This window comes from Pseudomonas sp. MCal1, from assembly GCF_026341415.1.
GTDB lineage: Bacteria > Pseudomonadota > Gammaproteobacteria > Pseudomonadales > Pseudomonadaceae > Aquipseudomonas.
In genome coordinates, this window is the sequence record NZ_JAKUMP010000011.1 from 112,972 (window position 1) to 226,413 (window position 113,442).

Consider the following 113,442-nt stretch of genomic DNA (forward strand, 5'->3'; position numbering starts at 1 on the left):
CGCTGATCTTGCCGAGGGCGTCCACGGCCTGGCGGATCTGCCCGGCGTTGTTGTGGGCCTGGGTCTGGCTCGAGTGCATGGTCGCGACCACTCCACGGGTGCCGGTCTGGATGCGTTCGATCACCACGCGGATTTCTTCCACCGAATCCTGGGTGCGTTTGGCCAGGTTACGGACTTCGTCCGCCACCACCGCGAAACCACGACCGCTTTCACCGGCACGGGCCGCTTCGATCGCGGCGTTCAGCGCCAGCAGGTTGGTCTGTTCGGCGATGCTGCGGATCACTTCCAGCACCGAACCGATCTGCTCGCTGTTGACCGCCAGCTCTTCGACCTCGGTTACCGCTTTGCTGACTTCGTCGGCCAGTTGATTGATGTCACGGGTGCTGCGCTCGATGATCGACATCCCGTCCTTGGCCGACTGGTCGGCGCCTTTCGCCGCGTTGGCGGCATTCGAAGCGCTGTTGGCGACATCGTGGGCGGTGGCGCTCATTTCGTTGGATGCGGTCGCCACCTGATCGATCTCGCGGAACTGCACCTGCATGCCTTCGCTGGTCTGGCGGGCGATCTCCGACGATTGATCGGCGGTGCCACGGGCTTCGGTGATGCTCTGTTTGATTTGGGCGATGGTCGGTTGCAGCTTGTCGAGGAAGCGGTTGAACCAGTTCACCAGTTCGCCCAGTTCATCCTTCTTGGTGTAGTTCAGGCGCTGGGTCAGGTCGCCTTCGCCGCTGGCGATGTTTTTCAGCATTTCGGCGACGCTGTTGATCGGACGGGTCACGCCCGAGGCGGTGAGCCAGATCAGTACCAGGCCGATCAGACCGGCGATCACGGCCACCGTCAGCGCGGTCATCAGGCCGGTTTGCTGAGCGTCGTCGAGCACCGCTTGCAGTTTGACCGAGTCGGCCAGCAGCACTTGTTTCGGCAAGTCGATGACCACGCCCCAGGCGCGGGAATTGCCGATCGGATCGACCGGGTAAACGGCGCGGATCAGATCGCCCTGTTCCAGAATCTTCGGCGTGCCGGCGCTCAGCAGTTGCAGGATGTCCTTGCCTTCGGTGCCGAGGGTTTCGGCGATGCCTTTGCCGACCTTGGTCGCGTCGGTGCTGTAGGCGCCCAACACGCCGCTGCCGGAGACAATCAGCATGTGCCCGGCACCGTTGAACAGTTCGCGCTGGGAACCCACGGCCGCCGCTTGCAGTGCATCAAGGGCGATGTCGACGCCGACCACGCCGATAGCCTTGCCATCCACCAGCAGCGGCACGGCAATGGTGGTCATGAGCATTTCCTTGCCGCCCACGGTGTCGGCGTAAGGGTCGAGCAGGCAGGTGCGCTTGTTGTCGCGAGGGCAGGTGTACCAGCTGTTGTAAGGCGTGCCGCTGACACTGAGGGTGGTCTTGTTCATGTCCTCTTCGACCATGATCGTGTTCAGCGCAGAACCGGCGGCGCGGCTCCAGTAGGTGGCGAAGCGCCCGGCTTCGTTGGACTGGCGCGCGGCGTCATTGACGAACTCGCTGTCCTTGCCGTCGAGGCCATTGGGTTCGAAGGCCAGCCAGATGCCGAGCACCTTGCTGTTGCGCTCGAACGCGGTTTTCAGGCTCAGGTTCAACTCTTCACGCAGGGCGCCGGCGTCCAGCGAACGCTTGGCGGCCATGACGCGCATGTCCTTGATCTGGTCGGCCAGCGCGGTAATCACCAGCAGGCTTTCGCCGAAGGTTTTCTGTACCTGCACCGCCTGTTCGGCCGCCTTGGCCTGCAGCAGGTTCTGCACGCTGGCGGTGAGCATCTTGCTGCTCGACTGGCTGACCAGTTCGTCGTTCTGGTTGGTCTGGTAGATATTGATGCCGACGATCAGCGCAACCACACCGAGCAGGCACAGGCCGGACAGCAGGACGATTTTCAGGCGTATGGACAGAGAGTCGAACATGGGACGTTCTCGCGAATGAATGAACTGTTGGCTGCGGGGCAGGGAGGAGCCCGGATCGCCAAATCCATTCAGCGCCATTCAATGCTCATCGGCGCGAGGCGAGAGTGCATGAGCGACATGCCGACGAACGGTCATGACTAAACGTTTGCGTGGGTAAAAGCCCTGAAAACAAGGGAAAAATCAGGAAATCTTCGGCAGCGTTTCCGGTCGCGACCAGATCCACAGGTTGCCCATCGTCATCCCTGCAATCGCCAGATAAATCGGCCAGCCGTGATCGAGCATCACCAGCATCAGGGTCGCGCACAGCAGCATGCTGACGGTGGCGCTGACCTTGGCCTTGCGGGCGATGATCTTGCCGTTGCGCCAGTTGCTCAGGATCGGCCCGAACAGCCGATGGTTTTCCAGCCAGGCACTCAGGCGCGGCGAGCTGCGGGTCGCGGCCCAGGCGGCGAGCAGGATGAACTCGGTGGTCGGCAGGCCGGGCACGACGATGGCGATCAGGCCGATACCGAGGCTGACATAGGCGAGCAGGCCAAACAGCAGGCGGGCGAGTCGGGAGGAGGCGGGTTGGGGCATGGGCTCGGGGGGAATGCGTGAGGCGAAATGGCAATCTTACAGACTTGTGCAGTTCCCTGTGGGAGCGAGCTTGCTCCGGGCGGCGCTCCGACGAAAGCGGTACGTCAGTCAACGATGATGTTGAATCTGACGGCCTCTTCGCGAGCAAGCTCGCTCCCACAATGGGCGGTCGGTGTCGCTTTAGGCCGGTTCGGCTTCTGTGGCGTAAGCCTGTTCCAGCAACACCGTGAAGCGGTTGAACGCATCGATCGCGCCTTGCTCCATTTCAGCTTCTTCTTCAGCGCTGAGTTGCAGCGAATCGAGGGTGCGCACGAAGCGCTTCCAGCCTTCGGCGCGACCACCTTCAGGCTCGCCCAGGTGACGGGCGCCGAAGGTTTCACTCAGGTCCAGGGCAACGGCGCGCTTGATCAGAAACGCAGCGCCGAGCTTGGAGCCTTCAGACACGAAGATCCAACCCAGGGCGCGGGCCTTGCTCGGGTTTTTCAGCGCACCGGCGACGGGTACGGGCACTTCGGTGTCGAGGTCCGCGAGGTCTGCCCTGGCCGCTTCGGCGCGGCAGCGGGCCGGCAGGTCAGGGACGATGGCGGTCAGTTCGGCATCGTTGTACAGCGACACCAGTTCCGACTGGAACAGGTACTGCGCGACCACGAAGCGGGCGAAGTTGGCGCGGTTCTCGAACGGCGCGTGGGCCTTGACCAGTGCATCGAGCTTGCTGTGCGGCTCGTGGGTGATCTGGTTCAAGCGTTGCGAACGCAGGGCTTTTTCCTGGGTGCTCATGAGATGTCCTTGAAAAGAAGAGGCGCTTGATAACGAGACGTACGGGCAAGCGCCGGACAGTAAAAAAACCTCACGGCGCGGCAATGCACGCGTGCCGTGAGGTCATCCGGATCAGATATCCCAGACCAGATTGATTGCGAAGTTGCGACCCGGCTGGGTCAGGCGATCGAGGTTGGCCGGTTGTGTCACCGAGGCTTCGCCGACACTGTCGTAACCGCGCACGTCGTCCCATAGCCAGTATTTCTTGTCGGTCAGGTTGTAAATGCCGCCGCTGATGGTGACGTCGTCAGTGACTTTGTAGAACCCGGTCAGATCGAGAATGCCGAAGCCCGGCGACTTGAACTGGCTGCTGACACCGTCCGGCGACTTGAAGTTGCTGTCGTCGACGCGATCCTTCTTCTTGACCACGGTCCAGCTCAGCAGGCCGCCGTAGTTGTCCTGGTCGTAACCGAGGCCGAATACGCCGGTCAGCGGATTGACGCTGTTCAACGGTTCGCCGTTGTCGTTGTTGCGTCCGTAGGCGTAGGCAATCGAACCCTGGGTGTACAGGCCTTGCGGCGCGCCGAAGGAATCCAGGTTCAGACGACCTTTGACTTCGGCACCCTTGATGGTGGCGTGCTTGATGTTGCTCGACTGGAACGTCAGCTCGTCGTAGCCCGGAGTGACGGCGTCTTCGTTGATGAAATCGCGGTACTTGTTATAGAACACCGCCACGTCGAACGAGCCTTGCTCGAAGTTGCCGCGCAGGCCGGTTTCATAGCTTTTGCTCTTTTCCGGTTCCAGGTCCGGGTTCGGCGCCACGTTGTAGCCGGTGGTGCTGTTTTCGAAGCGGCCGTACAGCGCTTTTGCGGTCGGGGTGCGGAAGCCTTCGGCGTACTGACCGTACCAGGTGTAGTTTTCGGTCAGGGCGTAGGTCAGGCCGAATTTCGGCGAGACTTTATGCCAGGTCTTGTTTTCGTCGCTGACCGTGCCGTTGCCGTCGGCGGCCACGGTGTTGAGGAACTCCTGGGTGATGTGCGGCTTGAGCCGGGTGTAGTCGTAGCGCAGGCCCGGCAGGAAGGTCCAGTTGTTCCAGCTGATCTGATCCTGGGCGAACAGGCTGTAGGTGTTGATGGTCGGGTCCGGGAAGTCGCTGGACTTCTTCAGTACGTCAGCCGCGCTGGTAGCGCCGATGGCGGTGCAGCCGCGACCGACCGCCAGGCACTTGCCGTCGCCGCTGCGCGAGCCGGTGACTTTCTGCTGCTTGAGGGTGGTGCCGTAAGTCAGCACATGATCGGTGTCACCGATGGCGAATGCCTTGTCCAGTTGCGCGTCGAAGACCCACTGTTTCTCCTCGTAGATCGTGTCGCGGGTACGCAGCACTTTACGGGTGATGGGGTAGTAGAACTCGTCGGTGCTCTGGTCGGTCTTGGCGGTCTGGTGGTTGAGGCTCCACTTCACGTTGTCCGCCAGCAGGCTGTCGAGTTCGAAGCTGTGCTCCAGACCGAAACGCTCGCGGGTGATGGTGTCGTTGCCGGTACGCCACTGGTACATGCCGCCGGGCAGCACGCTGTTCGGGATCGTCGGGGCACCGTTGAAGTACGGTCCGCCGTAGGCGCTTTTCTGATCGGTGTCGCGATCATCCTTGTACTTTTCATAGGTCAGGCCCAGGCGCGAACCTTCGTTGTAGTTCCAGCCGATCTTGGCCAGCACGTTGGTGGCTTTGACGTCCTCCGGGTTGGCGGCGGTGCGCTCAAGACCGGTGGCGTTGTTGCTGCCGTAGGAATCGGTTTCGTGACCGTCGCGCTGGCTGTAGTGCAGCAAGCCGTCGAACTGGTCGGCGCGACCGGCGAAGGTGGCGGATTTCAGCCAGCTTTCATCGGCGGAGCTGTAGCCGGTTTTCAGGCGGGCGCCGACGTCTTTGCCGGGCTTGATGATGTCGTCCGGATCGAGGGTGTAGTAGCTGACGGCGCCGCCGATGGCGTTGCTGCCGTACAGCACCGAGGCCGGGCCACGGAGGATTTCGACGCGTCTGATGATTTCCGGGTCGACGTAATTGCGCTGGGTTTTGGCGTACGGACCATTGAAGAAACCGTCCGGCACTTCGACACCGTCGACCTGAGTCAGGATGCGGTCGCCGTCGATCCCGCGAATGTTGTAACCGCTGATTCCTCCACGCTGGCCGGCGCCGCCCACGGACACGCCCGGCTCATAGCGCACCAGATCCTTGATGGTGTTGACGTTGTTGCGGTCGAGTTCTTCGCGGGTGTGCACGGTGACGGTGCTGGGCACGCTGTTCACCGACTGTGCCTTACGGGTGGCGCTGATGGTCACCTGATCGAGGTTAAGTGCGCCGCTGCTGGCGCGTTTTTCCAGCACGACGTTGTTGTTGCTCAGTTTGCGGAAGCTCAGGTTGGTCCCCACCAACAGACGCTCCAGGGCTTTTTCCGGTGGCAGCGAACCGCGCACGCCCGGCGACGATACGTCCTGACCCAGTTGCGCCGGCAAACCGACCTGCCAGCCCGTGACGGCGGTGAACGCATTGAGCGCCGACACCAACGGCTGCTGGGCAATGGCGAACGAGTAATCGCCCATGTTGCGCGTCGGTTGTTCGGTGGCGGCCATCAGCGGCGCGGTGCCGGCCATCAGGATGGCGGCGGTCAGCAGCGACAGCACGCGGGAAGGGGAAGAAGTCTGGCGGGTAAGGCGTGAGGACATCGATAGCGCTCCGTGTCGCACGAATCTTTATAGGTGCTGATTGATCTCGCGAGATGCGAATCAATTGCATTGGCTATAACGAGACGAACGAGCTTTGGCTATCGAGTAAAAATAATTCTCATTTAGTTCAAAATCACCAGCGCCGGGAATTCCTGAAGCTTGGCCGAGGTGATGTGAGCAAGCGAACGCACTGCGTCCAGCGGCTGGTCGAGGCGGTAATTGCCGGTGACGGCGACGTCGGCCAACCGTTCGCTGGTGTTGATGATGAAGCCCGGATAGTAGCGGCGCAGTTCCGCCAGCACTTGGCTCAGCGGGCAGTTCTCGAAGATCAGCCGACCCTGTACCCAGGCCAGATCGGTGGCGGCGTCGACCTTGGCCGGGCGGTCGAAACCGTTCGGGCCGATGCGGATGCTTTCCCCGGCGGACAGCCGCACACGGGCATCGTCACGGGTAGCACGCAGATCGACATCGCCGCGCTGCACGCGCACCTGCGCCACGCCGTCCAGATAACGCACGGCGAATGCGGTGTCGCGCACGCTGGCTTTCACCGGGCCGGCATCGATTTCCAGCGGCTGGCTGCGGCTGGCCGGGATCTCGAAAAACGCTTCGCCCTGATACAGCCGCGCGACTCGCTGCTGATCGTTGATCGTGCTGGAGAACGCGGAATTGGTGTTGAGCAGGACTTTCGAACCGTCCTCAAGCTGCAGGCGCTGACGCTCGCCGACCACGGTCAGGTGATCGGCCTGCAAACGCATCGGCAGGTTGCTGAAATTGAACAGGCCGAGCAGCAGCACGGCGGCGGTGGCCAGCGGTTTCCAGTGCGGACGCAAACGAGTGAGGACGGGGACTTTCTTCGGTTTGGCTGCGAGGTTCTTCGCGCACTGGGCTATCTGCGGACCGTCCCAGATCGCCTGGGCCTTGGCGAACGCCTCGCCATTCAACGGATCGGCCGCCAGCCAGGCATGGAATTGCCGGGTCTGCTCCTCGTCCGGACTGCCGAGCACGATGAGCCAGTCCAGCGCCTGGTCCATTGCACTTGCGGCGTCCTGCGCCGATGCAGGCGAAGGGGAGCGGTGGATGTCCGTCACGGTGTTTCCTCGGCAGTGTCTGTGCACGGCTGTTTTTTTGGTGAAGCGTAAAAGTCGGGCAAGGGTAACAAAGCCCGATGATCAGTGCAGTCGATCCTGTCCAATACCGACAAGGCTGCCGATCAGTCGCCATTCAAGCGTTCGGCGACACCGATGCAGATGGTCATGATCAGTTTGAGTTCTTTCTGCACCGTGCTGAGGGAAACGCTCAGTTCTTCGGCGATTTCCTGATAGCTGCGCCCGTGCAGGCGGCTGAGGATGAAGATTTGCTGCTGGCGGGGGCTGAGTTCACCGAGGCTCACGTTCAGGCGCTCCAGCAATTGTTCGGCGTGGGCGGCGTCTTCGGCGCTGCTGGCGGGGGCGGCGACGCTGTGCACCACGTCCTGCGGCACGTCGTCGACCATGGTTCGCGATTGAATCTTGCGCGCACGCAAATGGTCCAGCGCCAGATTGCGCGCGGTCTGGAAAACAAAGGGTTCAAGGTGATCGATGTCCCGCTCGCTCAGCGCCCGGGTGACGCGCAGGTAGGTTTCCTGCAGCAGGTCTTCGGCGGTGCTGTGGTTGTTGACCATGCGTTCCAGCGTTCGCAGCAGTGAAGTGCGCTGGGCGAGGAAAACGTGATTGAACTGCGAATGACTCACGGGAGGACCTGATCCGTTTCGAGCGAATGATAATGCTTATCATCCGCCGGAGTGGTCAAGTGTTGATTTCAGATTGAGATCAAAAAACTGTGGGAGGGGATTTGCTCGCGAAGGCGTCGTGTCAGGCAATTAAATGTCGACTGACCTGCCGCTTTCGCGAACAAGCTCGATCCCACTGGTGGATAGCTGTTTATTCCGCGTTGCACAGCGCCAGGCAGTTATCGAGCATGCGGTTGGAGAAGCCCCACTCGTTGTCGTACCAGGCCAGCACTTTCAGCAGCTTGCCGCTGGATTTGGTGTGGTTGGCGTCGAAGATCGACGACAGCGGGTTGTGATTGAAATCGCTCGAGACCAGCGGCAGGGTGTTGTAGCCGAGGATCTTCGAATGCTGGCTCGCGGCTTTCATCAGTGCATTGACTTCATCGGCCGAGGCTTCGCGCTTCAGCTGTACGGTCAGGTCAACCAGCGACACATTGATCACCGGTACGCGCACGGCCATGCCGGTCAGTTTGCCCGCCAGTTCCGGCAGCACCAGGCCCACAGCTTCGGCAGCGCCGGTCTTGCTCGGGATCATGTTCTGGGTGGCGGAGCGCGCGCGGTACGGGTCGGTGTGATAGACGTCGGTCAGGTTCTGGTCGTTGGTGTAGGCGTGAATCGTGGTCATCAGACCGCTTTCGATGCCCAGTTCGCGGTGCAGCACCTGGGCCACCGGCGCCAGGCAGTTGGTGGTGCAAGACGCGTTGGAAATGATCTGGTGCGACTGGCGCAGAATGTCGTGGTTCACACCATAAACGACGGTGGCATCGGCGCCTTTGGCCGGGGCCGAGATAATCACTTTGCGTGCGCCGGCGGTAATATGCGCGGCGGCTTTGGCCCGGTCGGTGAACAGACCGGTGCATTCGAACACCACATCAATCTTTTCCGCGGCCCATGGCAGGTCGGCCGGGTTGCGGATGGCGCTGACCGAAATGCGGTCGCCGTTGACGGTCAGGCTCTCGTTGTCATGAGCAACTTCGGCGTCGAATGTGCCATGAACGGTGTCGTACTTGAGCAGATGCGCATTGATCGCGCTGTCGCCCAGATCGTTGATGGCGACGATCTGCAAATCCTGACGATAGCCCTGGGTATACAGTGCACGCAGGACATTACGGCCGATGCGGCCAAAACCATTGATTGCGATTCGAAGAGTCATTGAGCAGCGCCGCCGTCGTTTTGTTGTTGGAATTACAAGATTATTCGCATAAAAATAGAAAACAAGCCTTTTTAGTGGCAATATTTTGTTTTATCTACAACGAGTGACCTGAATCAACTGGTCCGAATGATCAAGAAAACCGCCCGTCATCCCATGCGTGCGGGCTCCTTGATCAGCATAGACAATCAGGTCGCCACATCCGTTAGCCTGGAGTTCTAAACATGCATCCCCGCGTTCTTGAGGTCACCGAACGGCTTATCGCCCGCAGCCGCGCCACGCGTCAGGCTTACCTTGCGCTGATTCGCGGCGCTGCAACTGACGGGCCGATGCGCGGCAAGCTGCAATGCGCCAACTTCGCCCACGGCGTGGCCGGATGTGGCAGCGAAGACAAGCACAGCCTGCGGATGATGAACTCGGCAAACATCGCAATTGTTTCGTCATATAACGACATGCTCTCGGCGCACCAGCCGTATGAAGTCTTCCCGGAACAGATCAAGAACGCCCTGCGCGAAATCGGCTCGGTCGGCCAGTTCGCCGGCGGCACGCCTGCGATGTGCGACGGCGTGACCCAGGGCGAGCCCGGCATGGAACTGAGCCTGCCGAGCCGCGAAGTGATCGCCATGTCGACGGCGGTGGCGCTGTCCCACAACATGTTCGACGGCGCGCTGATGCTCGGCATCTGCGACAAGATCGTGCCGGGCCTGATGATGGGCTCGCTGCGTTTCGGTCACCTGCCGACGATTTTCGTTCCGGGCGGGCCGATGGTCTCGGGGATTTCCAACAAGGAAAAAGCCGACGTGCGGCAGAAGTACGCCGAAGGCAAGGCGACCCGCGAAGAGCTGCTGGAATCGGAAATGAAGTCCTACCACAGCCCGGGCACCTGCACGTTCTACGGCACCGCCAACACCAACCAGTTGCTGATGGAAGTCATGGGCCTGCACTTGCCGGGCGCCTCCTTCGTCAACCCGAACACGCCGCTGCGTGAAGCCCTGACCCGCGAAGCCGCGCATCAGGTCACCCGTCTGACCAAGCAGAACGGCAACTTCCTGCCGATCGGCGAAATCGTCGACGAGAAGGCGCTGGTCAACTCGATCGTCGCGTTGCACGCCACCGGCGGTTCGACCAACCACACCCTGCACATGCCGGCCATCGCCATGGCGGCGGGCATTCAACTGACCTGGCAGGACATGGCCGACCTCTCCGAAGTCGTGCCGACCCTGAGCCACGTCTATCCGAACGGCAAGGCTGACATCAACCACTTCCAGGCCGCCGGCGGCATGTCGTTCCTGATTCGCGAACTGCTCGAAGCCGGCCTGTTGCACGAAGACGTCAACACCGTGCTCGGCCACGGTTTGAGCCAGTACACCAAAGAGCCGTTCCTCGATAACGGCAAGCTGGTGTGGCGCGAAGGCCCGACCGAAAGTCTCGACGAAAACATCCTGCGTCCGGTGGCTCGTGCGTTCTCGGCAGAGGGTGGCTTGCGGGTGATGGAAGGCAACCTCGGTCGTGGCGTGATGAAAGTGTCCGCCGTCGCGCTCGAAAACCAGATCGTCGAAGCACCGGCCATGGTGTTCCAGGATCAACAGGATCTGGCCGACGCCTTCAAGGCCGGTCTTCTGGAGAAGGATTTCGTCGCGGTGATGCGCTTCCAGGGCCCGCGCTCCAACGGCATGCCGGAACTGCACAAGATGACGCCGTTTCTCGGCGTGCTGCAGGATCGCGGCTTCAAGGTTGCGCTGGTGACCGACGGACGCATGTCCGGCGCCTCGGGGAAAATCCCGGCGGCGATTCACGTCAGTCCGGAAGCTTATGTGGGTGGCGCTTTGGCGCGCGTGCAAGAGGGCGATATCATCCGCGTCGATGGCGTCAAAGGCACTTTGGAACTCAAGGTGGACGCCGCCGAATTCGCAGCGCGCGAACCCGCCAAAGGCCTGTTGGGCAACAACATCGGCAGCGGTCGCGAACTGTTTGGCTTCATGCGTTTGGCCTTCAGCTCGGCGGAGCAGGGCGCCAGCGCCTTCACTTCTGCCCTGGAGACGCTTAATTGAAACTGGCTTTGGTCGGTGACATCGGAGGCACCAACGCGCGGTTTGCGTTGTGGAAAGATCAGCAGCTCGAATCGGTTCAGGTGCTGGCCACCGCCGGCCATGCCAGCCCGGAAGAGGCGATCAGCCTCTACCTGAGCGGGCTGGGTCTGGCGCCGGGTGCCATCGGTTCGGTGTGCCTGTCGGTGGCGGGGCCGGTGAGCGGTGATGAATTCAAGTTCACCAATAACCACTGGCGCCTGAGTCGCAAGGCGTTCTGCCAGACCTTGCAGGTTGAGCAGTTGTTGCTGGTCAACGACTTCTCGGCGATGGCGCTGGGCATGACCCGTTTGCAGCCCGGCGAATTCCGCGTGGTCTGCGAAGGCGAGCCGGAGCCATTGCGCCCGGCAGTGGTCATCGGCCCGGGCACCGGTCTGGGCGTCGGCACGTTGCTTGATCTCGGTGAAGGGCGGTTCGCCGCGTTGCCGGGAGAGGGCGGTCACGTCGATCTGCCGCTGAGCAGCCCGCGCGAAACCCAGCTCTGGCAGCACATCTACAACGAAATCGGCCACGTCAGCGCGGAAACCGCGTTGAGCGGCGGCGGCTTGCCGCGGGTGTACCGTGCGATCTGCGCGGTGGACGGGCATGAACCGAAACTCGACACGCCGGAAGCCATCACTGCGGCAGGCCTTGCGGGCGACCCGATTGCCCTGGAAGTGCTGGAGCAATTCTGCTGCTGGCTTGGTCGCGTGGCCGGCAACAACGTGCTGACCGTTGGCGGCCGTGGCGGGGTGTACATCGTGGGTGGCGTGATTCCGCGTTTCGCCGATTTCTTCCTCGAAAGCGGTTTCGCCCGCAGCTTCGCCGACAAGGGCTGCATGAGCGATTACTTCAAGGGCATTCCGGTGTGGCTGGTGACGGCGCCGTACTCGGGGCTTGTCGGTGCAGGAGTGGCGCTCGAGCAGGAAGGCTGAAGATCGTTCCCACGTCGGGGCGTCGAACCGTCCGCGTGGGAATGCAGCCCGTGACGCTCTGCGTCACTGGACGCGGAGCGTCCCTTGATACATTCCCACGCAGAGCGTGGGAACGATCGGTCTACACATCAGGCATAATCCGCCCAATTCCAACAACAAGGATGCCTTCGAAGTGAGCTCAGTCAACAAGTCGATTTTGTTGGTCGATGACGACCAGGAGATACGCGAGTTGCTGGAAACCTACCTGACCCGCGCGGGTTTTCAGGTACGGGCCACGGCGGATGGCGCCGGTTTTCGTCAGGCGCTGAACGAAGCGCCGAGCGATCTGGTGATCCTCGATGTGATGCTGCCCGATGAAGACGGCTTCAGCCTGTGCCGCTGGGTGCGCCAGCATCCGCGTCAGGCCCAGGTGCCGATCATCATGCTCACCGCCAGTTCCGACGAAGCCGACCGGGTCATTGGCCTGGAACTCGGCGCCGACGATTACCTCGGCAAACCTTTCAGCCCCCGCGAACTGCAAGCCCGGATCAAGGCCCTGCTGCGTCGCGCCCAGTTCGGTCAGGAGCGCGGCGGCAGTGAAGTGCTGGCGTTCGATGAGTGGCGGCTGGATATGGTCAGCCATCGACTGTTTCACACCGACGGCGAGGAAGTGATTCTGTCCGGCGCCGACTTCGCTCTGCTGAAACTGTTCCTCGACCACCCTCAGGAAATCCTCGACCGCGACACCATCGGCAACGCCACCCGTGGCCGCGATCTGATGCCCCTCGACCGCATCGTCGACATGGCCGTCAGCCGTTTGCGCCAGCGTCTGCGCGACACCGAAAAGCCGCCACGGCTGATCCGCACCGTGCGTGGCAGCGGCTACCAGCTGGCAGCCAATGTGGTTGCCGGCAATGGTCACTGAGTTCCTGCGCAACACTGCACGCAAAGTGCCGATGCCGCGTTCGCTGCTTGGACGGATGTTGCTGCTGACGTTGCTCGCGGTGTTGTTCGCCCAGACCCTGTCCAGCGTGATCTGGGTGTCCCAGTTGCGTGCGACCCAGCTCGAAGGCCTGGTCACCAGCGCCCGCAGCCTCGCCCATTCGATGACCGCCAGCGTCAGTTATTTCCGCTCGTTGCCGGTGGCTTACCGGCCTTTGGTGCTCGATCAGTTGCGCAGCATGGGCGGCACCCGATTTGTGGTGACGCTGAACGACAAACCGCTGGGCATGGAAGTGTTGCCGGTTACACCGCGCAAGGCAGCGGTGCTTCAAGCGGTGGACGAAGTGTTGCGTCAGTCGTTGGGCCAGGACACTGACATTCTGGTGACCTTCGTCAGCCCCGATGACCTGCGTATCTTCAACGCCGGGTTGAAACTCGACGAGCTGCCACGCTCCTGGGCGCACTACGCGCTGACCCTGGAACCGGTGAATCCGCCGGTGCTGGTGACCCAGATTCAGTTGGCGCCCGGTGAATGGCTGTACATTGCCTCGCTGCTGCCCGAGCCCTACACCAGTCTTGAAGAGCAAGGCCTGCCGACCCAGCAGGTGTGGTTCATTGTGTTCACCAGCGGATTTCTGTTGCTGTTCATCGGCTTGCTGGTGCACTGGCAGAGTCGGCCGCTCAAGCGTCTGGCGCGGGCGGCGCGGGACTTGTCGCTGGGTGCCGACGTCGAGCCGGTGGCCGAGGGCGGCGGCAGCGAAGTGGTCGAAGTGGGCCGCGCGTTCAACACCATGCGCGAACGGATCAGCCGTTACCTGACCGAGCGCAGTCAGTTGTTCAGCGCGATTTCCCATGACCTTCGTACCCCGATCACCCGCCTGCGTCTGCGGGTCGAACTGCTCGAAGACGAACAACTGCAAACCAAGTTTGGCCGTGACCTGGATGAGCTGGAGCTGCTGGTCAAGGGTGCGCTGCAATGCGTCAAAGACACCGACATCCACGAAAACATTGAGCCGGTGGATCTCAATCATGTGCTCGACTGCCTGGTGGAGCCGTATCTGGCGCCCAACGGCAATGGCCGTGTAACCCAGCAGGGACGGGCATTAGCAGCGTATCCGGGCAAGCCGTTGGCGCTCAAGCGCTGTATCGGCAACCTGATCGACAATGCACTGAAGTACGGGCAGAAAGCTCATCTGCATATCGATGACGATGAGAGTGCATTCGTGCTGCATGTCGATGACGAAGGGCCTGGCGTGCCGGAGCAGCGGCTGGAGCAGGTATTCGAGCCGCACTTCCGGTTGGCGGGGCAGCAGCAGGGGTATGGGCTCGGGTTAGGGATCGCCCGCAACATTGCTCATAGCCATGGCGGTGAAGTGACGTTGCAGAATCTGCGTGAGGGCGGATTGCGGGTGACCCTGCAATTGCCGCGTTCGGCGGATTGATCTGAATGTAACCGATCGGTGACAAAACCCGCCCCCTTCGTTACAAGTCCACCTCGGCCCGTTGTTTAGACTCCCCGCAGTCATAACAACAAAAAAGGCCACCCATGGATCACTTCAATCCGGACTTCAGCAGTTGGCTGAACGCCCCTGCCCACCAGCAATGGCTTGCCGACGAAGGCCTGCGTCTGCTGGCATTTGCCAAGGCTTCACGATTGCCCGAAGGCTTCGGCAATCTTGATGAGCGCGGCCAGCTCCAGGTTGGCGCGCAAGCCGAAACCATGAACACCGCGCGCATGACCCATAGCTTCGCCATGGCCCATATTCAGGGCCTGCCGGGCTTTGCCGAGCTGGTCGATCACGGCATCGCGGCCCTGCGCGGTCCGTTGCGCGATGCGCTGCACGGCGGCTGGTTCGCCGTCGCTGAACATCGTGACGGCAACACCGGCAAGAACGCTTATCTGCATGCTTTCGTCGCCTTGGCGGCCAGCTCCGCCGTGGTCGCGCAACGCCCCGGCGCCCAAGCGTTGCTGGATGACGCCATCGACATCATCGACACCTATTTCTGGAGCGAAGAAGAGGGCGCCATGCGCGAGTTCTTCAATCGCGACTGGCGCGAAGAGGAAGCCTATCGCGGCGCCAACAGCAACATGCACGCCACTGAAGCCTTCCTGGCGCTGGCCGATGCCACAGAAGATCCGCGCTGGCTGGTGCGTGCGCAGCGCATCGTCGAACGGGTGATTCACGGTCACGCCGCTGCCAACGATTACCTGGTGATCGAGCATTTCGACCGCGACTGGCAGCCACTGCGCGAATACAACCAGGACAATCCCGCCGACGGTTTCCGTCCCTACGGCACCACGCCGGGCCATGGTTTCGAGTGGGCGCGGCTGTTACTGCACCTCGAAGCCGCGCGGGTTCAGGCCGGCATGCTCACGCCAGGCTGGCTCGCCACCGATGCGCAAAAGCTGTTCGAGCAAAACTGCCGCCATGGCTGGGACGTCGACGGTGCGCCGGGCATCGTTTACACCCTCGACTGGAACAACAAAGCGGTGGTGCGCCATCGCCTGCACTGGACTCACGCCGAGGCCAGCGCTGCCGCCAGTGCCTTGCTCAAACGCACCGGCGATGCGCAGTACGAAACCTGGTACCGCCTGTTCTGGGAATTCTGCGAAGCGAATTTCATCGACCGCTGCGACGGCAGCTGGCATCACGAACTCGACCCGCAAAACCGTCCAAGTGCCGATATCTGGGCGGGCAAACCGGATCTGTACCACGCCTGGCAGGCGGTTCTGATTCCGCGTCTGCCGCTGGCGCCGAGCATGGCCAGTGCTCTGGCACAGCTTTCACGAAGCGTTCCTGTGTAACCATGTGGTGACATTCGCGCGTCCCTTCGTTACCTGCGAGGGGAAACGCTCTGTTTAAACTCGTGTGCAGCGCAAGCACCAGACTTGCATGCATAACAACAAGAAAGGTACATCTCAGATGAATGCGATTTCTCGCCTCGCTACTGTCATTTCTGTCGCCTCCCTGTTCCCGCTCGCTGTGCTGCCCCTGAGTGTTTCCGCTGCCGAATCCAAAGGTTCGGTGGAAGTCGTGCATTGGTGGACGTCCGGTGGCGAAAAAGCCGCCGTCGATGTGCTCAAGGCTCAAGTCGAGAAAGACGGCTTCACCTGGAAAGACGGCGCTGTCGCCGGCGGTGGCGGTGCGACTGCCATGACCGTGCTGAAAAGCCGCGCGGTGGCCGGCAACCCGCCGGGCGTTGCCCAGATCAAAGGCCCGGACATCCAGGAATGGGCGTCGACCGGTCTGCTCGACACTGACGTGCTGAAGGACGTTTCCAAGTCCGAGAAGTGGGACAGCCTGCTCGACAAGAAAGTCTCCGACACCGTGAAGTTCGAAGGTGATTACGTGGCCGTGCCGGTGAACATTCACCGGGTGAACTGGCTGTGGATCAACCCGGAAGTCTTCAAGAAAGCCGGTATCGAAAAAGCCCCGACCACCCTCGAAGAGTTCTACGCCGCCGGCGACAAGCTGAAAGCGGCGGGCTTCATCCCGCTGGCTCACGGTGGTCAGCCATGGCAGGACAGCACCGTGTTCGAAGCGGTCGTGCTGTCGGTGATGGGCGTTGATGGTTACAAGAAAGCCCTGGTCGACCTGGACAACGCTGCCCTGACCGGCCCGGAAATGGTCAAGGCCCTGACCGAGCTGAAGAAAGTCGCGACCTACATGGACGTCGACGGCAAAGGTCAGGACTGGAACCTGGAAGCGGCCAAGGTCATCAACGGCAAGGCCGGCATGCAGATCATGGGTGACTGGGCCAAATCCGAATGGACCGCCGCCAAGAAAGTCGCCGGCAAGGACTACGAGTGCGTAGCTTTCCCGGGCACCGACAAGGCGTTCACCTACAACATCGACTCGCTGGCCGTGTTCAAGCAGAAGGACGCGGGCACCGCGGCCGGTCAGCAGGACATCGCCAAAGTCGTGCTGGGTGAAAACTTCCAGAAAGTCTTCAGCATCAACAAGGGCTCGATCCCGGTGCGTAACGACATGCTCGCCGACATGGGCAAGTACGGTTTCGACTCGTGCGCCCAGACCGCTGCCAAGGACTTCCTCGCAGATTCCAAGAATGGCGGCCTGCAGCCGAGCATGGCGCACAACATGGCGACCACGCTGGCGGTGCAGGGTGCGTTCTTTGATGTCGTGACCAACTACATCAACGACCCGAAAGCCGACCCGGCCGACGCTGCCAAAAAACTCGGCACCGCCATCAAGGCTGCCAAGTAACGTCAGCGTAGAGCAGCTGCAGGCTTGAGGTCGCGCATCGGCCTCAAGCCTGCAGCTTGCAGCGGTCCTTCATTTTCTTTACTGGATCTTCCCATGAGTTCTGTTGCTGTGTTCAGCAAGGCCTCGCCGTTCGACGCATTGCAGCGCTGGCTACCGAAACTGGTGCTGGCGCCGAGCATGTTCATCGTTCTGGTGGGCTTCTATGGCTATATCCTCTGGACGTTTGTCCTGTCGTTCACCACGTCGACCTTCCTGCCGAACTACAAGTGGGCAGGCCTGGCGCAATACGCGCGGCTGTTCGACAACGACCGCTGGTGGGTAGCGAGCAAGAACCTGGCCGTGTTCGGCGGCATGTTCATCGGCATCACCCTGGTGATCGGCGTGACACTGGCGATTTTCCTCGACCAGAAAATCCGCCGCGAAGGCTTTATCCGCACCATTTACCTGTACCCGATGGCGCTCTCGATGATCGTCACCGGTACTGCGTGGAAATGGCTGCTCAACCCGGGCATGGGCCTGGACAAATTGCTGCGGGACTGGGGCTGGGAAGGCTTCCGTCTCGACTGGCTGATCGACCCGGATCGCGTGGTGTATTGCCTGGTGATTGCGGCGGTCTGGCAAGCTTCGGGCTTCATCATGGCGATGTTCCTCGCCGGTCTGCGTGGCGTTGATCAGTCGATCATTCGTGCCGCCCAGATCGACGGCGCGAGCATGCCGCGCATCTACTGGAAAGTGGTGCTGCCAAGCCTGCGTCCGGTGTTCTTCAGTGCAGTGATGATCCTGGCGCACATCGCGATCAAGAGCTTCGACCTGGTGGCGGCCATGACGGCCGGCGGCCCGGGTTATTCCTCCGATCTGCCGGCGATGTTCATGTACTCGTTCACCTTCAGCCGTGGACAGATGGGCATGGGCTCGGCCAGTGCAATCCTGATGCTCGGCGCGATCCTCGCGATCATCGTGCCTTACCTGTACTCCGAGCTGAGGACCAAGCGTCATGACTAGTCTCGCCTCCAAACCGGCCATCAGCCTGAGCCGCATCGCGATCTACGCGGTGCTGATCCTCGCGGTCCTGCTGTATCTGGTACCGCTGGTGGTCATGCTGCTGACCAGCTTCAAGACCCCGGAAGACATCTCCACCGGCAACCTGCTGAGCTGGCCGACCGTGGTCAGCGGCATCGGCTGGGTGAAAGCCTGGGCCACCGTTGACGGCTACTTCTGGAACTCGATCAAGATCACCGTTCCGGCCGTGATCATCTCCACCGCCATCGGTGCATTGAACGGTTATGTACTGTCGTTCTGGCGCTTCCGAGGTTCGCAGCTGTTCTTCGGTCTGCTGTTGTTCGGCTGCTTCCTGCCGTTCCAGACCGTGCTGCTGCCGGCGTCGTTCACCCTCGGCAAGATGGGCCTGGCAAGCACTACCACGGGCCTTGTGTTCATCCATGTGGTCTACGGCCTGGCGTTCACCACGCTGTTTTTCCGTAACTACTACGTGAGCATTCCGGATGCGCTGATCAAGGCGGCGCGTCTCGATGGCGCGGGGTTCTTCACGATCTTCCGCCAGATCATCCTGCCGATGTCCACCCCGATCATCATGGTCTGCCTGATCTGGCAGTTCACCCAGATCTGGAACGACTTCCTGTTCGGCGTGGTGTTCTCCAGCGGTGATTCGCAACCGATCACGGTGGCGCTGAACAACCTGGTCAACACCAGCACCGGGGCCAAGGAATACAACGTGGATATGGCGGCGGCGATGATCGCCGGGCTGCCGACCCTGCTGGTCTATGTGGTCGCAGGCAAGTATTTCGTGCGCGGGCTGACGGCCGGCGCAGTCAAGGGGTAATCATGGCTACGCTTGAACTTCGCAATGTAAACAAGACCTACGGTACCGGCCTGCCGGACACCCTGAAGAACATCGAACTGTCGATCAAGGACGGTGAATTCCTGATCCTCGTCGGGCCTTCGGGCTGCGGCAAGTCGACCCTGATGAACTGCATCGCCGGCCTGGAAACCATCACCGGCGGCGCGATCATGATCGGTGACCAGGACGTCAGCGGCATGAGCCCGAAAGATCGCGACATCGCGATGGTGTTCCAGTCCTACGCGCTGTACCCGACCATGAGCGTGCGCGAGAACATCGAATTCGGTCTGAAGATCCGCAAGATGCCTCAATCGGCCATCGACGAAGAAGTCGCCCGCGTGGCCAAGCTGTTGCAGATCGAGCACCTGCTCAATCGCAAGCCGGGCCAGCTCTCGGGCGGTCAGCAACAGCGCGTGGCGATGGGCCGCGCCCTGGCGCGTCGCCCGAAGATTTATCTGTTCGACGAGCCGCTGTCCAACCTCGACGCCAAGCTGCGCGTCGAGATGCGCACCGAAATGAAACTGATGCATCAGCGTCTGAAAACCACCACGGTCTACGTGACCCACGACCAGATCGAAGCAATGACGCTGGGCGACAAAGTGGCGGTGATGAAGGACGGGATCATCCAGCAGTTCGGTACGCCGAAGGAGATCTACAACGACCCGGCCAACCTGTTCGTTGCGAGCTTCATCGGTTCGCCGCCGATGAACTTCATCCCGCTGCGCCTGCAACGCAAGGACGGCCGTCTGGTGGCGCTGCTCGACAGCGGCCAGGCCCGTTGCGAGTTGCCGATGGCGATGCAGGACGCCGGTCTCGAAGATCGCGAAGTGATCCTCGGCCTGCGTCCGGAGCAGATCGCTCTGGCGAACGGCGAGGGCAATGGCCTGCCGAGCATCAAGGCTGAAGTGCAGGTCACCGAGCCGACCGGTCCGGACACTCTGGTGTTCGTCAACCTCAACGACACCAAGGTCTGCTGCCGTCTGGCGCCGGACGTGGCGCCGCAGGTGGGCGAAACCCTGACGTTGCAATTCGATCCGTCGAAAGTGCTGCTGTTTGACGCCAAGTCCGGTGAGCGCCTTGGGGTTGCGGGCCTGCCGAAAGCCGAGTCGCACAGCGCAAACGTGGCCCAGTTCAAGGGGCGCTGATCAACAAATGCGGGAGCGGGCTCGCCCGTTTCCGCAGGGAGCACGCGGTGCGTGGCCTGTCGCGCGCCGCATCAGATGTAAACCGCGTTAGATAAGAAGAACAGTTAATAACAATAAAACGAGGATGTAGGGATGAAGAAGAACAACAACGCTCAGCGTATCGGCCAGTTGTCGGCGATTGCGGCAATGATGCTGGCCGGTAGCGTCCACGCGGCTGACGCGTTCAGCTCCGATTCGGAGTGGATGACCGGGGACTGGGGTGGCGAACGTACCAAGCTGATCGAGCAGGGTATCGACATCAAGATGGACTACGTCGGTGAGGTGGGCGGCAACCTGCACGGCGGCTACAACAACGACAAGACGGCGCGTTACTCCGACCAGTTCGGTCTGGGCGTGGCGTTGGACCTGCAAAAACTGTGGGGCTGGGACAACACCCAGGCCAAGATCCAGCTGACCAACCGTAATGGCGAAAACATTTCCAACGACCGTGTTGGCGATCCGCGTGCCGGCACACTCAGTTCCTCGCAGGAAGTCTACGGTCGTGGCCACATGGTGCGTCTGACCCAGTTGTGGATCAAACACCAGTTCTTCGACAACAAACTCGACGTCAAGGCCGGTTACTTCGGCGAAGGCGAAGACTTCAACACCTTCCCGTGCGACTTCCAGAACCTGGCGTTCTGCGGTTCGCAAGTGGGCAACTGGGCGACCAACATCTGGTACAACTGGCCGGTCAGCCAGGCGGCCATTCGCGTCAAGTACAACATCAACGACGAGCTGTATGCGCAGATCGGTGCGTACAACCAGAACCCGTCGCAACTGGAACACGGCAACGGCTTCAAGCTGAGCGGCAGCGGTACCAAAGGCACCGTGTTGCCAGTGGAACTGGTCTGGTCGCCTAACCCGAGCGGCCTGCCGGGCGAATACCGTGTCGGTTACTACAAGAGCACGGCCGATGCCGACGACGTTCGCGAAGACGTCAACGGTTTCGACGCGGCGACCACCGGTGATGCCTACCGCACCCACAGCAGCAAGCACGGTTACTGGTTCGTTGCGCAACAGCAACTCACCAGCCACAACGGTGACAAGAGCCGTGGCCTGAGCATCGCTGCCAACGCCACGTTCCACGACAAGGACACCAACTTCATCGACAACTACCAGTCCGTGATGTTTGTGTACAAAGGTCCGTTCGACGCGCGTCCGAAAGATGACTTCGGTATCGGTGCGGCACGAATTCATGTCAACGATGACGTGAAGAAGAACGCTGAACTGCTGAACGTCTCCAACGGTGTTTCGGACTACGACAATCCGGTGTTCTCGCCGATTCGTGAAACCGAATACAACTACGAGATCAACTACGGCTTCCACGTCACCAACTGGCTGACCGTACGCCCGAACCTGCAATACATCACTCATCCGGGCGGTGTGGATGAAGTGGATAACGCTTTGGTCGCTGGCCTGAAAATTCAGTCTACGTTCTGACGCGTCTGCGATAAGCTCCTCTCTATGTGCGCATATTTGCGGACGGCCAAGGCTGTCCGCTTTTTTTTGGAAAGGGGTGTCGCAGCCCATGAAAGTTGAATCTGGAACCGTGGCCCATGCATGAGCATCCGCTGCAACGCTTCTTCAAATCCCTGCGCGAACGACCGGTGTTCGCCTGGGAGCGCTATCAGATGCGCGATGTGCTGGTGATCGATCATCCACTGTGTCAGGCGGTGTTCAGTCGTCAGGGCGCGCAATTGCTGCATTTTCAGCCGCGAGGTCAGAAACCGTGGTTGTGGTGCGCGGCGAAGTGGCCGCATGTCGGCGCGATTCGCGGCGGCGTGCCGGTGTGCTGGCCGTGGTATGGCCGTCACCCGAGCGAAAACGCGTGGCCGTCCCATGGCTGGGCGAGACTGCTGGACTGGAAACTGCTCGACAGCAGCAGCGCCGATGACGGCGTGCGCCTGCACTGGCAATTGCAACTGTGCGACTGGCAGGTGGACCTGCACGCGCACCTGGGCGAACGCATGGAATTGCGCCTGAGCACCGAGCATCAGGACGACATGCCGTGCCAGTTGAGCCAGGCTTTGCACGCTTACTGGCGTATTGGCGATGTGAGTGAGATAGCGCTGTCTGGGCTCGAAGGCGCGCAGGGTTATGATCAGTTGAACCGTGAGGTCTGCCAGCAGGAGGGCGAGTTGCGGGTCGATGGTGGCTGTCAGCGAGTGTTCCAGCACGACGGCGAATTGCAGCTCAAGGATCACGCCTGGCAACGCGAATTGTGCATCGATACCGGTGACAGCGCGGACACCGTGGTGTGGCATCCGGGAGCACGGCCGTTGCTGGGCGTGAGCTGGGACGAGATCTCGGAGTTTGTCTGTGTCGAAGCGGCGGCGGGGGGCACCGACAGCCTGCATCTGGCGCCGGGGGAGAAGGCGCATTTGAGTTTGCAGGCTTGGGCTGGCGCCTAGCGATGATCGTTCCGACGCAGAGCGCTGATCGTTCCCACGCTCCGCGTGGGAATGCAGCCCGTGACGCTCCGCGTTACTGGACGCAGAGCGTCCCTTGAGGCATTCCCACGCAGAGCGTGGGAACGATCAGCGCGAACTAGTTGAACTCGTCACCCACCGGATACCGGCTCGCGTTCAGGCTCTCTTTGATCTTGCGCAGATGCGGCTGGAAATCCACCCCGCGACGCAACGTCATTCCCGTCGCCAGCACATCCAGCACCGTCAACTGAATGATCCGCGAAGTCATCGGCATATAGATGTCGGTGTCTTCCGGCAACGGAATGTTCAGGCTCAGCGTACTGGCCTTGGCCAGCGGCGAGTTTTCTGCCGTCAGGCCCAGCACCGACGCGCCGTTCTCCCGGGCGATGCGCGCCACTTCCACCAGCTCGCGGGTGCGCCCGGTGTAGGAGATGATCACGAACAGCTCGCCGGTGTGCGCCACCGAAGCAATCATGCGTTGCATCAGCACATCGGCGTGGGCGGTCACCGCCAGGTTGAAGCGGAAGAACTTGTGCTGCGCATCCAAAGCCACCGGAGCCGAAGCTCCGAGGCCGAAGAAGTGGATCTGCCGTGCCTGGATCAACAGGTCGACGGCGCGGCTGATCAGGTTCGGGTCCAATGCCTGACAGGCGCTGTCCAGCGAGGCGATGGCGCTGCCGAAAATCTTCTGCGTGTAGGCCTCGGGATTGTCGTCGGCTTCTACTGCGCGGCTGACATAGGCCGCGCCGCTGGCCAGGCTCTGGGCCAGTTGCAACTTGAGTTCGGGGTAGCCGCTGACGCCGAACGAACGGCAGAAACGGTTGACCGTCGGTTCACTGACCGACGCTGCCTGGGCGAGGGCGGCGATGCTGAAGCGGGTGGCCTGCTGTGGGTTGAGCAGGATCACTTCGGCGACTTTGCGTTCGGCCTTGTTCAGCTCTTCAAGGCGACTCTGGATCTGTTCCAGTAAATTTCGCACGCGGTCCATAAGAATTCCTAGATTCACCGGCGCCGATAAGCGCGCGGCTATGCAAATTGGGCCTTTGATGTGGCCCGTGACGGTGGCCTATCCTACTGATGGCTCCGACCGACCACCACTCGGAATCTGTATTTTGCGAAAATGTTGTGGTTATTACTACATTTTCCCTTGAGTGATGCCTTGAAAAAAGGTATTTGTAGCTTAACTTGATAAAAGAACAAACATCATGCCTTCGATTACGGTTGAACCGTGCACCTTCGCCTTGTTCGGCGCCTTGGGCGATCTGGCCCTGCGCAAGCTGTTTCCTGCCCTTTATCACCTTGACGGCGCCGGCCTGCTGCACGAGGACACGCGCATTATCGCACTGGCCCGTGAGGCGGGTACCGAGCAGCAGCACCTGGCGTTCATCGCCGCCGAGCTGCGCCGTTATGTGGGCAAAGAGCTGGACGAGGCCGTGGCCGAGCGCTTTCTGGCGCGCCTGACCTACCTGCACGTCGACTTCCTCAAGGCTGAAGATTACGTGGCGCTGGCAGAATTGGCCGGCAACACACAACGCATGATTGCCTACTTCGCCACTCCGGCGGCGGTGTATGGCGCGATCTGCGAGAACCTCGCGAATGTCGGTCTGGCAGAAAACACCCGCGTGGTACTGGAAAAACCGATCGGTTCGGACCTGGAATCCTCGCGCAAGGTCAACGACGCCGTGGCGCAATTCTTCCCGGAGAACCGCACCTACCGCATCGACCACTACCTGGGCAAAGAGACCGTCCAGAACCTGATCGCCCTGCGTTTCGCCAACAGCCTGTTCGAAACTCAGTGGAACCAGAACTACATCTCCCACGTGGAAATCACCGTGGCCGAGAAGGTCGGTATCGAAGGCCGCTGGGGCTACTTCGACAAGGCCGGTCAGCTGCGGGACATGATTCAGAACCACCTGCTGCAACTGCTCTGCCTGATCGCCATGGATCCGCCGGCCGACCTGTCCGCCGACAGCATCCGCGACGAAAAGGTCAAGGTGCTCAAGGCCCTGGCGCCGATCAGTCCGGAAGGACTGACCACCCAAGTGGTGCGCGGCCAGTACATCGCCGGGCACAGCGAGGGCAAGTCCGTGCCGGGCTACCTCGAAGAACCGAATTCCAACGCCCAGAGCGACACTGAAACCTTCGTCGCCCTGCGTGCCGACATCCGCAACTGGCGCTGGGCCGGCGTGCCGTTCTACCTGCGTACCGGCAAGCGCATGCCGCAGAAACTGTCGCAGATCGTCATCCACTTCAAGGAACCGTCGCACTATATCTTTGCCCCCGAGCAGCGCCTGCAGATCAGCAACAAACTGATCATCCGCCTGCAGCCGGACGAAGGCATTTCCTTGCGCGTGATGACCAAGGAGCAAGGCCTGGACAAGGGCATGCAACTGCGCAGCGGCCCGCTGCAACTGAATTTTTCCGACACCTGGCGCAGCGCTCGGATCCCCGATGCCTACGAGCGGTTGTTGCTGGAAGTGATGAACGGCAATCAGAACCTGTTTGTCCGTAAAGATGAAATTGAAGCCGCGTGGAAATGGTGTGACCAGCTGATCGCCGGGTGGAAAAAATCCGGTGACGCGCCCAAGCCGTATGCGGCCGGGTCGTGGGGGCCGATGAGCTCTATTGCATTGATCACGCGGGACGGGAGGTCGTGGTATGGCGATATCTGATGTGAAACTGCCCGAGGGCGTGAATGCCCGTGAATTCAAGAGCCCGGTGTTGCTCGCCGAAGGTTTGGCGCTGAACGTCGCCAAACAGTTGAGCGAAGCACTGGCAGCGCGCGGCAACGCTGTGCTGGTGGTGTCCGGCGGTCGTAGCCCGGTGGCGTTTTTCCAGCACCTGGCCAAGCAGGAACTGGACTGGTCGAAGGTCGTCGTGACCCTCGCTGACGAACGCTGGGTACCGGTCGAACATGCCGACAGCAACGCCGGTCTGCTCAAGCAGTATCTGCTCAAGGGCCCGGCGGCAAAGGCGCAGTTCCTCAGCCTTTACAGCGCGGCGGCCAACGTCGAGCAGGCTGCGGAGCAGGCCGATCGTTTGCTCGCCGAGTTGCCGCCCATCGACGTGCTGGTGCTGGGCATGGGCGATGACGGTCACACCGCGTCGCTGTTCCCGGACAGCCCGAACCTGGCTGAAGCCCTGCAAGCTGACGGCACTCGCCGCTGCTGGCCGATGCTCGCGCCAAGCGTGCCGCGTCAGCGCCTGACCATGAGCCGGGCGCTGCTGGCTTCGGCGAAGCACAAGATTCTGTCGATTTCCGGTCAGTCGAAACTGACCACCCTGAATGCCGCAGTGGCATCCAACGACGTCGCCGCCATGCCGGTTCGCGCGTTTCTGCAACCTACGTTAGAGATTTACTGGTGCCCATGAGCCAAGGAACAGCCGCTATGACAACCCCATCCCCGACCGTTTCCATGGCGGACAAAGTTGCCCTGATCGACAGCCTCTGCGCCAAGGCGCGGATTCTGCCGGTGATCACTATCGCCCGTGAACAGGACGTGCTGCCGCTGGCCGACGCCCTGGCTGCCGGTGGTCTGACCGCGCTGGAAGTGACCCTGCGTTCGCAGTTCGGCCTCAAGGCGATCCAGATCCTGCGCGAGCAGCGCCCGGAACTGGTGACCGGTGCCGGCACCGTGCTCGACCGTAACATGCTGGCTGCGGCCGAAGCCGCCGGTTCGCAATTCATCGTCACCCCGGGGATCACTCGTGATCTGCTGGAAGCCAGCGTCGAAAGCCCGATCCCGCTGCTGCCGGGCATCAGCAATGCCTCCGGCATCATGGAAGGCTATGGCCTGGGTTATCGCCGCTTCAAGCTGTTCCCGGCTGAAGTCAGCGGCGGCGTGGCGGCAATCAAGGCCCTTGGCGGCCCGTTCGGCGAAGTGAAATTCTGCCCGACCGGCGGCGTCGGCCCTGCCAACATCAAAAGCTACATGGCGCTGAAAAACGTCATGTGCGTGGGCGGTAGCTGGATGCTTGATCCTGAGTGGATCAAGAACGGCGACTGGGCCCGCATTCAGGAATGCACTGCCGAGGCGTTGGCGCTGCTGGACTGATTGGTTCAACCCTACACTTCGTTGTGTGTTCTACGGCTTTACGGTGCGCTTGGTCGGTGCACCGTTTTTTTTTGCCCGCGAAAAACTTCGTTATCTGGAGATACGTTATCTGGGGATACGTTATCTGGAGATACATAGTTACCGCACCTGGCTTCGCGTGTGGCGTTAACCTGCGTTCATCTTATGGAAGAGAGAGCGCGTCATGGATAACCAGCTTTCAGCACCCCCGGTATATCAACTGGCCCCCGAGCAAGTCGCCGGGCCGTATTTTCGCAATCCCAAACTGTTGCGCCGCAACATCAGCGAAGGTGCCGAAGGCCTGCCGCTGCTGCTGCGCCTGACCATCGTCGACGCCATGACTGCCGAGCCGGTCAGCGGTGCGCTGGTGGATATCTGGCATTGCAACGCACGCGGCGCCTATTCCGGCTGGAGTCGGGTGAACCCGGATCTGGAAGTCGACGTCGAGGACATCGGCTCGATTCCGCGAACCGACGACGACACCTATCTGCGCGGCGGCCAGTTCAGCGACCACAAGGGCAGGGTGCGCTTCACCACGATCTATCCGGGGTTCTACGCCGGCCGTGCCCTGCATATTCATGTGGCGGTGCGCATCGTCGCCGGCACCGAATACCTGGAGGAGCGCAATGTGGCCTGGGTCGGGCAGTTGTATTTTCCGGAGGTGGTTTCCCGTGGCGTGCTCAATGCCAAGGCCTATCGCGGGCGCAGCTCGCTGCCGGTGTGCAACGCAGACGATCCCTACTTCGCCAACATGGGCGGTGAAGAGTCGACCCTGACGGTGTGGCCGATCGGTCGCGAGTCACACGAGGACGGTTACTTCGGCCACCTCACGATCGGCATCGACACCTTTGCGGTGTCGTCGCAGATCAAGCCCGAGGATTTCGACAAGTACACGGTTTAACGCAGCTCATTCAGCGCCAGAATCAGCGACTGAATCTCCGCCGCCGTCGTGGTCAGCGACGGCGTGATACGGATGCACGGTCCGCAGGCTGCGCCGTTGCGCACGACAGTGAACAGGTTGTAGTCGTTGAGCAGGCGTTCGACCATCGCCTGCTGGTCGGTATGGCGAGTAAAACGCATCGAGGTGATGCCGCAATACAGGCGCGGATCGTCCGGGGTCGTGACTTCGATGCCTGGCAGGTTGCGCACGGCGCTGACCCACAGGTTGCGCAGGTAATTCATCCGTGCACCTTTGGCCGCCGCGCCACCCAGTGAGCGGTGCTCCTCGAACACCAGAGGCAGGGTCATCAGTGCCGGAATGTTCGGCGTGCTGTGGGGCGTGCGTGAGCGGATATCGCCAGCCGGAAAATGCATCTCGCCCATGTCCGGGTCGATGTCGGCCAGGCGCTGCGGTGCGATGTAAATAAAACCGAGGGTCAGCGGCGAGCCGATCCACTTGTGCAGGTTGTACCCGGCAAAGGCGATGCCCAGCGCTTCAAGATTGAACTCGATCTGGCCAAGGGCATGGGCGCCATCGAGGATGATATCGACGCCGTACTCCCTGGCCAGCGAGGCAATGGCCTGCACCGGCATCACCAGCCCGGTACGGTGGGTGACGTGGGTCAGGGCCATCAGCTTGAGCTTTGGATGGCGGATAAAGGCTTCGCGGTACGTGGCCAGCAGGCTGTCGAAGGTGGCGGGGTGGGCGTGCTCGATTTCGATCACCTCGACTCCGCGATACTGCGCCAGCCAGCGCATGGCGCCCTTGACCGTGTCGTACTCCAGATCGCAGATCAACACCTGGTCGCCTGGCTGCAGGCGATTGTAGTTGCGGATCAGCGATTGCAGGCCGGCAGTGGCGTTGTGGGTGAACGCCACGCTTTGCGCGCGCACGCCGATCAACTCGGCCAGTTGCGCGCGGATGTCGAAACTGTCGTGCTGTTCGAAACGCTGGCGCACGTAGATCGAGTTGCTGTTGTTGATCAGCTCGATGTTGCGCTGGTACTCCTCGACCACGGTGCGCGACATGCGCCCGAAATAGCCGTTCTCCAGATTCACGGGGCCAGGGTGGCGGTCGTAACGGTCGGCGAAGGTTTGCCAGAAAGCTTCGTCTCGGGCGCGGCGGGTGTTATCGGGCATGGTCGACTCGACTCGGATCAGGGTGACGCCTCAGTGGCGCGGGGCGGGTTTGCCGTGTTTGGCGCGCAGCGGTTCGAGCAGTTCCGACAGGCCGTTGTGGTCGATTTCCTGCATCAACGCCAACAGCCCGCCCAGTTCGCCATGGGGAAATCCTTCCCGGGCAAACCAGTTCAGGTAAGGGCCCGGCAGGTCGGCAATGATCCGGCCCTTGTACTTGCCGAAGGGCATTTCGCGGGTGATCAGCAGTTCGAGCTTTTCAGGGTTCATCGTTGGAGTCGTCTGGCTTTGAAAACACTTTGGAAAATACAGGCATTCTGCATGCAGGCCAAATGACAGATCATGCAAATAACAGGCATACAGATTTTTGCTGTATCTATAACTTATTGAAAAATAACGATTAAATTCTTTAATAGAATCTGGCACGGCTGCTGCAACACTCCTTGCATCTTTAACCCACGCAAGGAATTGAAAAATGACTGACATGAATAAAGAAGCCATCTCCGTCCTCAACGACCTGATCGAAACCAGCAAGGACGGTCAGGAAGGGTTCAAGACCTGCGCTGAAGACATCAAGCATCCAGAGCTGAAAACCCTGTTCGTGAAACGCTCCGCCGATTGCGCAACGGCTGCGGCCGAGCTGCAAGCCGCCGTGCGTTCGATGGGTGGCGATCCGGAAACCTCGACCAGCGTGAGCGGTGACTTGCACCGTCGTTGGGTCGACGTCAAAGCGATGTTCACCGGCAAGGATGAAGAAGCGGTGCTCAACGAAGCCGAGCGCGGTGAAGACCACGCCCTGAAGGCTTATCGTGAAGCGATCGATAAGCTTACCAAGATTAAAGATCACGGCCTGGCAAAAATTTTTGACCTGGTCGAAAAGCAGTACCACGGTGTGCAACGCAATCACGATCAGGTGAAAGTGTTGCGTGACCAGGCCCGCGCACGCTCGTAAGCGTTCGAGGCCAACAAAAAACGCCAGCGGGTCTGGCGTTTTTTTTGTGTCCGGATCAAACCGAGGATGATCAGCCGATGCTGATAGCCGGCAACGTCGGCAGGGTAACGGTCTGTTGTTTGCGCGGCGCCAGAATTTCGGCCTCGCCGTCCACCACCAGCTCATCGCGCTGGTTGAACACGCGAGTGGCAATGCGCACGCGGAATTTCGGCAGTTTCTCGAGGATTTCCAGACGCACGGTCAGGGTGTCGCCGATCTTCACCGGCTTCTGGAAGCTCATCTGCTGGCCGATATAAATGGTCCCCGGCCCAGGCAGCTCGCAAGCGACTGCGGCACTGATCAGTGCGCCGCTGAACATGCCATGGGCGATGCGCTCCTTGAACATGCTGGCGGCGGCGAACTCGGCGTCCAGGTGCACCGGGTTGTGGTCACCGGACATCGCGGCGAACAGCTGAATGTCGCGTTCCTCGACGGTCTTGCTGTAGGTCGCGGTCTGGCCCACTTCGAGGGCTTCGTAAGGGATATTGGTAACCTGGGTCATGGGGCTGAATTCCTGTGACGGATGAAATGAATCCACAAAAAATTATTCGCTGCGGTGCGGCCGGCGATGGCTCAGTGCCTGGTCGATCCAGGTCAGCACATCGGCGGTCACTTCCTCGCGGTTGCTCTCGTTGAACAATTCGTGCCGCGCCTGCGGGTAGATCTTGAGTTGCAGGTTCTGGCTGCCGGCCGCGCGCAAGGCGTTGGCCAGATCAGTCAGACGCTTGCCTTCGCTCACCGGATCACATTTGCCGCCGATTACCAGCAGCGGCAGGCCCGGATCGATTTGGGCGAGATTGGACGCTTTGCTGATTTGCTGCAACCCGCCGAGCAGGTCGATCCACAACTGATTGGTGCAACGAAAGCCGCACAGCGGATCGGTGGCGTACTTGTCGACCTCGGCCGGATCGCGGCTGAGCCAGTCGAAAGGCGTGCGTGCCGGTTTGAATGCCTTGTTGAACGAGCCGAACGAAAGCCATTCGATCAACGCGCTGCGGCCCTTGGGGCCCTGGCGCAGTTTTTCGAACCGGGCGATCTGTCGGGCCGCGCGGTACAGCGCGACCGGCTGGAAATTCGATCCGCTGAGAATTGCGCCGTGCAGGCTGGCGCTGTGATGCAGCAGATACGCTTGGGCAATGTAGCTGCCCATGCTGTGCCCGAGCAGCACGATCGGCACCCCCGGATGACGCTGGCCGAGGAACTGGTTGAGGCTGGCGATATCGCCAACCACCTTGCACCAGCCATCATCATCGGCGAAATGCCCCAGCGTCCCATGATCGGCGGTTTTGCCATGGCCACGCTGATCGGGTGCATACACACCGTAGCCCTCGGCACAGAAGGCCTCTGCCAGGCGTGCGTAGCGGCCACTGTGTTCCGCCATGCCGTGGGCCAGCAGAATCAGCGCTTTCAGCGGCGTGTTCGGCAGCCACAGGTTGACGTAGAGGCGGCTGCGGTCACTCGCGTCCAGCCAGAAGGTGTCGTGGATCATGGCGATTCCTTTTGCGGCCTGATATTGCTGAATATTGCTGATGCGTCTTGCAGAGATTGCATTGTATAGCGCGTCCGATCAGCTCTCGCCACGGCAGGAAGATTCACACGATCAATGACGACCTTGCCCATATTTGCCTGAATGACCATAGCTGCTAGTGTCCGTGAAGCCCCGCTTTTTGCTCTCGGCTTTTTCAGGGACAGACAAAAATGACAGCGAAGCGGCCCCGGATCGGCTCAGGTAAAGAGGACAAGAACAATGCAACCTGATTTCTGGAATGACAAACGCCCGGCGGGCGTACCCCTGGACATCGACGCGGGTGAATTCAAGTCGGTGATCGAGGTGTTTGAGCGTTCCTGCAAGAAATTCGCTGATCGCCCGGCGTTCAGCAACATGGGCGTGACCCTGACCTACGCCGAGCTGGAGCGCCAGAGCGCCGCGTTCGCCGGTTATCTGCAAACCCACACCGATCTGGCACCGGGGGATCGCATCGCGGTGCAGATGCCCAACGTCCTGCATTATCCGATTGCCGTGTTCGGCGCGTTGCGCGCCGGGCTGATCGTGGTCAACACCAACCCGCTGTACACCGCGCGCGAGATGCGTCATCAGTTCAAGGACTCCGGCGCCCGGGCGCTGGTGTACCTGAACATGTTCGGCCAGAAAGTCCAGGAAGTGCTGCCGGACACCGACATTCAATATCTGATCGAAGCGAAGATGGGCGACCTGATGCCCACCGCCAAGGGCTGGCTGGTCAACACCGTGGTCAGCAAAGTGAAGAAAATGGTCCCGGCGTATTCGCTGCCCCAGGCGATTTCCTTCAAGAGCGCGTTGCGCATGGGCCGGGGCCTGGGCATCAAGCCGCTGAAGGTCGGTCTGGATGACATCGCCGTGCTGCAATACACCGGCGGCACCACCGGCCTGGCCAAGGGCGCGATGCTGACCCACGGCAATCTGGTGGCGAACATGCAGCAGGTGCGCGCCTGTCTCGGTCAGTTCGGCAGCGATGGCCAGCCGCTGTTGCGCGAAGGGCAGGAGGTGATGATCGCGCCGCTGCCGCTGTACCACATCTATGCGTTCACCGCGAATTGCATGTGCATGATGGTGTCGGGCAACCACAACGTACTGATCACCAACCCGCGTGACATCGGCGGCTTCATCAAGGAGCTGAAGAACTGGAAGTTCTCGGCGCTGCTGGGGCTCAACACACTGTTCGTTGCGTTGATGGATCATCCGGACTTCAAGACCCTGGATTTCTCCACGCTCAAGCTCACCAACTCCGGCGGCACCGCGCTGGTCAAGGCCACCGCCGAACGTTGGGAGAAGATCACCGGTTGCCGCATCACCGAAGGCTACGGCCTGACCGAAACCTCGCCGGTAGCCTGTACCAACCCGTACGGCGAGCTGTCTCGGATCGGCACGGTCGGCCTGCCAGTGCCGGGCACCCGGTTGAAAGTCATCAATGACGACGGCGTCGAACAGCCATTGGGCGAGCGCGGCGAACTCTGCATCAAGGGCCCGCAGATCATGAAGGGCTACTGGCAGAAACCCGAGGCTACCGCCGAGGTGCTGGACGCGGAGGGCTGGTTCAAGTCCGGCGACATCGCGGTGATCGATCCGGACGGGTTCGTGCGCATCGTCGACCGCAAGAAAGACATGATCATCGTCTCCGGTTTCAACGTGTACCCAAACGAGATCGAAGACGTGGTGATGGCTCACCCGAAAGTCGCCAACTGCGCAGTGATCGGCGTACCGGACGAACGCTCCGGGGAGGCGGTGAAGCTGTTCGTGGTGGCGCGGGAAACCGGCGTGAGCCTGGAAGAGCTGAAGGCCTACTGCAAAGAGAATTTCACGGCGTACAAGGTGCCGAAACACATCGTGCTGCGTGAGTCGTTGCCGATGACGCCTGTCGGGAAAATTCTGCGGCGGGAGTTGCGCGATATCGCCTGATCGATGACGCGCACCGTTGAAACTGAAAGATCGCAGCCTCTGGCGGCTTCCTCAAGCTGCTGCAGGCTGCGATCTTTTGCTTTTTATCCCCGACGTTGTCCCCTAAAACAGGGACTTTCAAGGGGTTATAGGATTTTTGCTCTAAAATGACTGCCAGTAGTTCTTGAGTCATGAAAATGACTGTAGGGGCCGCTTTTGGCTCTAGTCGACCCTTGGCAAAGCTGCTACTCTCGGCGCGCTTTGTGACTTCTCGGCCTTGTAAAAAGCCAGACTCACCAATAAACAAACACCAATAATAATCGCATCAAATGCGGTGCTGAATTCGCGTTGCTGAGGAGTGGGCTTCCATGATCGAAGACTTTTGGAAGGATAAGTACCCCGCTGGAATTGCTGCCGACATCAATCCAGACGAGTACCCGAATATTCAGGCAGTGTTGAAGCAATCCTGCCAACGCTTCGCCGACAAACCGGCGTTCAGCAACCTGGGCAAGACCATCACCTACGGTGAACTGTACGAATTGTCCGGTGCGTTTGCCGCTTATCTGCAACAGCATACCGATTTGCAGCCAGGTGATCGAATCGCCGTGCAACTGCCCAACGTGTTGCAGTACCCGGTCGCCGTCTTCGGTGCCATCCGTGCCGGGCTGATCGTGGTCAACACCAACCCGCTGTACACCGCGCGGGAAATGGAACACCAATTCAACGACTCCGGTGCCAAGGCGCTGGTGTGCCTGGCGAACATGGCGCATCTGGCCGAAGCCGTGGTGCCGAAAACCGGCGTCAAGCACGTCATCGTCACTGAAGTCGCGGATCTGCTGCCGCCGATCAAGCGCCTGCTGATCAACAGCGTCATCAAGTACGTGAAGAAAATGGTGCCGGCCTATCACCTGCCCAAAGCCGTCAAGTTCAATGACGTACTGAGCAAGGGCCAGGGCCAGCCGGTCGCCGAAGCCAACCCTGACAGCGGCGAAGTCGCGGTGCTGCAATACACCGGCGGCACCACCGGCGTGGCCAAGGGCGCGATGCTCACCCACCGCAACCTCGTCGCCAACATGCTGCAGTGCAAGGCGCTGATGGGCTCCAACCTCAATGAAGGTTGCGAGATCCTGATCACCCCGTTGCCGCTGTACCACATCTATGCGTTCACCTTTCATTGCATGGCGATGATGCTGATCGGCAACCACAACATCCTGATCAGCAACCCGCGCGACCTGCCGGCGATGGTCAAGGAACTGTCGAAGTGGAAGTTCAGCGGCTTCGTCGGCCTCAACACGCTGTTCGTGGCCCTGTGCAACAACGAAGGCTTCCGCAAGCTGGATTTCTCGGCGCTGAAAGTCACCCTGTCCGGCGGCATGGCCCTGCAACTGGCCGCGGCAGAGCGCTGGAAAGCGGTCACCGGTTGCCCGATCTGCGAAGGTTACGGCATGACCGAAACCAGCCCGGTGGCCACGGTCAACCCGATCCAGAACATCCAGATCGGCACCATCGGCATTCCAGTGCCGTCGACCCTGTGCAAAGTCGTCGACGATGCCGGCGTCGAGCAGCCGCTGGGCGAAATCGGCGAGCTGTGCGTCAAGGGCCCGCAAGTGATGAAGGGCTACTGGCAGCGTCAGGAAGCCACCGATGAAATGCTCGACAGCGAAGGCTGGTTGAAGACCGGTGACATCGCGCTGATCCAGCCGGACGGCTACATGCGCATTGTCGATCGCAAGAAAGACATGATTCTGGTCTCGGGTTTCAACGTGTACCCGAACGAGCTGGAAGACGTGCTGGCGGCCCTGCCGGGCATTTTGCAGTGCGCGGCCATCGGCATTCCGGACGAGAAATCCGGCGAGGCGATCAAGATCTTCATCGTCGCCAAACCGGGCGTCACCCTGACCAAGGAACAGGTGATGGAGCACATGCGCGCCAACGTCACCGGCTACAAGGTGCCGCGTTCGGTGGAATTCCGCGATGCGCTGCCGACCACCAACGTCGGCAAGATCCTGCGTCGCGAACTGCGCGACGAAGAGCTGAAGAAGATCAAGGCGAAGAGCGCCGCATAAAACGAAAAGCCCCGCAGATGCGGGGCTTTTTGTTGTAGATGATCGTTCCCACGTAGAGCAGGGGAACGATCACGTCGGTCAGCATAAAAGGTTTATTGGCGGAACGGCGCGAAGTTCACATTGGTGCCTGCCGGGCGCATGTCCTGCAGGTACGAGTCCTTGTCGGCGCTCAGTTCCAGGCTCAGGGCTGCCTTGCGTTTGCCTTCGTTGCGGATGACCAGGCCTTCGAGCTTTTCGCGCAGGAACACGGTCGGTACTTTCAGGTGCAGCAGTTCGTCAGTGGCCGGGGTGTGCATCAACAGGTGAATCCACTCGTATTGACCGATGGCCAGGCGCGACACCGGCAAGTCGAACCACCAGATGTTGCGGTTGCGGTTCAGTTCGGCGAAGTGGCAGTTGTTGGTGCCGAGCACGGCACCGCCCAGTTCCTGGTTGCGACGGGCGATGGCCTGCTTTTTATCGAGTTTCATAACATTCCTGCGGGATCGGTTCTGTGGCGCCTGGCGCCCTTATGCAGGGCATTCTCGGGGCTACGCTCGCAAACATAAAGCCCAACCTGCGCATGGCGACGAAATGAAACCGTGAAAATAAATGAAACTTGGCGCAAACCGGGCCTGTCAATCATTACGTACTGACTTTCCCCGTTAATGTTCCAAGGAGAATCACCATGGGCAGCACGAGCGATAAAGTGAAAGGCATGGCCAACGAAGCGGTCGGCAACGTCAAGCAAGGTGTCGGCAAAGCCACCGACAACACCAAGCTGCAAGCCGAAGGCAAACTGCAAGAGAAGAAAGGCGAGGCCCAGCAAGCGGTGGGCAAAGCCAAGGACGCGGTCAAGAAAGGCGTCGACAAGGCTTGATCGAGCCTTGAACGAAACAACGAAGCGGCCATCCAAGGATGGCCGTTTTTGTATCCCGTTCACATGCGGTCATGGATCACAGTGTTTCAAAGTCGCCAAGTGAGCTACTTTGATGAGAGAAAAACGGCCCCTGAGTCGCCACGACTTCAACCTGTTTTGCGGCGAAAGGAGACGCGAATGATTTTCCCCGACATGAAAGGCCTGCCCCTGCACCGGGTCATCGTGCGCACCGTCACCGAGTTCATGGACGACGAGATGTCGACCTATGCCTCGGCACTGGCCTACCAGATGCTGTTCTCGCTGTTCCCGTTCATTCTGTTCCTGATTGCCCTGATCGGTTTCCTGCACCTGCCGGACTTCTTCTCCTGGCTGCGTCTGCAATCGGAACTGGTCCTGCCGCCCCAGGCGCTGGAGCAGGTCAACCCGGTGATCGATCAACTGCAGCAATCCAAGGGCGGCCTGCTGTCGGTCGGTATCGTCATCGCCCTGTACACTGCGTCCGCCGGCGTGCGCCTGATGATGAGCGCGATGAACGCGGCCTACGACGTGGTCGAGGGTCGGCCGATCTGGAAGCGCTTTCCATTGTCGATTGTCTACACCGTCGGCATCGCCGGCATGCTGCTGGTGGCCGCCGCGCTGATGGTGCTCGGCCCGCAGGTGATGGGCTGGATCGCCGCGCAGGTCGGGCTGGAAGATTTCATCGTCACGGTGTGGACCATCGCCCGCTGGCCGGTGATCGTGATCCTGATGATGGTGGCCGTGGCGCTGATCTACTACGTGATGCCCGACGTCAAACAGGAGTTTCGCTTCATCACGCCGGGCTCGGTTCTGGCGGTGGTGGTGTGGATCATCGCGTCGTTGGGATTCGCGTTCTACGTCAAGACGTTCGCCAACTACAACGCCATGTATGGCAGCATCGGTGCGATCATCGTGCTGTTGCTGTATTTCTACATTTCGTCCGCCGTGTTGCTGCTCGGTGCGGAGATGAATGCGGTGATCGAACACATGTCCAACGAGGGCAAGGATCCGGGCGAGAAAGTCCCCGGCGAACTCGATGAACATCCCAAACAACACGTTTCCGGCCTCGGGCGCGATCACTCGCTCAAGCCGAACACCGACGAAGCCTGATCATGATTCGTGAAATTCTGAAGATGGGCGACGAACGCCTGCTGCGTATCGCCCCGCCAGTGCCCGCCGAGATGCTAGACAGCCCGGAGCTGTGGCAACTGATCGACGACATGTTCCAGACCATGGAAAGCGTCGGCGGTGTCGGCCTGGCTGCGCCGCAGATCGGCGTCGATCTGCAACTGGTGATCTTCGGCTTCGAGCACAGCGAACGGTACCCGGATGCCGAAGCCGTGCCGCAGACGATCCTGATCAACCCGCTGATCACGCCACTCAGTCCGCTCATGGAAGAGGGGTTTGAAGGCTGCCTGTCGGTACCTGGTCTGCGTGGCGCGGTGGATCGTTACCAGCAGATCCGTTACGAAGGCGTCGATCCCAAGGGCGAGCCGATTGTGCGTGTGGCTTCGGGTTTCCACGCGCGGGTGGTGCAGCACGAATGCGATCACCTGATCGGGCGGTTGTACCCGTCGCGCATCACCGATTTCAGCAAGTTCGGTTTTACCGAAGTGATGTTCCCGGATCTCGATCCCAACGCTGACGACTGATCATCCGCTGCGCGGGGCCAGCTCCATGGCAATCATCGGCTTGCTCCGCGCATAACGGCTCAGGCGCTCGGCCATGGCCTGGGGCAGGGCGGGGTCGAAGGTGAAACCGCGCCGCTCATAGAAACCACGCAGGTCCGGGTGGCAGAACAGCCACACCGCGGCCTCCACATCTTTCACCGCCGCCGCGATCAGCTGCGCAGCTATGCCCTGTTCGCGGCAGGCCGGATCAACGAACAACCCGGTCAGCCAATGCCCGCCGAACACCGGCCGCAGGCACAGCGCAGCCACGATTTCCTCACGCCGCGCCACCCACAATTGCGCCTCGCGCACCGCTTTCATAGACGATTGATGCTGGCGGTAGAACTTGTTCATCAAGGGCCAGGACAATTCATCGAGCTGGCTATATCGGGTATCGGTCATCACTCGGACTGCCGGTGCAAAAAGAGACGGGATTATAAGGATCCCGGCTCGCAAAAATAATCTGCAAGATTTCCCGTTGGTGTTGCACAGAACAAACAGACCTTCGTTCCGAGCCACGCCATGCCCCACTATTTCGACGATGCCCATCGCCAACAGATCGAAACCCTGCGTCAACGCTTCACAGCCCGTACCGACTGGCCGACCTGGTTGCTGCTGATTGGCGTGTATGCCGGCTGGTTCGCCCTGATGCTGGGCAGCAATTGGCTTGGCGTCTGGTGGAGCACGCTGCTGCTGATTCCATTGCTGGTGCTGTGGCTGTCCGTGCAGCACGAGTTGCTTCACGGTCATCCGACGCGCTGGACCTTCGTCAACAAAGTCCTCGGCTATGCGCCGTTTGCGGTGTGGTATCCCTATACGCTCTATCGCGACAGCCATTTGCAGCACCATTGCGATGAAGACCTGACGATTCCTGGCCTCGACCCCGAAAGCCGCTACCTGAGCGCCGAGCGCTGGCAGGGCAGTTCGCTGTTCGAACGCAGCCTGCACTGGCTGAACAAAACCGTATTGGGCCGATTCATTCTTGGCGCGCCGCTGGCGTTGCTGGCGCTGGCCGGTGAAGAATTGCAACGACTGAAAAGCCGCGAGCGCCAGGCCTGGCTGATGTGGCTGACCCACGGCGCCCTGGCCGTGCTGATGCTGTTTTTCATCGCCCGCTACAGCGTGTTGCCGGTCTGGCATTACCTGTTTTTGATCAGCGTGCCGGCGCTGTCGATTGCGATGGTTCGCTCTTACTATGAACACCGGCCGCACACACAAGCGGAACAGCGCACGGTGCTCAACGAAGCCGGGTGGCCTTGGCGCTGGCTGTTCCTGAACCTGAATTTCCACCTCGTGCACCACGATTTGCCGAAGCTTTCGTGGTACGACTTGCCCGAGGCCTACCGCATGCGTCGGGAGCAATGGGTGGCGCGCAGCGGTGGATTTCTGGTGCAAGGTTACGGGCAACTGTGGCGCCAGCACGGCATCAAGCCGATCGACAGCCCGCAGCATCCGTTTATTTGAGGCCAGCATGACGTCAGGTTACGCAGAACTGTTGATGTACATCGCCCCCGCGCCGATCCGCGCGGCCAATGAACAGTGGCTGGCGCGGATTCTCGAGCACTTGGGCTATTCGCGGCTCAGTGCCGAAGGTTTGTCGCTGCCGGAGCTCTGGCTGTCGCCGCAACTGCTGCTGACCCAGACCTGCGGCTACCCGCTGATGACCGCACTGCGCAGGCAGGTGAGGATTGTCGGCCGTCCGCGCTACGAATTGCCGGACGCCACGGCCGGCAATCATTGCAGCCTGATCCTTGCCCGCGCCGATGATCCGCGCCGACATCTGGCGGAGTTCTTCGACAGTCGCGGAGTGATCAACAGCGAAGACTCCAACAGCGGCATGAACCTGTTGCGTCAGCGTCTGGCGCCATTGCAGCGGGACGGGCAGTTTTTTGCTTCGGTGGGCATCAGTGGCGGCCATCGCGAAAGCCTGCGCTGGTTGCGCGAGGACCGTGCCGATCTGGCGGCCATCGACAGCGTGACCTTCGCGTACCTGGCACAGTACGCCGTTGAAGAGGTCATTGGATTGCGGGTGTTGGCGCGCAGTGCGTTCAGCCCGACCTTGCCCTTTATCACCGCCGCCAGCACGTCGGACCAGCAGATCGAACGCTTGCGCCGAGCCATGAACCGCAGCCTTCAAGACCTGCCCGAGGTGGCCCGCATCCTCGGCTTGTCCGAAGTCCTGCCTGCCAGCGAAAACGATTACCTCATCCTGCTGGATTACCAGCGCGAGGCCGAAGAACTGGGTTATGGCCGCTTGCGTTAGGGCCCTCGATTAATTCACTAATGGAATATAAGAATTCTTTTTAAGTATTTTTAACGCATAAGGCACCTTGCTAGGATCGCGCCACCGGACGACCGGACATTCAGCGACCCTTGACCAAGGAGCCCCCATGTCCGGCGCCGACTCATTCCATCGCAATCATGTGAACACGTTGTTTCGCGACCATTACCCGTGGTTGTGCACGCGTCTGCGTCGGCAATTGAATGATGCGGCCACGGCCGAAGACATCGCCGCCGAAACCTTCGCGCAACTGCTCGAAGCCCCGGACCTGACCGCCATCCGCGAACCCCGCGCCTTGCTCACCACCATCGCCCGACGCCTGCTGTACGAACGCTGGCGGCGCGGCGATCTGGAGCGTCGGCATCTCCAGCAACTGCGACAGAGTGACCTTGATCACGGGCCGTCCCCAGAGGAACTGGCCGACCTGTCACAGAGCCTCAAACATCTGGACCGGACGCTCCAGCGCCTGCCGGGCAAAGTCCGTTCGACCTTTCTGCTGGCGCGCATCGACGGCCTGACCTACCCGCAAATCGCCGCCGAACTGGGCATCTCCCAGCGTTCGGTCAGCCTGTACATGACCCGTTCCCAGGCGCTGTGCAACCGCCACAGCGCCAATCAAACCCTGATTTCCTCCCAGAACAAGAGGTCCGCATGAGATCGATCAAAACCCTGCTCGGCAGTTCGCTGCTGGCCCTGACCCTGACGACCGGGCATGTTGGCGCCGCGGAAACGAGAGCGCCGATCCACTTCGGTGACATCACCTGGGAAAGCGGCAGTTTCATCACCGAAGTGCTGCGCCTGATCGTCGAGAAAGGCTACGGCTACCCGACCGACACACTGCCGGGCAGCACCGTCAGCCTGGAAGCGGCGCTGGCGAAAAACGATATTCAAGTGATCGGTGAAGAGTGGGCAGGGCGCAGTCCGGCGTGGGTCAAGGCCGCTGCCGAAGGTAAGGTGTTCGGTCTTGGCGACACCGTGAAGGGCGCCACCGAAGGCTGGTGGGTGCCGGAATACGTGATCAAGGGCGACCCCGAGCGCGGGATCAGACCGCTGGCGCCGGAGCTGAAATCGGTGGCCGACCTGCCGCGCTACAAGGATGTGTTCAAGGATCCGGAAGACCCGAGCCGCGGGCGTTTCCTCAACAGCCCGACGGGCTGGACTTCGGAGATCGTCAACAGCCAGAAGCTCAAGGCGTATGCGCTGAACGACAGCTTCGTCAACTTCCGTACCGGTTCCGGCGCGGCGCTGGATGCCGAGGTGGCGTCGTCGATCAAGCGCGGCAAGCCGGTGCTGTTCTATTACTGGTCGCCGACGCCGTTGCTCGGCCGTTTCAAACTGGTGAAGCTGGAAGAGCCGCCGTTCGACGCCGAAGCCTGGAAAACCCTGGCCGATGCCAGCAACCCAAACCCGAAAGGTACCCGCTCGATGCCGGCGAGTCTGGCGATTGGCGTGTCGGCGCCGTTCAAGGCGCAGTACCCGGAACTGGTGACGTTCTTTGAGAAAGTCGATTTGCCGATAGATCTGCTGAACCAGACCCTGGCCGGGATGAGCGAAAAGCGCCAGCAACCACGCCAGGTGGCCGAAGCGTTTCTGCGCGATCAACCGCAAGTGTGGACGCCTTGGGTGCCGGGTGATGTGGCGAGCAAGGTGAGCGGGAGTCTGTAATTCTTTTCTGAAATTTCTGTAGTGCTGCACCGTCGCCATCGCGGGCAAGCCCACACAGGTATAACGCTGACTTGAACAGCGCGTAGAACCTGTGGGAACGGGCCTGCCCGCGAAAGTGGTAGATCAAACAAAACACATTCGCTGAACCGTTTCTCGTCCGCTTCCTGTCCGAATTCACTCAATGCTGGCCGACTAGTGGCCTTGCGCAAAGCATTGCGCTGTCTATGCTCATTCATAACTAACTATGTCGAACGCCTTCAGTGTGGTTCGACCGCTAGCAGTTACCGATCTCAAAGCTGCCAGAGTGCGCAATCCAAGGCACCGACACTTGACCGACAAGGAGCTGTTTTTAAAGGGAAGTTCTTCTGCATGTTAGGAATGGCCCGTCACCGGGCTATCAAGAGAAGGATGTCTTGATTAGAGCGTCGCCGCATGGACCCTCCGATTGATCATCGTTTATCACCTGACAACTTCCTCCTGTGGAGGAATGCGTGTGCCTGTTCCGTGGAACGTAGTGGTGGATTCTGAAAGACCTGAACTTTCATCAAATCAAAAGACTGCGCTCAAGGTGATCGAGACATGTTCAACCTACATCACAAGGCTGACCTGCAGGAAATCGAACGCTTCAGTTGTGCCCTGACCGAAGCCAACGCCAAGTTGGCGGCGATCAGCCGTTCGATGGCAATGATCGAATTCACTCCCGAAGGCATCGTGCTGGATGCCAATGAGAACTTCTGCAAGACCATGGGCTACAGCGCCGAAGAAGTGCGTGGCAAACATCACCGGATCTTTTGTGAAGAAGAGTTCTATCGCAGCGAGGAATACGCCAAGTTGTGGCGTGACCTGGCCCGGGGCGAACCCATCAGCGGTACTTTCCTGCGCTTGAACAAGAGTGGCCGGGAGATCTGGCTCGAAGCCAGTTATATGCCGGTGTATGGCCCGGACAAACAAGTCCGCAGTGTGATCAAAGTGGCGTCGGACATTACGACGCGCGTGAACAAGGAAAAGGAAGAGGAAAGCATGCTGGCCGCGATCGGCCGTTCGATGGCGGTGATCGAGTTCACCCCGGAAGGCAATGTGATCTCGGCCAACGACAACTTCCTCAAGACCATGCAGTACTCGCTCAACGAAATCGTCGGCCACCATCACAGTCTGTTCTGTCACCGGGCCGAAGCCGAATCCGCGCAGTACAAAGCGTTCTGGGCTTCGCTCAATCGCGGCGAATATCACTCGCACCGTTTCGAGCGCAAGAACAAGTCCGGGCAGACCGTCTACCTCGAAGCCTCGTACAACCCGCTGTTCGACGCCAAGGGCCGGTTGTACAAAGTGGTGAAGTTCGCCAGCGACATCACCCACCAGATGACCACCTTGCAGACTGCTGCGGAATCGGCCCACAGCACTTCGGTACAAAACGACGCCTGCGCGCAAAAAGGCTCACAGGTCGTGCAGCAAACGGTGCAGATCATTCAGGACATTTCCCGCGATCTCAATGAAGCGGCGCTGAGCATCGATGCGGTCAGCAAGCAGTCGGACATCATCGGCACCATCGTCCAGACCATTCGCGGGATCGCCGACCAGACCAACCTGCTGGCGCTCAACGCGGCCATCGAAGCGGCGCGGGCGGGTGAGCACGGACGCGGTTTTGCGGTGGTGGCGGACGAAGTGCGCAGCCTGGCGGCGCGGACCAGCCAGGCGACCCTGGAGATCGTCGATGTGGTGCGCAAGAACCATGAGTTGTCACTGAGTGCGGTGTCGAGCATGCAGTCGAGCCTGAGCCGCACCGGGCTCGGTGTGGAACTGGCGAACGAGGCGGGCGACGCGATCCGTGAGATTCAGCAGGGCTCGCGGCATGTGGTGGATGCGATCAGCCAGTTCAACGAGACGTTGCAGCTGAACTGACTGATCGCAACGTCCGAAAAACCTGTGGGAACGGGCAAGTCCGCTCCCACAGGTGTCAGTGCTTAATCCGATTCAACCGGCAGCAGTCAGAGTGCGGCGAGGAACTTGTCAGCCGACTCGTCGCTGATCTTCGCCGAATTGGCGTCTTGCTTGTTCTGCTTCTCGGCTTCGGCCAGCTTCATCTTGTCCTGCAGGCGCTCGGCGATCTCTTTGCCGATGGCCAGTTGTTTCTCCGGCGGCATGGCTTTGATGTCGTCTTCGGTCAGGCCCATTTCCTGGAGGATACTGTCGCGCAAACGCTGTTCCGGCGTCTTGCTCATGTAGTCCTTGAACTCGTCCAGCGCCGATGAACCTGAGGATTTGGTCGGCGAGTTATCGGAGGTTTGCAGGGCGACGCGGGTCTTGGCGAATGCCTCGTCGACGTTGTCGCTGATGCGCGTGGCTTCGCTGACTTGCTGAGTGGCGAGCTGGGTGGCCGACTCTTGCACCTTGGCGGTGGCTTCGGCGGTTTGCGCCTGTGTCTGGGCTTGCAGGGTTTGCAGCATTGCGCCATGCAACCCGCCTTGCAGGCCGGCAGCGGCGGTGGTGGTTGCGTCATCATTCAGGTGCTTGGGCAGATGGATGATTTGCTGTTGTTTTGCACTGACCAACATGATGGATAGACCTGTAGGTAATGGCTGTCAGCCCTACGCCAGCAAATACCGTGCCTTTCGAAAAAGTCGTTTTATTTCAGTTGTTTGGGTTCAAGCATAACCGGATGAAGCGGTCATCCCTTGCCGGTGGGCGGCAGAGGATGACCGTTGTCCGTCAGCGATGGGCGATGTTTTCCAGCGCCAGGTTGCGGGTGCGGGGGCCGAAATAGCCGATGGTCAGCATCACGATCAGCATGCTGACAACGATGAACGCCAACACGCCCGGTGTGCCGAAGTGGTCGAGGAACAGACCGATCAACAGGCTGCTGAACACCGTCGACAAACGACTGAATGAATAGCAGAAGCCCACCGCCCGGGCGCGAATGTTGGTGGGGAACAGTTCGCTCTGATAGGAGTGATAACTGAAGCTGAGCCAGGCGTTGCAGAAGGTGATCATCACCCCGCAGAAGATCAGGCCGAAGGCGCTGGTCTGCAGGGCGAACAAGGTGCCGAAGGTCATGGCGCCCAGCGCCGAGCCGACGATCTGCCATTTGTTCTCGAAGCGGTTGGCGAATTTCACGAACAGCAACGGCCCGAGCGGGTAGGCGAGGGTGATGATGAACGCGTACATCAGACTGTGGGTGACGCTGACACCCTGACCGGAAAGCAACGCTGGCAGCCAGTTGCCGAAGCCGAAGAAACCGATGGCCTGGAAGATGTGGAAGGCGATCAGCATCAGCGCGCGGCGCCGGTACGGTGGTTGCCAGATATCAGCGAAACGGCCCTTGCCTTCAACGTCGACGGGCATGGCTTGCGGTGCGTCCAGTGGTTGACGGTGATCTTTCTCGCAGCGTGCCTCGATGCCATCGAGAATCCGGTTCGCTTCATCGAAGCGGCCATGCTGGGCCAGCCAGCGCGGCGATTCCGGCAGACGCTTGCGCAGCCACCAGATAAACAATGCAAACACCGCACTTGCCAGCACCACCCAACGCCAGCCGGACACCCCGAACGGCGCCTGCGGCACCAGCCACCAGGACATCAGCGCCACCGCCGGCACCGACAGGAACTGCACGAAAAACGCGAAGGCAAACGCCGAACTGCGCATGCGTTTGGGCACCAGTTCCGAGAGGTAGGCGTCAATGGTTACCAGCTCGATGCCGAGGCCGATGCCCACCAGAAAACGCATGCAGATGATCCCCAGCGCCGAACTCTGCACGCCCATCAGCACCGTGGCGACGGTGTACCAGACCAGCGCGAACGTGAAGATCGCCCGCCGCCCGAACCGATCCGCCATGGGGCTGAGCAGACTGGCGCCGAGAAACAGGCCGAGGAACGTCGCCGAGGCGAACGCGGCCTGATCGGAGAAACCGAACACGCCCTGATTGCCGGTGGCGAAGATGCCGTCGCGGATCAGGCCTGGGCTGATATAGGCGGTCTGGAACAGGTCGTAGAGTTCGAAGAAACCACCGATCGACAGCAGCGCCACCAGCCGCCAGATTGTGGTGACGGCCGGGAGGCGGTCGATGCGGGCGGAAATCTGTGCGGCGCGTATCGGGTCGATGCCGTCGCGTTGTGCGGCGGGGGCGTGTGCAGTCATGGGCTGATCCATTTTTTATTGATGGAAAAGCTTAGCCTGCTATCGGAAATCAAGGATTGTTTATATCGGCGGTTGGCGCGGAAAAACCGCCGATTTCTTGCAATATCTGCTTACCAATTAACGATTTATGTCGCGGGCTGCGGATCCGGCAATGCCGAGGCCGGAAGGCCGAACACTTTATCGAACAGCCAGTTGAAGGCGAAGGTGTAGCAAGGGATGAACACGATCAGCGCCAGATCCAGCAAAAAGGCCTGCACAAGGCTGATGTTCATCCACCACGCGATCAGCGGAATCAGGAACACGATCAGCGTCAGCTGGAAGCCGACGGCGTGGGCAATGCGCCGTTTCACCGTGCGGGTGCGTGACACCTGACGGCTTTCCCAACGCTCGAACAGCGAGGTGTAGATGAAGTTCCAGGTCACGGCGATGGTGGTAATGATCACCGCCAGCGGGCCCGTGCTGCCGGGCGAAGTGCCGGACAGCAGCGCCAGACCGAGGGCCGAGAAGGTCATGCCGATCACTTCATAGAGCGACACATAGACCAGTTTGCGTTTGACGCCTTGCATGGGAAATTGCCTCTTTCTTTCGACTTGTTGCCAGTGGGACTGGCGAAGGCGACGAAAGATAGCTTCAATTGAGGTGACAGAAAAAGTAAGTAGCTTTCAGTTTTATTGATAGGTGTGTGAAGTGAATTTCAACAGCGAAAGCATCGAACTGTTTCTCGCCGTGATCGAGCGCGGCTCGTTTTCCGCCGCTGCCAGAGCATTGGGTAAAGTCCCGTCGGCGGTGAGCATGGCCATCGGCAATCTGGAGGCCGAACTCGGCTATGCATTGTTCGACCGCCGTCACCGCGAACCGCAACCCACGGCCATGGCGCTTTCGCTGGTGCCCCACGCGCGATTGATCGCCGATCAGCTCAAGCAATTGCAGGTGCATGCGGTGCAATTGTCGTTGGGGCTGGAGAGCAAATTGTCGATCGGCGTGGCGGCGGATATTGATCGTCGACGGTTGTTGGCGGCCATCAGGGAGATCAGCGAGCGTCATCCGCTGCTCGATATCGAAGTGCTGACTGCGCCGCAGGACGATGTGCTGGCGATGCTTCACAGTGGCCGGGTCAGCGTTTGCCTGGCGTTCGCCGGGTTGAGTGTGAACGTGCTGGAGCGCTTTCAGTTTGTCGGCAGCGAGCGAATGATTGCGACGCTGGCGGCGGACAGTCCGCTGTTGCAGGGGCAGGATCTGTTTCTCGAGGATCTGGTGCATGTGCGGCAGATCGTGGTCGGCAGTCGTGATTTGCCGATCAGCGAAACACGGCCGCTGGTGGCTGAATCCCACTGGCGCACCGATAGTCTGGAGACGGCGCTGGAGATGGTCGAGGCGGGTTTGGGCTGGGGCAATTTCCCGTTGTCGGTGGTGCAGCCGTGGCTCGATAGCGGTCGATTGAAACGGCTGAATTTCCGCAACATCGAAAACGGCCTGGTGCTGCCGGTGCATGCGGTGTGGCTCAAGAGCCAGCCGTTGCAGAAGGGGGCGGCGGCATTGGTTGAAATACTCGGCCGGTGATCGTTCCCACGCTCTGCGTGGGAATGCAGTCCGGGACGCTCCGCGTCCCTTCCAGAGCCGAACGCAGAGGTCAGGTGCTCTCGCGGATTTTCAATTCGAAGCCCATGTCCTCGACCGGCCGCGCCACGCTGTTGCCGGCCATCAGCGTCAGCATCTGTTCCGCCGCACGCCGGCCGATGGCTTCACGCGGGGTGTTGATGCTGCTCAGGCGCGGCACCATGTGCTCCGACATCGGCAAATCGTTGAAGCCGAGGATCGCCACTTGTTCGGGGATCCTGATTCCGTTGCGCAGGGCCTCGAGCAGGGCGCCCTGAGCCAGGTCGTCGTTGCCGAAAAAGATCGCATCGACATCCGGATGCGCCGCCAGCAATTGCAGAAACAACTCGCCGCCCAGGCCCACGGACGATGAACGCGGGGTCAGCACTTCCAGATCCGGGTCGTAGCGACCGGCCTTCTGCAGTGCTTTGCGAAAGCCTTCGCCACGCAGCAATGTGCGCTGATCGAGCTGCGCGCCAATGTACGCCAGACGCTTGCGGCCACGGGACAACAAATGTTCGGCAGCCGTTTCGCCGGCGCTGAGCTGTGAGAAACCGACGCAATTCACCCCGGCGGCGCTGTCCAGCTCCATCATGTACACGCAGGGAATGTTGCTGGCCTCGATCATCCGCCGCGAACTTTCGGTGCGGTCGAAACCGGTCAACAGGAGGCCGCGTGGCTGATAGGCCATGTAGTTGCGCAGCAGGTTTTCTTCTTCATCGCGCGAGTAGTGGAAGTTGCCGATCAGCACTTCGAAGCCCTTGGGCGTCAGCACCCGATGAATGGCTTCCAGGGTGTCGATGAACAACAGGTTGGACAGCGAAGGCACCAGCACCACCACCGAATGGCTCTGGGCCGAGGCCAGGGCGCGGGCGGCGGGGTTGACCACGTAGTTGAGTTCCAGCGCGGCTTTCTGGACTTTTTCCACCAGTTCGGTGGCAACCGTGCTGACCCCGCGCAGGGCGCGCGAGGCGGTAATCGGGCTGACGCCGGCCAGACGGGCGACTTCGTTGAGGGTGGGACGGCCGGTGGTGCGGGTGTTTTTATCGTTTTTAGGGGTGGTCATCGGGCGGCTTGCCAAACAAAAATCAAGGCACTAAGGTAGCGCTGTCCTTATGCAGCTGCAAATGCGTAAGCGAGGTCCTGCCTGATCCTCGCTTTTTGGCGTACCGACAAAACCTGCTGCAACCCAAAAAAACGACAAGAAGGCGTCGGCAACTTCTGCCTGTGCACTAGAGTCATAGCTAGCAAAGGTAGCGCTGTCTGCGCGCTGAGGTGTTACATGAATCATCCCATCACCGCCCTGGTCATCATGGGCGTTGCCGGTTGCGGCAAGACGTGCGTCAGCCAGGCCCTGTGCCAATTGAGCGGCGCCACTGCCATTGAAGGCGATACTTTCCATCCGGCCGCGAACATCGAAAAGATGAGCGCGGGGATCCCCCTGAACGACGAAGACCGTGCCGGCTGGCTCGACAGCCTGTGCGACGAACTGCGTCGCGTCGACGCCCTGGGCGAACGCCCGGTGCTGACCTGCTCGGCCCTCAAGCACATTTACCGCGAACGCCTGCGCAGCGCCTTGCCGGGCCTGGGCTTCGTATTCCTCGAATTGACGCCTGAAGTCGCCGCCGACCGCGTTTCCCATCGCCCGGGCCACTTCATGCCGGCCACCTTGATCGAAAGCCAGTTCGCCACCCTCGAATCGCCGATAGGCGAGCCGTTGACCCTGGCCCTGAATGCTTCGATCCACAGCGTCGAAGAACTGGCGTCGCAAGCCCACGTCTGGTGGCAGGCCCATGGCCTGAAACAGGCGGTATGAGTGTGATTGCGAAGATAGCGCTGTCATTACGGCTTCTGATTAACCCGCTTTAATAACAACAACAAACCAGGAGACACCCCCAATGTTTGGCATGTCCCATGACGCCTACCTGCTGCTTGATGCAGTGGTCACGGTGATCGGGCTTATCGTCCTGATCACCAAGTTCAAGATTCACCCCTTCATTGCCCTGACCATCGCCGCCGCGTTCCTCGGCCTGACGTCCGGCATGCCGATCGGCACCATCATCAAGGCGTTCCAGGACGGCTTCGGTGGCGTGCTCGGTTTCGTCGGCATCATCCTCGCGCTGGGCACCATGCTCGGCAAGATGATGGCCGAATCCGGCGGTGCCGATCAGATCGCCCAGACCCTGATCCGCGCGTTCGGCAAGGACAAGGTTCAGTGGGCGATGATGTTCGCCGCGTTCCTGGTGGGCATTCCGCTGTTCTTCGAAATCGGCTTCGTGCTGCTGATTCCGCTGGTGTTCATCGTGGCTCGCCGCACCGGTGTGTCGATCATCAAGATCGGTATCCCGCTGCTCGCCGGCCTGTCCGCCGTGCATGGTCTGGTGCCACCGCACCCGGGCCCGCTGCTGGCCATCGGCGTGTTCGGTGCCGACATCGGCAAGACCATTCTGTACGGTCTGATCGTCGCGCTGCCAACCGCCATCATCGCTGGCCCGATCTTCGGTACGTTCATCGCCAAGCACATTCCCGGTACACCGAATCAGGAACTGGTCGATCAACTGGCCCGTGAGTCGGACTCGCAGGATCTGCCAAGTTTCGGCATCACGCTGGTCACCGTGCTGTTGCCGGTGTTCCTGATGCTGCTGAAAACCTTCGCTGACGTGGTGATGCCGGAGGGTCATTTCTTCCGCACCTGGATGGACATGATCGGTCACCCGATCTCGGCACTGCTGCTGGCGTTGCTGCTGTCGCTGTACACCTTCGGCTACAAGCAGGGCATCGGTTCTCAGCAGATGCTCAAATGGCTCGACGCGAGCCTGGCGCCGACTGCCGCGATCATCCTGATCATCGGTGCCGGCGGCGGTTTCAAGCAGATGCTGGTGACCAGCGGCGTGGGCGACGTGATCGGCCACATGGCGGTCAGCGCGCAAATCTCGCCGATCCTGCTGGCGTGGCTGGTGGCGGCGGTGATTCGCATCGCGACCGGTTCGGCCACCGTGGCGACCATCACTGGCGCGGGCATTGTGGTGCCGGTGGTCGGGATGATTCCGGGCGTGAATCGTGAGTTGCTGGTGCTGGCCACCGGTGCCGGCTCGCTGATTCTGTCCCACGTCAACGACGCCGGTTTCTGGCTGGTGAAGCAGTACTTCAACATGACTGTGGCCGAGACCTTCAAAACCTGGACGGCGATGGAAACCATCCTGTCGGTGGTTGGCCTGGGCTTTATTCTGTTGCTGTCGCTTTTCGTCTAACGGCGAATCGCAGACACAAAAAAACCGCAGCGATGCGGTTTTTTTGTGGGTGCAATTCGCGAGTGATCGTTCCCACGCTCCGCGTGGGAATGCCTCAATGGACGCTCTGCGTCCGCTTTCGGCAGGGACGCGGAGCGTCCCGGGCTGCATTCCCACGCGGAGCGTGGGAACGATCAGGTGGGGAGGAGGCAGTTACTTAGTGCCCAGGCCATCCGCCCGGAACATCCCGCGAATCCCGCGGACCGCCTGACGAATCCGGTCCTGGTTTTCGATCAGCGCGAAGCGCACATGATCGTCGCCGTACTCACCAAAGCCGACACCCGGCGAGACGCAGACCTTGGCCTCGGCCAGCAGCTTCTTGGCGAACTCCAGCGAACCGAGGTGCGCGTAGGCTTCGGGAATCTTCGCCCAGACGTACATCGAGGCTTTCGGGTTCTCGACCATCCAGCCCAGTTCATGCAGGCCCTTGACCAGTACGTTGCGGCGCTGGCGATACTGCTCGGCGATGTCACGCACGCACTGTTGATCGCCTTCCAGCGCAGCAATCGCGGCCACCTGCAGCGGGGTGAACGTGCCGTAATCGTGGTAGCTCTTGATCCGCGCCAGCGCGCTGACCAGTTCCGGGTTGCCGACCATGAAACCGATGCGCCAGCCCGCCATGTTGTAGCTCTTGGACAGGGTGAAGAACTCCACCGCAATGTCCTTGGCGCCCGGCACCTGCATGATCGACGGGGCTTTCCAGCCGTCGTAGACGATATCGGCGTAGGCCAGGTCATGCACCACCAGCACGTCGTACTGTTTGGCGAGGGCGATCACCCGCTCGAAGAAATCCAGTTCCACACATTGCGCGGTCGGGTTGGACGGGAAGCCGAGGATCATCATCTTCGGTTTCGGAATCGAGCCGCGAATCGCCCGTTCCAGTTCGGCGAAGAAGTCCACGCCCGGCACCAGCGGCACCGACCGCACTTGGGCGCCGGCAATCACGGCACCGTAGATGTGAATCGGGTAGCTCGGGTTCGGCACCAGCACGGTGTCGCCCTGGTCCAGGGTCGCCAGCATCAGATGCGCCAGGCCTTCCTTGGAACCGATAGTGACGATGGCTTCGCTTTCCGGGTCGATCTCGACCTCGTAGCGTTCCTTGTACCAGTTGGAAATCGCCCGACGCAGGCGCGGAATGCCCTTGGACGTGGAATAACCGTGGGTGTCTTCGCGTTGTGCAACCTGCACCAGTTTTTCAACGATGTGCGGCGGCGTGGCGCCGTCGGGGTTGCCCATGCTCAAGTCGATGATGTCTTCGCCACGACGTCGGGCGGCCATCTTCAGCTCGGCAGTGATGTTGAAAACGTAAGGGGGGAGTCGATCAATGCGCGCAAAGCGGCGCGGCGAACCTTGTTCAGCCATTGTTGCCTCGGATAACGTAAGCGCCCGGAACCGTCCGAGCGACGCTGGTCACTGCGGTGACCTGTGGCGGAAGATAAGGGCAGCAATGGCTGACTGTCCAGCGTGCACGACAACAATTTTTTCCCAAGGAAAACGGTTAATGGAATTCACCAGTGGCTTCTTGCTGAGCCTTTCGCTGTGCCTGGATATCGGCGTGGCCAACATCGCCATGATCACTTTGGCCATGCAGCGCGGCTATTTTCAGGGCTTCGCATTGGGCCTCGGCACCTGCGTCGGCGACCTGATCTACGCGGTACTGGCGCTGGCCGGGATGACCGTTCTGCTGCAATACGAAACCGTGCGCTGGGTACTGTGGATCGGCGGTTCGGCGTTGTTGGTCTATTTCGCGGCGAAGATGATCCATTCGGCGATTCATCACGAAGCGCAATTGGCGGCGACCGCCGAAGTCGGGCAGAACTCCCATCGCAAGGAGTTCTTTCGCGGGATTTTTCTCGCCATGTCGTCGCCGAGCGCCATCCTCTGGTTCGCGGCCGTCGGCGGCACCTTGATCGCCCGTTCCGGTGGCGGCGGTCCTTTGAGCTCGGCGCTGTTCCTCGGCGGTTTCTTGTGCGCCGGGCTGCTGTGGTCGGCGGGGCTGTGTTTCGCCGCGAGCCACGGCGGCAAGTTGCTCGGCGACAAGCTGCTGCGCTATTCCTACCTGGCATCTGCGGCGATCTTCTGCTATTTCGCGGTCTACGTGATCGTATCCGGTTATAACGAATTCGTCGGTTCAGGCGCCGCCGAGGCCCTGCATACGCTGTAAATGTGCGAATCGGGTTTGGCTTCTATACTCCCAGCCGAACCCACTTTTTTCGTTCAAGGAGTCGCGTCATGGATGAGCAAAAACGCGTCGAAGTGGCTGAACCTCGCTTCGAACATGGGCACTTCCTGCTGATTGCAGGTTTTCGCGATCGCTTTACCAAAGAGACCGTTCAGGACATCTCCGCGCTGTGGGAAAAACTGATCCCGCACATCGGAAGCATTCCGGGTCAAAAGGGCGAGGTGACCTACGGCGTTTGCAGCAATTTCGACGGTAACGGCGGTTTCGATTACATGGCCGGGGTCGAAATCAGGAAGCTGGATGACTTCCCGCAGGAAAAGTATCCGTGGATCGAAATCCTGCCGCGTCAGTACGCAGTGTTCGAACACAAGGGGACGCTGGATCAGCTGCCGCAGACCATTGACTACATCTACAACACCTGGCTGCCGGCGTCTGATTACAAGGGGCTCAACGCCCCGGAGCTGGAGCGCTACAGCGCCGACTTCAACCCGAAGCTCAATACCGGCAAGCTGGAAATCTGTGTCCCGGTCGAAAAGAAAACCTGATCGACAACCGGCAGCGCGAACCCGCTTCGCGCTGCCGGTCGAGCCTTACTTGCCCTTGATCCGTCGTGCCCGCAACAGGTCGATGCACAGGGTGATGAAACCGAAGACACTGATGCCCAACACCATCAACAAACCGATTTCCACGCTGCTCATAAACGGTTCCCTCCTCGGGTGATCAGAGACAGACGTCAGAAATAGACCGTCCCGAATCCGAAGAAAAGCGCTTATACGCAGGCTTTACGCCCCCCGCGCGGATCGATATGAACACCTTATTCCTTTATCCTTGGCCGCCTTGTTTCCACTGATTTCGAGCCGCCATGAACACCGTCATCCGCCACGTCACCGCCGCCGACCTGGACCGCTGCTACGCCATCGAAACCCTCGCCTATGAAGGCGACGAAGCCGCGACCCGCGAGAAGATCGCCACGCGCATCGCCACCTGGCCGGACGGGTTCATCGTCGCCGAGGTGGACGGGCAGGTGGCCGGGTTCATCAACTCCGGCGCGGCGTTCGATGTGCAGATGTCCGATGAGGCGTTCAAGGAACTGATCGGCCACGACCCGGCCGGGCCTAACGTGGTGATCATGTCGGTGGTGGTGCACCCGGACTATCAGGGCCAGGGTCTGGCCAAGCGTCTGCTGGGTGAATTCATCGAACGCATGCGCGAGCAGGGCAAGGCAACGATTCACCTGATGTGCAAGGAGCGGCACATCCCGCTGTACGCCGGATTCGGTTTTGCCTACATCAAACCGTCCGAGTCCGACCACGGCGGGATGGCGTGGCACGAGATGATCCTGACCCTCTGAGGAGAAGCCCCTGACCTGATCGTTCTCACGCAGCGCGGGAACGATCAACGGGTGGGTCGGTAGAGCATGTCGCGCACCCGCGCCTTACTCTCGATCATCGTTGCTCCCCAGACGATTAGAAGAACAACCCCATCCGCCGCTCGTAACCGATACGGCCCTTGTACGCTTCGCCGCTGTCGACGAAGCCGTACTTGGCGTACAGCGCAATCGCGGCGTCGTTGTCGGCGTCCACCGACAGTTCCAGCCCTTTGATTTCCGGCCATGCCTCGCGCGCAACTTCTGGCAGCGCCAGCAGGCAGGCCTTGCCATAGCCCTTGCCCTGGGCGCGGTGATCGACCTGCAACGCATGCAGGGTCGCGCTGTGTTCATCGGCCCATTCCGGCAACGCCGGCGGGCGCTTGAGCAGCAGGAAGGCCACCGGCACGTCTTCGGCCAAAAGCGCGAATCCCTTCACGCCTGGGCCGGGTTTGGACAGCAGCGTGTGCAGGGCGCCGTGGATGTCGCCGGAGAATTTGATCTGCTCGGGGTGGATTTCAATGGCCTCGACCTGTTGGCGTTGGGCGGCGTTCAGGCTTTCGTAAGGTACGAGTCGGGCTGACACGGGAATTTCCTTTTCCTGCAAAGATGAGCCTCGGATTCTAGCGATTTTGGCTTCTTCGGTAATTTTTTGTTTCGGTTGTCGATCCGGCCAATCGCCGAACGACTAAGGGTGTCTTCACAACAAAAACCAGGGAGAAACCCCATGAGTACGCAAGCGCAGATTCAAGCCGTGATCGACACCTACCGTCAGGCCGTCATGACCAAGGACGTGGACAAGGTCATGACCCTTTACGCCGACGACATCCTCTCGTTCGATGCGATCAAGGCCCTGCAATTCAAGGGCAAGGAGGCCTACCGCGCCCACTGGATCGCCTGCATGGAAATGTGCCCCGGCCCGCACATCTTCGAATTCCACGAAATCGCCATCGAGACCGGCGACAACATCGCCTTCGCTCACTGGGTCGCCAACTGCGGGGGGACCAATGAAAAAGGCGAAACCCAGAGTTGCTGGATGCGCGCCACTGCCTGCTATCGGCTGGTCGGCGGTGCCTGGAAAATTGCCCACGAACACTGGTCGGCACCGTTCGATCCGATGACTGGTGCGACCCTGTTCGATGCGAAACCCTGATCTTCAGCCATAGTTGATCCGTCCGATTCAGGAGAACGCCATGAAGTATTTATGCCTGGTCTACAGCGACGAGCGCCTGCTGCATTCATCGCCCGACAGCCCGGAAGACGCCGAGTGCTGGGCCTATGCCGAGTCGATCCAGGGCAGCGGGCGGATGGTCGCCGCCGAAGCGCTGGAGTCGGTGCAGACCGCCACCACGGTACGCATGCGCAACGGCAAGCTGTCGATCACTGACGGCCCGTTCGCCGAGACCAAGGAGCAGTTGGCCGGTTTCTACCTGATCGACGCGCGGGATCTCAACGAGGCGATTCAGGTCGCCGGGAACATTCCGGCGGCCCGGGTCGGCAGCGTCGAAGTGCGTCCCGTGCGCCAGTTGAATGTCTGAGGTCAGGGCGCGGGTCGAGCAGGTCTATCGCGAAGACTCGCGGCGGATCCTCGCGACCCTGATCCGCCTGCTCGGCGATTTCGACCTCGCCGAAGAAGCCTTGCACGAGGCGTTCTTCGTCGCGGTCGAGCGCTGGCAGCGTGACGGAGTGCCGGACAATCCGCGGACTTGGCTGGTGTCCACCGGGCGTTTCAAGGCCATCGACGTGTTGCGCCGTCGCGCCCGGTTCAAGGCCTCGCAACCATTGTTGCTGGCGCAACTGGAAGAACTGGAACAGGCCGAATGGGACGCTGAAGACGTGGAAGACGATCGCCTGCGCCTGATCTTCACCTGCTGTCACCCGGCGCTGGCGGCGGACGCGCAAGTGCCGCTGACCCTGCGTGAAGTCTGCGACCTCACCACCGAAGAAATCGCCCGCGCATTCCTCTCGGCCCCGGCAGCGATTGCCCAGCGCATTGTGCGGGCCAAGGCGAAGATTCGCGACGCGAAAATCCCTTATCAAGTACCGAGTCTGAGTGAGTTGCCCGAACGCCTCGACAGCGTGTTGCGGGTGATTTATCTGGTGTTCAACGAAGGCTACTCGGCGTCCGGCGGCGCCCAGGTGACCCGCGAGGATTTGACCCGTGAGGCGATTCGCCTCGGGCGGTTGTTGCTGGAGTTGTTGCCGGACCCGGAAGTCATGGGGTTGCTGGCGTTGATGCTGCTGCATGAGTCGCGGCGGTCGGCGCGCTCTTCTCCGGATGGTGAGTTGATTTTGCTGGATGACCAGGATCGTAGTTCGTGGAATGCCGAGCTGATTGCCGAGGGCTGCAATCTGGTGGAGCGGGCGCTGACCACCGGACGCTTCGGCCCTTATTGCCTGCAAGCGGCAATCGCGGCGGTGCACGCCGAGGCGCCGACAGCAGAGGCGACGGACTGGGCACAGATCGTCGGGCTGTACAACGTTTTGCTGCGGGCGGTGCCGTCGCCGGTGATCGAGTTGAACCGGGCGGTGGCGGTGGCCAAGCGCGACGGGGCGCTGGCCGGGTTGACCTTGATCGAGGGGATTCTGCAGCGCGGGGAATTGCAGGATTACCACCTGGCGCATTCGGCGCGGGCGGAGTTTTGTCGGCAGTTGGGGCGGGTTGAGGAGGCTCGGGCGGCTTATCGGCGAGCCTTGGAACTGACCCGGCAGGAGCCGGAGCGGCGGTTTATTGAAGGGCGGCTTAAAGCACTGGACTGATCCGTAAGGATCGTTGGCAATATTGGCCCCTTCGCGGGCAAGCCCGCTCCCACAATTGGAATGCGATCAAATGTGGGAGCGGGCTTGCCCGCGAAGGGGCCATTTAGGTCTGTAACAATGGATCAGGCCTGCTGACGCGTAGCAGCCATCACAATCTCGCGAATACAAACCCCCTGCGGCTGCCCATACGCATAGGCAATCGCCGTCGCCACATCTTCGGCGCTCAGCACCGTGCCGCCCATGTCCTGCTTCCACGCCTGATACCCGGTCTTGATCGCCTCATCCGTGGTGTGGCTCAGCAATTCGGTCTCCACCGCACCCGGCGCAATCGTGATCACGCGCACGTTATGCGGCGACAACTCTTCACGCAGGTTTTCCGACAACCCGTGCACCGCAAACTTGGTGCCGACGTACGCCACATGGTTGGGGAAGGTCTTGCGCCCGGCCACCGAGCTGACGTTGATGATGGTGCCGTGCTTGCGCTCGATCATCCCGGCCACCACCGCGTGTACGCCGTTGAGCAAACCTTTCACGTTGACGTCGAGCATCTGGTCCCACTGCGCCGGGTCCTGTTTGCTCATCTCGCCCAGCAGCATCACGCCGGCGTTGTTGATCAGTGCATCGGCCGGGCCGAACTGCGCTTGCGCCTCGGCGACAGCGGCCAGCAACGCGGCGCGGTCGGTGATGTCGACGCGGCGGCTGAGGGTGTTCGGCAGGGCCAGTGCTTCAAGGCGTTCGATGCGCCGGGCCAGCAACAGCAGAGGATGGCCGGCAGCGCTCAAGCGGCGGGCGGTGGCTTCGCCGATGCCCGAGCTGGCACCGGTGATGATGATCAATGGCTTGCCCATGGTTAAACTCCTGAAATAAGAAAAACAAATAACCAGATTCGTGGCGCAGTATGTTTAGCTCGCTGAAGGCTGAAAAATGCCTTATTCCTCTGTCTGCTATCGGAATCTCCTATGGATATCCGCCATCTCAAAGCCTTCCTCGCCGTGTTCGAGGAACGCAACATCACCGCTGCCGCGCAACGGCTGTTCATCAGCCAGCCCACGTTGTCGGTGACCATCAAACAACTGGAAGAAGAACTCGGCGCGCCGCTGTTCGTGCGTCAGCCCCGTGGTGTGGAGGTCAGCGACGAAGCGCGATTGTTGTACCCGCAGGCGCGGCGGATGGTGGCCGAAGCCGAGGCGCTGAGCCGGATGTTTCGCGGTCGCGAAAACCGCGCGCCGCTGACCCTCGGCATCGAGGGCGACATCGCCGACAGCCACATCGAAGCCTTCGTGCGCATGGCCCATCAGGCGTTGCCCAATCTGCTGCTGACCCTGGAGGAGGGTTGTCACGGCGATGGTCGATTGGCGGTCGAGGAAATGTGCTGCGAGGACGAACTGTTCCTGCCGCTGTGGGAAGAATCCTATGTGATGGCGCTGCCCCTTGATCATCCGATGGCCAACGCGCAGGCCGGCTGGGCGCCGATCGAGGACTGGATCACCTGTCCGCAACATCCGTCCCATCAGCGCTTGATGGCGCTTTATGGGCGGTCGCCGGAAGCCGTGGCGGGGCATGCCGGTTCACTGCAACAGGCGTTGCACATGGTGGCGGCGGGCGTTGGCGTGGCGATGTTGCCGCGGTCGCTGGTCAGCGGGCACGAGCGTATCGTCGCGCGTGCGCTGCACCTGCCGGCGCCGACCAGGCGGGTGGGATTGTGTTACGCGGCGCAGGCGCTGGAGTTGCCGACGATGCGCGGGTTGCACGAGTATTTTCAGGTCAATCGCCCGGCCGCCATCGAGGCGGCCTGAGCTATTCCAGCATCTTGCTGAGCAACCAGCTGCCCGCCGGCCCCGGCGGGTACAGCCGCGACCACAGTGCATCGACGAACACCGGTTTCGGCCAGCCGCGCACCTTCAGTTCAACCAGCAAGTCATTGCCGAAGCGCTCCACCAGCCAGCGCGGCAGTGGCGCCCAGCCGAACCCTTTTTCAGCCATTTCCAGCAGCATCAGGTAACTCGGTGCCGACCACACCCGGCCTTTGCCGCGACTGTCATAGGGATTGACGATGGTGGCCAGGCGTAGCTCGCGATGCTGTTCAAGGACCGTTTGATCGATGGATTCCTGAGTCGCCAACGGATGCCCACGACCCACGAACAACGCGATTTCCGTACGCTCGGCGACGGTCGCGGTCGCCAGGTCCGGCGGGTAGTTGTCCTGCATCTCGGCAAACGCCAGATGCGCCCGACCGCGCTGCACCAGTTCAACCAGGTCATCGCATTCGGCGATCAGGCATTCCAGTTCCAGATCCGGATACCGCTGCTCGAACCCCACCAGTGCCGCTTCGAATCGGTCGGACTGATACGTGTCGGAAATCGCCACTGTGAGTTTCGGTTCGACGCCTTGAGCCAATTGCCGGGCGGTCATTTCCAGTCGGCTGGTGGCCGCCAGAATCGCCTCGGCCCGTTGCAGCATCACGTGGCCGGCCGGGGTCAGCGTCGGTTTGCGGCTGCTGCGGTCGAACAGGATCAAGTCCAGATCAATCTCAAGGCTGGCCACCGCCGCACTCACCGTCGACTGACTGCGCCCAAGTTTGCGCGCCGCTGCCGAAAAAGAACCTTGAGTCGCCGCCTGGACAAACGCCAGCAACACTTCCTGAGAGGCCATGAACTATCGCCTTGATCGATGGTTATTGGTTTTGAAGTATCGGTTTGGTGCTGGATCATGGCAACCATCTTCACAGAGGAGTTCGCCATGACTGCCAACAAATCCATCACTGAACGTATCTTCCAGGCCATCGGTTTCGAACTTTTGGCGATCCTGATCTGTACTCCGTTGCTGGCCTGGATCATGGGCAAGCCGCTGGTCGAAATGGGTGCGGTCACCATTGCCATCGCGCTCTTGGCCCTGGGCTGGAACGTGGTGTTCAACGGCTTCTTCGATCGCATGCTCAAACGCTGCAACATCCCGCACAACGCCTGGGTGCGGGTGGCGCACGCGCTGCTGTTCGAGGGCGGGTTGATCGTGATGGGCGTGCCGCTGATTGCCTGGTGGCTGTCGGTCAGTCTGTGGCAGGCGTTCCTGCTCGACATCGGCGTGCTGCTGTTTTTCCTGCCGTACACCTACATCTACCACTGGGGTTATGACGTGGTGCGCGAGCGGCTGGTGATGCGCAACGCTTGCCAGAGCTGAAACAAAAAATCGCAGCCTGAGAGGGCTGCGATTTTTTTTGTCCGGTTTTTGTTGAGGGTTTAGAGAAACATCCCGCCCGACGCTTCAATCCGCTGACCATTGATCCACTGCGCCCCCGGCGACAGCAGCAGCGCCAACGCGCCGCCAATGTCATCCGGCTGACCGGCACGACCCAGCGCGGTGTTGCTGGCGACCATCGCGTTCAGCGCCGAATTGTCGCGCACCGCGCCGCCGCCGAAGTCGGTTTCGATGGCGCCCGGGGCCAGGATATTCACGGCGATCTGCCGCGCGCCCAGCTCCTTGGCCTGATAGCGGGTCAGCACTTCCATCGCGCCTTTCATCGCCGCGTAAGCGGCATAACCCGGCAGGGTGAAACGGGCCAGACCGCTGGAGATGTTGATGATCCGCCCGCCATCGTTGATCAGCGGCAGCAGTTGCTGAGTCAGGAAGAACGGCCCTTTCAACTGCACGTTCATCAGCAGGTCGAACTGCTCCGGCGTGGTGTCGGCGAAGGACGCATGCACGCCAATCCCGGCGTTGTTGATCAGGAAATCGAAGCGCGGACTATCGAGCTGTTGCAGCGCCTGTTCGACTTGCGCGGCGAAATCGGCAAAGCCTTCGCTGCGGCCGACATCCAGTTGCAGCATCACGGCGTTGGCGCCGAGATTTTTCAGTTCCGCGACCAACGACTGCGCTTCATCAGCGCGGCTGTTGTAGGTGCCGATGATGTCCACGCCTTGGGCGGCGAGGTGCAGGGCGGCGTTCTTGCCGAGGCCACGGCTGGCACCGGTGATCAATGCGATTTTGCGGTTCATGGGTCTTCCTCGTTTGGCGGTGACGGTTGATGGGGCAAAGTTTATTTATCCGCCGTGAGGTGATAAACAGACTGAAACCGGAATCACTGGTCGGATTGTCCGAACAATCAATGGGTGGCTCATGAACAAACTGGAACTGCTGCGCACCTTCGTCCGGGTCAGCGAATTGTCGAGTTTCACGATGGCGGGGGAGAGTCTGGGGTTGCCGCGTTCGACGGTGTCCGAACAGGTGCAGGCGCTGGAGACCCTGCTCGGCACGCGCCTGCTGCAGCGCACCACACGCCGGGTACAGGCGACTCAGGACGGGCTGGCGCTGTACGAGCGCAGCAAGGATCTGCTGTCGCACATGGACGAAATCGAGAACCTGTTCCGTCAGGACGAAGCGTCGCTGACCGGGCGGATTCGGGTCGATATGCCGAACATTCTGTCGCGGCGGCTGATCATGCCGAAGCTGCCGGAGTTCATGGCCCGTCATCCGAATCTGGAACTGGAAATCAGCAGCACCGATCGCCGGGTCGACCTGCTCGCCGAAGGCTTCGATTGCGTGCTGCGTGTCGGCGCGCAGCCGGATCAATCCGTGGTGGCGCGGCATCTGGGGGATTTCAGCATGATCAACTGCGCCAGCCCTGCATATCTGGAGCGTTACGGCGTGCCGCAAACGCTTGAGGATCTGGCGCAGCATCGGCTGGTGCACTACGTCGGTGTGCTCGGTTCGCGTTCGGAAGGGTTTGTCTACGAGCAGGACGGGCAGGTCCATCGCGTGTCGATGGCCGGCAGCGTGACGGTCAACAGCACCGATGCCTACGAGTCGGCGTGCCTGGGAGGATTCGGTCTGATTCAGGTGCCGCGCACCGGCATGAACACCTATCTGGACAGCGGCGAGATCGTCACCGTGCTGCCGCAATACGCCGCGCCGGCGATGGGCATTTCACTGCTGTACGCGAGGCAGCGGCATCTGCCGTTGCGGGTTCGGGTGTTCATGGATTGGTTGGGGGATTTGATTCGCTCAACGCTTTAACAGCTCCCACAAAAGCCCGAAGTGTTCAGAAGATCCGGGTAAACAGCCAATACAGACTGCCCGACAACACAATCGCCGCCGGCAAGGTCAGCACCCACGCCATCAGCAGATTGCGGATGGTCTTCATCTGCAGGCCGCCACCGTTGGCGACCATGGTCCCGGCCACGCCCGAGGACAACACATGAGTGGTCGACACCGGCAGACCGAACATGTCGGCGGCGCCAATGGTCAGCATCGCAACCGTTTCTGCCGAGGCGCCCTGGGCGTAGGTCAGGTGGGTCTTGCCGATCTTCTCGCCGACCGTGACCACAATCCGCTTCCAGCCGACCATGGTGCCCAGCCCTAACGCGATCGCCACGGCAATCTTCACCCACAATGGAATAAACCGCGTGGCGTTGTCGATCTGTTGCTTGAACAGTTGCAGCTTGCCGGTGGTATCGGCGTCGAAGGTGCCGACCTTGTTCTTGTCCATCAGGCGAATGGTTTCGCTGGCCAGGTACATGTCGTTACGCACGTTGCCCATGGCCTCGGCCGGCACTTTCGCCAGCGAGCCGTAGCCTTTGACTTCTTCACCGATGTGTCCGGTCAGGGAAGCAAGGGCCGGGATCAGTTGCGGCGTGGCTTGCTTGCTGCGTACGTAATCCGAGAGCACCGGACGCGGATCGGCCGGGGCCGGCAGCGGGGCGCTTTTCACCAGCGCCTGCTGGGTGACCTCGGCCACCGCCGCGAACTGCAACGTCTGATCGGCAGGCATGGTGCGGTTCAGCGCATAAGCCATCGGCAGCGTACCGACCAGAATCAGCATGATCAGGCCCATGCCTTTCTGTCCGTCGTTGGAGCCGTGGGCGAACGAGACGCCGGTGCAGGTCGCAATCAGCAGACCGCGAATCCACCACGGCGGCGGGGTGTTGCCTTTCGGTGCCTTGTACAGCGAACGGTTCTTCACGAACGCGCGCAACGCCAGCAGCAACAGCGCCGCACAACCGAAACCCACCAGCGGCGACAGCAGCAGGGCGTAACCGATCTTGGTCGCCTGGGCCCAGTCCACACCGCTGGTGCCGTCGCGGCCATGCATCAACGCGTTGGCCACGCCGACGCCGATGATCGAACCGATCAGCGTGTGCGACGACGAAGCCGGCAGGCCCAGCCACCAGGTGCCGAGGTTCCACAGGATCGCCGCGATCAGCAGGGCGAAGATCATCGCGAACCCGGCGGACGAACCGACCTGCAGAATCAGCTCCACCGGCAGCAGCGCGATGATGCCGAACGCCACCGCGCCGCTCGACAGCAACACGCCGAGGAAGTTGAAGAACCCCGACCAGACCACCGCGAAATACGGCGGCATCGAATGGGTGTAAATCACCGTGGCCACGGCGTTGGCGGTGTCGTGGAAACCGTTGACGAACTCGAAGCCCAGCGCAATCAACAGCGCCACGCCGAGCAGCAGAAAAGGGGTCCAGGTGGTGACCACCGTGCCGAGTTGGTGCATGTCGTGCATCAGGCTATAGGCGGTGAACAGCAGCCCCATCGCCAGCACCGCAAAAAACACCACGTAGGTGAACGGGCCGGTTTTCTTGTCGAGGACCGGTCTGCCACTGGCAGCGGAGGCCGGGCTGGCGGTCAGGGAGGGAGTAGCCATGGGCGGACAATCCTGAGCGGGGGAAGGAGTGTTGCCCATGATCGTTGCTAAATATTACAGAGAATCTGCGATAGATCAGTGTTTGGGGTTTTAGCTTCACCGCTGATCTGAAGGATGATGATCGTTCCCACGCTCCGCGTGGGAATGCATAAGGTGACGCTCTGCGTCACAGGGACGCGGAGCGTCCCGGGCGGCATTCCCACGCGGAGCGTGGGAACGAGCGGCAGGGTCAGTTGGGTGTTAGTAATCCCGTCGCTTGCGAAACGCCCAGCGCCCGGCGATCACGGTGAACGTTGCCACCAGCGCCACCAGAATCCAGAACCCTTCGGGATCGGTGGCCAGCGGCACCCCGCCGACGTTCATGCCGAAAAAGCCGGCAATGATGTTGATCGGCAGCGCCAACACCGTGACCACGGTCAGGGTAAACAGGGTGCGGTTGCTCTGTTCGTTGAGGTTGGCGGCGATCTCTTCCTGCAACAGCTTGATCCGCTCGCCGAGGGCGGTGAGGTCGTTGATGATCAGCGCGAACTCCTCGGTGGATTTGCGCAGCTCCTTCACGTCTTCCTTCTGCAACCACGGCGGCGGCCGGTTGAGCAGGCGCAGCAGCGAACCCGGCTCCAGCGCCAGCAATCGTTGCAGGCGCACCAGCACCCGGCGGTTGGCGCCGAGTTCGGCGCGGTTGGTCGAGAGTCGCGAGGAGAGTAATTCGTCTTCGACCTGATCGACGCTCATGCTGGTCTTGCGCACGATCTGGGTCAGCACTTCACCCTGATCACGCAGCAGATGCACCAGCAGTTCCAGCGGCGAACGAAAGCACTCGCCGGACTTCACCGAAGAACGCAGCTTGTCCACCGAGTGCAGCGGTTGCAGGCGCGCACTGACGATCAGTTTGCTGCGCACGCAGACCCACAGCGTCGACACGTCCGACGACACCATGCTGCTGAGGTTGAACACCACGTCGTTGACCACTGCCAGCAACGCCGAATCGACATGCTCGATGCGCGTCGAGCGCGAGCCTTCGTGCAGCGCTTCGAAAAACTCTTCGGGCAATTGCAGATGGCTTTTCATCCAGCGCTCGCACGCGGCGTGGGCCAGGTTCAGGTGCAGCCAGAGAAATTCATCGCGCTCGCTGTCGTCTTGCAGGCAGCGCAGGGCGGTCGCCGAATCCACCTCGCGCCCGCGTTCGCCGGGGCGAAACCGAAAACCGTAAAGCAGGCCGAACAGGTCAGGATCACGATGACTGATATCGAGGCTGTGGTTCATGAAGGCTCGCTGCGAGGAGGCGTCTGTCGCGGGATTTGCAGATTCACCTGAGCCGCATCATCGCAATGTCACATGACACTTGTGTGACAGCAAAATGATGTCAAATCAATGCGTTACCGGCGGTCGGATATTTCTAAAGAAGCGCTCTGGCACGCCGATCACGCATGGGTTAGGTTGCGCGCCTTCGGCCAAGAGCCAAGGTTCGCCGACAGGGATGTCCGGTTAAAAAATCACGTCTTGCCGGACGTGCCTCATCCCTGTCCCGAGTACCTGCGATGCTGCAAAAATCCCTGAGAGCGCAAATTCTTGCCCTGCTGAGCGGCAGCCTGCTGGCGATGCTGTTGATCGCGCTGGCTTGTTTTCACTTCCTGTCCAACGGCGTGCAGAGTTACAGCCAGTTGATCGCCGGCCCCTTGCACGCCTCGCAACTGATCGACGAAGCCAACCTGCAATTCAAGGTGCAGGTCCAGGAGTGGAAAAACGTTCTGCTGCGCGGCAAGCAACCGGCGGATCTGGCCAAATACTGGAGCCAGTTCGAAGACCGTCAGCGCGATGTGCAGGGCATCCTCGGTGAGCTTGCGAATCAGAAAAGCCTTGAGCCTGCACTGAAAACCCGCATCGAACGTCTGCGCGAAGAGCATCGTCAGCTCGGTGCTGCGTATCAGAAGGGTCGCGATGCCTACGTCGCCGCCGGTGCCGATCCGACCGCTGGCGACGCTGCCGTCAAAGGCGTCGACCGAGCCGCCAGCGACCAGATGAGTGAACTGGTGGCCGAGCTGCGCAAGCAGGGCACCGAACAATCGGCGCAGATCAGCGCCAGTGCCGATCGCACCGTTTGGCTGGGGCTGCTGGTGATGCTTGCGTCGGGCCTGCTGATCGGTTTGCTGAGCCTGTGGCTGGTCAACCGCAATCTGGTCGAACCGATCCGCAAACTCATCGACTACGTCACCCAGTTGAGCAAGGGCCGTCTGGTCGAGCGCGTGGCCAGCGACCGTCAGGACGAGCTGGGTAACCTGGCGGCTGCCGCCAACACCCTGCGCGATTTCCTCGCCGAAACCTTCAATCACCTGCAACACAGCGCCAGGGATCTGGACAGCGCCAGCGGCGAGTTGAACGCCATCGCCACGCTGATGGCCGGCGGCACCAACGAGCAGTTCAACCGCACCGATCAGGTGGCCACGGCGATGAACGAAATGTCCGCCACCGCCCAGGAAGTCGCCCGTCATGCGGCTGACGCTGCGCGTGCTGCCGACGATGCCGACCAGTCCGCGCAACAGGGCGAGAAGGTCATGCAGAGCACCATCCACAGCATCACCCAGATGCGCGGTGAAATCGCCAACACCGCCACGGTCATCCGGCGTCTGGAAGCCGACAGCGGCCGCATCGGCAAGGTGCTGGAAGTGATTCGCGGGATCGCCGAGCAGACCAACCTGCTGGCGCTCAACGCCGCCATCGAAGCGGCCCGGGCCGGGGAAGCCGGGCGTGGTTTTGCGGTGGTCGCTGATGAAGTGCGCAACCTCGCGCAGCGCACGGCGGAGTCGATCATCGAGATCAACCAGATCATCCACAGCGTGCAGACCGGTGCGGTGGACGCTGCCCAGGCCATCGACAGCGGCCAGACCCGCAGCGATGAAAGCGTCGAGCAAGTGACCCAGGCCGGCGCCATGCTCGAGCGCATCACCCACGCGGTGGAAGCGATCCGCGACATGAACCGCCAGATCGCCACGGCGGCCGAAGAACAGACCTCGGTGGCCGAAGACATCTCGCGCAACCTGACCGAGATCACCTCGATCGCCAGCACCAACCTCGACAACGTGCAGCGCACCGAAAGCGCCAGCCGGAACCTGCACGGCCTGTCGGGCCAACTGAACGACGTCACCGCGCGCCTGAGCGTCTGACCGGCCAGTGACTGTGTACCGGTTCGGTTACCGAGTCGGTACACAGTCGATCTCAATTCGTGCAGACCGCCGCCGATGCCCGGTCATCTATAACCGGCATTGGAGATTTCCCATGGTCAGCATCACGTCTGTTTCGATCAATCAGACCGTCACCACGCCCACCAGCAAAACCTCGATTGCCGATACGGGCGACGACACCTCGACCACGGCGGCGGCCAGCACCGGGGTGAAAGCCGATACCAGTAAAGTTGCGGCGGGCGGTGGTGCGGCGCCGGCGGGGGACAGCGATTCCAGCAGCGATGAATCGGACACCGTAAAAGAACTGCGCAAGCAGATTGCCGAATTGCAGAAGCAGTTGCAGGAAGAGCAACAGGCGCTGCAAGCGGCTCAGGCCAAAAAGGAAAGTGATCAGGCCAGGATGACCGAAGTCGCCGCCGCGCAAGCTCAGGTCACCAGCACCTCGGCGTCGTTGCAAACGGCAACGGCGGCGTTGTTGCAGGCGTTGCAGGATTCGGATTCGAGTACGTCTGGCTCGCTGGTCAGTACCTCCGCATAATTTGCGGACACAAAAAAGCCGCACGATTCATTAATCGTGCGGCTTTGTCTTATCAGCCAATCAAGTGTCTTGCTTGTTGGTCAGCACCTTGCCGGTCGTTGCGTCGAAGTCCACATCGAACTCTTTGCCATCAGCCGTACGCAATTCAACTTCGTACTCATAACCATTGAAGTGGTTATCCAGATCCGTATCGGTAATGGTCGCACCCGGATGCAGTTTCAGCGCTTGTTCGTTCATCGACTCCAGCGACTTGATCTTGCCTTCCTTGACCAGTTGCGGGATCTGGTCGACGCGAACGTCAGCCTGGGCCAGGCCAGCGGTGAGGGTCAGGGCGGCAGCGGTAAACAGGGCAGTCAGGGTTTTCATGGGTTATTCCTTTGGGTGATTCGTTTAAGTGAGTTCAGGTTAATCGCCGCAACTTAATTCACCCTTAAAACGCAGCGAGCAGGCCGGACTCCCCAAGGGAGCGAGCCTGCTCGCGGTACTGACGCCCTGATTTGCAGATCAGAAGCCGTTGTTCTTCAACACCTGATCCACACTGGCGGCGGCCGGGCGTTTATAGAACTTCAACAGTTCGCTGGCGCGGTTGGTGAAGATGCCGTCGACGCCGGAGGCCATGACCTTCTCGAAGTCCACCGGCTCATCCACGGTGTAGACGTGCACCAGCATTCCCTTGTCGTGGGTGTACTGGTTCATCCATGGCTGCACCAGGTCCGAATAGCTCTGATCGCCGCCGTGGGTCAGCTTCGCCGAAGGGCCGGTGCCGATGGCGCCCTGGGCCTTGGCGTAATCGATCCACTGCTTGAATTCGGCCTCGGATTTCGGCTCTTGCTTGCCGTAGAACGCGTTTTTGTCCTTCTCGCCGGATTCGGCAAAGGTCACTTTGGATTTCGGCTCGATGCTGCCTTCGCCCACCCACAGCAGCAGGATTTTTGGCACCTGCGGCATTTCCTTCTGCAGCATTTCAAGGCTGCTCTTTTCGAAGGTTTGCAGGATCACCTTGCCTTTACCCTGGCCGACACCGAGAGCGCTTTTCGCCAGTTTCGAACCGGCCGGGCTGAGCCAGCCGCGATCCTGGAGTTTTTCCTTCAGGTCATGCTCGATCCCCGGGAACAGTTTCGGCTCCTTGGTTTCGATGTACAGACCCGGCTTGTGCTTCGGATTGGCCTGGGCGATGTCGATGATTTCGTCCAGGGTCAGAATCTTCAGACCAACGTAGGACGGACGCGCGCGATCCGGGTACTTGGCGTTGTACCAGCTGCCGGCGTCGAGGGTTTTCAGTTCGGCCATGGTGAAGGCATTGGCCGGGCTGTCCTTGCGCTCCGGAAACTTGGTGGCGACGTCGGTGGTGCGCTGCAGATTGTCATCGTGCAGGGCGAACAGCACGCCGTCCTTGCTGCGCTGCAAGTCCATTTCCAGGTAATCGGCGCCCAGGTCGCGGGCCAGTTTGTAGGAGGCGGCGGTGGATTCCGGGGCATCGAAGGACGCGCCACGGTGGGCGATCACCGCCGGACGCGGAATGCCCTCGGAGGCAGCGAGCGCAGCAGGGCTTGGCTGGGCGGCGGCATGAGCCTGGCCGAGGCCGAGCATCAGGCTCAGCAGCAGTGCGCTTTTGGTGAACGTGGCGGGCATGTCGAGGTCCTTTCGCAGGTATTTTCGAAGATGTACCTTTTAGCAACTCAAACGAAAACGTGCTATCGCGAGACCGACATAAACGTACTGAAAGCGAATATTTCCGCACTTTTGTGCGTTCGTTTGCAGTACGCTTGGCCACGGCAACCGCCCCGGCAGAGGGCGCGCCTCCCATTGCCCTGCGTGTAGACCATCGATCCTTTTCGTGAGGTTTACCATGCGCATCACATCGCAACTCATCTGCCAGGCCGCCGACGACCTCAAGGGCTTCGTCGGCCTCAACCGCAAGACCGGCCAGTACATCGTGCGCTTCAGTGAGGACTCGTTCGGCATGGACGTGGCCGATGACGGCATTATTCCCGCCAGCGAATTCGTCTGGGCACCGGCCACCGAACAGACCATGACGTTGAAGCGCGAGTTGATCCAGTTGCTGCTCGATCAGCACATCGACGACCGGATCAATATCTCCGAGCCGTTGCGCGTTTACATGAATAAACGCGAAGTGCCGGAAATTGAGGCGGTGCGCAGTCTGGTGAAGGGCTGAGGTTCTGCTGTGACTTTTCTGGCTTCATCGCGGGCAAGCCCGCTCCCACAGGTACGGCGTGATCTTGAGAACAGCGCACTACCCTGTGGGAGCGGGCTTGCCCGCGAAGAGGCCAGTGAGTACACCTTTTTACTCACCTCGCAAACCGATACTCCCGCTCCACCCGACACACCCGCGTATGAAACGCCGAATACCATTCCGCCCGCCCGCGCGCCTGAATCACCCGGTGCTCCGGATGCTCGCGCCAGGCCAGAATCGCCGCCTCACTCTCCCAGTACGAAACCGTAATCCCCACGCCGTCCGCGCCCCGGATCGAATCGATACCGAGAAAACCCGGTTGCTCGGCCACCAATTGCATCATGCGCTCGGAGGCCTCGGTGTAGCCGTTGTCACCCTCGGTGCGGGTCGAGGTGAAGATCACGGCGAAGCATTCAGTGTTCGGTTTCATCGAGGTTGCTCCGCGCAGGCTTCGACAAACGCCCGCACCAGCGGTGGCAATTGCCCCTTGAGTGCTGCGCGTTCCGGCTGGAACAGCGTCGCGACAAAGAACACATGGTTTTTCAGTTCGATGGCGCGCAGATCACCTGCCGAATCGTGACCCACGGCGTGCAGATCATGGATCAGCAACTCCCGTTCGAACTGCGGATTCACACCATAGCGGCAGCGATAGCCTTCGCGAATCTCCGACGTTTCGTACGCCTTGGCGATCAACGAACCGGGCACCAGATGGATGCTGTCCACCGCTTCCACCAGTGAACACGTCAGGGGCGAGAGCACCGCACGGCTCGAGTCAGGTGAAGTTTCGCCATGCTCGGCGTCGGCCCAGCCCAGTACGTTGCGGGAAAACTCCAGCACCGCATGCTGAAAACCGCCACAGGTGCCGAGGAAAGGGCGCTGCTGTTCGCGGGCAAAACGAATGGCTCGCAGTGCACCGACTTCGCTTTTGTAGGGGCTGGCCGGCACGCACCAGAAACCGTCAAAATTTTCCAGCGGCGTCCCGGGCAGGATTCGGTCGGTGGCCAACCATTCGAAATCGACCGGATGGCGAAGGTGCTCCGTCGCCAGACCAAGGGCGAGCGGGATGGCCCGGTGGGCGGTGACTTGCGGATCGTAATCACCGATCAGGGCGACGCGCAGGGCTCTGGGTTCCATGAGTACTCGCTGTGCTTGTTGAGGGATGGCGCTCACTATAGATTGGCGTTCACGCACTCAAAATTGGCGTTTGCCCAAGTGATCAATGCAGCCACGCAATACCGACTGGATTTCCCGGATCTGGCCCTGATCCTCGCTTTGGTGCGCGGCGGCTCTCTGGCCCGGGCCGCGCAGCTGCTGAAGGTCGATGTGTCGACGGTGTTTCGCGCCGTGCGCCGACTGGAAGCCGCACTGGGACAGCAACTGTTCGAAAAAAGCCGCGCCGGTTACCTGCCCACCAGCCTCGCGCAAACCCTGGCCGAGCAGGCCGAACGTGCTGAACAAGCGCTGGAAGCGGCGCGTATTGGTGTGGAGCAGGGCGGTGAAGTGGTCAGCGGCACGGTGCGCCTGACCTGCACCGACTCGGTGTTGCAAAGTCTGTTGCTGCCGGCGCTGGCGCAGTTCATGCCGAACTACCCGGCGCTGACCATCGAGCTGAGCACGTCCAACGATTTCGCCAACCTCAGCCGTCGTGATGCCGACATCGCCGTGCGCCTGACGCGTACACCGCCGGAGCATCTGGTCGGACGGGAGCTGGCGAAGATTTCCTACCGGGTTTGCGCCAGTCCGCGCTATCTACAAAAGGTTGAAGCGGCCGATCTGGCAGCGCTGACCTGGATCGCCCCGGACGACTTTCTGCCCGATCACCCGACCGTTGCCTGGCGCCGTCAGCAGTTGCCGGGTGTGACGCCAAGTTATCGCTGCAACAGCATGCTGTCTGTAACCGAACTGGTCCGCGCCGGACTGGGCGTGGCGGCGTTGCCGGACTTTCTCATCAACGAAGGGCTGCAAGCCCTGAGCGAACCCTTGCACGGTTATGACACCGCGCTGTGGTTGCTGACCCGCCCGGACTGCCGCGCATTGCGCTCGGTGGTCACGTTGTTTGATGAATTGGGGCGGGCGTTGCGTCTGGCCTGAAGAGGAATCATGACGAAGGGCGTTGTTCCTGTTGCAGGATGTGCTGATGAACTTCGCGTGTGAGGATTTCGATGCGCTCGGTCAGGTCCTTGGTCATCTCGGTCAGGTGTGTGTTCTGCTGCAGTAATTCGAGCAGTTGCGCAGTGTTCTTCGCCGCCTCCGCCTGGCGTTCGCTGTTGGCCACTGCCAGCGCCTCACGGTGCTGTGCGTCGGCCTCTGATTGCGCTTTGTCCCGTGCGGCCTGACGGGTCTGGGCCAGCAGAATCAGCGGGGCGGCATAGGCGGCCTGCAGACTGAACGCCAGATTCAACAGGATGAACGGGTAAGCGTCGAACCCGGTTACGCCGCTGACGTTGAGCCCCATCCAGAGCACCACAATCAGAGTCTGTGCGCCGAGAAAGGTCGGCGTGCCGAAGAATCGTGCAAACGCCTCGGCGCGCAAGGCGAACTTGTCGTTGCCGAACGTCGTGTTGAGATGGGCGTGCGGGCGGTGAAAGCGCAGGTGATCGGCGGCGGCAGGGGAAGGCGATTCGGGATGTTTGGTAGTCATGATGGGCTCGGTGACGCTTGGGACTGAAGACACTATAGTCCCGCGCCGTGGAGCTTGTGCTCAGCGCTGGCAACCGGCTCCCGAAAGAGATGCCAGCGCCGCGGGCTAGCCGATGGTGGCGGATTTCATCCTCGCGCCCGCTCATTGGCGAACATGCTTACGGCTTCCACCGCCTCGCTGGCGCCGTCACGAATCTGCAGGATTACCGTGCCGGCCTGATCCGCCAGTTCGACACCCTGCGCTGCGCGACCCCGGGTGCCGTCCATGCTCTTGATCGCCTGACGGGTTTCACTCTGGATCAGGCCGATCATATTGGAAATCTCTGCCGTCGAGCCGCTGGTGCGCGCCGCCAACTGCCGCACTTCATCGGCCACCACCGCAAAGCCGCGACCCTGCTCGCCCGCACGGGCGGCTTCGATGGCGGCGTTCAGGGCCAAAAGGTTGGTCTGGTCGGCAATTGCGCGGATGGTGTTGACGATGGCGGTGATCTGTTCGGAGCGCTCGCCCAGTTGCGCAATCAGTGTGGATGACTCGGCAATGTCGTCGGCGATTTCGCGCATTTCACTGGCCGCTTGCTGGATCACTTGCGTGCCTTGCTCGGCGACTTTTCGGGTGGCGACGGAGATGTGATAAGCGGCACTGGCGCTGCGTGCATCCTGCTCATGCTGCTCGACCCGGGCGGTTACGTCGGACGCGAATTTTACGACTTTGCACAAGCGGCCGGCGGCGTCGTAGACCGGGTTGTAGTTGGCTTCCAGCCACACGGTCTGGCCGCGTTTGTCGATGCGTTCGAACTGCCCCTGAAACAATTCGCCCTGGTTCAACCGGCGCCAGAAGTCCTGATAGTCGCTGCTGTTGACCAGATCCGCCGGGCAGAACAGCCGATGATGCTTGCCCTTCAGCTCGGCGAGTGTGTAACCCATGCGCGTCAGAAAATTCTGATTGGCAGTGAGGATATTGCCGTCGAGATCGAATTCGATCACCGCCATGGCGCGATCGATGGCCTGCAACTTGGCGTTGGCTTCACTTTCCTGCTGGACTTTGGTGGTGACGTCCATGGCGTATTTGACCACTTTCACTACCCGGCCCGAGGCATCCTTGATCGGGTTGTAGCTGGCCTCGAGCCAGATCGGTCGGCCTTGGCTGTCGATTCGTTCAAAGGTGCCGGACTGAAACTGGCCGCTTTTCAATCGCGACCACAACTCGGTGTATTGATGGCCATTGGCAAACGCTGGCGGGCAGAAGCGGCGATGGGGCTGGCCGATCGCCTGTTCAGCCGTGTAGCCCATGGTTTTCAGGAAATTGTCGTTGGCACTGAGCACGACACCGTCGAGATCGAATTCGATCACCGCCATGGAGCGGTTGATCGCTTCCAGCAGACTGGACTGTTCGGTAATGGTGTTTTGGAGATCGGCGAGGACGGTCTTGTGGCGATTGAAAAACATGCTGGAGGCACTCTGGAAATAGGGCTGATAGTGGGTTCCCTGTTTCCGCGTCAGTCAGCCAGACATGTCGATGGCTGGCAGCAGTGTGCCAGCATCCAGGCTGGCGGGTTCACTTATACAAAACTTTATAAACTTGTACAAGAAATCGATTTTTTTCAATTTTGTACAAGTTTTTTCAGGCGCCGGATCGGCTCAACGCTACGCTGATCGTGTTACGTCCCGCGTGCTTGGCGGTGTATAGCGCCTTGTCGGCATCGTCGAACCACTCAAGGGCGTCGGCGTATAAGGTCTGATAGCGGGCGAGGCCGATGCTCAGGCTGACGCGCAGTTCGGCCACGTCGGGGTGGCGATAACGATCCATTCCCTGACGCAATTGCTCCATGAGTGCTTCGGCCTTGTTCAGTGGCAGGTTGGGCAATATCACGCAGAATTCATCGCCGCCGTAACGCCCGGCCAGTTCGCTTTCGTCGAGCACGAATTTCAGCTCGCGACTCAATTGCCGCAGCACCGCATCGCCGACGATGTGCCCGTAACTGTCGTTGATCGACTTGAAATGATCGATGTCGATCAGCGCCAGAATGGCTTGGGAATTGTGTTGTCGGCACTGCTGGAACTTGAGATGCAGCAGGTCTTTCCAGGCGCCGTGGTTGAGCAGGCCGGTCAGGCTGTCGGTGCGGCTTCGGGCGCTCAGGGTGCGTTTGTGTTCGGCGAGTTTGATCGCCAACCGGTAACAGACCATGCCCAGCGCCAACGGATAAAGGGTCAGCATTGGCAGGCAGGCCCAAACCTGAATCGGCGTGGCCGTCAGGGTGAAATGGACGCCGAACACCGACCAGCCCAGCAGCACGCCGATCACCTGAGCGAGGGCGCCGAGCAGGAACAGGCGCTGGCCGCCGGCGGCCACGTTGTTCATGGTCATCATCGACAGAATGGTTACTGTGGTCAGCGGATTGAACTGGAAGCACGCGGTCCAGAAGCCGCCGCAAACCGAGTCATAAAGCAGGTTGCGGCGTTCGGCGCGATAGGGGAAAGCCGAGCGGGTCGACCATTGATAGGCCACGTGAGGCCAGAGAAAACCGTTGAACAGCAACAGCGCCCAGAGCCATCCCGGTATGTTCAACGGATACAGCGCGGCACCGACACTGAAAAAACCGATGCCCAACCCGATGGCCCGTGGCAAGTAAATGCGCTTGGCGAATGACAAGCCTTTGCCGCGTTGGTTTTCCATGATGTTCTGCGCCAGATTCATTCTGAAACACTTTGCAGTGTCATTCTTCAGACAGACCGTTCATCGGCCAAAGGCAGACATTGTCATTTATTCCAGCGGGAAAATTCAGTGTCCTTATGAGCCATTTACCGTGGCGCAGGTCCTTGTCTAGAGCTGATAACAGGCCAGAAACATATCGAGTGCAGAGTCGACCACGGCATTTTGCGTGGTGCTGTCGAGTGAGGGCTGGCCCATGGAGATCTGCGGCCAGAATGCAAACGCCTTCAACAACCCCTGCACCTGATGCGCGGCGAACTCCGGATCAACCGGTTTCAACCGACAGTCGGCCTGGGCGGCACGAATCCACACGGTCACGCTTTCCTCACGTTCGCCCATACGCGCCACCATGTTTTGCGCGCGCTCGGGGGAGTGGATCGCGGCGGCGATGGCGACCCGGGCCAGGTTCATGAAGTTGTCGTCTGCCATCGTCTGCAGTTTGGCCAGCAGCATCGTTCGCAATTGATCGCGCAATGGCTGGTCGGGCTGGTACGACACGGCTTGCTCGGTGCTGATCCGTGCCCACAACTGGTTGAGAATTTCGGCGAACAGCTCTTCCTTGCTGGGGAAATGGTTGTACACCGTGCGCTTCGACACCCCGGCAGTGGCCGCAATCTTGTCCATGCTGGTGACCTCGAAACCGTTGGTACGGAATTCGGTGATCGCGGCCTGGATGATGGCTTCGCGTTTACGGTCGGTGAGGCGCTGGGGGGCTGTCATAAATTCGATTCGGCAGGAAAAGAGTGAAATTACACTCGGCAGTTTACTTGTCACCAGGATTGATGCAACCTAGAAAGTACACCGGTCAGTGTAATGCTGCGTTAATCGGTGCAACCTAAAACCAGATGTCCGGCTGATGCGTGCGTGCCTTGGCCATTATCGTCCCACCGTGGGAATCCGTGAATTGCGCGGTGTTTCCGGAGTCATTCAGTCATGGCCAAATCCATTGCTTCTGCGGGCAGTCAAACTCCTGAACCTTCGCGTCAAGCCGAAGGCGTATTCCGCAACCATGCGCCGGTGCAGCGTGAAGGTGTGCGCAAGATGCTACGAATCATGTGGAACATGATCTTCCACAAACCGCGCAACAGCCGGCCGGCCGCGGCCATTCCGGTGCAGCCACTGACCCGCGCGGACCTGATCGCGGCGCCCAACCACAGCGTTTATCGCCTCGGTCACTCGACCCTGCTGCTCAAACTGCAAGACAAATTCTGGATCACCGACCCGGTGTTCGCCGAGCGTGCCTCGCCGGTGCAATGGGCCGGGCCGAAACGCTTTCACCAACCACCGATCAGCATCGACGAATTGCCGCCGATCGAAGCGGTGATCCTGTCGCACAACCACTACGACCACCTCGACTACGAAGCGGTGTTGAAACTGGCCGACAAGGTCAACGTCTTCCTGACCCCGCTGGGCGTCGGCGACACCCTGATCAAATGGGGCATCGATGCCGACAAGATCCACCAGTTCGACTGGTGGCAGGGCACCGAAGTCGCCGGCATCCGCTTCATCGCCACCCCGTCGCAGCATTTTTCCGGTCGCGGTCTGTTCGATGGCAACCAGACCCTGTGGGCTTCCTGGGTGATCATCCACGGCGACACACGGATTTTCTTCAGCGGTGACAGCGGCTACTTCGACGGCTTCAAACGCATCGGCGAACAGTACGGCCCGTTTGACCTGACCCTGATGGAAACCGGCGCCTACAACGTCGAATGGCCCCACGTGCACATGCAACCGGAAGAAACCCTGCAAGCCCACATCGACCTCAAGGGCCGCTGGTTATTCCCGATCCACAACGGCACGTTCGATCTGGCGATGCATGCCTGGCATGAACCGTTTGATCGCATTCTGGCGCTGGCCTGGGAGCGCAGTGTTTCCATTACCACCCCTCTAATGGGCGAGGCGTTCAACCTGGCACAACCGCAACGCGGGAATGCGTGGTGGTTGGAGGTTGAAGGGGAGAGTGAGGCGGTGGTTCAAGGGGCCTGACGAGTTTTTCGGGCTCGCTCCCCCTCGGAGCGAACCGCTCTTTCAGGCTTCTTTTACCGAAATCTGATTCAGGTACTTTGAAATTGTGGCGGATGGTATATCGCGGAATCGTCCTCGGAGCATGCCCTCTAGTTTCTCCAGCGATATCTCAAGTTTCTCCGCCGCTTCAATTCCGCTCATCTGCGCAGTTTCCATCAGTGCAGCCAACTTCATCACCGCTTCTGCCTTGGTCTGCATCTCGTATGCATCACCAACGCCTAGGTCTTGATAAACGTTACCTGTGCTTTCTTCCATTTCGATCAAGTCCTGAGTCTTCAGTCTGCCATCGCATAATTCCCACGTTCCACCGACTCGGCCGTGGTCCCTTTGATGCTTGTCGAACGCCCCGGCGCAAACCCCGGAAAGAACACCAGCCCCTGCGCCTCGAACCGATACGTCAACGCCAGCCGCGCCGCATCCGCAATGTCCTGCTGCGCTTCGAACCGCTGAATGTCGTCAACCGAAACCCCGGCTTCCCGCGACAGTTGTTCCACGCTCCAGCCCAATATCTCTCGGGCCTGGGCGCAATGGGTCGGGGTGAACTGGAAAAGGGCAATACGTTCGAGGATGAGGTTCATCGCAGAAGAGGCCATGGTGTGCTCCGGGCTCGAGAGTGCTGATGGAAAATGTACTGTGTTTTTGTACAGTTGTTTTCGGCCGGGATCAAACGCATTTTTTGATTTGCCCTAGTTCGCCGCCTCCAACCAGACGGACGGTGCCTGACCGAGGATCCGGCGGAACATCGTCGAGAACGCCGCCGGGCTGTCATAGCCGAAATCCAGGGCAATTCGCGTCACCGCTTCACCGGCCGCCAGCCGTGCCAGTGCCAATACCACGCAGGCGCGCTGGCGCCATTGGCTGAAACTCAGGCCGGTCTGCTGACGAAACAGTCTGTTGAAGGTGCGTAAGCTTACGTGCAGCTGATCGGCCCAATGCTGGGGTGATTGGTGGGCATTCGGCTGATGCAGAAAGGTCTGACACAGTTCGAGCAGTCTTCCGTCAGGCGGCAGCGGGATATGCAGCGGCAACGGCGCACTGCGTAGCAATTCATGCAGCAACAAATCGATCAGCGAACCGTCGCGCCCGCTCAGGTCATACGTCTGGCTGTACTCCCTGATCAAACCCCGGCGCCGTCAAACTGCAACTGCCCCAGGGCTAACCATCACGCCAAACCCGGCGCTTCACGAATGATGAAGTGATCCAGGTTCTCGATATTGGCATTGAAGACCTCGAAAGGCTTTTCGGGGTTCTTCTTGCCCGGCACCTGCTTCAACTCCGGCGTCACGCCATAGAAGAAGCAGAACAACTCCTTATCACTGTCGATCGCGTGCTTGATCTCTTCCAGAAACGCCTTGCGCTTGCGGTAGTTGTCGATCAGCTTTTTGTTCAGATAGACACTGACCGGATAAGGTTTCTTCTTGCTGTCATCCGGCTTCTTGAACCAGACTTTGTCCTCGAAATCGATCCGGAAACTGGCGCTGTGAAAGTCCTCGATCTTCTTGATCCGGCCCCAGTAAATCAGCCCCTTGTTGTCCATCAAGTACTCGATCTTCTTGAAGAACGAACTGTACGGCGCCGTATGCTCGCCAATCTTCAACGGCATGCGCTTGAGCAAATCCTTGTCCGCGAAGTTCGACACAAAACACTCCACGGGGTGAGCGAAGACACTGGTCTTGTCCGGTGCCGTCTCACGACTCGGCGACTCTTTTGAGGGGGAAGTCGCCACCCGCACCGGATCATCCCGCAACACATCCGCCGCCCCCGCTGGCGCGGCAGGCTTGCGCACATACTCACGACGCGTCAGCAACAACTCCGACGGGAAATGTTCCTCACGCCCGTCATCCGTTTCCCCATCCGCCGCCTCACCCCCCGACGCCGAAGTCTTCAAACTCACATACGGACAACCCGCCACATGCTGCGTACCGGGCAGATTCTTGAAGTGCGGCGTACGCACGTAATTCACGTTCTTGGCGTTGAACGTACCCAACTCGTTGGACGCATCGAACGCCGCACGACAGGCGTCGTTGGGGCACTGGAAGTGTTCTTTCGCAGAATCGAACGCCACCGTCTCATCGAAATTGAGATCGCGAACGTCATAGATCGACAACTTGTCGTCGAGGCTGAGGCAGTAGGCGAGGTCGAATTTCATGGTGGGGCTCGGGTCCTTGAGTGGGGGAGGGGTATTAATAGCGGGTGGTGGGGTGGGTTGCACTGATTGTTTTCAGAATGATGCAGAACCAGTCTGCTGACGATTGTCCTTCTAAGAACTCCGGGCCATAAAAAACCGCTGCTTGAAAACTCAAGCAGCGGTTTTTTGATGTCAGTAACTACGCAGCATTCGTGAAGCTTTACGCCACCAGGATTCCTGCCGATTGAACGGATCCTCCGCCAGCAAACACGGCATATCCCGCAACCGAATCCACGGCTCATCCTGCCAGTGCAGCGTGCTCAACGACATCTTGGGCCAACTCAAAACACTCAGTATCGGACGCTCAACCGAGCGCGTCGGACGGGCATCTCGCAGCGCAGGCACAACCTGATGCGTCACCCATTCACGAAGCTGCCGATATTCGGGACAGTAGTGATAGATCAGCAGTGCATACACGCCTGACTCGCTCACCATCAGATGTTCTCCGGGCTCGCCGTAGATCTCCACGTACATCATCTGCCGCTGATCGGCATCGAGTTTGCGTAGCTGTCGCTCATCCAGATATTTGCCCATCAACCGCCCCAGTTCATGGACGCAGAACCATGCCTGGTTCTCCACCAGAAGAGCATGCAGGTGGGTTTTGTTGCGGGTAAAACGAGTCGGAAGAAATGGTTCAGACATGGCGCGCCTCCCGAGTCGGGAGCACGGGATTCAAACGGCGGGTACAGCGATTCGCCTTCATCATGAAGGCTGAGTAGTCAGGCATTTCCATTTACCTCTGGCTGCTTTCTTAGGGCATTCGTTAAGGGTGTCGGGAGCTAAGAAACCCACCAGAGACGGGCCGGACATATTCCCCTTTCGGGTCTTGTATTCGCCCACTCCCGACATAACGGGACTTTTCGCAGGCGTAGAGAAACCGCAGACGAAAAAAAGCCGCATGACTGTCGGGTGCGGAGGGCCGCTCTGGTACAGACGTTTCTTAGGCGTCGCCCGTAAGTATATTCATGATGTGCGTTAGGTCAAGATTAAAGTTTAGTCAAGAAGTGTATCTAAGTTTGAATTTTTGTGCGCTTTTTTACAAGTTGCTTTAATTCGTTTAAGGATAGAGGTGGATCTTTTCGGTGAATCATCGAATGGCAATTGCTGCATAAGGGTACTAAGTCTACAACGGGATTGATGATGTAATCTTTCCCGAGTTTTGAAACTGGAGTCAAATGATGAACTTGAATGTAACCCTCGCCAATTTCTCCGTAGAAAGTGGAAAAATCGAACTCACATGCTTGGCATGCTGTACCGTAGTAAGAAATGCATGCAGCTCTATTTGAAGGGTTTCTTTCGTATTTGTTAACCTCAATGCGCGTTATTGAACCTTCTGGATATCCTTTATTTATTAAGTGGTCAGAGCTTTCCGCGTCCTCTAATGTTAGTAATGATAAGGTTAAAGATAGGCAGCAAGTAGTGACATTTAAAGCGTGAGCGAGTATGGAGTCTGTATTCGTTTCAGAGGTAGAGAGCCTTTGGCATACATCGATATCAAGCTTTTGCCATGATTTATTGTTTTCAGCTAATGATTCGGTAAAATTGCCGTCTGTTGCTACGTATATTTGAAGGTTTTCCTGAGTGGTACGAATTCGATCAAATTGAATTTTTGATTCGCTGTCAGCCTCCGACATTCTCCGGAGCATAGCTCCAGAGAAATTGTCTGCGGAAAAGCACGCTTCGATTTGTCGGTGTGTTCTTGAAACAATAATGCAGAAGCTATTTCCATCATCTAAGTCGGAAGGTCTTATGACATCAAATTGACCGCCATCGATAGTCTTTTCTCCAGTTGTAAGGCGTATGCCAAACCTACCTTCAAGACGGCGGCATAATACTTTGATGTCGAGTGCTGCCATTAAGCAATATCTCCATCTACTGCGTCAGGTAAGTCTGCTACAAGCTTTTTGAGATTTCTGGATACTTCGATTCGAAACTCTTCGAATGCGTCTTTGTTTGCGTTATTTACATTGTTAAGTTCTGCTTGGGCGAGAGCCCATAATAGATAGTCTAATGCCTGTATTACTGGACTGTTCTCTTTATTCGGTAGATAGGCCTTAGAGTAAAAAGGATGTCCAGTGTTAAGCGACACTGCTGCAGCAGACCCCCTGCCAATACTAGGTTCCCACAATGCACCATGCTCTAGAGTAGGTGCAGTAGTAATGTGTATCGAACCAGTATCCGTAGAGTCGACGATTTTCATCGTCGCGGTTGTCGTGCCGGACTTGTTATTGACAGTTACCTCGCCGGTGCCAGCATCAACGATGTTAACTTCTGCCTTTGTGAGTCCTGCTGATTTTTGGTTTATCACATTGCTTGAGGAAGCATGGAGGAGTGCAGCGGTGCCCGTTGCAGTGCTTGCTACACCTCGGCGATAACGTATTTCCGCTTCTCTTCGAGGAGCTGCAAGGATTTTATCACGGAGCCATTCATAAAGATCTGAATTTAGATTTATACGAGACTTTTTTATATCAACTTGAAATGCGGTATCTAACGTATGGTCGAATGATAACTCAACTCGCATTAGAGAATAATGCGGTTCCTGTTTGAACATTCCCATCCAATCAGGACCATGGATTAGTCGGTTTTCTCTGTAAACGTAAACGCCTTGTCTTTCATTGGAAACCCGCGCAGCAACTTTTGCTTCCTCACTACTGAATTCTTCTTTTCGGGGTAAGATAAAGGCTTTAATAATAAAGTTTGTTTTCGTTCCGTCAGGAAGAACTAGATCTTGAGTAACAAAAGCAACGGGTTCTTTAGTTTCAGCAATGCAGAATGGATCCCAAGCCTCTACCACTTCATCATTTACTCGAATGTTTACTGTTCGCTCACGATCATCGTTGGGATCAAGAAAGCGTTGGTAAACAAGGGCTATATGTTCCTGCAAATTTTTTACTAAGCGTAGTACTGCCTTTTTTAGAGGGGGGGCAGTGGGGTCTTTATAGCCATTGAGTATTCGGTCTACGCTTTCCCAGATTACCACTGTGCCGTGATTGTTTTTTGCGGTTATATTCAGTAATTCGAGCTCACTATCGGATGGTGATGTTATTTCCAAATCCCAGCTATTCCGGGCCGCCATCACATCTAAGTCCCAGGTTGCCCGAAGAGGATCTACATCGGCTGTAAACTTTGAGACCACGGATAAACGTCTGCAGAATGCAGTTGATGCGGTTTTAAGTCCTAGCCCAAATTTCCCCAAACTTTTAGCACTTGGACGTTTGGGGGAACCATATTTCATAGCGTCCATTAAAGCAGGCCTATCCATGCCGTTACCATCGTCACCTACGGAAATAATTATATTTCCGGTAAAGTCAACTACGATTCGCACATCGACGAGATTGGCTTCCGCTGCAATGGAGTTGTCGATGATGTCAGCAATAGCAGTGTTAAAATCGTACCCTGTATCTCTTAATCCTTCACTGATACGAGCTACATCGGGTGCTACAGTAAAAAGATTGTCATTCATGATGATGTCCATTTATCACTTGCAGTTGATGATTGTCCAGCCGCTGGTAAGTATCAGCGTGTCGCATGTTGCGTTGTCATTATTTGAAGTGCGGGATCGGATAATTTTTATTTTGTAAGAGAGATCATCATTTTTTGAGAAGGAAATTATGTCACCTACGTTTGCGTTCGTAGAGCGTAGGTAGTTGGTCATGCCTGTTAATCTATATTCGTTTCGAGTGCCGCCAAAAAGTTTGTTGTTGTAGTGTATGTAGCAGAACTCCCACCTAGTGTTGTCTTGTTCTTCAAACATTACAATCGTTTGACGCGGGTTTTTGGTTCCCCTTTCAAGAGTTGGGAAAAAAGTTAGGATTTCACTTTTTTTGGGAACCAGGATGCCGGCTTGATGCGTTCCTGTTTTTCCCGCATCGTTTGGGCTTAGCTTCTTTCTTGCTTCTCTAGTCATAATTTAATTCTTAGAGTTTATTGGGGAAATATTTAAGGCGTCAGCGATTACAATCGGTTCTATTTCTCCTTGATGGCCCGTCACAGCTTGTCCAGCAAGGGTTTGTTTCGATAGTGAGGTATTTCTGATAACTTCTTCAACAGTGTCTGCATAATAAAGATGATGTATTGTGACTGGTTTTTTTTGCTTTCGTCGATAGGCCCTAGCTGAAGCCTGAGCTGTTAGTGCTGGATTCCATTCTGGATTGAAATGTATGACGTGATTAGCCGCAGTAATATTTAATCCAGAACCAGCCGCTTTTGGGTTAAGAAACAGTGCACCAGTTCCCTCAAAATTAAAAAACTCATCGACGATTAGCTGTCTTTCCATGACAAGAGTCCTACCGTCAATTTTTCTAAAAAAATTAGTTGGAAAGTTTTTTGGTAGATTTTCAATAAACAAATCGGCTACTGATTGATAAGTTGAAAATATCAGTGCTTTTTCATTTCTCGAAAAAATCTCTGACAGGATTTCAATGAGTCTAATATATTTTGGGGTTTCTTGAATTGGTTCAACTAACCAATCTGGATGCATTGATGGATTTGCGCAAAACATTCTAAGCTTCGATGTTGCTACCAGCCCTGCAGCAGCTCCATACTCAGCTAAGATCTCAGTTCTTATAACTTCGTATTTATTTGCCAAGAGAGTGCTCATTGGCAGCGCTTGGGGGATATCGATTTTGTTAGGTAAATCATCGGCGACTTCAGAAACCATTCGCCGCAATATTAAAGGCGCAATGATGGGAGCAATGTTTTCTGCGCCGTAAGCAGAGTCAGAAAAGCGAATGTTGAACTGATCTAGATCACCTAATAAGCCCGGTAAAACAAAATCGCAGATTGACCACAAATCTTCTAGTTTGTTTTCGAAGGGAGTGCCAGTAACTGCAATAGGGACGCGGCAGGGCAGGCGCTTGATAGCTAAGGTTCGTTGCGCATGAGGGTTCTTTATATTTTGCGCTTCGTCCAGGGTGATGATATTCCAGTTTATTGATGCGAGTAGAATTTCATCTTTTATTGCAGTTTCGTAGGAGGTAATCGTGATGTCACATAACCCTAGCTTTTTTGTTATTCCTGCACGATCCGATCCAATGTGCTTTTGTATTTCAAGATTCGGAGCAAATTGAGTGATTTCTCTTGCCCAATTCTCTATTAGTGTTGCAGGAGCAATAATTAGTGATGGACCTCGCAAGGAGTTTTTTTCTTGCTGCAATAGGGCAATGATTTGTAAGGTTTTCCCCAGCCCCATTTCATCAGCTAGTACACACCCAACACCCTGCTGTGAGTTTTTCTGAAGGTGCAGAACTCCGATGGCTTGATATTCATACAGTTTGGCATTTAAGCCGTCTATTGCAATTGCATGGGCGCCATCATAGGTCGGTGTGAAATCCTTTTCTGAAACTGTATCAATTACCTTGAAAGGTTGATCTTCAGAGATGCGTATATCTATAAGTGAAGCAATATTTAGCCCTGAGTTTATATTTATATTCTTTGAACTTAGCCAGGCTAGCGCGGTGTGGAACTGGCTTTTATGAATTGGATGCCATGTGGAATTTATGATCGCTTGATCAGAGTCTGTCGAAATCGCAATAAACTCGGATGTGGAGCTCACACCAAGCTCAGACTTTATAATGTTTGATTCAGAACTAATGCAAAGTGTCACTTCTGCTGGTATTTTTGAAAAGGTGACATCCGGCAGATGAAGTTTCGGGTTTTCTACTTCGTAACTTTTGTAGTGAGTGATGCCTTGGAACACAATCTGGAAAATTTCCAGCGCGGTAGGTTCTACAGTTTCACCGCATGGAAGGCGAAGGGCTATTTGATTCTCTTGCCGTATCCATTGTGTTTTCTTCATCCTGAAGACCTTCATTTTTTGGAGTGTTGGAAACTTTTTCAGTAGTAAAGCTTGCTCGCGAAATTTCGAGATTGGATGAACCTCCCCTTATCCATCGACTCAGCTCCACAATTACGTTGCTTACGGTGGTGCCATTACCTCTGATGGCACACTCCCATACTTTACAAACTCTCCAACCAATGTCTAGCAGTTTTTTTTCTGTGAGGTGGTCGTTTTCTCTATTTCGACCTATTTTTTTTTGCCAGAATTCTGGACGCGTTTTGGGCCACTTGAATAATGGACAGTTGTGACCATGCCAGAAACAACCATGGACGAATATGACTACATTGTACTTTGGTAAAACTAGATCAGGTTTTCCAGGCAGTTTTTTTTCATGAAGCTTATATCTGAACCCAAGTTTATGAAGGGACCTGCGAATTGTTAGCTCCGGTTTTGTATTCTTGGCTCTAATGCCGGACATCATCCGGCTTCGAGTTGAGGGGGAAACGATATCCATAGTTAAGCGTGCAAAAGGTCCGATTTTTTTTCTACGGTTTGAGTATGACCTTCTAGATAGGGGAGCATAATTCTAGCTACCTCTTTAATTACAGGCATCACTACACTATTACCAAATTGGCGATATGCTTGTGTATCACTTACTGGAATTCTGAAAGTATCTGGAAATCCCATAAGTCTCGCGCACTCCCGGGGAGTTAATCTCCTTGGGTTTTTAAGAGTGCCTTGGTATACCAATATTTCCGAGCCGTCCTTATGATATCTAGCCGACAACGTCCTGGTGATGCTGTCAGGGTATGCTAGGCCGAAACCAAAGCCATTTCCTGCGGCGCTATGCTTCAACTTATATGCTTGTAAGTAATTCCACAATTTTGGGGTCAGAGTATACTTTTCCTGCACTGCCCAACGACTATGGTCAAAGTATTTGTCGCCGTCCCAAGGCAGCATTGGTTCGCTACCATCATCTTTATGTAAAATGCTCGAAAGACGGTAAGGGGTTGGAGGAAGACATAATTCATCCCAAGTGAAATTTGTACTTTCCCTAAATCCAATAATTATAATTCGCTCGCGATGCTGAGGTGTAAAGTGCTGTCCGTCTATTACTTTGTAATGGACTTCGTAACCAAGCTCGTCTTTGAGCGTTCTTATAATTTCCCTAAAAGTATTTCCTTTGTCATGTGATACTAAATTTTTGACGTTTTCTAAAAGAAATGCTTTCGGCCTTTTTGCTTCGATAATTCGCGCCACATCAAAAAAAAGAGTCCCTTGGGTTGTACATTCAAACCCGTGCGGGCGTCCCAGCGAATTTTTTTTACTGACACCTGCAAGGGAAAAAGGTTGGCATGGGAAGCCACCTAAAAGAATGTCATGGTCGGGAATATCGTTGCTGGGGAATGGAGTTATGTCGCCAACAAATAGATGGTTGTTGCCATAATTTTCAATGTATGTTTTTTTTGAGTACGTATTCCACTCGCTCGTAAATACGCATTCACCACCATGTGCCTCAAAGCCCATCCGAATTCCACCGATTCCGGCGAAAAGGTCAATAAACTTAAATTTCGGTTGAGAACTCATGACTTCCTTGGTTTCAGGGTGCGTTAGTAGTGATTTCAGCGCTGGTTCAAGCATGACGGGGCATGGAGACTCTCCCTTTTCCCATCTGCGGATAGTCTTTGCATCCTTGCCAACGTGTTCGGCGATCTCACGTTGGGTGTATCGACTTCTTGCTTGTTTTAGAAGTTCGAGTGATTGAGCGGACGGCATACGAAAAGCTCGGCGGGAATTTTGTGGGACATTATGACCTATGGCTTTCCCATTCGCGAGGATTTTGATGCTTGCGATTATTCAGTGGTATGGGTGGAAAATTGATGACGCTATCGTGAAAAAGGCCGCCTATTGGCAGCCTCATTTTCGGTTTTGCTAGCGTTTCAGGGAATCAATCCCAGCTCAACGCCCCACCAGTCTGATACTCAATAACCCGAGTCTCAAAGAAATTCTTCTCTTTCTTCAAGTCCATGATCTCGCTCATCCAAGGGAACGGGTTAGTCGTCCCTGGGTACTCTTCCTTCAAACCGATCTGCGACAGACGACGGTTAGCGATGAACTTCAGATAGTCCTCCATCATCGCAGCGTTCATACCCAACACACCGCGAGGCATGGTGTCGCGGGCGTATTCGATTTCCAGCTGGGTGCCTTGCAGGATCATCTGCGAAGCTTCTTCCTTCATTTCAGCATCCCACAGGTGTGGGTTTTCGATTTTGATCTGGTTGATCACGTCGATGCCGAAGTTCAGGTGCATGGATTCGTCGCGCAGGATGTATTGGAACTGCTCGGCGACGCCGGTCATTTTGTTGCGGCGGCCCATGGAGAGGATCTGGGTGAAGCCGCAGTAGAAGAAGATGCCTTCCAGCACGCAGTAGTAGGCGATCAGGTTGCGCAGCAGTTCTTTGTCGGTCTCTACGGTGCCGGTGTTGAATTCCGGGTCGGAGATGGCGCGGGTGTATTTCAGGCCCCAGGCGGCTTTTTTCGCGACAGACGGGATCTCGTGGTACATGTTGAAGATCTCGCCTTCATCCATGCCCAGCGATTCGATGCAGTACTGGTAGGCGTGGGTGTGGATCGCCTCTTCGAAGGCCTGGCGCAGGATGTACTGGCGGCATTCCGGGTTGGTGATCAGGCGGTACACGGCCAGGGCCAGGTTGTTGGCAACCAGGGAGTCGGCGGTGGAGAAGAAGCCGAGGTTGCGCATCACGATGCGGCGCTCGTCGTCGGTCAGGCCTTCCGGGTTTTTCCAGAGGGCGATGTCGGCGGTCATGTTGACTTCTTGCGGCATCCAGTGGTTTGCGCAGCCGTCCAGGTATTTCTGCCAGGCCCAGTCGTACTTGAATGGCACGAGCTGGTTGAGGTCGGCGCGGCAGTTGATCATGCGCTTTTCGTCAACGGCGACACGGGCGGCGGAGCCTTCGAGTTCGGCGAGGCCTTCGGCGATGTCGAGGGAATCCAGTGCAGCCTTGGCGCGGGCCACGGCGGCCGAGTCTTCGGCGGTCACGGCACGGGCTTCGAGGGCGGCGGCACCGCCGGCGCTGTCGAGGCGGTCCATGTTGGCTTCGCTAGCGTGGCCGGCGTTGGCGCCTTTCACTACTGCTTCTTCACTGTCTTCTTTGTCGAATTCGTCCCAGCTCAGCATGACGTGTCGTCTCCTGCGTGAGGGCCTGTACCCGTGTGAAAACTGATGGGTTGGTTTTTCACACGGCCGTACAGGCCGCGTTGGATGTCGTTTTTTGCAGCGGTGCTACGCAGGCAATAAACAGAAAATTTTTTCGGGTTTCCGAGAGCCTCTGACGGGCGCGAGTCAGCGTTGACGCTGCTGCGGGGCTTCAGAATGGCTTTGATCCCTGTAAGGGAATATTGCTGACCCGATGGGGCGGCATTATAGGGAAAAAAACAACCGCGTGGGGGAGGGCGAAACAGCGCAGGGTGGTCGAGCGGGAAGGTGATTTCGTTCGGAGCGAGGGTTTACAGGGCTTTCGCCGGGATTGGCCCCGGAGAATTTTTTTTCATTAATTTTTTGGCGTGTGATTGATTGCTCAAAAAACGAGCAAAAAACCGTGTTTTTCACTATATCTTGTGTTTTGCAAGCCTTTTGCGCCGCTTCAAACACAACTGAGCCCGACCGAAGCCGGGCTGGAATCGACCCTCGATGTTGCGCTGAGCGATCCGATTCGGTGCAGTCTCAAAACATCAATTGGTGCAGCCGTTGCCCATGATGCTGTAACGCAGGATGTGACGCTGACCCTTGGAGTCGTCGTACTCCATTTTCATCGGTACTACTTCGCAGACATTTGGAACTTCGCTCATGGAAACAACTTTGGCGATGTCCAGGTGAGTGGAGTAAGTGTATTCCTCGATGGCGGGTTGTTGCTGTGCGACATCAGTCGGAACCTCGTCTGCCATGGCGGTTGCGCACAGACTGCTGAGGGCCAGAACCAATAAAGCTTTCATTTGAAATTTACCTTCTTGAGGTCGAGTGGGGTCACGCAACCTTTTTGGGGTTGCGTGTGGAACTTCATCGATTTGCTTTGTTACTTCAGAACTGGATTAACGGCCTTCGTGGGGGCTGTAACCTTGTTAATCGCTTTGCCTTGTCGGCGAGGTGAATTTTAGGGAGGCGGAGTAGGGGTAAACAGACCCGGTTTTGATAAACACCTTTGGCAGATTTGGTAACAATCGCTGGATATCGTGTGACCACCGCTGCGGCTTTCTCGGGAAACCGGGTCGCCAGAATCGCTCGCAAGCCAGCTCCCACAAGGGTTGCGTCATTTGCTTCAGGGGTGTTCCGGGCATTTCTGGATGTTTTGTAGGGGCTTGTTACTACCATCGTCGAATGGTTCTATACGGGCGCCCCGGCTACAACAGGGTCATACAAAAACAACTATTACACCGAGGTAGGAAAGATGAGTGCGGCTTCCCTGTATCCCGTTCGTCCCGAGGTTCTGGCCAATACGCTGACCGACGAGGCGACCTACAAAGCCATGTACCAGCAGTCGGTCGTCAACCCTGACGGCTTCTGGCGCGAACAAGCCAAGCGCCTCGACTGGATCAAGCCTTTCACCACGGTGAAACAGACTTCGTTCGACGATCACCATGTCGACATCAAATGGTTTGCCGACGGCACCCTGAACGTTTCCTACAATTGCCTCGACCGTCATCTGGCCGAGCGCGGCGATCAGGTCGCCATCATCTGGGAAGGCGACGATCCTTCCGAAAGCCGCAACATCACCTACCGCGAACTGCACGAACAAGTGTGCAAGTTCGCCAACGCCCTGCGTGGCCAGGACGTACACCGCGGCGACGTGGTGACCATTTATATGCCGATGATTCCCGAAGCCGTGGTCGCCATGCTGGCCTGCACCCGGATCGGTGCGATTCACTCGGTGGTGTTCGGCGGTTTCTCGCCGGAAGCCCTGGCGGGTCGCATCATCGACTGCCGTTCGAAAGTGGTGATCACCGCTGACGAAGGCATCCGTGCCGGCAAGAAGATTTCCCTCAAGGCCAACGTCGACGACGCCCTGACCAACCCGGAAACCAACAGCATCCAGAAAGTCATCGTGTGCAAGCGCACCGGTGGCGACATCAAGTGGAACCAGCATCGCGACATCTGGTACGAAGACCTGATGAAAGTGGCGGGCACTGTCTGCGCGCCGAAAGAGATGGGCGCCGAAGAAGCGCTGTTCATCCTTTACACCTCCGGTTCCACCGGCAAGCCGAAGGGCGTTCAGCACACCACTGGCGGCTATCTGTTGTACGCGGCCATGACCCACGAGCGCGTGTTCGACTACCGTCCGGGCGAAATCTACTGGTGCACCGCCGACGTGGGCTGGGTCACCGGTCACTCCTACATCGTCTACGGCCCGCTGGCCAACGGCGCGACCACACTGTTGTTCGAAGGCGTGCCGAACTATCCGGACATCACCCGGGTGGCGAAGATCGTCGACAAGCACAAGGTCAACATCCTCTACACCGCGCCGACCGCGATCCGCGCGATGATGGCCTCCGGCACCGCCGCTGTTGAAGGCGCGGACGGCAGCAGCCTGCGTCTGCTGGGTTCGGTGGGCGAGCCGATCAACCCGGAAGCCTGGGACTGGTACTACAAGAACGTCGGCAAGTCCCGTTGCCCGATCGTCGATACCTGGTGGCAGACCGAAACCGGCGGCAACATGATGAGCCCGCTGCCGGGCGCTCATGCAATGAAGCCGGGTTCTGCAGCACGTCCGTTCTTCGGTGTGGTGCCGGCGCTGGTGGACAACCTCGGCAACATCATCGAGGGCGAGGCCGAAGGCAATCTGGTGATTCTCGATTCGTGGCCAGGTCAGGCGCGCACGCTGTATGGCGATCATGACCGTTTCGTCGACACCTACTTCAAGACCTTCCGTGGCATGTACTTCACCGGTGACGGCGCCCGTCGCGATGCCGACGGTTACTACTGGATCACCGGTCGCGTGGACGACGTGCTCAACGTGTCCGGCCACCGCATGGGCACCGCCGAGATCGAAAGCGCGATGGTCGCTCACCCGAAAGTCGCCGAAGCGGCGGTGGTCGGTGTGCCGCACGACATCAAGGGGCAGGGCATTTATGTCTACGTCACCCTGAAAAACGGCGAAGAGCCGAGTGAGCAGCTGCGTCTGGAACTGAAGAACTGGGTGCGCAAGGAGATCGGTCCGATTGCTTCGCCGGACGTGATCCAGTGGGCGCCGGGGCTGCCGAAGACCCGTTCGGGCAAGATCATGCGCCGCATTCTGCGCAAGATCGCCACGGCCGAGTACGAAGGGTTGGGTGATATTTCCACCTTGGCCGATCCGGGTGTGGTGCAACACCTGATCGATACGCACAAGACCATGAACGTCGCGTAAGCGGCGGGTCTGAAGGCTGAAAAGCCCCGCCCGGCATCGCGCCGGGCGGGGCTTTTTCATTTGTGGAGTCGATCGTTCCCACGCTCTGCGTGGGAATGCAGCCCGGGACGCTCTGCGCCCCAAGAGCGGACGCAGAGCGTCGAGGGAGGCGTTACCACGCGGAGCGTGGGAACAATCAGTTAGGGGGGAATCTTCGGCCAATAATTATCGAATTGCTCCGTCAGCCCATTCCCACTGTTACCCGTCAGCGTTCAAGTAACTGAATGTGTAACCGCCCGCTCCGCAACGGGGCGTCCGGAAACGCATCGCCCCGTTTTAGAGCCTCAAAACCCCCGGTGAAAAATAAGACGCATCCCCGCGCTTGCCGGATTAGAAGGGTTTGCGAATAATAGGCCCGCAATTTGCAGCATAGATCGGTTCACTGTCTTTCGCTCTTGCATGAAATTGCAGGGCTGTCAATGTGCTCAAGCGGGTTTCTCGGTGCATCTGTAATTAGTTGTCGCATTGAAGAAATATCGGCTTCGGGCCTGTCGTTAGAATGCCGATCACTCGCTCGTCGTGGCTTGCGTTGAAGCCTTCGCGGTTTTGACTGGAACTGTCCCACGCACGCAGCAATCGATTTCGTTACACCCATTCGCATATTGGGCTGTCGCTCACTCTGCCGTTTTTGCCCTTTACCGATGGAGTCCCAAGATGAAGAAACTTGTGCTGCTTGGCGCCCTGGCACTGTCCGTGCTGTCCCTGCCGACATTCGCCGATGAAAAGCCTCTGAAAATCGGTATCGAAGCGGCTTACCCTCCATTCGCCTCCAAAGCGCCGGACGGCAGCATCGTCGGTTTCGACTACGACATCGGCAACGCACTGTGCGAAGAAATGAAGGTCAAGTGCCAGTGGGTCGAGCAAGAGTTCGACGGTCTGATCCCGGCACTGAAAGTGCGCAAGATCGACGCGATCCTGTCGTCCATGTCGATCACTGAAGACCGCAAGAAGTCCGTGGACTTCACCAACAAGTACTACAACACCCCGGCTCGCCTTGTGATGAAGGAAGGCACTCAGGTCAGCGAAGGTCTGGCCGAGCTCAAGGGCAAGAACATCGGCGTGCAGCGTGGTTCGATCCACGAGCGTTTCGCCCGCGAAGTCCTGGCCCCGCTGGGTGCCGAGATCAAGCCGTATGGCTCGCAGAACGAAATCTACCTCGACGTGGCCGCCGGCCGCCTCGACGGCACCGTGGCGGACGCTACGCTGTTGAATGACGGCTTCCTGAAAACCGACGCCGGCAAAGGCTTCGCGTTCGTCGGCCCGGCGTTCACCGACGTCAAATACTTCGGCGACGGCGTAGGCATCGCGGTACGCAAGGGCGACGCCATGAAAGACAAGATCAATACTGCCATCGCGGCCATCCGCGAAAACGGCAAGTACAAGGCAATCCAGGACAAGTACTTCGACTTCGACATTTACGGCAAGTAAAGACGTCGCTCGACCCGTCCGAAATGGCGCAAGCAACAGGATCTCTGCGGTTTGCGCCATTTTTTCATCCCAACTTTCGAGGACCTGAATCATGTTGAAAGGCTACGGGGCTGTCATCCTCGATGGCGCTTGGCTGACGCTTCAGCTCGCCTTGTCGTCCATGGCCCTGGCCATCGTTCTCGGGCTGATCGGCGTCGCGTTGCGCCTGTCACCGGTGCGCTGGCTGGCGTGGCTGGGCGATCTGTATTCCACGGTGATTCGCGGGATTCCCGACCTGGTGCTGATCCTGCTGATCTTCTACGGCGGTCAGGACCTGCTCAACCGCGTTGCGCCGATGCTCGGCTATGACGACTACATCGACCTGAACCCGCTGGCCGCCGGTATCGGCACCCTCGGTTTCATCTTTGGTGCGTACCTGTCGGAAACCTTCCGCGGCGCGTTCATGGCGATCCCCAAAGGTCAGGCCGAAGCCGGCATGGCGTACGGCATGAGCAGCTTCCAGGTGTTCTTCCGGGTGCTGGTGCCGCAGATGATCCGTCTGGCGATTCCGGGCTTCACCAACAACTGGCTGGTGTTGACCAAGGCCACCGCGCTGATTTCCGTGGTCGGTCTGCAAGACATGATGTTCAAGGCCAAGCAGGCGGCCGACGCCACCCGCGAGCCTTTTACCTTCTTCCTCGCAGTGGCGGCGATGTACCTGGTGATCACCAGTGTCTCGTTGCTGGCGCTGCGTCACCTTGAGAAGCGCTACTCGGTAGGCGTAAGGGCGGCTGATCTATGATCTTCGACTACAACGTCATTTGGGAGGCCCTGCCGCTGTACCTCGGCGGTCTGGTCACCACCCTCAAGTTGCTCGCGCTGTCGCTGTTCTTCGGTCTGCTCGCGGCGCTGCCGCTGGGGCTGATGCGGGTATCCAAGAACGCTGTGGTCAACGGCGCGGCGTGGCTCTACACCTACGTGATTCGCGGCACGCCGATGCTGGTTCAGCTGTTCCTGATCTACTACGGTCTGGCCCAGTTCGAAGCGGTGCGTGAAAGCTTCCTCTGGCCGTGGCTGTCCAGCGCCACGTTCTGTGCGTGCCTGGCGTTCGCGATCAATACCAGCGCCTACACCGCTGAAATCATCGCCGGCAGCCTGAAGGCCACGCCGAACGGTGAGATCGAAGCGGCCAAGGCCATGGGCATGTCGCGGGTCAAGATGTACAAGCGCATTCTGTTGCCGTCGGCCCTGCGCCGGGCGCTGCCGCAGTACAGCAACGAAGTGATCATGATGCTGCAGACCACCAGTCTGGCGTCCATCGTGACCCTGATCGACATCACCGGCGCGGCCCGTACCGTCAACGCGCAGTTCTACCTGCCGTTCGAGGCGTACATCACCGCCGGCGTGTTCTACCTGTGCCTGACCTTCATTCTGGTGCGCCTGTTCAAGCTGGCCGAGCGTCGCTGGCTGAGCTACCTGGCCCCGAGGAAGCACTGATATGGAACGCATCGACCACGTTCTGCCGTGGAGCCACTTGGGCAGCGAGCGCCGGATTTCGGTATTTCGATTCGGCAGCGGCGAGCGCAAGGCCTACATCCAGGCCAGCCTCCACGCTGACGAACTGCCCGGCATGCGCACCGCCTGGGAACTGAAAAAACGCCTCGGCGAACTCGAAGCCAAGGGCCTGCTCAACGGCGTCATCGAGCTGGTGCCGGTGGCCAACCCGCTGGGTCTTGGCCAGTTGCTGCAAGGCAATCATCAGGGCCGTTTCGAGGCTGGCAGCGGCAAGAATTTCAACCGTGATTTCGTCGAGCTCAGCGCCCCCGTGGCCGCCAGGCTGGAAGGACATCTCGGTGATGACCCGCACGCCAACATCCGTCTGATCCGTCAGGCGATGGCCGATCATCTGGCCGCATTGCCCGAGGCCAGCAGCCAGTTGCAAGGCATGCAGCGCATCCTGCTGCAACACGCCGCCACCGCCGATGTGGTGCTGGACCTGCATTGCGACTGTGAAGCCGCGCTGCACATGTATGCCTTGCCGCAGCACTGGCCGCAGTGGCGTTCGCTCGCTGCGCACCTGGATGTGAAAGTCGGCCTGCTGGCGGAAGATTCCGGCGGCAGCTCGTTCGACGAAGCCTGTTCGCTGCCGTGGCTGCGTCTGTCGCGTCTGTTCCCGGATGCACAGATTCCGCTGGCGTGCCTGGCGACGACTGTCGAACTGGGCGGTCAGGCTGACACCACGCCTGCACAGGCTGAAGCCTGGGCCGAAGGCATTCTGGCGTTCCTTGCCGAGCAAGGCCTGATCCGGGGCGAGTGGCCGGGCGCGGCGCACGAACCGTGCGAAGGCATGCCGTTCGAGGGCACTGAATTGCTTCTGCCGCCGCATCCGGGCGTGGTGAGTTTCCTGCGCAAGCCCGGCGAGTGGGTTGAAGCCGGTGACAAGATTTTCGAAGTGATCGATCCGCTGTCGGATCGGGTCAGCACGGTGTGTGCTGGTACGTCCGGGGTGCTGTTTGCCATTGAGCGGCTGCGTTACGCCCAACCCGGTTTCTGGCTGGCCAAAGTGGCGGGGCGCGATGCGCTGCGCGACGGCCCTTTGCTCAACGACTGACTGTTTTTGTGAGAACCGACCGCATGTACAAACTTGAAGTCCAAGACCTGCATAAACGCTATGGCAGTCACGAAGTGCTCAAGGGCGTTTCCCTGAAAGCGGCCGCCGGCGATGTGATCAGCATCATCGGCTCCAGTGGCTCCGGCAAAAGTACTTTCCTGCGCTGCATCAACCTGCTCGAGCAGCCGCACGCGGGCAAGATCCTGCTCAACAACGAAGAGCTGAAACTGGTCGCCAACAAGGACGGCGCGCTGAAAGCCGCTGACCCGAAACAGCTGCAACGCATGCGTTCGCGCCTGTCGATGGTGTTCCAGCACTTCAACCTGTGGTCGCACATGACCGCGCTGGAAAACATCATGGAAGCGCCGGTTCACGTCCTTGGCGTGTCCAAGGCCGAAGCCCGCGAGAAAGCCGAGCACTACCTGAACAAGGTCGGCGTGGCCCATCGTAAAGACGCGTTCCCGGGGCACATGTCCGGTGGCGAGCAGCAGCGTGTGGCGATCGCCCGTGCGCTGGCGATGGAGCCGGAAGTGATGCTGTTCGACGAACCGACTTCGGCCCTCGACCCGGAACTGGTCGGCGACGTGCTGAAAGTCATGCAGGCCCTCGCTCAGGAAGGCCGGACCATGGTGGTGGTAACCCACGAAATGGGCTTCGCCCGTGAAGTGTCGAACCAGTTGGTGTTCCTGCACAAAGGTGTCGTGGAAGAAAGCGGCAACCCGCGTGAAGTGCTGGTCAATCCGCAGTCGGAACGTTTGCAACAATTCCTCTCGGGCAGCCTCAAGTAATCGCTCCCGTTATGCACCAAATTAGGTCATGCTTCGCGATCTGAAGGCGGACCAGATTCCTCTGTGGGAGCGAGCTTGCTCGCGAATGTGACGGTTCAGAAGCAGTGATGTCAGCTGACACACCGCTTTCGTCGGATCGCCGCCCGGAGCAAGCTCGCTCCCACAAGGGATCCGCGCCAGTTTCAAGATTTGTGTTCATTTTGGGCTAGCATTGGCCCTTGCCTTCATCACCGTTCTTCGCTTCGGATTGCCCGCCCATGACTGCCCATCGAATTGGTTTCCTGATTTGGCCCAGCACTAAAGCTCTGACTTTGGCGCTGGCAGAGGAGGCCTTGCGTGTCGCCCAGCGTGTGCATCCGGACGTGGTTTACGAGTTGTCATTCCTGCAGGCCGAAGCCCCGACCGAAGGTGAATGGCAACTGCCCGGCGAACCCTGGGCCGGCAAACTCGAGAACTTCCAGAAACTGTTCCTGCTCGCCGATGAGCCTCCGACGACGTTGGCGCCGGCACTCAGCAGCGCGCTCAAGCAACTGGTGCGCGCCGGTTGTGTGATCGGTGGTCTGTCGGCCGGTGTGTACCCGCTGGCGCAACTGGGTCTGCTCGATGGTTACCGCGCGGCGGTGCACTGGCGCTGGCAGGACGATTTCGCCGAACGCTTCCCGAAAGTCATCGCTACCAGCCATCTGTTCGACTGGGATCGCGATCGCCTGACCGCGTGCGGCGGCATGTCGGTGCTCGATTTGCTGCTGGCTGTGCTGGCCCGTGACCACGGTGCGGAGCTGGCCGGTGCGGTCTCCGAAGAACTGGTGGTCGAGCGCATCCGCGAGGGCGGCGAGCGTCAGCGCATTCCATTGCAGAACCGTCTCGGCTCCAGCCATCCGAAGCTCACCCAGGCGGTGCTGCTGATGGAAGCCAACATTGAGGAGCCGCTGACCACCGACGAAATCGCCCAGCATGTATGCGTGTCCCGCCGTCAGCTGGAGCGGATCTTCAAGCAATACCTCAACCGTGTGCCGAGCCAGTACTACCTGGAACTGCGCCTGAACAAGGCCCGGCAGATGTTGATGCAGACCAGCAAGTCGATCATCCAGATCGGCCTGTCCTGTGGGTTCTCTTCGGGGCCGCATTTCTCCAGCGCCTATCGCAACTTCTTCGGCGCCACGCCACGGGAAGACCGCAACCAGCGGCGCAGCAGCAGTCCTTTCGAACTGTCGTCGGTGCCGCCCGAGCGCGGTTGATCCATAACCGATACAGCCATGGCACGAGCGGCCATGGCTGCAGCTCGATCAGTCTTCTATTTCCATATCCGGCCTCACCTGTGGTGGTGGAGTGCCGTCAATGCCTGCGACGTTCAGGTCGTTACCCGTTTCCTCATAGTAGGCGCGGATGCGCGCCAGGCTTTGTGCCGACAATGGGTTGCCGCCCAAGTCGTAGCGGTCACCGATGGTCGGGGGCACTTCCATCAGGGTTTCCGGCACTTCGGTAATGGCATTGCCGGACAGGTCAATCTCACCCCAGTGCAGGTTCTCCAGCACGCCTTTCGGGATTTCGGAGATTCCGGTATGACTCAGGTCCAGTTCGGTCAGGCTCTGCAGGTTGCTGAGGTCGGGGGTCAGTCCCAGAGGATTGTCGCTCAGGTTGAGCACCTCGAGCTTATCCATACCTGCCAGTGCCGCCACAGATTCGGGTGTCAGGCTGATTCCGCAATCCGAAAGGCTCAGGGCTGTCAGTCGATTCAGGGTGTAAATGTCCTTGGGTATGTCGCCCAGATGGATTGCCCGGATGGCCAGGCTGTCGATATTGGGGAACGCTTCAAGGAAATGCCCGAGTCGCGTCGAGTGGCCGTCGCCCGTCAGATACAGATCATGTACGTGAGGAAATTCGGTGCCCAGTATCGGCAGGTCTCCGGCGAAGTTAATCGCATGGTTGAACGCGTAAGCGTCGAGGGTCGAGTCTTCCAGCGGAACCTTGCGCCAGCAGGTCAGCAGTTCCTCGGCGAACTGTGAGCGCAGTTGCTCCTGGTGCGATCGCGCGGTTTCGGACAGTGGCTCGCCGGTGCGCGGATCGAGCGGAATGTCGCTGATCCAGCGAGCGAGATTGCGGTTGAGATCGCTCAGTACCTTTTCCAGACGTGTCAGTTCGTTGCGACCGTCGGCCAGACTGCCGGGCAAACGATAAAACAGGGTGCTGGCCTGCTCATCATCCAGACTGGGGTAGAGGGTTTGCACCCGAGCGAGATCCCTCTCATCGGCAAGCACGCCGAGATCACTGCCGGTACGTCTGAAGTAGTCCTTGACCCGCTCGCGAGTCGCAGGGCTCAGGGGGTTCTTGCCAAAGTCGTAGCCGTCACCGTTTTCTGCCGGCAAGTTGAAAATCTCATCAGGAATTTCGCTGATGCGATTGTTGTTGAAAATGGCGATGCCCAGCGTCGGATGATTGATTATCCCGGCAGGCAATTCGTCCAACCCGGTGCTGGCCAAATCCAGAAAATCCAGATTCGGCAGGGTATCAATGTGCGGTGCCAGCCCCAGCGGATTGTTGTACAGATCGAGTTTTTTCAGGCCTGTCATCGTGGCGAGAGTGGCGCGACCTTCGACATCCAGTTTCAAGGCGCAGTTGCTCAGCACCAGGCTTTCCATGGCTGACATCTGCCTGAATGAGGCCGGTATCTGCCGCAATCCCAAATCACGCAATTCCAGAGTCTTCAGCCCTGTGAACGTGCTGAAGAAGTTGTCGCCGATGCGCAATCGGCCAGTGCCGGTTATCGACAGCGCCGTGACGTGGCTGAAGTCTGCGCTCGGTGGGGGCAATTCACCGATCAAGGACAGGTTGAGAGTCAGGCTGTCCGAGCGAACTTCGGGGCGGACTGTCGAGCGTTCTCGCCAGAACGCTTGCAGGTCACGGCGATATTGATCACGCCCGGCGCGCTCAGCGGCTTTTTCCTCATCGGTAAGTCGTATGCCGCTGGATGGATGTCGTTCGGGAATTTCTGCGGCCCATTCTCCGAGAGTCGCATTCATCTGCTGCCACTCCGTTTCCCAGTGGCCGATCCGGGCACGTCCCTCATCCATTGTTCCCGGCAACCAATAGAGCAACTGATTCGCTTGCTCGGCATCCAGTGCTGGAAACAGTGCGCGTACACGGTCGATGTCGGCCTGTGGCATCGATACCCCGAAGTTCTGCCGATTGCGCTGGTAGTGGGTCTTGATCCGGTCGCGAGCGGCCGGGGACAGAGGGTTATCCCTCAAGGTGAATTGCTTGGGCGACAGTGCCGAGCGTTGGTAAAGACTGTCGGGCGGTTCGCTGATCCGGTTTTGATCGAAGTCAGCCATTTTCAGCGTCGGGTGTTCGATCAGGCCGTCCGGCAGCTCAGAGATCCCGGCGTCTACCAGACGCAGGCGGGCCAGTGCCGGCAATGTATTCAACTGTGGTGTGGCACCCAGCGGGTTATGGCTGAGATTGAGGAACTGCAATCGGCTCATTGAAGAGAGGCGGGCCTGGGTTTGCGGTGTGAGGCTCAGCCCACAGGACTCCAGCACCAGACGCTCCAGTAAAGGCATGCGTTCGCAAGCCTGTGGCAGGTGCTCGAGTCTGAAATCATGCAATTCCAGGTGGCGCAGGCCGGGAAAGCCCGAGAGGAACGCGTCGATATTGCCCAGATTCGGATTGCCATCGAGCGTCAGGTCGAGAATATGACTGAAGTCGGCCGACAGCTCAGGCAAGTCTCCAATGAAGGTCAGACTGGCCATCAGTACATCGCCGCGCTCCGTGGGTTTTTCGGCAGACCGGTGGCGCCACAGTTCTTCAATACGTTGGGTGAAAACCCGCCGGCTGGTACGCATCGCCGACATCTGCCACGGGGTCAGCCTCTGTCCCGTAAGCGGGTGAATGTTCGGCGCAGCCGCCTCCCACTGCAGCAGTTCGTCTTTCATTTGACGTAGTTCCGCCTGCCAGTGCCTGACCTGGCTGCGACCATGCTCGATCGACCCCGGCAAGCTGTAGAACACGTCGCTGGCATCTTGATCATCGAGGTCGGAAAACAGTTGCTGGATGGACTCGATATCTGCGCGGTCGGCGAGCACCGCGAAATCCTGGCCGGCTTCACGCTGGTGTTGCTTGATACGTTCGCGGGTGGCCGCATTCAGCGGGTTGTTCGACAGGTCATAGCCGTCGGCGACCTGATTCGGTATTTCGAACAAACCTTCCGGCAACTCGGTGATCTGGTTCTCGCTGAGAATAACGGTCTCGAGTCTCGGGTGGCCGATCAGACCGGACGGTATTTCCCTAAGGCCGGTGCGCGACAGATCGAGATAGGTCAGTGAGTTCAGCATTTGCAGGTCGGGCGCCAGCCCCAGCGTGTTGCCGGGCAGTTCCAGTGACTCGAGCCCAGGCATGCTGGCCAGCGCTGTCAGCGACTCGGCAGTGAACGTCACACCGTAGTTTTCCATGACCAGTATCTCCATCATCGGCAGGCCATTGAGCATCGTGTGCAACTGATCAATCTTGCCGTTGCGCAGCATCAGCTGTCTGAGTCGGGGGAAACTTCTCAGGAATGCCGTGTTGCCGCCAATCCCCTTGTTGCCGTTGAGAGTCAGCTGAGTGATATGGCTGAAATCGGCGTTCAATACCGGCAAATCCCCCCTGAAGTTGGCCTGGATCGAAAGGACGTCGGCTCTGACGTATGGAGGGCTGGTTGAGCGGTGTCGCCACAGGCGCAACAGATTGCCGGCGAAAGTTTCGCGGGCGTCAATTTCGGTAAAGCGCTCATTCGCCTCCAGTGTGGTGCCACTGATTGGATCGCGGTCGGGAATATCTCTTGCCCATGAAGCCAGATCGGCGTTCAGCGTGGCCAGCTCCGTTTCCCACACGGTCAGTTGCAGGCGACCCTGATTCAGCGAGCCGGGCAGGTTGTAGATCAGGCTGCTGGCCTGGCCGTCATCGATATCCGGAAACAGCGCCCGGGTTCGGGCTATATCAGCCTGCTCGGCACGCACGCCGAAATTGAGTCCGGTCCGGGTGAAATAGTTTTTGATGTGTTCGCGCGTGGCCGCAGAGAGCGGGTTGCCCGAGAGGTCGTACCCGGCGCCGACATCGGGCGTGAGTTCAAACAGGGCATCAGGCACAGAGGTGATCAGGTTTTCGCTCAACCATGCGCTTCTGATTCTCGGGTGGTCGATCACCCCGAAAGGCACCTCGGCGATCGCGGTGCGGGAGAGATTGAGGTAGGTCAGCGATGACATGCGGGTGACATCAAGGCGTGTGCCCAGCGGGTTGTCCTTGAGGTCCAGTTCGATCAATTCATCAAGGGAGGCCAGCAGTGCCTGGTTTTCCGGGGTCAGTACGATCTCGCATGTGCGCAGCCGAAGTTGGCGCAGGGAGGGCTTTGCGATAACTGTTGGCAGATCGTGCAGGTCGAAGTTGCGCAGATCGAGGCGCCTCAGTTCAGGAAAGTGACTGATGAACGCTGCGATGCCTGAGGACGTTCCGCTGCCACTCAGTTCCAGGCTGACGACATGGCTGTAATCGGCTGACAGCTGCGGGAGATCGCCCAACAGCGGTTCGTTGAACTGCAGGCGATAGCCAATTCGGTCCAGGGTTTCCCGGCGCCAGCAACTGAGCAGGGTGCGGGCAAACAAATGGCGATTGCGCTCTGCGGCTTCCCGCTGGGCGAGGGACAGTTCCCGGCCGGTCGCAGGATCGGTCCGCATGGCCCTGAACCGCCATTGATCGAGGTCGCTCTCCAGGCGTGCGTATTCGAGGCGCAGGCGCGAGAGTTCGGCAACCGGATTTCCCGGAAGATTTTGCAGGTGTTGCACCATCGCTTGCAGGCCGTCCCGGGTGATCCCTGGAAACATGTCTCTTGTGCGTGTTTCCAGGGTAGGCGGCGAGCTGTCCGTCGATCGATTGCGTGAATAACCCTCGGTGCCCAGAAGGCGCAAGGTGTCGCGTGCCGGGGCCGGCACCGGTGCGTTGGTCAGCGTGAGACGCAGGTTGGAGCGGGGCAACGGGTTGTCGCGTATGAGTTGCTGGAGTTTCGGCCCTTCGCCGATCTGCAGGTTCAACGCCTGACGCTGGGCGTCCGGCAAGGCTTGAAGCACGCAGGTGTAAAAGTCCGTCGAACCGTGCAATTGCAATCCGTCCGAATCGAACGGTTGCCACAGGCCATCGGCCTGACGTACCAGGATTTTCTTGATGGCTGCATCCATGGGGCCGGTGCCATCGAGTCTGTTTCCGGCAAACGTCAGGTCACGGACTTCCAGGCTCAGGCCTTCGGGCCAGCCGGGCAACAGCTGCAGGCTGTGCAGGGCCAGTATCTCGGAATCCGGATTACGCACCGAATCGATTTCCAGCCCCTCATAGGCGCGGGTGATGCGCAGCTCGTGCATGGCGGTTTGGGAAAGCTCTTGTTGACGCTGTGGAAACTGTCCATCACCCAGTTGCAGCAGCTCGGTGCCCGTGGCGGTGTCTATGAGCTCTTCGGCAATTCTGACGGGCAGTTGCGGCACATGCCGGGCCACCGCCTTTATCAGTGGAGCATCGCGGTGCTGAAGTGCCTGATAGCGTTTTTCGAACAGGTTCGGGCGCTGTTGATCGGCGATTGCGGCGAGTCTGGCGCGCAGTCGCCGGGTGCGGGCCTCAATGGAAAGCACCTGCCCGAATTCTTCGTCGAGCAGCGTGTTTTTTTCGGGCTCGCTGAGGGATTCCAGCACGGTCTTGAGCAGATCGCCGTCGGTCAGCTGGCCTTGGTGAATGTCTGTCAGCGCAAGCTGCGCATCGCTGGAGGATTGCCAGAGGGTTTCGCCTCGGGCGTTGAGCAAGCGCAGTCGCCGGTTGGCAGGCCACAAACCCTGCTCGTTGAGCAATTGCAGCTGAATCAACGGATCGGCCATCCGGTACTCGGTCGGGTCGTCGCTGGAGAGCTGTTGTATGAAGGTCTGCAGGTCCTGATCGATCTTGAAGCGCTCGATGGTATCGGCCAGCAAGGGTGGCACTCGCTCCTGGTTGACGTGCATTTTGCGTAACCCGTCTTCGGTGTAACCACTGACTTGCAGAATTCGCTCGCGCTTTGCCGCAGCAAACGGTTCCATGCGTGGGCCGATACGTCGCAATGAGGTGGCGCGGTCCCATTGCAGCGGGTTTTCCAGCTCGGTATGAAACGCACCTTCGCCGTTGTGCCGCACAATCGGCTGATAGGCATCCGGATCGGTGGGGTGTTCGATGCGCAGCTTGCCGGGATGTTCGTGATCGCTGACGGTGTAGTGCGCCTGGTCGGCAGGCAGCAGTTTTTTTCCGTCGAGCAGGTGCAGACCCTGTGCGTCGGGACTGGAATCGGCCGCTGGGGTCAATGGGCTCTCGTAGGGTTTCAGGTCCGGTTTCCAGTACAGGGTCTTGCCATTGCGCAGTTTCACCGGCTGGAAGCGATCCATGAACGCCACCACTTCGGGCGGTAATACTTTGGGGAGTTCCGCCATGGCAATGCCGGTTCCGACTCCGAATGAACCGAGCTGGATCATGGATTCCAGTGCGGCAAAAAAGTGTTCGCAAGCTTCGGTGGTGAGTCCTTCGGACAGATCGACAACGAACGTGAAGACTTCGTCAAGCAACTGGTAAGTGATGTACGCCATCATCATTTCACCCAGAAACGGCACGAACGGCAGAACAACGAACGCGGCCGCTTCCAGGATCGACTCGGCGACACTGACCAGTGCATCCCAGCGCTGCCAGCGAGCGTTGCGATCAACCGTCGCAGTGGAAATCGCGATCGCGGCGGCATCGTTGAGTATCTTGTTCAACTTGCGCTGATAGAGGTGTTCCCAGAGTTCGCCGGCGATGGGCGTAGCGGCAATTTGCAGAATCGGCCTTGCGACTGGCGTTTCGCGCCAGGGAGGCGATAAATCGCCGGCCTGCGGCTTGTGATAGGTCACCTGACTCAGGCGCTGCCTGAGCTGGCCGAAGAATTGCCCGCGTTGATCGTGGGCGACAAAACGGCTGAAGAATCGCTGGAAGGCCGCTTCGCGCAATTGCCGGATCAGCGCTTCTGTCAGTTGGGCTGTAGACGCGTATTGCTTGACCGGGTGTTCAGGGTGGCCAGGTATGTAAGCCACCACCTGCGCCGCGGTTCGTACCTGTTCGAGGTCGGGTGCGAACAGCACAATCCCGGTCAGTTCGACCGACATCATCGTCAGGTCCTGGCACAGTAGCGGCTGGCCATTCATTTGCACGTTGTGGGCACCATCGAGCAGGCGTTCAATCGCATGCAGATGCGCGTGGTCGATATCGCCCTTCATCCGCGCCAGTTTCAGGGCGGCGCGCAGTGCGGCTTTTTGCGCCGCATTGATCTTGTGGCGCAAGACTGCGGCAGCCACCGGACTGGACACCGCCAGGTTTTCTTCGAGATAGGTTTTGTAGCGGCTGCCGATGTCCAGTTCCCGGCACAGTCGGGTGAAAGGGGCAATCCCCGGATTCATGTTGAGGGGCGCCAGCGTTTCGTATGCCCCGCTTGCCGAGGGTCGGGTAACGAACGATGAGCCGGCGGCATAGGCGTCGGCGACGGTTTCGTCGGTCTCGAAGTTATGCAAGGCCGCGTCGAGCAGAGACACCGTCCATGTCCGGGTGCCGGTGGTAATGCCGGATGCGGTCACGGGGATGTACAAGTGCAGGAAGGTTTCTCTGACATTCACGTCAACGCCGAAGCTTGATTTGAGCGCCTCGGTCAGCAGCGGTTCGGCGAAGGCACTGGCGTCCTGAACGCGATCGAGCACCTGATCGACACCGTTTTGCGCCTTCATGTACTCGACAATGAGCGTTCTGAGGGCATCGTGCTGCTCTCGCGGGGCTGCCTTCACCGCATGGTGGAGGCGGTGGCGGTTGTTCTTCAGGGCGAGGCGCCGGGCCGGAGAGGCCTTGCCCAGCCATTCGGGAAGCGCTTTGACCAGCGGTTCATAGTGAGACGGAGGGTTAAGTGCCGCCGCGCCGGGCGTGAGTGGAACGGCGGGCAAGTGCCCGGTATTGGATGGCATTGTTGGCGTCCTTGAGCATCGAAATGGAGCCCAAGCAAAACAGCAGCCGGCCATCGGCAGGTGGTAGAGATGTATGACAGGCAGCGCCTTCGCAATTGATATGCTCGCAGGCCTGCTGCAATGGCCGGCGGCAGTTTAAACTGCGCCTTTGCGACGCTATATGTCGCATTGCCGTAAACCCGGGAAAATCCGGGGTTTGCGCTATAAGAAGTTGTCGCTTGGCGACAAGGCCGGGCACAAAACTGTCCTTACAATCCCCCCATCGCTCGCCAGTTTCAGGCGGGTGGCCCTCATCAGGAGACTCCGATGTCCGTTGAGCACGCTGCGGTACAACGCGCCGATTTCGACCAGGTTATGGTTCCCAACTACGCGCCTGCCGCTTTCATTCCGGTGCGTGGCGCCGGTTCCCGCGTCTGGGATCAGGCCGGCCGCGAGCTGATCGACTTCGCCGGCGGTATCGCCGTCAACGTATTGGGCCATGCGCACCCGGCGCTGGTCGGTGCCTTGACCGAGCAAGCGAACAAGCTGTGGCACGTGTCCAACGTGTTCACCAACGAACCAGCCCTGCGCCTGGCGCACAAGCTGATCGACGCCACCTTTGCCGAGCGCGTGTTCTTCTGCAACTCCGGCGCCGAAGCCAACGAGGCTGCCTTCAAGCTGGCCCGTCGCGTCGCGTTCGACCGTTTCGGCACCGAGAAGTACGAAATCATCGCCGCGCTCAACAGCTTCCACGGCCGCACCCTGTTCACCGTGAACGTCGGCGGCCAGTCGAAGTATTCCGACGGTTTCGGCCCGAAAATCACCGGTATCACCCACGTGCCGTACAACGATCTGGCGGCGCTGAAAGCCGCTGTTTCGGGCAAGACCTGCGCGGTCGTTCTGGAACCGATCCAGGGCGAGGGCGGCGTACTGCCGGCCGAGCAGGCGTACCTGCAAGGCGCCCGTGAGCTGTGCGACGCGAACAACGCGCTGCTGGTGTTCGACGAAGTGCAGACCGGCATGGGCCGTACCGGCAATCTGTTCGCCTACCAGCATTTCGGCGTGGTTCCGGACATCCTGACCAGCGCCAAGAGCCTGGGCGGCGGTTTCCCGATCGCCGCAATGTTGACCACCGAAGCGCTGGCCAAGCATCTGGTTGTCGGCACTCACGGCACCACTTACGGCGGCAACCCGTTGGCGTGCGCCGTGGCTGAAGCGGTGATCGACGTGATCAACACCCCTGAGGTGCTGAACGGCGTCAACGCCAAGCACGACAAGTTCAAGACCCGCCTGCAACAGATCGGCGAGAAGTACGGCCTGTTCACCCAGGTGCGCGGTCTCGGTCTGCTGATCGGTTGCGTGCTGAGCGATGCCTGGAAAGGCAAGGCCAAAGACATCTTCAACGCCGCTGAACAAGAAGGCCTGATGATTCTGCAGGCCGGCCCGGACGTGATCCGTTTCGCCCCGAGCCTGGTGGTCGAAGACGCGGACATCGACGCCGGTCTGGATCGTTTCGAACGTGCTGCAGCGAAACTGACCCAAGCCTGATAGATCCTTCGGCGCCTGGAGCTTTCAGGCGCCGAACCCAATTTTGATGCCGGGCAAATCAAAGTGGGAGCGAGCTTGCTCGCGAATGCGGTGGGTCAGACAACCTGTTTGTCGACGAGTGAACCGCCTTCGCGAGCAAGCTCGCTCCCACAGTGTCCGGCGTTTTTTTACTGTGAATTTATAAGAGAAAGGAGTGACACCATGCTGGTGATGCGCCCCGCGCAAATGGCTGATCTGGGCGAGGTACAGCGTCTGGCTGCGGACAGCCCGATTGGTGTCACTTCCTTGCCGGATGACGTTGAACGCCTGAGCGACAAGATTGCCGCGAGCGAAGCCTCGTTTGCCGCCGAAGTGAGCTTCAACGGCGAAGAGAGTTATTTCTTTGTCCTTGAAGACACCGCCACCGGCAAGCTGGTGGGCTGCTCGGCGATCGTTGCGTCGGCCGGTTATTCCGAGCCGTTCTACAGTTTTCGCAACGAGACCTTCGTGCACGCCTCCCGCGAGCTGAAGATCCACAACAAGATCCACGTGCTCTCGCAATGCCACGACCTGACCGGCAACAGCTTGCTGACCAGTTTCTATGTGCAGCGCGAGCTGGTGGGTTCGCCGTGGGCCGAACTCAACTCCCGTGGCCGTCTGCTGTTCGTTGCCAGCCATCCGGAGCGTTTCGCCGATTCGGTGGTGACCGAGATCGTCGGTTACAGCGACGAGAACGGCGACTCGCCATTCTGGGACGCCATCGGTCGTAACTTCTTCGACCTGAACTACGCCGAGGCCGAGCGTCTGTGTGGCCTGAAAAGCCGCACGTTCCTCGCCGAACTGATGCCGCATTACCCGATCTACGTGCCGTTGCTGCCGGACTCCGCTCAGGAAGCGATGGGCCAGGTGCACCCGCGTGCGCAGATCACCTTCGACATCCTGATGCGCGAAGGCTTCGAGACCGATCACTACATCGACATCTTCGACGGTGGCCCGACCCTGCATGCGCGGGTTTCGGGGATCCGTTCGATCGCCCAGAGCCGTGTGGTGCCGGTGAAGCTCGGCGAGCCGGTCAAAGGTGCCGGGCGCCAGTATCTGGTAGCCAATGCCCAGTTGCAGGATTACCGCGCGGTACTGCTGGAACTGGATTACGCGCCGGGCAAGCCGGTGACCCTGGATCTGGAAGCGGCCGAAGCCCTGGGCGTCGGTGAAGGTGCCAGCGTGCGCCTGGTGGCGGTTTAACGCCTTAGCGAGTTTCACGGGTGGCCACGGCGGCCCGTTTGAGGAGATAGCATGATTGTTCGCCCCGTACGCAGCAGCGATTTGTCCGCTCTGATCGACCTAGCCCGCAGCACCGGCACCGGCCTGACCACCTTGCCGGCCAACGAAGAACGCCTGACTCACCGGGTCGGCTGGGCCGAGAAGACCTTTCGCGGTGAAGCCGGTCGTGGCGACGCGGACTACCTGTTCGTGCTCGAAGACGACAACGGTCGCGTGGTGGGTATTTCCGCCATCGCCGGCGCTGTCGGTCTGCGCGAGCCGTGGTACAACTTTCGCGTCGGCCTGACCGTCAGCGCCTCGCAGGAACTGAACATCTATCGCGAGATCCCGACGCTGTTCCTGGCCAACGATCTGACCGGCAACTCCGAGCTGTGCTCGCTGTTCCTGCACGCCGATTACCGCACCGGCCTCAACGGCCGCATGCTGTCCAAGGCGCGGATGCTGTTCATCGCCGAATTCCCTGAATTGTTCGGCAACAAGATCATCGCCGAGATGCGCGGCGTGTCGGATGACGCCGGCCGTTCGCCGTTCTGGGAAAGCCTGGGCCGTCACTTCTTCAAGATGGAATTCAGCCAGGCCGATTACCTGACCGGCGTCGGCAACAAGGCGTTCATCGCTGAACTGATGCCGAAATTCCCGCTGTACACCTGCTTCCTGTCGCCGGACGCGCGCAATGTCATCGGCCAGGTTCACCCGGACACCGAGCCTGCACTGGCGATGCTCAAGAGCGAAGGCTTCAGCTATCAGGGTTACGTCGACATCTTCGACGCCGGCCCGGCCATCGAGTGCGAGACCAGCAAGATCCGCGCGGTGCGTGACAGCGAAGCGCTGGTGCTGGCCATCGGCACGCCGGGCGACGATGCCACGCCGTTCATCATCCATAACCGCAAACGCGAAGACTGCCGCATCACGGCTGCGCCGGCCCGTCTGGCCGCCGGTACGCTGGTGGTCGATCCGCTGACCGCCAAACGTCTTCAACTCAACGCTGGCGATCAGGTTCGCGCCGTGGCGTTGTCCGCTGCACGGGAGTCGAAATAATGAATTCGCTATACATCGCAGGTGAGTGGCTGGCCGGTCAGGGCGAGGCCTTTCAATCGCTGAACCCGGTGACCCAGCAAGTGCTGTGGTCGGGGGAGGGCGCCACCGCCGCTCAGGTCGAGTCGGCCGTGCAGGCTGCGCGTCAGGCGTTCCCGGGCTGGGCCCGTCGTACCCTGGAAGATCGCATCAGCGTGCTCGAGGCGTTCGCCGCCGCGCTGAAAAAACACGCCGACGAACTGGCCCGCACCATCGGTGAGGAAACCGGCAAACCGCTGTGGGAAGCCGCGACCGAAGTCACCAGCATGGTCAACAAGATCGCGATCTCGGTGCAGAGCTACCGCGAACGTACCGGCGAGAAGAGCGGCCCGTTGGGCGACGCCACCGCCGTGTTGCGCCACAAGCCGCATGGCGTGGTCGCGGTGTTCGGCCCTTACAACTTCCCTGGTCACTTGCCGAACGGCCATATCGTGCCGGCGCTGCTGGCCGGTAACAGCGTGCTGTTCAAGCCCAGCGAGCTGACCCCGAAAGTCGCCGAACTGACGGTCAAGTGCTGGATCGAGGCCGGTCTGCCGGCCGGCGTGCTGAACCTGCTGCAAGGTGCCCGCGAAACCGGTATCGCACTGGCGGCAAACCCGGGCATCGACGGTCTGTTTTTCACCGGCTCGAGCCGTACCGGCAATCACCTGCACCAGCAGTTCGCCGGTCGTCCGGACAAGATCCTCGCGCTGGAAATGGGCGGCAACAACCCGCTGGTGGTCGATCAGGTCGCCGACCTCGACGCAGCGGTCTACACGATCATTCAGTCAGCATTCATTTCCGCCGGTCAGCGCTGCACCTGCGCCCGTCGTCTGCTGGTGCCGCAAGGCGCGTGGGGCGACAGCCTGCTCAAGCGTCTGGTGGAAGTCAGCTCGACCATCGAGGTCGGTGCTTTCGATCAGCAACCGGCGCCGTTCATGGGCTCGGTGGTTTCCCTCGGCGCGGCTAAATCGTTGATGGATGCCCAGGCGCATCTGCTGGCCAACGGCGCGGTGTCGCTGCTGGCAATGACGCAGCCACAGGCGCAGTCGGCGCTGCTGACCCCCGGCATCGTTGATGTGACGGCGGTTGCCGAGCGCTCCGATGAAGAACTGTTCGGCCCGCTGTTGCAGGTGATCCGCTACGCCGACTTCGCGGCGGCGATTGCCGAAGCCAATAACACCGCGTTTGGCCTGGCCGCCGGTCTGCTGTCTGATTCCGAAGAGCGCTACCAGCAGTTCTGGCTGGAAAGCCGTGCCGGGATCGTCAACTGGAACAAGCAATTGACCGGTGCTGCCAGCAGCGCACCGTTCGGTGGTGTCGGCGCTTCGGGCAACCACCGCGCCAGCGCCTACTACGCGGCGGATTACTGCGCGTACCCGGTGGCCTCGCTCGAAACCCCGAGCCTGGTGTTGCCGGCGGCCCTGACGCCTGGCGTGAAGATGGCGTGATGCCCATCGCTGGCACGCCAGCTCCCACAAGGACGATGAGATTCCTGTGGGAGCGAGCTTGCTCGCGAAGGCCGCGACTCGGTCTTATTGAATTGTTACCCGATGCCTATAACAACAGATTCTCGTGGAGCCTCGCTGATGAAATCCTATGAAGTCAATTTTGACGGTCTAGTGGGGCCGACCCATAACTACGGTGGTCTGTCCTACGGCAACGTTGCGTCCCAGAGCAACAGCCAGCAATCCTCGAACCCGAAGGAAGCGGCGCTGCAAGGTCTGGCAAAAATGAAAGCGCTGATGGAAATGGGCTTTCAGCAGGGCGTCCTCGCACCACAGGAGCGTCCGGACGTGGCTGCCTTGCGCCGTCTGGGTTTCAGCGGCACCGACGCTCAGGTGATCGAGCGCGCTGCAAAAGAAGCGATGCCGCTGCTGGTCGCCAGTTGCTCGGCGTCGAGCATGTGGGTGGCCAACGCCGCTACGGTCAGCCCGAGCGCCGACACCGCTGACGGTCGCGTGCACTTCACCGCCGCCAACCTGAACTGCAAATACCACCGCAGCATCGAGCACCCGACCACCAGTCGCGTGCTGGGCGCGATGTTCGCCAACCAGCAACACTTCGCTCACCACGCCGCGTTGCCGGCGGTGGCGCAGTTCGGCGACGAAGGCGCAGCCAACCACACGCGTTTCTGCCGTGAGTACGGCGAGGCCGGTGTCGAGTTCTTCGTGTTCGGTCGCAGTGCGTTCGACACCCGCTACCCGGCACCGCAGAAATACCCGGCGCGCCAGACCCTCGAAGCGTCGCAAGCGGTTGCCCGTCTGCACGGCCTGCGTGACGACGGCGTGGTCTACGCGCAGCAGAACCCGGCGGTGATCGATCAGGGCGTGTTCCACAACGACGTGATCGCGGTGGGCAACGGCGAGGTGCTGTTCTATCACGAGGACGCATTCCTCGACACCGATCAGATGCTGGCCGAACTGCAAGCCAAACTGGCCAAGGTCGGCGGCAACTTCCAGTCGGTCTGCGTGCCGCGTTCTGCGGTCACTGTGGACGATGCGGTGCGTTCCTACCTGTTCAACAGCCAGTTGCTGTCGCGTCCTGACGGTTCGATGCTGTTGATCGTGCCGGAAGAGTGCCGTGGCAACGAGCGCGTGTGGAATTACCTGCAAGGCCTGATCAGCTCCGGCGGCCTGATCCGCGAAGTGAAAGTCTTCGACCTCAAGCAAAGCATGCAGAACGGTGGTGGCCCGGCGTGCCTGCGACTGCGCGTCGCGCTCAACGAAACCGAGCTGGCGGCCGTCAACCCAGGGGTTATCATGACCGCCCCGTTGTACGGTTCGTTGACCGCATGGGTTGAAAAGCACTACCGCGACCGCCTGACCGAAAGTGATCTGGCGGATCCGCAATTGCTGCTTGAATGCCGGACGGCACTGGATGAACTGACGCAAATCCTTAAACTGGGCGCGGTTTATCCATTCCAGATCAATTGATGACCGGTGCGCCGCCTCGTCGCGGCGCACGGTTTCATCTCCCCAAGAGAGCGTAAAACATGAGCGATTCCCTGCAGCTGATCCTTGAAGACACTGACGGCACGCAACTGCAAACTTCCTGCACCCGCGTCGCGGTCATGTGGCAAGGCAAAGAGCTGTGGATCCAGCAGGACGGCCGCGGCCAACTGCTGATCGGCGTGGACGTCGAAGAGGGCGACGAAGAGTACGCCAACCTGCTGTTGCGTCCATTGGCGACTAATCTGGTAAGTCTGCAACTGGAGATGGAACCGGCTGACCTCGGCGACGAGGACGGCCACGTGCACGGCCCGGATTGCAATCACGATCACTAAGGAAACCGCTCTATGCTCGCCCTCGGCAAACTGCTTGAACTGACCCTCGCCGGCCGTGAACCGGCGGAGAAGACTCAACTGACTGTCGAAGGCGTGCGCATGCGCTGGTTGAGCGAGGGTGCGCTGGAAGTCCGGCCACCCGAAGCGCGCGACAATGGCCTGGACCTGCTGTTGTCGGCAGGCATCCACGGCAACGAAACGGCACCGATCGAATTGCTCGACCGGCTGCTGCATGACATCGCTCGCGGCGACCTGAAGCCGCGCGCACGCATTCTGTTCCTGTTCGGCAACCCGGAAGCGATTCGCAAGGGCGAGCGTTTCGTAGAGCAGGATGTCAATCGACTGTTCAATGGCCGTCACGAACAAAGCAGCGGCTCCGAAGCCCTGCGCGCCTGCGAGCTGGAACGTCTGGCGGCAAGTTTCTTCAGCCTTCCTGATCGTCAGCGTCTGCACTACGACCTGCACACCGCGATTCGTGGTTCGAAGATCGAGCAGTTCGCTTTGTATCCGTGGAAGGAAGGTCGCCAGCATTCCCGTCTCGAGCTGGCCCGCCTGCGCGCCGCCGGCATGGAAGCGGTGCTGTTGCAGAACAAACCGTCGATCGTGTTCAGCTCCTACACCTACGACAAGCTGGGTGCAGAGTCCTTCACGCTGGAGCTGGGCAAGGCGCGGCCGTTCGGACAGAACGCCGGGGTCAATGTGTCGCTGCTGGAAACCCGTCTGAAGCAGATCATCGAAGGCACTGAGCCTGAGATGGCCGAGCAGGGCCTGGACGGTCTGCAACTGTTCAGCGTGGCGCGGGAAATCATCAAGCACAGCGATGCGTTCCGCCTGAACCTGCCGGCGGACATCGAAAACTTTTCGGAACTGGATGTGGGTTATGTGCTGGCCGAAGACCTGGCCAATACCCGCTGGATCATCGAAGAGCAGGGCGCGCGGATCATTTTCCCCAATCCCAAGGTCAAGAACGGCCTGCGGGCGGGCATCCTGATCGTGCCGACCACTGACGAAAATCTTGCCTGATGATCGTCTTACTAGATGACTGATCGTTCCCACGCTCTGCGTGGGAATGCCTTAATGGACGCTCTGCGTCCGCTTTAGGGACGCGGAGCGTCCCGGGCAGCATTCCCACGCAGAGCGTGGGAACATCATGGCAGTTTTTTTATGATGCTTAGACCGC

General features: G+C 59.4%; 103 protein-coding genes and 6 pseudogenes (2 of these 109 cut by a window edge). 59 read left to right on the top strand and 50 right to left on the bottom strand.

Annotation, left to right across the window (positions count from 1 at the left end):
* From MKZ87_RS29085 to gap, 8 genes and pseudogenes are all read right to left on the bottom strand, one after another.
* Window positions 1-541: the 5' portion of a methyl-accepting chemotaxis protein gene (locus MKZ87_RS29085; protein ID WP_371320921.1), read on the bottom strand. The gene continues 215 nt to the left of window position 1, outside the view; the window shows 541 of its 756 coding nt (coding positions 1-541); the start codon lies at window positions 539-541; its stop codon lies beyond the left edge, outside the window.
* Between the two features lie 102 nt (window positions 542-643).
* A pseudogene (locus tag MKZ87_RS29090) lies at window positions 644-2,002 on the bottom strand (HAMP domain-containing protein); the annotation flags it as partial.
* A 102-nt stretch (window positions 2,003-2,104) separates the two neighbouring features.
* Window positions 2,105-2,500 carry a YbaN family protein gene (locus MKZ87_RS19165; protein ID WP_085697155.1) on the bottom strand — a complete coding sequence of 132 codons (396 nt, stop codon included), beginning with the start codon at window positions 2,498-2,500 and terminating at the stop codon, window positions 2,105-2,107.
* Between the two features lie 180 nt (window positions 2,501-2,680).
* Window positions 2,681-3,277, bottom strand: a complete 597-nt coding sequence (locus tag MKZ87_RS19170) for a biliverdin-producing heme oxygenase (protein ID WP_085701642.1) — start codon at window positions 3,275-3,277, stop codon at window positions 2,681-2,683.
* Window positions 3,278-3,388: 111 nt separating this feature from the next.
* Window positions 3,389-5,974 (bottom strand): TonB-dependent receptor, encoded by a 2,586-nt coding sequence (locus MKZ87_RS19175; RefSeq protein WP_085701641.1) that lies wholly within the window; start codon window positions 5,972-5,974, stop codon window positions 3,389-3,391.
* A 122-nt stretch (window positions 5,975-6,096) separates the two neighbouring features.
* Complete coding sequence (locus MKZ87_RS19180; RefSeq protein ID WP_085701640.1) at window positions 6,097-7,062, bottom strand: FecR family protein; 966 nt, start codon at window positions 7,060-7,062, stop codon at window positions 6,097-6,099.
* Window positions 7,063-7,184: 122 nt separating this feature from the next.
* Window positions 7,185-7,703, bottom strand: coding sequence for an RNA polymerase sigma factor (locus MKZ87_RS19185; protein WP_085697151.1), 519 nt, complete (start codon window positions 7,701-7,703; stop codon window positions 7,185-7,187).
* A gap of 190 nt (window positions 7,704-7,893) precedes the next feature.
* Window positions 7,894-8,895, bottom strand: a complete 1,002-nt coding sequence (gene gap, locus MKZ87_RS19190; RefSeq protein WP_007951174.1) for a type I glyceraldehyde-3-phosphate dehydrogenase — start codon at window positions 8,893-8,895, stop codon at window positions 7,894-7,896.
* 221 nt (window positions 8,896-9,116) lie between these two features.
* Between gap and edd the strand changes: the two genes are divergently transcribed.
* The 11 genes from edd (at window position 9,117) to MKZ87_RS19245 (ending at window position 22,493) form a co-directional block, all read left to right on the top strand.
* Window positions 9,117-10,943, top strand: a complete 1,827-nt coding sequence (gene edd / locus MKZ87_RS19195) for a phosphogluconate dehydratase (RefSeq protein WP_011335614.1) — start codon at window positions 9,117-9,119, stop codon at window positions 10,941-10,943.
* Window positions 10,940-11,893: a glucokinase gene (locus MKZ87_RS19200; protein ID WP_085701639.1), complete on the top strand. Its 954-nt coding sequence runs from the start codon at window positions 10,940-10,942 to the stop codon at window positions 11,891-11,893. The genes edd and MKZ87_RS19200 overlap by 4 nt, the downstream gene beginning before the upstream one ends.
* 172 nt (window positions 11,894-12,065) lie before the next feature.
* Complete coding sequence (locus MKZ87_RS19205) at window positions 12,066-12,797, top strand: response regulator (protein WP_085697149.1); 732 nt, start codon at window positions 12,066-12,068, stop codon at window positions 12,795-12,797.
* Window positions 12,798-12,828: 31 nt separating this feature from the next.
* A complete protein-coding gene (locus MKZ87_RS19210) occupies window positions 12,829-14,256 on the top strand; it encodes an ATP-binding protein (RefSeq protein WP_170929627.1) in 1,428 nt (475 codons plus the stop codon).
* A gap of 104 nt (window positions 14,257-14,360) precedes the next feature.
* Window positions 14,361-15,620, top strand: coding sequence for an AGE family epimerase/isomerase (locus MKZ87_RS19215; RefSeq protein WP_085701637.1), 1,260 nt, complete (start codon window positions 14,361-14,363; stop codon window positions 15,618-15,620).
* A 118-nt stretch (window positions 15,621-15,738) separates the two neighbouring features.
* A complete protein-coding gene (locus MKZ87_RS19220; protein ID WP_085701636.1) occupies window positions 15,739-17,040 on the top strand; it encodes an ABC transporter substrate-binding protein in 1,302 nt (433 codons plus the stop codon).
* Window positions 17,041-17,133: 93 nt separating this feature from the next.
* Window positions 17,134-18,042 carry a carbohydrate ABC transporter permease gene (locus tag MKZ87_RS19225; protein ID WP_085697145.1) on the top strand — a complete coding sequence of 303 codons (909 nt, stop codon included), beginning with the start codon at window positions 17,134-17,136 and terminating at the stop codon, window positions 18,040-18,042.
* The gene (locus tag MKZ87_RS19230) at window positions 18,035-18,880 is read left to right on the top strand and encodes a carbohydrate ABC transporter permease (RefSeq protein ID WP_007951164.1); all 846 of its coding nucleotides are present in this window, start codon (window positions 18,035-18,037) and stop codon (window positions 18,878-18,880) included. The genes MKZ87_RS19225 and MKZ87_RS19230 overlap by 8 nt, the downstream gene beginning before the upstream one ends.
* A gap of 2 nt (window positions 18,881-18,882) precedes the next feature.
* Window positions 18,883-20,043, top strand: coding sequence for an ABC transporter ATP-binding protein (locus tag MKZ87_RS19235; protein ID WP_085701635.1), 1,161 nt, complete (start codon window positions 18,883-18,885; stop codon window positions 20,041-20,043).
* Window positions 20,044-20,175: 132 nt separating this feature from the next.
* Window positions 20,176-21,522, top strand: a complete 1,347-nt coding sequence (locus tag MKZ87_RS19240) for a carbohydrate porin (protein WP_085697143.1) — start codon at window positions 20,176-20,178, stop codon at window positions 21,520-21,522.
* A gap of 116 nt (window positions 21,523-21,638) precedes the next feature.
* Complete coding sequence (locus MKZ87_RS19245) at window positions 21,639-22,493, top strand: D-hexose-6-phosphate mutarotase (RefSeq protein ID WP_085697142.1); 855 nt, start codon at window positions 21,639-21,641, stop codon at window positions 22,491-22,493.
* Window positions 22,494-22,629: 136 nt separating this feature from the next.
* Here the strand turns inward: MKZ87_RS19245 and MKZ87_RS19250 are convergent, their stop codons facing one another.
* Window positions 22,630-23,490 (bottom strand): MurR/RpiR family transcriptional regulator, encoded by an 861-nt coding sequence (locus MKZ87_RS19250; protein ID WP_169842436.1) that lies wholly within the window; start codon window positions 23,488-23,490, stop codon window positions 22,630-22,632.
* Between the two features lie 226 nt (window positions 23,491-23,716).
* On the opposite strand from MKZ87_RS19250, the gene zwf reads away from it, so the two are divergent.
* The 4 genes from zwf to MKZ87_RS19270 all read left to right on the top strand — a co-directional run bounded on the left by zwf (window position 23,717) and on the right by MKZ87_RS19270 (window position 27,485).
* Window positions 23,717-25,183: a glucose-6-phosphate dehydrogenase gene (gene zwf, locus MKZ87_RS19255; protein WP_085697141.1), complete on the top strand. Its 1,467-nt coding sequence runs from the start codon at window positions 23,717-23,719 to the stop codon at window positions 25,181-25,183.
* The gene (gene pgl / locus MKZ87_RS19260; protein ID WP_085701634.1) at window positions 25,170-25,883 is read left to right on the top strand and encodes a 6-phosphogluconolactonase; all 714 of its coding nucleotides are present in this window, start codon (window positions 25,170-25,172) and stop codon (window positions 25,881-25,883) included. The genes zwf and pgl overlap by 14 nt, the downstream gene beginning before the upstream one ends.
* A gap of 17 nt (window positions 25,884-25,900) precedes the next feature.
* Window positions 25,901-26,566, top strand: coding sequence for a bifunctional 4-hydroxy-2-oxoglutarate aldolase/2-dehydro-3-deoxy-phosphogluconate aldolase (locus MKZ87_RS19265; RefSeq protein WP_011335602.1), 666 nt, complete (start codon window positions 25,901-25,903; stop codon window positions 26,564-26,566).
* A 202-nt stretch (window positions 26,567-26,768) separates the two neighbouring features.
* Window positions 26,769-27,485 carry an intradiol ring-cleavage dioxygenase gene (locus MKZ87_RS19270; RefSeq protein WP_085697139.1) on the top strand — a complete coding sequence of 239 codons (717 nt, stop codon included), beginning with the start codon at window positions 26,769-26,771 and terminating at the stop codon, window positions 27,483-27,485.
* Here MKZ87_RS19270 and MKZ87_RS19275 read toward each other — a convergent pair.
* Window positions 27,482-28,663, bottom strand: coding sequence for an aminotransferase class V-fold PLP-dependent enzyme (locus MKZ87_RS19275; protein ID WP_085701633.1), 1,182 nt, complete (start codon window positions 28,661-28,663; stop codon window positions 27,482-27,484). The two genes, MKZ87_RS19270 and MKZ87_RS19275, sit on opposite strands and share 4 nt — an antisense overlap.
* Window positions 28,664-28,693: 30 nt before the next feature.
* Window positions 28,694-28,930, bottom strand: a complete 237-nt coding sequence (locus MKZ87_RS19280) for a DUF3820 family protein (protein ID WP_003213031.1) — start codon at window positions 28,928-28,930, stop codon at window positions 28,694-28,696.
* Window positions 28,931-29,135: 205 nt separating this feature from the next.
* Between MKZ87_RS19280 and MKZ87_RS19285 the strand changes: the two genes are divergently transcribed.
* Window positions 29,136-29,612 carry a ferritin-like domain-containing protein gene (locus MKZ87_RS19285; RefSeq protein WP_085701632.1) on the top strand — a complete coding sequence of 159 codons (477 nt, stop codon included), beginning with the start codon at window positions 29,136-29,138 and terminating at the stop codon, window positions 29,610-29,612.
* A gap of 70 nt (window positions 29,613-29,682) precedes the next feature.
* Here MKZ87_RS19285 and MKZ87_RS19290 read toward each other — a convergent pair whose 3' ends face one another.
* Window positions 29,683-30,153 carry a MaoC family dehydratase gene (locus MKZ87_RS19290; RefSeq protein WP_085697136.1) on the bottom strand — a complete coding sequence of 157 codons (471 nt, stop codon included), beginning with the start codon at window positions 30,151-30,153 and terminating at the stop codon, window positions 29,683-29,685.
* 42 nt (window positions 30,154-30,195) lie between these two features.
* The gene (locus MKZ87_RS19295; RefSeq protein WP_085701631.1) at window positions 30,196-31,140 is read right to left on the bottom strand and encodes an alpha/beta hydrolase; all 945 of its coding nucleotides are present in this window, start codon (window positions 31,138-31,140) and stop codon (window positions 30,196-30,198) included.
* A gap of 258 nt (window positions 31,141-31,398) precedes the next feature.
* Between MKZ87_RS19295 and fadD2 the strand changes: the two genes are divergently transcribed.
* Together fadD2 and fadD1 are read left to right on the top strand one after the other, a co-directional pair.
* Window positions 31,399-33,087, top strand: coding sequence for a long-chain-fatty-acid--CoA ligase FadD2 (gene fadD2, locus MKZ87_RS19300; RefSeq protein WP_085697134.1), 1,689 nt, complete (start codon window positions 31,399-31,401; stop codon window positions 33,085-33,087).
* Window positions 33,088-33,434: 347 nt separating this feature from the next.
* Complete coding sequence (fadD1, locus tag MKZ87_RS19305) at window positions 33,435-35,132, top strand: long-chain-fatty-acid--CoA ligase FadD1 (RefSeq protein WP_266201701.1); 1,698 nt, start codon at window positions 33,435-33,437, stop codon at window positions 35,130-35,132.
* A gap of 92 nt (window positions 35,133-35,224) precedes the next feature.
* On the opposite strand, the gene MKZ87_RS19310 is transcribed toward fadD1, so the two are convergent.
* A complete protein-coding gene (locus MKZ87_RS19310) occupies window positions 35,225-35,602 on the bottom strand; it encodes a hypothetical protein (protein WP_007951149.1) in 378 nt (125 codons plus the stop codon).
* 197 nt (window positions 35,603-35,799) lie between these two features.
* Between MKZ87_RS19310 and MKZ87_RS19315 the strand changes: the two genes are divergently transcribed.
* The 3 genes from MKZ87_RS19315 (at window position 35,800) to def (ending at window position 37,661) form a co-directional block, all read left to right on the top strand.
* Window positions 35,800-35,991 carry a CsbD family protein gene (locus MKZ87_RS19315; protein WP_039766114.1) on the top strand — a complete coding sequence of 64 codons (192 nt, stop codon included), beginning with the start codon at window positions 35,800-35,802 and terminating at the stop codon, window positions 35,989-35,991.
* Between the two features lie 177 nt (window positions 35,992-36,168).
* Window positions 36,169-37,119: a YihY/virulence factor BrkB family protein gene (locus MKZ87_RS19320; protein ID WP_085697131.1), complete on the top strand. Its 951-nt coding sequence runs from the start codon at window positions 36,169-36,171 to the stop codon at window positions 37,117-37,119.
* Between the two features lie 2 nt (window positions 37,120-37,121).
* Entirely contained in the window at window positions 37,122-37,661 is a 540-nt protein-coding gene (def, locus tag MKZ87_RS19325) for a peptide deformylase (protein WP_007951144.1), read from the top strand.
* Here the strand turns inward: def and MKZ87_RS19330 are convergent, their stop codons facing one another.
* The gene (locus MKZ87_RS19330; protein WP_266201702.1) at window positions 37,662-38,081 is read right to left on the bottom strand and encodes a GNAT family N-acetyltransferase; all 420 of its coding nucleotides are present in this window, start codon (window positions 38,079-38,081) and stop codon (window positions 37,662-37,664) included.
* A gap of 120 nt (window positions 38,082-38,201) precedes the next feature.
* On the opposite strand from MKZ87_RS19330, the gene MKZ87_RS19335 reads away from it, so the two are divergent.
* The 6 genes and pseudogenes from MKZ87_RS19335 to MKZ87_RS29100 form a co-directional block, all read left to right on the top strand.
* Complete coding sequence (locus tag MKZ87_RS19335) at window positions 38,202-39,143, top strand: fatty acid desaturase (RefSeq protein ID WP_085701628.1); 942 nt, start codon at window positions 38,202-38,204, stop codon at window positions 39,141-39,143.
* 7 nt (window positions 39,144-39,150) lie between these two features.
* The gene (locus MKZ87_RS19340) at window positions 39,151-39,942 is read left to right on the top strand and encodes a phosphate/phosphite/phosphonate ABC transporter substrate-binding protein (protein WP_085701627.1); all 792 of its coding nucleotides are present in this window, start codon (window positions 39,151-39,153) and stop codon (window positions 39,940-39,942) included.
* 127 nt (window positions 39,943-40,069) lie between these two features.
* Window positions 40,070-40,615, top strand: a complete 546-nt coding sequence (locus tag MKZ87_RS19345) for a sigma-70 family RNA polymerase sigma factor (RefSeq protein ID WP_085701626.1) — start codon at window positions 40,070-40,072, stop codon at window positions 40,613-40,615.
* Window positions 40,612-41,625 (top strand): ABC transporter substrate-binding protein, encoded by a 1,014-nt coding sequence (locus MKZ87_RS19350; protein WP_085701625.1) that lies wholly within the window; start codon window positions 40,612-40,614, stop codon window positions 41,623-41,625. Before MKZ87_RS19345 ends, MKZ87_RS19350 begins: the two co-directional genes overlap by 4 nt.
* Before the next feature lie 579 nt (window positions 41,626-42,204).
* A pseudogene (locus tag MKZ87_RS29095) lies at window positions 42,205-42,975 on the top strand (PAS domain-containing protein); the annotation flags it as partial.
* 120 nt (window positions 42,976-43,095) lie between these two features.
* Window positions 43,096-43,524, top strand: a pseudogene (locus MKZ87_RS29100) (methyl-accepting chemotaxis protein); the annotation flags it as partial.
* A gap of 86 nt (window positions 43,525-43,610) precedes the next feature.
* On the opposite strand, the gene MKZ87_RS19360 reads toward MKZ87_RS29100, so the two are convergent.
* From MKZ87_RS19360 to MKZ87_RS19370, 3 genes are all read right to left on the bottom strand, one after another.
* Window positions 43,611-44,177 (bottom strand): hypothetical protein, encoded by a 567-nt coding sequence (locus tag MKZ87_RS19360; protein WP_085701623.1) that lies wholly within the window; start codon window positions 44,175-44,177, stop codon window positions 43,611-43,613.
* Between the two features lie 154 nt (window positions 44,178-44,331).
* Complete coding sequence (locus tag MKZ87_RS19365; RefSeq protein ID WP_085701622.1) at window positions 44,332-45,753, bottom strand: MFS transporter; 1,422 nt, start codon at window positions 45,751-45,753, stop codon at window positions 44,332-44,334.
* Window positions 45,754-45,878: 125 nt separating this feature from the next.
* Window positions 45,879-46,319, bottom strand: a complete 441-nt coding sequence (locus tag MKZ87_RS19370) for a PACE efflux transporter (RefSeq protein ID WP_064598890.1) — start codon at window positions 46,317-46,319, stop codon at window positions 45,879-45,881.
* Window positions 46,320-46,440: 121 nt separating this feature from the next.
* Here MKZ87_RS19370 and MKZ87_RS19375 point away from each other — a divergent pair, with 121 nt between their 5' ends.
* Window positions 46,441-47,313 carry a LysR family transcriptional regulator gene (locus tag MKZ87_RS19375; protein WP_085701621.1) on the top strand — a complete coding sequence of 291 codons (873 nt, stop codon included), beginning with the start codon at window positions 46,441-46,443 and terminating at the stop codon, window positions 47,311-47,313.
* Window positions 47,314-47,383: 70 nt separating this feature from the next.
* Here the strand turns inward: MKZ87_RS19375 and MKZ87_RS19380 are convergent, their stop codons facing one another.
* Window positions 47,384-48,415: a LacI family DNA-binding transcriptional regulator gene (locus MKZ87_RS19380; RefSeq protein WP_085697120.1), complete on the bottom strand. Its 1,032-nt coding sequence runs from the start codon at window positions 48,413-48,415 to the stop codon at window positions 47,384-47,386.
* Window positions 48,416-48,631: 216 nt separating this feature from the next.
* Between MKZ87_RS19380 and MKZ87_RS19385 the strand changes: the two genes are divergently transcribed.
* Together MKZ87_RS19385 and MKZ87_RS19390 are read left to right on the top strand one after the other, a co-directional pair.
* The gene (locus tag MKZ87_RS19385) at window positions 48,632-49,165 is read left to right on the top strand and encodes a gluconokinase (protein WP_085701620.1); all 534 of its coding nucleotides are present in this window, start codon (window positions 48,632-48,634) and stop codon (window positions 49,163-49,165) included.
* A gap of 82 nt (window positions 49,166-49,247) precedes the next feature.
* Window positions 49,248-50,600: a GntP family permease gene (locus MKZ87_RS19390; RefSeq protein WP_085697118.1), complete on the top strand. Its 1,353-nt coding sequence runs from the start codon at window positions 49,248-49,250 to the stop codon at window positions 50,598-50,600.
* A 192-nt stretch (window positions 50,601-50,792) separates the two neighbouring features.
* Here the strand turns inward: MKZ87_RS19390 and alaC are convergent, their stop codons facing one another.
* Entirely contained in the window at window positions 50,793-52,001 is a 1,209-nt protein-coding gene (gene alaC, locus MKZ87_RS19395) for an alanine transaminase (protein ID WP_085697117.1), read from the bottom strand.
* Window positions 52,002-52,140: 139 nt separating this feature from the next.
* On the opposite strand from alaC, the gene MKZ87_RS19400 reads away from it, so the two are divergent.
* The 3 genes from MKZ87_RS19400 (at window position 52,141) to MKZ87_RS19410 (ending at window position 54,172) form a co-directional block, all read left to right on the top strand.
* Window positions 52,141-52,803, top strand: coding sequence for a LysE family translocator (locus tag MKZ87_RS19400; RefSeq protein ID WP_085701618.1), 663 nt, complete (start codon window positions 52,141-52,143; stop codon window positions 52,801-52,803).
* A gap of 68 nt (window positions 52,804-52,871) precedes the next feature.
* Complete coding sequence (locus MKZ87_RS19405) at window positions 52,872-53,366, top strand: GyrI-like domain-containing protein (RefSeq protein ID WP_085697115.1); 495 nt, start codon at window positions 52,872-52,874, stop codon at window positions 53,364-53,366.
* A gap of 317 nt (window positions 53,367-53,683) precedes the next feature.
* Window positions 53,684-54,172 carry a GNAT family N-acetyltransferase gene (locus MKZ87_RS19410; protein ID WP_085697114.1) on the top strand — a complete coding sequence of 163 codons (489 nt, stop codon included), beginning with the start codon at window positions 53,684-53,686 and terminating at the stop codon, window positions 54,170-54,172.
* Between the two features lie 115 nt (window positions 54,173-54,287).
* Here MKZ87_RS19410 and MKZ87_RS19415 read toward each other — a convergent pair whose 3' ends face one another.
* On the bottom strand, window positions 54,288-54,773 hold the full coding sequence (locus MKZ87_RS19415) for a GNAT family N-acetyltransferase (RefSeq protein ID WP_085697113.1): 486 nt from the start codon (window positions 54,771-54,773) through the stop codon (window positions 54,288-54,290).
* 141 nt (window positions 54,774-54,914) lie between these two features.
* Here MKZ87_RS19415 and MKZ87_RS19420 point away from each other — a divergent pair, with 141 nt between their 5' ends.
* From MKZ87_RS19420 to MKZ87_RS19430, 3 genes are read left to right on the top strand one after another with little or no spacing between them, the layout of a single operon-like run.
* Window positions 54,915-55,340, top strand: a complete 426-nt coding sequence (locus MKZ87_RS19420) for a YybH family protein (protein ID WP_266201704.1) — start codon at window positions 54,915-54,917, stop codon at window positions 55,338-55,340.
* Between the two features lie 40 nt (window positions 55,341-55,380).
* Complete coding sequence (locus MKZ87_RS19425; RefSeq protein ID WP_007951101.1) at window positions 55,381-55,725, top strand: YciI family protein; 345 nt, start codon at window positions 55,381-55,383, stop codon at window positions 55,723-55,725.
* Window positions 55,718-56,947: an RNA polymerase sigma factor gene (locus MKZ87_RS19430; protein ID WP_266201705.1), complete on the top strand. Its 1,230-nt coding sequence runs from the start codon at window positions 55,718-55,720 to the stop codon at window positions 56,945-56,947. Before MKZ87_RS19425 ends, MKZ87_RS19430 begins: the two co-directional genes overlap by 8 nt.
* 122 nt (window positions 56,948-57,069) lie before the next feature.
* Here MKZ87_RS19430 and MKZ87_RS19435 read toward each other — a convergent pair whose 3' ends face one another.
* Window positions 57,070-57,795: an SDR family oxidoreductase gene (locus tag MKZ87_RS19435; protein WP_266201706.1), complete on the bottom strand. Its 726-nt coding sequence runs from the start codon at window positions 57,793-57,795 to the stop codon at window positions 57,070-57,072.
* Between the two features lie 111 nt (window positions 57,796-57,906).
* Between MKZ87_RS19435 and MKZ87_RS19440 the strand changes: the two genes are divergently transcribed.
* Window positions 57,907-58,743 (top strand): LysR family transcriptional regulator, encoded by an 837-nt coding sequence (locus MKZ87_RS19440; protein WP_266201707.1) that lies wholly within the window; start codon window positions 57,907-57,909, stop codon window positions 58,741-58,743.
* A 1-nt stretch (window position 58,744) separates the two neighbouring features.
* On the opposite strand, the gene MKZ87_RS19445 is transcribed toward MKZ87_RS19440, so the two are convergent.
* On the bottom strand, window positions 58,745-59,599 hold the full coding sequence (locus MKZ87_RS19445) for a LysR family transcriptional regulator (RefSeq protein ID WP_266201708.1): 855 nt from the start codon (window positions 59,597-59,599) through the stop codon (window positions 58,745-58,747).
* Between the two features lie 87 nt (window positions 59,600-59,686).
* Here MKZ87_RS19445 and MKZ87_RS19450 point away from each other — a divergent pair, with 87 nt between their 5' ends.
* Window positions 59,687-60,124, top strand: a complete 438-nt coding sequence (locus tag MKZ87_RS19450; protein WP_266201709.1) for a multidrug/biocide efflux PACE transporter — start codon at window positions 59,687-59,689, stop codon at window positions 60,122-60,124.
* Window positions 60,125-60,183: 59 nt separating this feature from the next.
* On the opposite strand, the gene MKZ87_RS19455 is transcribed toward MKZ87_RS19450, so the two are convergent.
* Window positions 60,184-60,939, bottom strand: a complete 756-nt coding sequence (locus tag MKZ87_RS19455; RefSeq protein ID WP_266201710.1) for an SDR family NAD(P)-dependent oxidoreductase — start codon at window positions 60,937-60,939, stop codon at window positions 60,184-60,186.
* 121 nt (window positions 60,940-61,060) lie between these two features.
* Between MKZ87_RS19455 and MKZ87_RS19460 the strand changes: the two genes are divergently transcribed.
* Entirely contained in the window at window positions 61,061-61,957 is an 897-nt protein-coding gene (locus tag MKZ87_RS19460) for a LysR family transcriptional regulator (RefSeq protein WP_266201711.1), read from the top strand.
* 25 nt (window positions 61,958-61,982) lie between these two features.
* On the opposite strand, the gene MKZ87_RS19465 is transcribed toward MKZ87_RS19460, so the two are convergent.
* Window positions 61,983-63,596: an inorganic phosphate transporter gene (locus tag MKZ87_RS19465; protein ID WP_266201712.1), complete on the bottom strand. Its 1,614-nt coding sequence runs from the start codon at window positions 63,594-63,596 to the stop codon at window positions 61,983-61,985.
* A gap of 240 nt (window positions 63,597-63,836) precedes the next feature.
* On the bottom strand, window positions 63,837-64,859 hold the full coding sequence (locus tag MKZ87_RS19470; protein WP_266201713.1) for a transporter: 1,023 nt from the start codon (window positions 64,857-64,859) through the stop codon (window positions 63,837-63,839).
* A gap of 854 nt (window positions 64,860-65,713) precedes the next feature.
* On the opposite strand from MKZ87_RS19470, the pseudogene MKZ87_RS29105 reads away from it, so the two are divergent.
* The 3 genes and pseudogenes from MKZ87_RS29105 to MKZ87_RS19480 all read left to right on the top strand — a co-directional run.
* A pseudogene (locus MKZ87_RS29105) lies at window positions 65,714-65,824 on the top strand (hypothetical protein); the annotation flags it as partial.
* 228 nt (window positions 65,825-66,052) lie between these two features.
* Window positions 66,053-66,757 (top strand): methyl-accepting chemotaxis protein, encoded by a 705-nt coding sequence (locus MKZ87_RS29110; RefSeq protein ID WP_416383553.1) that lies wholly within the window; start codon window positions 66,053-66,055, stop codon window positions 66,755-66,757.
* 112 nt (window positions 66,758-66,869) lie between these two features.
* Entirely contained in the window at window positions 66,870-67,313 is a 444-nt protein-coding gene (locus MKZ87_RS19480) for a hypothetical protein (protein ID WP_234205852.1), read from the top strand.
* 60 nt (window positions 67,314-67,373) lie between these two features.
* On the opposite strand, the gene MKZ87_RS19485 is transcribed toward MKZ87_RS19480, so the two are convergent.
* Together MKZ87_RS19485 and MKZ87_RS19490 are read right to left on the bottom strand one after the other, a co-directional pair.
* Window positions 67,374-67,679, bottom strand: a complete 306-nt coding sequence (locus MKZ87_RS19485) for a PepSY domain-containing protein (protein WP_007951089.1) — start codon at window positions 67,677-67,679, stop codon at window positions 67,374-67,376.
* A 138-nt stretch (window positions 67,680-67,817) separates the two neighbouring features.
* Window positions 67,818-68,945, bottom strand: coding sequence for a glycerophosphodiester phosphodiesterase (locus tag MKZ87_RS19490; protein WP_234205850.1), 1,128 nt, complete (start codon window positions 68,943-68,945; stop codon window positions 67,818-67,820).
* A gap of 217 nt (window positions 68,946-69,162) precedes the next feature.
* Between MKZ87_RS19490 and MKZ87_RS19495 the strand changes: the two genes are divergently transcribed.
* The gene (locus MKZ87_RS19495; protein WP_266201715.1) at window positions 69,163-69,489 is read left to right on the top strand and encodes a DUF2025 family protein; all 327 of its coding nucleotides are present in this window, start codon (window positions 69,163-69,165) and stop codon (window positions 69,487-69,489) included.
* Between the two features lie 133 nt (window positions 69,490-69,622).
* On the opposite strand, the gene MKZ87_RS19500 is transcribed toward MKZ87_RS19495, so the two are convergent.
* Window positions 69,623-69,937, bottom strand: coding sequence for an antibiotic biosynthesis monooxygenase family protein (locus MKZ87_RS19500; RefSeq protein WP_085697100.1), 315 nt, complete (start codon window positions 69,935-69,937; stop codon window positions 69,623-69,625).
* Window positions 69,934-70,641 (bottom strand): CTP synthase, encoded by a 708-nt coding sequence (locus MKZ87_RS19505; RefSeq protein ID WP_266201716.1) that lies wholly within the window; start codon window positions 70,639-70,641, stop codon window positions 69,934-69,936. Before MKZ87_RS19505 ends, MKZ87_RS19500 begins: the two co-directional genes overlap by 4 nt.
* 15 nt (window positions 70,642-70,656) lie before the next feature.
* On the opposite strand from MKZ87_RS19505, the gene MKZ87_RS19510 reads away from it, so the two are divergent.
* Window positions 70,657-71,598 carry a LysR family transcriptional regulator gene (locus MKZ87_RS19510; RefSeq protein WP_085701602.1) on the top strand — a complete coding sequence of 314 codons (942 nt, stop codon included), beginning with the start codon at window positions 70,657-70,659 and terminating at the stop codon, window positions 71,596-71,598.
* Window positions 71,599-71,605: 7 nt separating this feature from the next.
* Here MKZ87_RS19510 and MKZ87_RS19515 read toward each other — a convergent pair whose 3' ends face one another.
* The 5 genes and pseudogenes from MKZ87_RS19515 to MKZ87_RS19530 form a co-directional block, all read right to left on the bottom strand.
* Window positions 71,606-72,148, bottom strand: coding sequence for a DUF1003 domain-containing protein (locus MKZ87_RS19515; protein WP_227233269.1), 543 nt, complete (start codon window positions 72,146-72,148; stop codon window positions 71,606-71,608).
* A gap of 125 nt (window positions 72,149-72,273) precedes the next feature.
* Window positions 72,274-72,732 carry a methyl-accepting chemotaxis protein gene (locus tag MKZ87_RS29115; RefSeq protein ID WP_416383554.1) on the bottom strand — a complete coding sequence of 153 codons (459 nt, stop codon included), beginning with the start codon at window positions 72,730-72,732 and terminating at the stop codon, window positions 72,274-72,276.
* Window positions 72,733-72,819: 87 nt separating this feature from the next.
* Window positions 72,820-73,593: pseudogene (locus MKZ87_RS29120) on the bottom strand (PAS domain-containing protein); the annotation flags it as partial.
* A gap of 175 nt (window positions 73,594-73,768) precedes the next feature.
* A complete protein-coding gene (locus tag MKZ87_RS19525; RefSeq protein WP_085697234.1) occupies window positions 73,769-74,821 on the bottom strand; it encodes a diguanylate cyclase in 1,053 nt (350 codons plus the stop codon).
* A gap of 147 nt (window positions 74,822-74,968) precedes the next feature.
* Complete coding sequence (locus tag MKZ87_RS19530; protein ID WP_266201717.1) at window positions 74,969-75,577, bottom strand: TetR/AcrR family transcriptional regulator; 609 nt, start codon at window positions 75,575-75,577, stop codon at window positions 74,969-74,971.
* 213 nt (window positions 75,578-75,790) lie between these two features.
* Between MKZ87_RS19530 and MKZ87_RS19535 the strand changes: the two genes are divergently transcribed.
* Window positions 75,791-76,843, top strand: a complete 1,053-nt coding sequence (locus tag MKZ87_RS19535; protein WP_266201718.1) for an MBL fold metallo-hydrolase — start codon at window positions 75,791-75,793, stop codon at window positions 76,841-76,843.
* Between the two features lie 42 nt (window positions 76,844-76,885).
* Here MKZ87_RS19535 and MKZ87_RS19540 read toward each other — a convergent pair whose 3' ends face one another.
* The 13 genes and pseudogenes from MKZ87_RS19540 to MKZ87_RS19600 form a co-directional block, all read right to left on the bottom strand.
* Window positions 76,886-77,137 (bottom strand): XRE family transcriptional regulator, encoded by a 252-nt coding sequence (locus MKZ87_RS19540; protein ID WP_227233267.1) that lies wholly within the window; start codon window positions 77,135-77,137, stop codon window positions 76,886-76,888.
* Between the two features lie 20 nt (window positions 77,138-77,157).
* Window positions 77,158-77,475 carry a helix-turn-helix domain-containing protein gene (locus MKZ87_RS19545; RefSeq protein WP_234205838.1) on the bottom strand — a complete coding sequence of 106 codons (318 nt, stop codon included), beginning with the start codon at window positions 77,473-77,475 and terminating at the stop codon, window positions 77,158-77,160.
* Window positions 77,476-77,568: 93 nt separating this feature from the next.
* A pseudogene (locus MKZ87_RS19550) lies at window positions 77,569-77,979 on the bottom strand (helix-turn-helix domain-containing protein); the annotation flags it as partial.
* Between the two features lie 65 nt (window positions 77,980-78,044).
* Complete coding sequence (locus MKZ87_RS19555; protein ID WP_234205836.1) at window positions 78,045-79,031, bottom strand: hypothetical protein; 987 nt, start codon at window positions 79,029-79,031, stop codon at window positions 78,045-78,047.
* Window positions 79,032-79,202: 171 nt separating this feature from the next.
* The gene (locus MKZ87_RS19560; RefSeq protein WP_234205833.1) at window positions 79,203-79,712 is read right to left on the bottom strand and encodes a Bro-N domain-containing protein; all 510 of its coding nucleotides are present in this window, start codon (window positions 79,710-79,712) and stop codon (window positions 79,203-79,205) included.
* A gap of 368 nt (window positions 79,713-80,080) precedes the next feature.
* Window positions 80,081-80,926 carry an HNH endonuclease gene (locus tag MKZ87_RS19565; RefSeq protein ID WP_234205831.1) on the bottom strand — a complete coding sequence of 282 codons (846 nt, stop codon included), beginning with the start codon at window positions 80,924-80,926 and terminating at the stop codon, window positions 80,081-80,083.
* Window positions 80,926-82,533, bottom strand: coding sequence for an ATP-binding protein (locus MKZ87_RS19570; RefSeq protein WP_234205829.1), 1,608 nt, complete (start codon window positions 82,531-82,533; stop codon window positions 80,926-80,928). Before MKZ87_RS19570 ends, MKZ87_RS19565 begins: the two co-directional genes overlap by 1 nt.
* Window positions 82,534-82,548: 15 nt before the next feature.
* Window positions 82,549-82,977, bottom strand: a complete 429-nt coding sequence (locus MKZ87_RS19575) for an EcoRII N-terminal effector-binding domain-containing protein (RefSeq protein WP_234205827.1) — start codon at window positions 82,975-82,977, stop codon at window positions 82,549-82,551.
* A 3-nt stretch (window positions 82,978-82,980) separates the two neighbouring features.
* Window positions 82,981-84,867, bottom strand: coding sequence for a DEAD/DEAH box helicase (locus MKZ87_RS19580; RefSeq protein ID WP_234205825.1), 1,887 nt, complete (start codon window positions 84,865-84,867; stop codon window positions 82,981-82,983).
* Window positions 84,806-85,363 carry a very short patch repair endonuclease gene (locus tag MKZ87_RS19585; protein WP_266201720.1) on the bottom strand — a complete coding sequence of 186 codons (558 nt, stop codon included), beginning with the start codon at window positions 85,361-85,363 and terminating at the stop codon, window positions 84,806-84,808. Before MKZ87_RS19585 ends, MKZ87_RS19580 begins: the two co-directional genes overlap by 62 nt.
* A 2-nt stretch (window positions 85,364-85,365) precedes the next feature.
* Window positions 85,366-86,625 carry a DNA (cytosine-5-)-methyltransferase gene (gene dcm, locus MKZ87_RS19590; protein ID WP_323873474.1) on the bottom strand — a complete coding sequence of 420 codons (1,260 nt, stop codon included), beginning with the start codon at window positions 86,623-86,625 and terminating at the stop codon, window positions 85,366-85,368.
* A 172-nt stretch (window positions 86,626-86,797) separates the two neighbouring features.
* A complete protein-coding gene (locus MKZ87_RS19595) occupies window positions 86,798-88,048 on the bottom strand; it encodes a ribonucleotide-diphosphate reductase subunit beta (protein WP_234205823.1) in 1,251 nt (416 codons plus the stop codon).
* A 554-nt stretch (window positions 88,049-88,602) separates the two neighbouring features.
* Window positions 88,603-88,863 carry a DUF2790 domain-containing protein gene (locus tag MKZ87_RS19600; protein ID WP_085683611.1) on the bottom strand — a complete coding sequence of 87 codons (261 nt, stop codon included), beginning with the start codon at window positions 88,861-88,863 and terminating at the stop codon, window positions 88,603-88,605.
* A 452-nt stretch (window positions 88,864-89,315) separates the two neighbouring features.
* Here MKZ87_RS19600 and acs point away from each other — a divergent pair, with 452 nt between their 5' ends.
* The 7 genes from acs to argR all read left to right on the top strand — a co-directional run bounded on the left by acs (window position 89,316) and on the right by argR (window position 97,354).
* Entirely contained in the window at window positions 89,316-91,271 is a 1,956-nt protein-coding gene (gene acs / locus MKZ87_RS19605; protein ID WP_234205821.1) for an acetate--CoA ligase, read from the top strand.
* Between the two features lie 693 nt (window positions 91,272-91,964).
* On the top strand, window positions 91,965-92,738 hold the full coding sequence (locus MKZ87_RS19610) for an ABC transporter substrate-binding protein (RefSeq protein WP_234205819.1): 774 nt from the start codon (window positions 91,965-91,967) through the stop codon (window positions 92,736-92,738).
* A gap of 91 nt (window positions 92,739-92,829) precedes the next feature.
* On the top strand, window positions 92,830-93,519 hold the full coding sequence (locus tag MKZ87_RS19615) for an ABC transporter permease (protein ID WP_007951063.1): 690 nt from the start codon (window positions 92,830-92,832) through the stop codon (window positions 93,517-93,519).
* Window positions 93,516-94,214, top strand: a complete 699-nt coding sequence (locus MKZ87_RS19620; protein ID WP_085697085.1) for an ABC transporter permease — start codon at window positions 93,516-93,518, stop codon at window positions 94,212-94,214. The genes MKZ87_RS19615 and MKZ87_RS19620 overlap by 4 nt, the downstream gene beginning before the upstream one ends.
* Before the next feature lies 1 nt (window position 94,215).
* Entirely contained in the window at window positions 94,216-95,328 is a 1,113-nt protein-coding gene (locus MKZ87_RS19625) for a succinylglutamate desuccinylase/aspartoacylase family protein (RefSeq protein WP_234205817.1), read from the top strand.
* A 23-nt stretch (window positions 95,329-95,351) separates the two neighbouring features.
* Window positions 95,352-96,116 carry an ABC transporter ATP-binding protein gene (locus MKZ87_RS19630; RefSeq protein WP_003227281.1) on the top strand — a complete coding sequence of 255 codons (765 nt, stop codon included), beginning with the start codon at window positions 95,352-95,354 and terminating at the stop codon, window positions 96,114-96,116.
* Window positions 96,117-96,373: 257 nt separating this feature from the next.
* Entirely contained in the window at window positions 96,374-97,354 is a 981-nt protein-coding gene (gene argR / locus MKZ87_RS19635) for a transcriptional regulator ArgR (protein WP_085709719.1), read from the top strand.
* A 48-nt stretch (window positions 97,355-97,402) separates the two neighbouring features.
* On the opposite strand, the gene MKZ87_RS19640 is transcribed toward argR, so the two are convergent.
* Complete coding sequence (locus MKZ87_RS19640) at window positions 97,403-105,136, bottom strand: dermonecrotic toxin domain-containing protein (RefSeq protein ID WP_234205815.1); 7,734 nt, start codon at window positions 105,134-105,136, stop codon at window positions 97,403-97,405.
* A 306-nt stretch (window positions 105,137-105,442) separates the two neighbouring features.
* Between MKZ87_RS19640 and MKZ87_RS19645 the strand changes: the two genes are divergently transcribed.
* The 7 genes from MKZ87_RS19645 to astE all read left to right on the top strand — a co-directional run bounded on the left by MKZ87_RS19645 (window position 105,443) and on the right by astE (window position 113,285).
* Window positions 105,443-106,663 carry an aspartate aminotransferase family protein gene (locus MKZ87_RS19645; RefSeq protein ID WP_085701590.1) on the top strand — a complete coding sequence of 407 codons (1,221 nt, stop codon included), beginning with the start codon at window positions 105,443-105,445 and terminating at the stop codon, window positions 106,661-106,663.
* Window positions 106,664-106,864: 201 nt separating this feature from the next.
* Entirely contained in the window at window positions 106,865-107,884 is a 1,020-nt protein-coding gene (gene aruF / locus MKZ87_RS19650) for an arginine/ornithine succinyltransferase subunit alpha (protein WP_064598807.1), read from the top strand.
* A 51-nt stretch (window positions 107,885-107,935) separates the two neighbouring features.
* Window positions 107,936-108,961, top strand: coding sequence for an arginine N-succinyltransferase (gene astA, locus MKZ87_RS19655; RefSeq protein ID WP_011335534.1), 1,026 nt, complete (start codon window positions 107,936-107,938; stop codon window positions 108,959-108,961).
* Window positions 108,958-110,427 (top strand): succinylglutamate-semialdehyde dehydrogenase, encoded by a 1,470-nt coding sequence (astD, locus tag MKZ87_RS19660; protein WP_234206549.1) that lies wholly within the window; start codon window positions 108,958-108,960, stop codon window positions 110,425-110,427. The genes astA and astD overlap by 4 nt, the downstream gene beginning before the upstream one ends.
* Window positions 110,428-110,565: 138 nt before the next feature.
* Window positions 110,566-111,912: an N-succinylarginine dihydrolase gene (astB, locus tag MKZ87_RS19665; RefSeq protein ID WP_085701588.1), complete on the top strand. Its 1,347-nt coding sequence runs from the start codon at window positions 110,566-110,568 to the stop codon at window positions 111,910-111,912.
* A 59-nt stretch (window positions 111,913-111,971) separates the two neighbouring features.
* Window positions 111,972-112,262: a topoisomerase II gene (locus MKZ87_RS19670; RefSeq protein ID WP_085701587.1), complete on the top strand. Its 291-nt coding sequence runs from the start codon at window positions 111,972-111,974 to the stop codon at window positions 112,260-112,262.
* A gap of 12 nt (window positions 112,263-112,274) precedes the next feature.
* Window positions 112,275-113,285, top strand: a complete 1,011-nt coding sequence (gene astE / locus MKZ87_RS19675; protein WP_007951052.1) for a succinylglutamate desuccinylase — start codon at window positions 112,275-112,277, stop codon at window positions 113,283-113,285.
* A 148-nt stretch (window positions 113,286-113,433) separates the two neighbouring features.
* Here the strand turns inward: astE and MKZ87_RS19680 are convergent, their stop codons facing one another.
* Window positions 113,434-113,442, bottom strand: partial view of a 6,7-dimethyl-8-ribityllumazine synthase gene (locus tag MKZ87_RS19680; RefSeq protein ID WP_039772077.1) — the end only. Its footprint extends 501 nt past the window's final position; 9 of the gene's 510 nt are visible here — the last part of the coding sequence; its start codon lies beyond the right edge, outside the window — the gene reads right to left on this strand; it ends in the stop codon at window positions 113,434-113,436.

Bases quoted from the DNA above. Each gene is read 5' to 3' on its own strand.
- MKZ87_RS19165 (WP_085697155.1), bottom strand. From the start codon at position 2,500: ATGCCCCAACCCGCCTCCTCCCGACTCGCCCGCCTGCTGTTTGGCCTG.
- MKZ87_RS19170 (WP_085701642.1), bottom strand. From the start codon at position 3,277: ATGAGCACCCAGGAAAAAGCCCTGCGTTCGCAACGCTTGAACCAGATC.
- MKZ87_RS19175 (WP_085701641.1), bottom strand. From the start codon at position 5,974: ATGTCCTCACGCCTTACCCGCCAGACTTCTTCCCCTTCCCGCGTGCTG.
- gap (WP_007951174.1), bottom strand. From the start codon at position 8,895: ATGACTCTTCGAATCGCAATCAATGGTTTTGGCCGCATCGGCCGTAAT.
- edd (WP_011335614.1), top strand. From the start codon at position 9,117: ATGCATCCCCGCGTTCTTGAGGTCACCGAACGGCTTATCGCCCGCAGC.
- MKZ87_RS19210 (WP_170929627.1), top strand. From the start codon at position 12,829: ATGCCGCGTTCGCTGCTTGGACGGATGTTGCTGCTGACGTTGCTCGCG.
- MKZ87_RS19215 (WP_085701637.1), top strand. From the start codon at position 14,361: ATGGATCACTTCAATCCGGACTTCAGCAGTTGGCTGAACGCCCCTGCC.
- MKZ87_RS19220 (WP_085701636.1), top strand. From the start codon at position 15,739: ATGAATGCGATTTCTCGCCTCGCTACTGTCATTTCTGTCGCCTCCCTG.
- MKZ87_RS19225 (WP_085697145.1), top strand. From the start codon at position 17,134: ATGAGTTCTGTTGCTGTGTTCAGCAAGGCCTCGCCGTTCGACGCATTG.
- MKZ87_RS19230 (WP_007951164.1), top strand. From the start codon at position 18,035: ATGACTAGTCTCGCCTCCAAACCGGCCATCAGCCTGAGCCGCATCGCG.
- MKZ87_RS19235 (WP_085701635.1), top strand. From the start codon at position 18,883: ATGGCTACGCTTGAACTTCGCAATGTAAACAAGACCTACGGTACCGGC.
- MKZ87_RS19240 (WP_085697143.1), top strand. From the start codon at position 20,176: ATGAAGAAGAACAACAACGCTCAGCGTATCGGCCAGTTGTCGGCGATT.
- MKZ87_RS19245 (WP_085697142.1), top strand. From the start codon at position 21,639: ATGCATGAGCATCCGCTGCAACGCTTCTTCAAATCCCTGCGCGAACGA.
- zwf (WP_085697141.1), top strand. From the start codon at position 23,717: ATGCCTTCGATTACGGTTGAACCGTGCACCTTCGCCTTGTTCGGCGCC.
- pgl (WP_085701634.1), top strand. From the start codon at position 25,170: ATGGCGATATCTGATGTGAAACTGCCCGAGGGCGTGAATGCCCGTGAA.
- MKZ87_RS19265 (WP_011335602.1), top strand. From the start codon at position 25,901: ATGACAACCCCATCCCCGACCGTTTCCATGGCGGACAAAGTTGCCCTG.
- MKZ87_RS19270 (WP_085697139.1), top strand. From the start codon at position 26,769: ATGGATAACCAGCTTTCAGCACCCCCGGTATATCAACTGGCCCCCGAG.
- MKZ87_RS19275 (WP_085701633.1), bottom strand. From the start codon at position 28,663: ATGCCCGATAACACCCGCCGCGCCCGAGACGAAGCTTTCTGGCAAACC.
- MKZ87_RS19280 (WP_003213031.1), bottom strand. From the start codon at position 28,930: ATGAACCCTGAAAAGCTCGAACTGCTGATCACCCGCGAAATGCCCTTC.
- MKZ87_RS19285 (WP_085701632.1), top strand. From the start codon at position 29,136: ATGACTGACATGAATAAAGAAGCCATCTCCGTCCTCAACGACCTGATC.
- MKZ87_RS19290 (WP_085697136.1), bottom strand. From the start codon at position 30,153: ATGACCCAGGTTACCAATATCCCTTACGAAGCCCTCGAAGTGGGCCAG.
- MKZ87_RS19295 (WP_085701631.1), bottom strand. From the start codon at position 31,140: ATGATCCACGACACCTTCTGGCTGGACGCGAGTGACCGCAGCCGCCTC.
- fadD2 (WP_085697134.1), top strand. From the start codon at position 31,399: ATGCAACCTGATTTCTGGAATGACAAACGCCCGGCGGGCGTACCCCTG.
- fadD1 (WP_266201701.1), top strand. From the start codon at position 33,435: ATGATCGAAGACTTTTGGAAGGATAAGTACCCCGCTGGAATTGCTGCC.
- MKZ87_RS19310 (WP_007951149.1), bottom strand. From the start codon at position 35,602: ATGAAACTCGATAAAAAGCAGGCCATCGCCCGTCGCAACCAGGAACTG.
- MKZ87_RS19315 (WP_039766114.1), top strand. From the start codon at position 35,800: ATGGGCAGCACGAGCGATAAAGTGAAAGGCATGGCCAACGAAGCGGTC.
- MKZ87_RS19320 (WP_085697131.1), top strand. From the start codon at position 36,169: ATGATTTTCCCCGACATGAAAGGCCTGCCCCTGCACCGGGTCATCGTG.
- def (WP_007951144.1), top strand. From the start codon at position 37,122: ATGATTCGTGAAATTCTGAAGATGGGCGACGAACGCCTGCTGCGTATC.
- MKZ87_RS19330 (WP_266201702.1), bottom strand. From the start codon at position 38,081: ATGACCGATACCCGATATAGCCAGCTCGATGAATTGTCCTGGCCCTTG.
- MKZ87_RS19335 (WP_085701628.1), top strand. From the start codon at position 38,202: ATGCCCCACTATTTCGACGATGCCCATCGCCAACAGATCGAAACCCTG.
- MKZ87_RS19340 (WP_085701627.1), top strand. From the start codon at position 39,151: ATGACGTCAGGTTACGCAGAACTGTTGATGTACATCGCCCCCGCGCCG.
- MKZ87_RS19345 (WP_085701626.1), top strand. From the start codon at position 40,070: ATGTCCGGCGCCGACTCATTCCATCGCAATCATGTGAACACGTTGTTT.
- MKZ87_RS19350 (WP_085701625.1), top strand. From the start codon at position 40,612: ATGAGATCGATCAAAACCCTGCTCGGCAGTTCGCTGCTGGCCCTGACC.
- MKZ87_RS19360 (WP_085701623.1), bottom strand. From the start codon at position 44,177: ATGTTGGTCAGTGCAAAACAACAGCAAATCATCCATCTGCCCAAGCAC.
- MKZ87_RS19365 (WP_085701622.1), bottom strand. From the start codon at position 45,753: ATGACTGCACACGCCCCCGCCGCACAACGCGACGGCATCGACCCGATA.
- MKZ87_RS19370 (WP_064598890.1), bottom strand. From the start codon at position 46,319: ATGCAAGGCGTCAAACGCAAACTGGTCTATGTGTCGCTCTATGAAGTG.
- MKZ87_RS19380 (WP_085697120.1), bottom strand. From the start codon at position 48,415: ATGACCACCCCTAAAAACGATAAAAACACCCGCACCACCGGCCGTCCC.
- MKZ87_RS19385 (WP_085701620.1), top strand. From the start codon at position 48,632: ATGAATCATCCCATCACCGCCCTGGTCATCATGGGCGTTGCCGGTTGC.
- MKZ87_RS19390 (WP_085697118.1), top strand. From the start codon at position 49,248: ATGTTTGGCATGTCCCATGACGCCTACCTGCTGCTTGATGCAGTGGTC.
- alaC (WP_085697117.1), bottom strand. From the start codon at position 52,001: ATGGCTGAACAAGGTTCGCCGCGCCGCTTTGCGCGCATTGATCGACTC.
- MKZ87_RS19400 (WP_085701618.1), top strand. From the start codon at position 52,141: ATGGAATTCACCAGTGGCTTCTTGCTGAGCCTTTCGCTGTGCCTGGAT.
- MKZ87_RS19405 (WP_085697115.1), top strand. From the start codon at position 52,872: ATGGATGAGCAAAAACGCGTCGAAGTGGCTGAACCTCGCTTCGAACAT.
- MKZ87_RS19410 (WP_085697114.1), top strand. From the start codon at position 53,684: ATGAACACCGTCATCCGCCACGTCACCGCCGCCGACCTGGACCGCTGC.
- MKZ87_RS19420 (WP_266201704.1), top strand. From the start codon at position 54,915: ATGAGTACGCAAGCGCAGATTCAAGCCGTGATCGACACCTACCGTCAG.
- MKZ87_RS19425 (WP_007951101.1), top strand. From the start codon at position 55,381: ATGAAGTATTTATGCCTGGTCTACAGCGACGAGCGCCTGCTGCATTCA.
- MKZ87_RS19430 (WP_266201705.1), top strand. From the start codon at position 55,718: ATGTCTGAGGTCAGGGCGCGGGTCGAGCAGGTCTATCGCGAAGACTCG.
- MKZ87_RS19435 (WP_266201706.1), bottom strand. From the start codon at position 57,795: ATGGGCAAGCCATTGATCATCATCACCGGTGCCAGCTCGGGCATCGGC.
- MKZ87_RS19440 (WP_266201707.1), top strand. From the start codon at position 57,907: ATGGATATCCGCCATCTCAAAGCCTTCCTCGCCGTGTTCGAGGAACGC.
- MKZ87_RS19445 (WP_266201708.1), bottom strand. From the start codon at position 59,599: ATGGCCTCTCAGGAAGTGTTGCTGGCGTTTGTCCAGGCGGCGACTCAA.
- MKZ87_RS19450 (WP_266201709.1), top strand. From the start codon at position 59,687: ATGACTGCCAACAAATCCATCACTGAACGTATCTTCCAGGCCATCGGT.
- MKZ87_RS19455 (WP_266201710.1), bottom strand. From the start codon at position 60,939: ATGAACCGCAAAATCGCATTGATCACCGGTGCCAGCCGTGGCCTCGGC.
- MKZ87_RS19460 (WP_266201711.1), top strand. From the start codon at position 61,061: ATGAACAAACTGGAACTGCTGCGCACCTTCGTCCGGGTCAGCGAATTG.
- MKZ87_RS19465 (WP_266201712.1), bottom strand. From the start codon at position 63,596: ATGGCTACTCCCTCCCTGACCGCCAGCCCGGCCTCCGCTGCCAGTGGC.
- MKZ87_RS19470 (WP_266201713.1), bottom strand. From the start codon at position 64,859: ATGAACCACAGCCTCGATATCAGTCATCGTGATCCTGACCTGTTCGGC.
- MKZ87_RS29110 (WP_416383553.1), top strand. From the start codon at position 66,053: ATGTCCGCCACCGCCCAGGAAGTCGCCCGTCATGCGGCTGACGCTGCG.
- MKZ87_RS19480 (WP_234205852.1), top strand. From the start codon at position 66,870: ATGGTCAGCATCACGTCTGTTTCGATCAATCAGACCGTCACCACGCCC.
- MKZ87_RS19485 (WP_007951089.1), bottom strand. From the start codon at position 67,679: ATGAAAACCCTGACTGCCCTGTTTACCGCTGCCGCCCTGACCCTCACC.
- MKZ87_RS19490 (WP_234205850.1), bottom strand. From the start codon at position 68,945: ATGCCCGCCACGTTCACCAAAAGCGCACTGCTGCTGAGCCTGATGCTC.
- MKZ87_RS19495 (WP_266201715.1), top strand. From the start codon at position 69,163: ATGCGCATCACATCGCAACTCATCTGCCAGGCCGCCGACGACCTCAAG.
- MKZ87_RS19500 (WP_085697100.1), bottom strand. From the start codon at position 69,937: ATGAAACCGAACACTGAATGCTTCGCCGTGATCTTCACCTCGACCCGC.
- MKZ87_RS19505 (WP_266201716.1), bottom strand. From the start codon at position 70,641: ATGGAACCCAGAGCCCTGCGCGTCGCCCTGATCGGTGATTACGATCCG.
- MKZ87_RS19515 (WP_227233269.1), bottom strand. From the start codon at position 72,148: ATGACTACCAAACATCCCGAATCGCCTTCCCCTGCCGCCGCCGATCAC.
- MKZ87_RS19525 (WP_085697234.1), bottom strand. From the start codon at position 74,821: ATGGAAAACCAACGCGGCAAAGGCTTGTCATTCGCCAAGCGCATTTAC.
- MKZ87_RS19530 (WP_266201717.1), bottom strand. From the start codon at position 75,577: ATGACAGCCCCCCAGCGCCTCACCGACCGTAAACGCGAAGCCATCATC.
- MKZ87_RS19535 (WP_266201718.1), top strand. From the start codon at position 75,791: ATGGCCAAATCCATTGCTTCTGCGGGCAGTCAAACTCCTGAACCTTCG.
- MKZ87_RS19540 (WP_227233267.1), bottom strand. From the start codon at position 77,137: ATGGAAGAAAGCACAGGTAACGTTTATCAAGACCTAGGCGTTGGTGAT.
- MKZ87_RS19545 (WP_234205838.1), bottom strand. From the start codon at position 77,475: ATGGCCTCTTCTGCGATGAACCTCATCCTCGAACGTATTGCCCTTTTC.
- MKZ87_RS19555 (WP_234205836.1), bottom strand. From the start codon at position 79,031: ATGAAATTCGACCTCGCCTACTGCCTCAGCCTCGACGACAAGTTGTCG.
- MKZ87_RS19560 (WP_234205833.1), bottom strand. From the start codon at position 79,712: ATGTCTGAACCATTTCTTCCGACTCGTTTTACCCGCAACAAAACCCAC.
- MKZ87_RS19565 (WP_234205831.1), bottom strand. From the start codon at position 80,926: ATGGCAGCACTCGACATCAAAGTATTATGCCGCCGTCTTGAAGGTAGG.
- MKZ87_RS19570 (WP_234205829.1), bottom strand. From the start codon at position 82,533: ATGAATGACAATCTTTTTACTGTAGCACCCGATGTAGCTCGTATCAGT.
- MKZ87_RS19575 (WP_234205827.1), bottom strand. From the start codon at position 82,977: ATGACTAGAGAAGCAAGAAAGAAGCTAAGCCCAAACGATGCGGGAAAA.
- MKZ87_RS19580 (WP_234205825.1), bottom strand. From the start codon at position 84,867: ATGAAGAAAACACAATGGATACGGCAAGAGAATCAAATAGCCCTTCGC.
- MKZ87_RS19585 (WP_266201720.1), bottom strand. From the start codon at position 85,363: ATGGATATCGTTTCCCCCTCAACTCGAAGCCGGATGATGTCCGGCATT.
- dcm (WP_323873474.1), bottom strand. From the start codon at position 86,625: ATGCCGTCCGCTCAATCACTCGAACTTCTAAAACAAGCAAGAAGTCGA.
- MKZ87_RS19595 (WP_234205823.1), bottom strand. From the start codon at position 88,048: ATGCTGAGCTGGGACGAATTCGACAAAGAAGACAGTGAAGAAGCAGTA.
- MKZ87_RS19600 (WP_085683611.1), bottom strand. From the start codon at position 88,863: ATGAAAGCTTTATTGGTTCTGGCCCTCAGCAGTCTGTGCGCAACCGCC.
- acs (WP_234205821.1), top strand. From the start codon at position 89,316: ATGAGTGCGGCTTCCCTGTATCCCGTTCGTCCCGAGGTTCTGGCCAAT.
- MKZ87_RS19610 (WP_234205819.1), top strand. From the start codon at position 91,965: ATGAAGAAACTTGTGCTGCTTGGCGCCCTGGCACTGTCCGTGCTGTCC.
- MKZ87_RS19615 (WP_007951063.1), top strand. From the start codon at position 92,830: ATGTTGAAAGGCTACGGGGCTGTCATCCTCGATGGCGCTTGGCTGACG.
- MKZ87_RS19620 (WP_085697085.1), top strand. From the start codon at position 93,516: ATGATCTTCGACTACAACGTCATTTGGGAGGCCCTGCCGCTGTACCTC.
- MKZ87_RS19625 (WP_234205817.1), top strand. From the start codon at position 94,216: ATGGAACGCATCGACCACGTTCTGCCGTGGAGCCACTTGGGCAGCGAG.
- MKZ87_RS19630 (WP_003227281.1), top strand. From the start codon at position 95,352: ATGTACAAACTTGAAGTCCAAGACCTGCATAAACGCTATGGCAGTCAC.
- argR (WP_085709719.1), top strand. From the start codon at position 96,374: ATGACTGCCCATCGAATTGGTTTCCTGATTTGGCCCAGCACTAAAGCT.
- MKZ87_RS19640 (WP_234205815.1), bottom strand. From the start codon at position 105,136: ATGCCATCCAATACCGGGCACTTGCCCGCCGTTCCACTCACGCCCGGC.
- MKZ87_RS19645 (WP_085701590.1), top strand. From the start codon at position 105,443: ATGTCCGTTGAGCACGCTGCGGTACAACGCGCCGATTTCGACCAGGTT.
- aruF (WP_064598807.1), top strand. From the start codon at position 106,865: ATGCTGGTGATGCGCCCCGCGCAAATGGCTGATCTGGGCGAGGTACAG.
- astA (WP_011335534.1), top strand. From the start codon at position 107,936: ATGATTGTTCGCCCCGTACGCAGCAGCGATTTGTCCGCTCTGATCGAC.
- astB (WP_085701588.1), top strand. From the start codon at position 110,566: ATGAAATCCTATGAAGTCAATTTTGACGGTCTAGTGGGGCCGACCCAT.
- MKZ87_RS19670 (WP_085701587.1), top strand. From the start codon at position 111,972: ATGAGCGATTCCCTGCAGCTGATCCTTGAAGACACTGACGGCACGCAA.
- astE (WP_007951052.1), top strand. From the start codon at position 112,275: ATGCTCGCCCTCGGCAAACTGCTTGAACTGACCCTCGCCGGCCGTGAA.